General features: G+C 65.9%; 107 protein-coding genes and 4 tRNA genes (2 of these 111 only partly in view). 41 read left to right on the plus strand and 70 right to left on the minus strand.

The features are described 5' to 3' along the window. The 6 genes in view from rpsS to rpsJ are tightly spaced (at most 29 nt apart) and all read right to left on the minus strand, a layout consistent with a single transcriptional unit that may run on beyond the window. Nucleotides 1-3, minus strand: the 5' portion of a protein-coding gene (rpsS, locus tag ACTHQX_RS07140; protein WP_003803803.1) for a 30S ribosomal protein S19. It extends 279 nt beyond the left edge of the window; only the first 3 of its 282 coding nucleotides appear in the window; it begins with the start codon at nt 1-3; the stop codon falls past the left edge of the window. Nucleotides 4-15: 12 nt separating this feature from the next. Further along, a complete protein-coding gene (gene rplB, locus ACTHQX_RS07145; protein WP_003803804.1) occupies nt 16-855 on the minus strand; it encodes a 50S ribosomal protein L2 in 840 nt (279 codons plus the stop codon). Between the two features lie 29 nt (nt 856-884). Next, nucleotides 885-1,190, minus strand: a complete 306-nt coding sequence (rplW, locus tag ACTHQX_RS07150; RefSeq protein ID WP_011692807.1) for a 50S ribosomal protein L23 — start codon at nt 1,188-1,190, stop codon at nt 885-887. Further along, entirely contained in the window at nt 1,187-1,807 is a 621-nt protein-coding gene (gene rplD, locus ACTHQX_RS07155) for a 50S ribosomal protein L4 (RefSeq protein WP_236804510.1), read from the minus strand. The genes rplW and rplD overlap by 4 nt, the downstream gene beginning before the upstream one ends. Nucleotides 1,808-1,811: 4 nt before the next feature. Continuing rightward, nucleotides 1,812-2,462 (minus strand): 50S ribosomal protein L3, encoded by a 651-nt coding sequence (gene rplC, locus ACTHQX_RS07160; RefSeq protein ID WP_102973689.1) that lies wholly within the window; start codon nt 2,460-2,462, stop codon nt 1,812-1,814. A gap of 17 nt (nt 2,463-2,479) precedes the next feature. Continuing rightward, on the minus strand, nt 2,480-2,788 hold the full coding sequence (rpsJ, locus tag ACTHQX_RS07165) for a 30S ribosomal protein S10 (RefSeq protein WP_003803825.1): 309 nt from the start codon (nt 2,786-2,788) through the stop codon (nt 2,480-2,482). Between the two features lie 406 nt (nt 2,789-3,194). Between rpsJ and ACTHQX_RS07170 the strand changes: the two genes are divergently transcribed. Continuing rightward, nucleotides 3,195-4,655 (plus strand): GH1 family beta-glucosidase, encoded by a 1,461-nt coding sequence (locus ACTHQX_RS07170; RefSeq protein ID WP_440156568.1) that lies wholly within the window; start codon nt 3,195-3,197, stop codon nt 4,653-4,655. A 29-nt stretch (nt 4,656-4,684) separates the two neighbouring features. Here ACTHQX_RS07170 and ACTHQX_RS07175 read toward each other — a convergent pair whose 3' ends face one another. The 7 genes from ACTHQX_RS07175 to rpoB form a co-directional block, all read right to left on the minus strand. Next, nucleotides 4,685-4,810: a hypothetical protein gene (locus ACTHQX_RS07175; RefSeq protein ID WP_262982871.1), complete on the minus strand. Its 126-nt coding sequence runs from the start codon at nt 4,808-4,810 to the stop codon at nt 4,685-4,687. Between the two features lie 162 nt (nt 4,811-4,972). Continuing rightward, nucleotides 4,973-6,163 (minus strand): elongation factor Tu, encoded by a 1,191-nt coding sequence (gene tuf, locus ACTHQX_RS07180; RefSeq protein ID WP_102973690.1) that lies wholly within the window; start codon nt 6,161-6,163, stop codon nt 4,973-4,975. A 255-nt stretch (nt 6,164-6,418) separates the two neighbouring features. Next, on the minus strand, nt 6,419-8,533 hold the full coding sequence (gene fusA, locus ACTHQX_RS07185; RefSeq protein WP_236804514.1) for an elongation factor G: 2,115 nt from the start codon (nt 8,531-8,533) through the stop codon (nt 6,419-6,421). A gap of 69 nt (nt 8,534-8,602) precedes the next feature. Further along, nucleotides 8,603-9,073 (minus strand): 30S ribosomal protein S7, encoded by a 471-nt coding sequence (rpsG, locus tag ACTHQX_RS07190; RefSeq protein WP_003803829.1) that lies wholly within the window; start codon nt 9,071-9,073, stop codon nt 8,603-8,605. A 1-nt stretch (nt 9,074) separates the two neighbouring features. Further along, nucleotides 9,075-9,449 (minus strand): 30S ribosomal protein S12, encoded by a 375-nt coding sequence (gene rpsL, locus ACTHQX_RS07195; protein WP_003803830.1) that lies wholly within the window; start codon nt 9,447-9,449, stop codon nt 9,075-9,077. Between the two features lie 378 nt (nt 9,450-9,827). Next, nucleotides 9,828-13,727, minus strand: a complete 3,900-nt coding sequence (locus ACTHQX_RS07200) for a DNA-directed RNA polymerase subunit beta' (RefSeq protein ID WP_236804516.1) — start codon at nt 13,725-13,727, stop codon at nt 9,828-9,830. Nucleotides 13,728-13,865: 138 nt separating this feature from the next. Continuing rightward, nucleotides 13,866-17,372, minus strand: coding sequence for a DNA-directed RNA polymerase subunit beta (gene rpoB / locus ACTHQX_RS07205; RefSeq protein ID WP_102973693.1), 3,507 nt, complete (start codon nt 17,370-17,372; stop codon nt 13,866-13,868). Nucleotides 17,373-17,764: 392 nt separating this feature from the next. Here rpoB and ACTHQX_RS07210 point away from each other — a divergent pair, with 392 nt between their 5' ends. Both ACTHQX_RS07210 and ACTHQX_RS07215 read left to right on the plus strand, forming a co-directional pair. Then, entirely contained in the window at nt 17,765-18,964 is a 1,200-nt protein-coding gene (locus ACTHQX_RS07210) for an acetyl-CoA C-acetyltransferase (RefSeq protein ID WP_440156563.1), read from the plus strand. Continuing rightward, a complete protein-coding gene (locus ACTHQX_RS07215; RefSeq protein ID WP_440156561.1) occupies nt 18,964-19,446 on the plus strand; it encodes an aminoacyl-tRNA deacylase in 483 nt (160 codons plus the stop codon). Before ACTHQX_RS07210 ends, ACTHQX_RS07215 begins: the two co-directional genes overlap by 1 nt. Before the next feature lie 142 nt (nt 19,447-19,588). Here ACTHQX_RS07215 and rplL read toward each other — a convergent pair whose 3' ends face one another. The 9 genes from rplL to ACTHQX_RS07260 all read right to left on the minus strand — a co-directional run bounded on the left by rplL (nt 19,589) and on the right by ACTHQX_RS07260 (nt 26,269). Next, nucleotides 19,589-19,966 (minus strand): 50S ribosomal protein L7/L12, encoded by a 378-nt coding sequence (gene rplL / locus ACTHQX_RS07220; protein WP_102973696.1) that lies wholly within the window; start codon nt 19,964-19,966, stop codon nt 19,589-19,591. A gap of 77 nt (nt 19,967-20,043) precedes the next feature. Further along, entirely contained in the window at nt 20,044-20,640 is a 597-nt protein-coding gene (rplJ, locus tag ACTHQX_RS07225) for a 50S ribosomal protein L10 (RefSeq protein ID WP_111905186.1), read from the minus strand. Nucleotides 20,641-20,983: 343 nt separating this feature from the next. Then, entirely contained in the window at nt 20,984-22,093 is a 1,110-nt protein-coding gene (locus ACTHQX_RS07230) for a GNAT family N-acetyltransferase (RefSeq protein WP_440156681.1), read from the minus strand. A gap of 80 nt (nt 22,094-22,173) precedes the next feature. Further along, nucleotides 22,174-23,265, minus strand: a complete 1,092-nt coding sequence (locus ACTHQX_RS07235; protein WP_236804524.1) for a GNAT family N-acetyltransferase — start codon at nt 23,263-23,265, stop codon at nt 22,174-22,176. A 186-nt stretch (nt 23,266-23,451) separates the two neighbouring features. Further along, a complete protein-coding gene (gene rplA, locus ACTHQX_RS07240; protein WP_111905184.1) occupies nt 23,452-24,159 on the minus strand; it encodes a 50S ribosomal protein L1 in 708 nt (235 codons plus the stop codon). 127 nt (nt 24,160-24,286) lie between these two features. Further along, complete coding sequence (gene rplK / locus ACTHQX_RS07245) at nt 24,287-24,718, minus strand: 50S ribosomal protein L11 (protein ID WP_018773647.1); 432 nt, start codon at nt 24,716-24,718, stop codon at nt 24,287-24,289. Nucleotides 24,719-24,850: 132 nt separating this feature from the next. After that, nucleotides 24,851-25,717 (minus strand): transcription termination/antitermination protein NusG, encoded by an 867-nt coding sequence (nusG, locus tag ACTHQX_RS07250; RefSeq protein WP_236804526.1) that lies wholly within the window; start codon nt 25,715-25,717, stop codon nt 24,851-24,853. A 113-nt stretch (nt 25,718-25,830) separates the two neighbouring features. Beyond that, nucleotides 25,831-26,115 carry a preprotein translocase subunit SecE gene (gene secE / locus ACTHQX_RS07255; RefSeq protein ID WP_236804528.1) on the minus strand — a complete coding sequence of 95 codons (285 nt, stop codon included), beginning with the start codon at nt 26,113-26,115 and terminating at the stop codon, nt 25,831-25,833. Between the two features lie 81 nt (nt 26,116-26,196). Continuing rightward, nucleotides 26,197-26,269, minus strand: a tRNA-Trp gene (locus ACTHQX_RS07260). A gap of 273 nt (nt 26,270-26,542) precedes the next feature. Between ACTHQX_RS07260 and ACTHQX_RS07265 the strand changes: the two genes are divergently transcribed. Continuing rightward, nucleotides 26,543-27,760: a pyridoxal phosphate-dependent aminotransferase gene (locus ACTHQX_RS07265; RefSeq protein ID WP_440156555.1), complete on the plus strand. Its 1,218-nt coding sequence runs from the start codon at nt 26,543-26,545 to the stop codon at nt 27,758-27,760. Nucleotides 27,761-27,967: 207 nt separating this feature from the next. Here ACTHQX_RS07265 and ACTHQX_RS07270 read toward each other — a convergent pair whose 3' ends face one another. Continuing rightward, nucleotides 27,968-28,645 (minus strand): LuxR C-terminal-related transcriptional regulator, encoded by a 678-nt coding sequence (locus tag ACTHQX_RS07270; protein WP_440156552.1) that lies wholly within the window; start codon nt 28,643-28,645, stop codon nt 27,968-27,970. Next, entirely contained in the window at nt 28,642-30,042 is a 1,401-nt protein-coding gene (locus ACTHQX_RS07275) for an ATP-binding protein (protein ID WP_440156550.1), read from the minus strand. Before ACTHQX_RS07275 ends, ACTHQX_RS07270 begins: the two co-directional genes overlap by 4 nt. A gap of 125 nt (nt 30,043-30,167) precedes the next feature. Here ACTHQX_RS07275 and ACTHQX_RS07280 point away from each other — a divergent pair, with 125 nt between their 5' ends. From ACTHQX_RS07280 to ACTHQX_RS07300, 5 genes are all read left to right on the plus strand, one after another. Further along, on the plus strand, nt 30,168-31,841 hold the full coding sequence (locus tag ACTHQX_RS07280) for a PspC domain-containing protein (protein WP_236804539.1): 1,674 nt from the start codon (nt 30,168-30,170) through the stop codon (nt 31,839-31,841). 1 nt (nt 31,842) lies between these two features. Continuing rightward, nucleotides 31,843-32,127 carry a hypothetical protein gene (locus ACTHQX_RS07285; RefSeq protein WP_236804541.1) on the plus strand — a complete coding sequence of 95 codons (285 nt, stop codon included), beginning with the start codon at nt 31,843-31,845 and terminating at the stop codon, nt 32,125-32,127. 3 nt (nt 32,128-32,130) lie between these two features. Then, complete coding sequence (locus ACTHQX_RS07290) at nt 32,131-32,385, plus strand: PspC domain-containing protein (protein WP_236804543.1); 255 nt, start codon at nt 32,131-32,133, stop codon at nt 32,383-32,385. 315 nt (nt 32,386-32,700) lie between these two features. Beyond that, the gene (locus tag ACTHQX_RS07295) at nt 32,701-33,726 is read left to right on the plus strand and encodes a 6-phosphofructokinase (RefSeq protein ID WP_236804544.1); all 1,026 of its coding nucleotides are present in this window, start codon (nt 32,701-32,703) and stop codon (nt 33,724-33,726) included. Nucleotides 33,727-33,840: 114 nt separating this feature from the next. Next, a complete protein-coding gene (locus ACTHQX_RS07300) occupies nt 33,841-34,557 on the plus strand; it encodes a GNAT family N-acetyltransferase (RefSeq protein WP_236804546.1) in 717 nt (238 codons plus the stop codon). 14 nt (nt 34,558-34,571) lie between these two features. On the opposite strand, the gene ACTHQX_RS07305 is transcribed toward ACTHQX_RS07300, so the two are convergent. The 6 genes from ACTHQX_RS07305 to ACTHQX_RS07330 all read right to left on the minus strand — a co-directional run bounded on the left by ACTHQX_RS07305 (nt 34,572) and on the right by ACTHQX_RS07330 (nt 40,078). Next, nucleotides 34,572-36,089 carry a DHA2 family efflux MFS transporter permease subunit gene (locus ACTHQX_RS07305; RefSeq protein WP_236804548.1) on the minus strand — a complete coding sequence of 506 codons (1,518 nt, stop codon included), beginning with the start codon at nt 36,087-36,089 and terminating at the stop codon, nt 34,572-34,574. Between the two features lie 4 nt (nt 36,090-36,093). After that, complete coding sequence (locus ACTHQX_RS07310) at nt 36,094-36,510, minus strand: ankyrin repeat domain-containing protein (RefSeq protein WP_236804550.1); 417 nt, start codon at nt 36,508-36,510, stop codon at nt 36,094-36,096. Beyond that, entirely contained in the window at nt 36,507-37,592 is a 1,086-nt protein-coding gene (gene ygfZ / locus ACTHQX_RS07315; RefSeq protein WP_236804552.1) for a CAF17-like 4Fe-4S cluster assembly/insertion protein YgfZ, read from the minus strand. The genes ACTHQX_RS07310 and ygfZ overlap by 4 nt, the downstream gene beginning before the upstream one ends. Before the next feature lie 41 nt (nt 37,593-37,633). Beyond that, complete coding sequence (locus ACTHQX_RS07320; RefSeq protein WP_236804554.1) at nt 37,634-38,356, minus strand: flavodoxin family protein; 723 nt, start codon at nt 38,354-38,356, stop codon at nt 37,634-37,636. A gap of 133 nt (nt 38,357-38,489) precedes the next feature. Next, nucleotides 38,490-39,122 carry an FABP family protein gene (locus tag ACTHQX_RS07325; RefSeq protein ID WP_236804556.1) on the minus strand — a complete coding sequence of 211 codons (633 nt, stop codon included), beginning with the start codon at nt 39,120-39,122 and terminating at the stop codon, nt 38,490-38,492. Between the two features lie 164 nt (nt 39,123-39,286). After that, nucleotides 39,287-40,078: a permease gene (locus ACTHQX_RS07330; RefSeq protein WP_236804557.1), complete on the minus strand. Its 792-nt coding sequence runs from the start codon at nt 40,076-40,078 to the stop codon at nt 39,287-39,289. Between the two features lie 222 nt (nt 40,079-40,300). Here ACTHQX_RS07330 and ACTHQX_RS07335 point away from each other — a divergent pair, with 222 nt between their 5' ends. The 13 genes from ACTHQX_RS07335 (at nt 40,301) to asd (ending at nt 52,882) form a co-directional block, all read left to right on the plus strand. Further along, nucleotides 40,301-40,999, plus strand: coding sequence for a winged helix-turn-helix transcriptional regulator (locus ACTHQX_RS07335; protein WP_236804559.1), 699 nt, complete (start codon nt 40,301-40,303; stop codon nt 40,997-40,999). A gap of 263 nt (nt 41,000-41,262) precedes the next feature. After that, the gene (gene mshD, locus ACTHQX_RS07340) at nt 41,263-42,234 is read left to right on the plus strand and encodes a mycothiol synthase (RefSeq protein ID WP_236804560.1); all 972 of its coding nucleotides are present in this window, start codon (nt 41,263-41,265) and stop codon (nt 42,232-42,234) included. A 104-nt stretch (nt 42,235-42,338) separates the two neighbouring features. Then, a complete protein-coding gene (locus tag ACTHQX_RS07345; RefSeq protein WP_236804562.1) occupies nt 42,339-44,588 on the plus strand; it encodes an RNA degradosome polyphosphate kinase in 2,250 nt (749 codons plus the stop codon). Nucleotides 44,589-44,599: 11 nt separating this feature from the next. Then, nucleotides 44,600-45,571 carry an NUDIX hydrolase gene (locus ACTHQX_RS07350; RefSeq protein ID WP_236804564.1) on the plus strand — a complete coding sequence of 324 codons (972 nt, stop codon included), beginning with the start codon at nt 44,600-44,602 and terminating at the stop codon, nt 45,569-45,571. A gap of 96 nt (nt 45,572-45,667) precedes the next feature. Continuing rightward, on the plus strand, nt 45,668-47,341 hold the full coding sequence (locus tag ACTHQX_RS07355) for a hypothetical protein (protein WP_236804566.1): 1,674 nt from the start codon (nt 45,668-45,670) through the stop codon (nt 47,339-47,341). After that, on the plus strand, nt 47,338-47,790 hold the full coding sequence (locus tag ACTHQX_RS07360; protein ID WP_236804568.1) for a GntR family transcriptional regulator: 453 nt from the start codon (nt 47,338-47,340) through the stop codon (nt 47,788-47,790). Before ACTHQX_RS07355 ends, ACTHQX_RS07360 begins: the two co-directional genes overlap by 4 nt. A gap of 9 nt (nt 47,791-47,799) precedes the next feature. Further along, a complete protein-coding gene (locus ACTHQX_RS07365; RefSeq protein WP_236804570.1) occupies nt 47,800-48,603 on the plus strand; it encodes a thymidylate synthase in 804 nt (267 codons plus the stop codon). Continuing rightward, on the plus strand, nt 48,600-49,184 hold the full coding sequence (locus ACTHQX_RS07370) for a dihydrofolate reductase (protein ID WP_236804572.1): 585 nt from the start codon (nt 48,600-48,602) through the stop codon (nt 49,182-49,184). Before ACTHQX_RS07365 ends, ACTHQX_RS07370 begins: the two co-directional genes overlap by 4 nt. Before the next feature lie 3 nt (nt 49,185-49,187). After that, on the plus strand, nt 49,188-49,406 hold the full coding sequence (locus tag ACTHQX_RS07375) for an NF038396 family protein (RefSeq protein ID WP_236804574.1): 219 nt from the start codon (nt 49,188-49,190) through the stop codon (nt 49,404-49,406). A gap of 76 nt (nt 49,407-49,482) precedes the next feature. After that, nucleotides 49,483-50,571 carry a WXG100 family type VII secretion target gene (locus ACTHQX_RS07380; protein WP_236804576.1) on the plus strand — a complete coding sequence of 363 codons (1,089 nt, stop codon included), beginning with the start codon at nt 49,483-49,485 and terminating at the stop codon, nt 50,569-50,571. A gap of 14 nt (nt 50,572-50,585) precedes the next feature. Next, entirely contained in the window at nt 50,586-51,248 is a 663-nt protein-coding gene (locus tag ACTHQX_RS07385) for a hypothetical protein (RefSeq protein ID WP_236804577.1), read from the plus strand. Continuing rightward, entirely contained in the window at nt 51,248-51,658 is a 411-nt protein-coding gene (locus tag ACTHQX_RS07390; protein ID WP_236804579.1) for a hypothetical protein, read from the plus strand. Before ACTHQX_RS07385 ends, ACTHQX_RS07390 begins: the two co-directional genes overlap by 1 nt. A 93-nt stretch (nt 51,659-51,751) precedes the next feature. Further along, nucleotides 51,752-52,882 (plus strand): aspartate-semialdehyde dehydrogenase, encoded by a 1,131-nt coding sequence (asd, locus tag ACTHQX_RS07395; RefSeq protein WP_236804581.1) that lies wholly within the window; start codon nt 51,752-51,754, stop codon nt 52,880-52,882. Nucleotides 52,883-53,012: 130 nt separating this feature from the next. On the opposite strand, the gene ACTHQX_RS07400 is transcribed toward asd, so the two are convergent. The 7 genes from ACTHQX_RS07400 to ACTHQX_RS07430 form a co-directional block, all read right to left on the minus strand. Continuing rightward, nucleotides 53,013-54,119: a winged helix DNA-binding domain-containing protein gene (locus tag ACTHQX_RS07400; RefSeq protein ID WP_440156537.1), complete on the minus strand. Its 1,107-nt coding sequence runs from the start codon at nt 54,117-54,119 to the stop codon at nt 53,013-53,015. Nucleotides 54,120-54,181: 62 nt separating this feature from the next. Then, nucleotides 54,182-55,237: a UDP-N-acetylmuramate dehydrogenase gene (locus ACTHQX_RS07405; RefSeq protein ID WP_440156535.1), complete on the minus strand. Its 1,056-nt coding sequence runs from the start codon at nt 55,235-55,237 to the stop codon at nt 54,182-54,184. Nucleotides 55,238-55,256: 19 nt separating this feature from the next. Continuing rightward, a complete protein-coding gene (locus ACTHQX_RS07410; RefSeq protein WP_440156533.1) occupies nt 55,257-55,694 on the minus strand; it encodes a MaoC family dehydratase in 438 nt (145 codons plus the stop codon). 2 nt (nt 55,695-55,696) lie between these two features. Beyond that, nucleotides 55,697-56,158, minus strand: a complete 462-nt coding sequence (locus ACTHQX_RS07415; protein ID WP_440156530.1) for an FAS1-like dehydratase domain-containing protein — start codon at nt 56,156-56,158, stop codon at nt 55,697-55,699. Between the two features lie 45 nt (nt 56,159-56,203). After that, the gene (locus ACTHQX_RS07420; protein ID WP_236804589.1) at nt 56,204-56,428 is read right to left on the minus strand and encodes a DUF3188 domain-containing protein; all 225 of its coding nucleotides are present in this window, start codon (nt 56,426-56,428) and stop codon (nt 56,204-56,206) included. Nucleotides 56,429-56,474: 46 nt separating this feature from the next. Beyond that, on the minus strand, nt 56,475-57,434 hold the full coding sequence (locus ACTHQX_RS07425) for a DUF2797 domain-containing protein (RefSeq protein ID WP_440156528.1): 960 nt from the start codon (nt 57,432-57,434) through the stop codon (nt 56,475-56,477). A gap of 27 nt (nt 57,435-57,461) precedes the next feature. After that, the gene (locus ACTHQX_RS07430; protein WP_440156526.1) at nt 57,462-58,325 is read right to left on the minus strand and encodes an HpcH/HpaI aldolase/citrate lyase family protein; all 864 of its coding nucleotides are present in this window, start codon (nt 58,323-58,325) and stop codon (nt 57,462-57,464) included. 342 nt (nt 58,326-58,667) lie between these two features. On the opposite strand from ACTHQX_RS07430, the gene ACTHQX_RS07435 reads away from it, so the two are divergent. Together ACTHQX_RS07435 and ACTHQX_RS07440 are read left to right on the plus strand one after the other, a co-directional pair. Then, nucleotides 58,668-59,699, plus strand: a complete 1,032-nt coding sequence (locus ACTHQX_RS07435) for an ABC transporter substrate-binding protein (protein ID WP_440156524.1) — start codon at nt 58,668-58,670, stop codon at nt 59,697-59,699. A 34-nt stretch (nt 59,700-59,733) separates the two neighbouring features. Beyond that, nucleotides 59,734-60,654: a TauD/TfdA dioxygenase family protein gene (locus tag ACTHQX_RS07440; RefSeq protein WP_440156522.1), complete on the plus strand. Its 921-nt coding sequence runs from the start codon at nt 59,734-59,736 to the stop codon at nt 60,652-60,654. Between the two features lie 94 nt (nt 60,655-60,748). On the opposite strand, the gene ACTHQX_RS07445 is transcribed toward ACTHQX_RS07440, so the two are convergent. The 5 genes from ACTHQX_RS07445 to ACTHQX_RS07465 all read right to left on the minus strand — a co-directional run bounded on the left by ACTHQX_RS07445 (nt 60,749) and on the right by ACTHQX_RS07465 (nt 66,818). Beyond that, nucleotides 60,749-61,714 (minus strand): aldo/keto reductase, encoded by a 966-nt coding sequence (locus tag ACTHQX_RS07445; RefSeq protein WP_440156520.1) that lies wholly within the window; start codon nt 61,712-61,714, stop codon nt 60,749-60,751. A 138-nt stretch (nt 61,715-61,852) separates the two neighbouring features. Next, the gene (locus ACTHQX_RS07450) at nt 61,853-63,562 is read right to left on the minus strand and encodes a glycoside hydrolase family 13 protein (protein ID WP_440156519.1); all 1,710 of its coding nucleotides are present in this window, start codon (nt 63,560-63,562) and stop codon (nt 61,853-61,855) included. Nucleotides 63,563-63,613: 51 nt separating this feature from the next. Further along, nucleotides 63,614-64,525: a carbohydrate ABC transporter permease gene (locus ACTHQX_RS07455; RefSeq protein WP_440156518.1), complete on the minus strand. Its 912-nt coding sequence runs from the start codon at nt 64,523-64,525 to the stop codon at nt 63,614-63,616. Next, a complete protein-coding gene (locus ACTHQX_RS07460; protein ID WP_440156517.1) occupies nt 64,525-65,472 on the minus strand; it encodes a carbohydrate ABC transporter permease in 948 nt (315 codons plus the stop codon). Before ACTHQX_RS07460 ends, ACTHQX_RS07455 begins: the two co-directional genes overlap by 1 nt. 23 nt (nt 65,473-65,495) lie before the next feature. Continuing rightward, nucleotides 65,496-66,818, minus strand: a complete 1,323-nt coding sequence (locus ACTHQX_RS07465) for an ABC transporter substrate-binding protein (RefSeq protein ID WP_440156516.1) — start codon at nt 66,816-66,818, stop codon at nt 65,496-65,498. 227 nt (nt 66,819-67,045) lie between these two features. Here ACTHQX_RS07465 and ACTHQX_RS07470 point away from each other — a divergent pair, with 227 nt between their 5' ends. After that, entirely contained in the window at nt 67,046-68,248 is a 1,203-nt protein-coding gene (locus ACTHQX_RS07470) for an ROK family protein (protein WP_440174562.1), read from the plus strand. Nucleotides 68,249-68,338: 90 nt separating this feature from the next. On the opposite strand, the gene ACTHQX_RS07475 is transcribed toward ACTHQX_RS07470, so the two are convergent. The 3 genes from ACTHQX_RS07475 to ACTHQX_RS07485 form a co-directional block, all read right to left on the minus strand. Continuing rightward, a complete protein-coding gene (locus ACTHQX_RS07475) occupies nt 68,339-69,910 on the minus strand; it encodes a Na+/H+ antiporter (protein WP_440156515.1) in 1,572 nt (523 codons plus the stop codon). Nucleotides 69,911-70,046: 136 nt separating this feature from the next. Continuing rightward, nucleotides 70,047-70,706, minus strand: coding sequence for an NAD(P)H-binding protein (locus ACTHQX_RS07480; protein WP_440156514.1), 660 nt, complete (start codon nt 70,704-70,706; stop codon nt 70,047-70,049). Between the two features lie 36 nt (nt 70,707-70,742). Further along, a complete protein-coding gene (locus ACTHQX_RS07485; RefSeq protein WP_440156513.1) occupies nt 70,743-71,315 on the minus strand; it encodes a dihydrofolate reductase family protein in 573 nt (190 codons plus the stop codon). Nucleotides 71,316-71,545: 230 nt separating this feature from the next. Here ACTHQX_RS07485 and ACTHQX_RS07490 point away from each other — a divergent pair, with 230 nt between their 5' ends. Further along, entirely contained in the window at nt 71,546-72,307 is a 762-nt protein-coding gene (locus ACTHQX_RS07490) for an HNH endonuclease family protein (protein ID WP_440156511.1), read from the plus strand. Nucleotides 72,308-72,475: 168 nt separating this feature from the next. On the opposite strand, the gene ACTHQX_RS07495 is transcribed toward ACTHQX_RS07490, so the two are convergent. The 4 genes from ACTHQX_RS07495 to ACTHQX_RS07510 all read right to left on the minus strand — a co-directional run bounded on the left by ACTHQX_RS07495 (nt 72,476) and on the right by ACTHQX_RS07510 (nt 76,230). Beyond that, a tRNA-Met gene (locus ACTHQX_RS07495) sits at nt 72,476-72,549 on the minus strand. A gap of 61 nt (nt 72,550-72,610) precedes the next feature. Then, nucleotides 72,611-72,682 (minus strand) — tRNA-Thr (locus tag ACTHQX_RS07500). A 282-nt stretch (nt 72,683-72,964) separates the two neighbouring features. Continuing rightward, nucleotides 72,965-75,073, minus strand: a complete 2,109-nt coding sequence (locus ACTHQX_RS07505; protein ID WP_236804611.1) for a DEAD/DEAH box helicase — start codon at nt 75,071-75,073, stop codon at nt 72,965-72,967. 503 nt (nt 75,074-75,576) lie between these two features. Next, the gene (locus tag ACTHQX_RS07510) at nt 75,577-76,230 is read right to left on the minus strand and encodes an MOSC domain-containing protein (protein WP_236804612.1); all 654 of its coding nucleotides are present in this window, start codon (nt 76,228-76,230) and stop codon (nt 75,577-75,579) included. Between the two features lie 242 nt (nt 76,231-76,472). On the opposite strand from ACTHQX_RS07510, the gene ACTHQX_RS07515 reads away from it, so the two are divergent. From ACTHQX_RS07515 to ACTHQX_RS07535, 5 genes are all read left to right on the plus strand, one after another. Continuing rightward, entirely contained in the window at nt 76,473-77,165 is a 693-nt protein-coding gene (locus tag ACTHQX_RS07515) for a Tat pathway signal protein (protein ID WP_236804613.1), read from the plus strand. 2 nt (nt 77,166-77,167) lie between these two features. Next, a complete protein-coding gene (locus tag ACTHQX_RS07520) occupies nt 77,168-78,388 on the plus strand; it encodes a glutathionylspermidine synthase family protein (protein WP_236804614.1) in 1,221 nt (406 codons plus the stop codon). Beyond that, on the plus strand, nt 78,385-79,908 hold the full coding sequence (locus tag ACTHQX_RS07525) for an APC family permease (RefSeq protein WP_236804615.1): 1,524 nt from the start codon (nt 78,385-78,387) through the stop codon (nt 79,906-79,908). The genes ACTHQX_RS07520 and ACTHQX_RS07525 overlap by 4 nt, the downstream gene beginning before the upstream one ends. Before the next feature lie 22 nt (nt 79,909-79,930). Next, nucleotides 79,931-81,169: an acyl-CoA dehydrogenase family protein gene (locus ACTHQX_RS07530; RefSeq protein ID WP_236804616.1), complete on the plus strand. Its 1,239-nt coding sequence runs from the start codon at nt 79,931-79,933 to the stop codon at nt 81,167-81,169. A gap of 75 nt (nt 81,170-81,244) precedes the next feature. Continuing rightward, on the plus strand, nt 81,245-81,727 hold the full coding sequence (locus tag ACTHQX_RS07535) for a methyltransferase family protein (RefSeq protein ID WP_236804617.1): 483 nt from the start codon (nt 81,245-81,247) through the stop codon (nt 81,725-81,727). 19 nt (nt 81,728-81,746) lie between these two features. Here the strand turns inward: ACTHQX_RS07535 and ACTHQX_RS07540 are convergent, their stop codons facing one another. The 11 genes from ACTHQX_RS07540 to ACTHQX_RS07590 form a co-directional block, all read right to left on the minus strand. Further along, a complete protein-coding gene (locus ACTHQX_RS07540; protein WP_440156508.1) occupies nt 81,747-82,388 on the minus strand; it encodes a hypothetical protein in 642 nt (213 codons plus the stop codon). Nucleotides 82,389-82,457: 69 nt separating this feature from the next. After that, nucleotides 82,458-83,210, minus strand: coding sequence for a DUF4386 domain-containing protein (locus tag ACTHQX_RS07545; protein ID WP_236804619.1), 753 nt, complete (start codon nt 83,208-83,210; stop codon nt 82,458-82,460). A gap of 35 nt (nt 83,211-83,245) precedes the next feature. Further along, the gene (locus ACTHQX_RS07550) at nt 83,246-83,515 is read right to left on the minus strand and encodes a hypothetical protein (protein WP_440156507.1); all 270 of its coding nucleotides are present in this window, start codon (nt 83,513-83,515) and stop codon (nt 83,246-83,248) included. 182 nt (nt 83,516-83,697) lie between these two features. Continuing rightward, nucleotides 83,698-86,436, minus strand: a complete 2,739-nt coding sequence (locus ACTHQX_RS07555) for a LuxR C-terminal-related transcriptional regulator (RefSeq protein WP_236804620.1) — start codon at nt 86,434-86,436, stop codon at nt 83,698-83,700. A gap of 58 nt (nt 86,437-86,494) precedes the next feature. Beyond that, the gene (locus tag ACTHQX_RS07560) at nt 86,495-87,238 is read right to left on the minus strand and encodes an SDR family oxidoreductase (protein WP_236804621.1); all 744 of its coding nucleotides are present in this window, start codon (nt 87,236-87,238) and stop codon (nt 86,495-86,497) included. After that, nucleotides 87,235-88,614 carry a glycosyltransferase 87 family protein gene (locus tag ACTHQX_RS07565; RefSeq protein ID WP_236804622.1) on the minus strand — a complete coding sequence of 460 codons (1,380 nt, stop codon included), beginning with the start codon at nt 88,612-88,614 and terminating at the stop codon, nt 87,235-87,237. The genes ACTHQX_RS07560 and ACTHQX_RS07565 overlap by 4 nt, the downstream gene beginning before the upstream one ends. Nucleotides 88,615-88,706: 92 nt before the next feature. Beyond that, nucleotides 88,707-90,188 (minus strand): MFS transporter, encoded by a 1,482-nt coding sequence (locus ACTHQX_RS07570; RefSeq protein WP_440156506.1) that lies wholly within the window; start codon nt 90,186-90,188, stop codon nt 88,707-88,709. Continuing rightward, nucleotides 90,175-90,744 carry a winged helix-turn-helix transcriptional regulator gene (locus ACTHQX_RS07575; RefSeq protein WP_236804624.1) on the minus strand — a complete coding sequence of 190 codons (570 nt, stop codon included), beginning with the start codon at nt 90,742-90,744 and terminating at the stop codon, nt 90,175-90,177. Before ACTHQX_RS07575 ends, ACTHQX_RS07570 begins: the two co-directional genes overlap by 14 nt. Nucleotides 90,745-90,776: 32 nt before the next feature. Continuing rightward, nucleotides 90,777-92,105 (minus strand): glycosyltransferase 87 family protein, encoded by a 1,329-nt coding sequence (locus ACTHQX_RS07580; RefSeq protein ID WP_236804625.1) that lies wholly within the window; start codon nt 92,103-92,105, stop codon nt 90,777-90,779. Next, the gene (locus ACTHQX_RS07585) at nt 92,102-93,262 is read right to left on the minus strand and encodes a cystathionine gamma-synthase (protein WP_236804626.1); all 1,161 of its coding nucleotides are present in this window, start codon (nt 93,260-93,262) and stop codon (nt 92,102-92,104) included. The genes ACTHQX_RS07580 and ACTHQX_RS07585 overlap by 4 nt, the downstream gene beginning before the upstream one ends. 13 nt (nt 93,263-93,275) lie before the next feature. After that, on the minus strand, nt 93,276-94,661 hold the full coding sequence (locus ACTHQX_RS07590) for a cystathionine beta-synthase (protein ID WP_236804627.1): 1,386 nt from the start codon (nt 94,659-94,661) through the stop codon (nt 93,276-93,278). 119 nt (nt 94,662-94,780) lie between these two features. Between ACTHQX_RS07590 and ACTHQX_RS07595 the strand changes: the two genes are divergently transcribed. Together ACTHQX_RS07595 and ACTHQX_RS07600 are read left to right on the plus strand one after the other, a co-directional pair. Continuing rightward, the gene (locus ACTHQX_RS07595) at nt 94,781-95,914 is read left to right on the plus strand and encodes an SLC13 family permease (RefSeq protein WP_236809389.1); all 1,134 of its coding nucleotides are present in this window, start codon (nt 94,781-94,783) and stop codon (nt 95,912-95,914) included. Nucleotides 95,915-96,051: 137 nt separating this feature from the next. Then, a complete protein-coding gene (locus ACTHQX_RS07600) occupies nt 96,052-96,483 on the plus strand; it encodes a VOC family protein (protein ID WP_236804628.1) in 432 nt (143 codons plus the stop codon). A gap of 19 nt (nt 96,484-96,502) precedes the next feature. On the opposite strand, the gene ACTHQX_RS07605 is transcribed toward ACTHQX_RS07600, so the two are convergent. Further along, nucleotides 96,503-96,907 carry a VOC family protein gene (locus ACTHQX_RS07605; protein WP_236804629.1) on the minus strand — a complete coding sequence of 135 codons (405 nt, stop codon included), beginning with the start codon at nt 96,905-96,907 and terminating at the stop codon, nt 96,503-96,505. 152 nt (nt 96,908-97,059) lie between these two features. Here ACTHQX_RS07605 and ACTHQX_RS07610 point away from each other — a divergent pair, with 152 nt between their 5' ends. Then, a complete protein-coding gene (locus ACTHQX_RS07610) occupies nt 97,060-98,040 on the plus strand; it encodes a DNA-3-methyladenine glycosylase family protein (RefSeq protein WP_236804630.1) in 981 nt (326 codons plus the stop codon). 82 nt (nt 98,041-98,122) lie between these two features. Here ACTHQX_RS07610 and ACTHQX_RS07615 read toward each other — a convergent pair whose 3' ends face one another. After that, nucleotides 98,123-99,040 (minus strand): hypothetical protein, encoded by a 918-nt coding sequence (locus ACTHQX_RS07615; protein WP_236804631.1) that lies wholly within the window; start codon nt 99,038-99,040, stop codon nt 98,123-98,125. Between the two features lie 138 nt (nt 99,041-99,178). Beyond that, nucleotides 99,179-100,852 carry an AMP-binding protein gene (locus tag ACTHQX_RS07620; RefSeq protein WP_440156504.1) on the minus strand — a complete coding sequence of 558 codons (1,674 nt, stop codon included), beginning with the start codon at nt 100,850-100,852 and terminating at the stop codon, nt 99,179-99,181. A gap of 34 nt (nt 100,853-100,886) precedes the next feature. Here ACTHQX_RS07620 and ACTHQX_RS07625 point away from each other — a divergent pair, with 34 nt between their 5' ends. Then, on the plus strand, nt 100,887-101,165 hold the full coding sequence (locus ACTHQX_RS07625; protein WP_111905119.1) for a putative quinol monooxygenase: 279 nt from the start codon (nt 100,887-100,889) through the stop codon (nt 101,163-101,165). A gap of 119 nt (nt 101,166-101,284) precedes the next feature. Here the strand turns inward: ACTHQX_RS07625 and ACTHQX_RS07630 are convergent, their stop codons facing one another. Further along, a complete protein-coding gene (locus ACTHQX_RS07630; RefSeq protein ID WP_102973877.1) occupies nt 101,285-101,722 on the minus strand; it encodes a thioredoxin family protein in 438 nt (145 codons plus the stop codon). A 430-nt stretch (nt 101,723-102,152) separates the two neighbouring features. On the opposite strand from ACTHQX_RS07630, the gene ACTHQX_RS07635 reads away from it, so the two are divergent. Further along, nucleotides 102,153-103,235, plus strand: coding sequence for a LysM peptidoglycan-binding domain-containing protein (locus ACTHQX_RS07635; RefSeq protein WP_440156502.1), 1,083 nt, complete (start codon nt 102,153-102,155; stop codon nt 103,233-103,235). A 126-nt stretch (nt 103,236-103,361) separates the two neighbouring features. Here ACTHQX_RS07635 and ACTHQX_RS07640 read toward each other — a convergent pair. After that, nucleotides 103,362-103,443: transfer RNA gene (locus ACTHQX_RS07640), tRNA-Tyr, on the minus strand. Nucleotides 103,444-103,558: 115 nt separating this feature from the next. Further along, nucleotides 103,559-103,813: a hypothetical protein gene (locus tag ACTHQX_RS07645; RefSeq protein ID WP_102973875.1), complete on the minus strand. Its 255-nt coding sequence runs from the start codon at nt 103,811-103,813 to the stop codon at nt 103,559-103,561. 199 nt (nt 103,814-104,012) lie between these two features. Here ACTHQX_RS07645 and ACTHQX_RS07650 point away from each other — a divergent pair, with 199 nt between their 5' ends. Together ACTHQX_RS07650 and ACTHQX_RS07655 are read left to right on the plus strand one after the other, a co-directional pair. Next, nucleotides 104,013-104,504 (plus strand): YajQ family cyclic di-GMP-binding protein, encoded by a 492-nt coding sequence (locus ACTHQX_RS07650; protein WP_102973874.1) that lies wholly within the window; start codon nt 104,013-104,015, stop codon nt 104,502-104,504. A gap of 98 nt (nt 104,505-104,602) precedes the next feature. Continuing rightward, the gene (locus ACTHQX_RS07655) at nt 104,603-105,061 is read left to right on the plus strand and encodes a GNAT family N-acetyltransferase (protein ID WP_440156500.1); all 459 of its coding nucleotides are present in this window, start codon (nt 104,603-104,605) and stop codon (nt 105,059-105,061) included. A 150-nt stretch (nt 105,062-105,211) separates the two neighbouring features. Here the strand turns inward: ACTHQX_RS07655 and htpX are convergent, their stop codons facing one another. Both htpX and ACTHQX_RS07665 read right to left on the minus strand, forming a co-directional pair. Next, a complete protein-coding gene (gene htpX / locus ACTHQX_RS07660; protein ID WP_440156499.1) occupies nt 105,212-106,081 on the minus strand; it encodes a zinc metalloprotease HtpX in 870 nt (289 codons plus the stop codon). A 39-nt stretch (nt 106,082-106,120) separates the two neighbouring features. After that, nucleotides 106,121-107,392, minus strand: coding sequence for an MFS transporter (locus ACTHQX_RS07665; RefSeq protein ID WP_440156498.1), 1,272 nt, complete (start codon nt 107,390-107,392; stop codon nt 106,121-106,123). Between the two features lie 76 nt (nt 107,393-107,468). Here ACTHQX_RS07665 and ACTHQX_RS07670 point away from each other — a divergent pair, with 76 nt between their 5' ends. The 3 genes from ACTHQX_RS07670 to ACTHQX_RS07680 all read left to right on the plus strand — a co-directional run bounded on the left by ACTHQX_RS07670 (nt 107,469) and on the right by ACTHQX_RS07680 (nt 110,355). After that, nucleotides 107,469-107,963, plus strand: a complete 495-nt coding sequence (locus ACTHQX_RS07670) for a Fur family transcriptional regulator (protein ID WP_236804639.1) — start codon at nt 107,469-107,471, stop codon at nt 107,961-107,963. A 30-nt stretch (nt 107,964-107,993) separates the two neighbouring features. Beyond that, a complete protein-coding gene (locus ACTHQX_RS07675) occupies nt 107,994-109,493 on the plus strand; it encodes a catalase (protein WP_440156496.1) in 1,500 nt (499 codons plus the stop codon). A 226-nt stretch (nt 109,494-109,719) separates the two neighbouring features. After that, entirely contained in the window at nt 109,720-110,355 is a 636-nt protein-coding gene (locus ACTHQX_RS07680; protein WP_440156494.1) for a DUF2461 domain-containing protein, read from the plus strand. Between the two features lie 55 nt (nt 110,356-110,410). On the opposite strand, the gene ACTHQX_RS07685 is transcribed toward ACTHQX_RS07680, so the two are convergent. Both ACTHQX_RS07685 and ACTHQX_RS07690 read right to left on the minus strand, forming a co-directional pair. After that, on the minus strand, nt 110,411-111,958 hold the full coding sequence (locus tag ACTHQX_RS07685; RefSeq protein WP_236804642.1) for an amino acid permease: 1,548 nt from the start codon (nt 111,956-111,958) through the stop codon (nt 110,411-110,413). A gap of 248 nt (nt 111,959-112,206) precedes the next feature. Further along, nucleotides 112,207-113,241, minus strand: partial view of a peroxidase family protein gene (locus tag ACTHQX_RS07690; RefSeq protein ID WP_440156493.1) — the 3' end only. Its footprint extends 4,566 nt past the window's final position; only the last 1,035 of its 5,601 coding nucleotides appear in the window; its start codon lies off the right edge, out of view — the gene reads right to left on this strand; its stop codon occupies nt 112,207-112,209.

The following is a 113,241-nucleotide window of genomic DNA, read 5'->3' on the forward strand; positions in this document are numbered from 1 at the left end:
CATGTGTCCAGGCTCCTATCGCTTGTTCTTGCCAGTACGACGGCGACGAACAATAAGCTTGTCGCTCTCTTTGTTGGGGCGGCGGGTACGGCCTTCAGGCTTACCGTTCGGGTTGACCGGGTGACGACCACCGGAGGTCTTACCTTCACCACCACCGTGCGGGTGGTCAACCGGGTTCATGGCGACACCACGGACGGTCGGGCGAACGCCCTTCCACCGCATACGGCCGGCCTTGCCCCAGTTGATGTTCGACTGCTCGGCGTTGCCGACCTCGCCGATCGTGGCGCGGCAGCGCACGTCAACGTTGCGGATTTCGCCGGAGGGCAGACGCAGCTGGGCGAAACGGCCTTCCTTGGCGACGAGCTGAACAGAAGCACCGGCGGAACGGGCCATCTTGGCACCGCCGCCCGGGCGCAGCTCCACCGCGTGGATAACCGTACCCACGGGGATGTTGCGCAGGGGCAGGTTGTTGCCAGGCTTGATGTCAGCGTTGGCGCCGGCTTCCACGAAGTCGCCCTGGGAGAGCTTGTTCGGGGCGATGATGTAACGCTTGGTGCCATCAACGTAGTGCAGGAGGGCGATGCGAGCCGTGCGGTTCGGATCGTACTCGATTTCGGCAACGCGGGCGTTGACGCCGTCCTTGTCGTGGCGACGGAAGTCGATCAGACGGTACTGGCGCTTGTGGCCACCACCCTTGTGACGGGTCGTGATCTTACCGGTGTTGTTACGGCCGCCCTTTTTGGGCAGCGGACGTACCAACGACTTTTCCGGCGTCGACCGCGTGATTTCGGTGAAGTCCGCTACGCTCGAGCCGCGACGGCCCGGGGTAGTCGGCTTATATTTACGGATTCCCATAATTCATTTCCTCGTTAAAGTGGTCTCCGCTACGCGAGCGGACCGCCGAAGATGTCGATCGTGCCTTCTTTGAGGGTCACAATGGCACGCTTGGTGTTCTTGCGGGTTCCCCAGCCGAATTTGGTGCGCTTGCGCTTACCGGCACGGTTGATGGTGTTGATCGATTCGACTTTGACGGAGAAAATCTTCTCCACGGCCAGCTTGATCTCGGTCTTGTTCGAGCGGGGGTCCACCAGGAAGGTGTACTTGCCCTCATCGATCAGGCCGTAGCTCTTTTCCGAGACGACGGGTGCAAGCACGACGTCGCGCGGGTCTTTGATGGTGGCTGCGCTCACTTGGCATCCTCCTCGTTCTTTGCAGCCTTGTCAGCAACGAATGCTTCGTAGGCAGCCTTGGTGAAGACTACGTCGTCGGAAACGAGCACGTCGTAGGTGTTCAGCTGGTCCACGTACAGGACGTGAACTTCGGCGAGGTTGCGCACGGAGAGTGCAGCAACGTCGTTCGCGCGCTCGATGACGACCAGCAGGTTCTTGCGCTCGGAAACTCCGCGCAGGGCTGCCAGTGCTGCCTTGGAGGACGGCTTGTCGCCGGCAACCAGTTCAGAAACGACGTGGACGCGGCCGTTGCGGGCGCGGTCAGAGAGAGCGCCGCGCAGTGCAGCAGCAATCATCTTCTTGGGGGTGCGCTGGCTGTAGTCACGCGGGGTGGGACCGTGGACAACGCCACCGCCGGTCATGTGCGGAGCACGGATCGAGCCCTGACGGGCGCGGCCGGTACCCTTCTGCTTGAACGGCTTGCGGCCTGCACCGGAAACTTCGGCGCGGGTCTTGGTCTTGTGGGTACCCTGGCGAGCAGCAGCGAGCTGGGCAACGACGACCTGGTGCAGCAGCGGCACGTTGGTCTGAACGTCGAAGATCTCTGCAGGCAGGTCAACCTTGACAGTGTTAGCCATTGAACTAGGCTCCCTTCACGGCGGTGCGTACGAGTACGACCTGGCCGCGGGCACCGGGAACGGCGCCCTTGATCAGGAGCAGCGACTTCTCGACGTCAACCGCGTGGACCGTGAGGTTCAGCGTGGTGTGACGAACGGCGCCCATGCGGCCGGCCATTTTCATGCCCTTGAAGACGCGGCTCGGGGTGGATGCTCCACCGATAGAACCGGGCTTACGGTGGTTCTTGTGGGCACCGTGGGAAGCTCCAACGCCGTGGAAGCCGTGACGCTTCATAACACCGGCGAAGCCCTTACCCTTGGTGGTGCCTACGACGTCGATCTTCTGGCCGGCTTCGAAGACCTCTACGGAGAGCTCCTGGCCCAGCTCGTACTCAGCAGCATCTGCGGTACGGAGTTCGACGACGTGACGGCGAGGCGTGACGCCTGCCTTTTCAAAGTGACCAGCCAGCGGCTTGGTGACCTTGCGGGGATCGATCTGGCCGTAGCCGATCTGAACGGCGACGTAGCCATCAACTTCTGCGTTACGCAGCTGGGTGATGACGTTCGAGTCAGCCTGGACAACAGTGACGGGGATGAGCTTGTTGTTCTCGTCCCAGACCTGGGTCATGCCGAGCTTCGTGCCCAGCAGGCCCTTTACGTTACGGGTTGCGGTCATAGTCTCTCAGCACCTCCCTACAGCTTGATTTCGATGTTCACGTCGGCCGGCAGGTCGAGACGCATGAGCGAGTCAACAGCCTTGGGCGTGGGGTCGATAATGTCGATCAGACGCTTGTGCGTGCGCATTTCAAAGTGCTCGCGGCTGTCCTTGTACTTGTGGGGAGAGCGGATAACGCAGTACACGTTCTTCTCCGTGGGCAGCGGCACGGGGCCGACTACCGTTGCGCCTGCGCGCGTGACCGTCTCAACGATCTTCCGTGCTGAAACGTCAATGACCTCGTGGTCGTATGACTTCAGCCGGATGCGGATTTTTTGTCCCGCCATGTCGCCTGACTCTCTTTCAGTAAGTGCTGCTCTGTTTACTTGCGTGTTGCATGTGGCTGCCGAAGCATTTGAAGTCGTAACTACCACCCGCCGCACAAGCTGAATCCGGATGAATCCGGGTTCCTCAACCTGCCGACGTAACCGACCCCCGCGGTCGGGCGTGTCGCGCCGTGCAAAACGCACGAGCCCGCATTTCCTTGGGGGGTGGGTTATGTTTGGGCTCCAACCTGGACCCTGGCACCCGGCATTATCCGGATCGGGACGCGAAGAAGCGCTTGAACAACTCATCTAGTATGCCGGAATTTGTCCGAGGAAGCGAATCGGGCCCCGGAGGGCATCACCTGCTGCCTCAATCCCCGCCTGCCCGGTCGTTGCCGACGGCCACCTCCGGTTGGATGATGGGTTGATGGCCGCGCAGAACGCCGACGCTGGCAGCGACGTAGTGAACGCAGATGCAGTGCAGGACCTCGCCCGGCGCCTGCGCCCGGATTTCACGCTGGGCGTTGCTGCCGCCGCCTTCCAGATCGAAGGTTCCCTTGCAGCGGACGGGCGCGGGCCGGCAGGCTGGGATGCCTTTGCGGCCACACCGGGCAACATCCTCAACGGGCATTCGCCGGCGGTGGCCTGTGACCACTATAACCGCGTGCCGGAGGACGTTGCCCTCATGCGCGAACTCGGCATCGACTCGTACCGCTTCTCGATATCGTGGCCCAGGATCCATCCGGAGGGCCGCGGCTCAGCCAACCCGCGGGGCCTGGACTTCTACGACCGGCTGGTGGACCTGCTGCTGGCGGCCGGAATAGCCCCCATGGCCACGCTCTACCACTGGGACACTCCCCTCCCCCTTGAGCGCAGCGGCGGCTGGATGAACCGCGCTACGGCTGAGCACTTCGCGGAGTATGCGGCAGCCGCCGGAAAGCGGCTCGGCGACCGCGTGGCGCAGTGGGTCACGCTCAACGAACCCGTCTCGGTCACACTGAACGGCTACGCACTCGGCGTCCATGCGCCCGGCCGCGACCTGCTGTTCAACGCGCTGCCCTCGGTCCACCACCAGCTGCTCGGCCACGGACTCGCGGTCCAGGCGCTGCGCTCCGCCGGCGTGGCCGGGACCGTCGGCGTGACCAACCTGCACTCCCCCGTTCGCCCTGCCACACGTCGGCTGGCGGACAGGCTGCTGGCCAAGGTCTGCGACCTTGTCCTCAATCGTGTGTACGCCGATCCCATCCTCCTGGGACGCTACCCCGCCCCGCCGCTTGCCGCCCGCCCCTGGTTCAGATTCTTGTCCCGGACGTCCGACGACGACCTCCGCCTGATCAGCCAGCCGCTCGACTTCTACGGGGTGAACTACTACTACCCTGTGCGCGTTGCAGCAGGCCAAGGACCACCTGACACCCCGGCAGGCAACGCCCGGGCCATGGCACGCCTGCCGTTCCACTTTGCAGCTTTCCCTGAATACCCCACCACAGGCTTCGGGTGGCCTGTGGCGCCGGGCCATCTGGGCATCCTGCTGCGGGAGCTTAAGGACAGGTACGGGGCAGCCTTGCCGCCCGTGTACATCACCGAGAGCGGCGCAAGCTTTCCGGAGCCCGAGCATGTCACCGGTCCCATAGCGGACTCGAAGCGCATCGAATACCTGGCCCGCCACTTGGACCAGGCAGTGAACTCGACTGCGCCCGGCGGCATCGCGCACGATGTGCGGCTGCTCGGCTACTTCGTCTGGACGTTGATGGACAACTTCGAGTGGGCCGCCGGGTATTCACAGCGCTTCGGTCTGGTGCACGTGGACTTCGACACCCTGAAAAGGACGCCCAAGAAGTCCTTCTACTGGCTGCAGGCGGTCAGCCAGGCGCGGGCCCGGCCTGCCTGACGCCGCCTGATGCCGTGCGCGCGGCGGACCTACTGGTTCTTGTTCGCCCGGTTGATCCGCTTGGCGCGTTCAATCTCGTGGCGGAAGTGCTTCTTCGCCCAAACAACGCCTACCACCACGGCGGCAACCACCAGCAGGAAAATAAGCCAACCCATGATGTTCCTCTCTTTCGCGAGCACTAACCCTATCAGGCCGGCTGGCGGCCCACTATTGGGAACCGCGGATACAAAAACAGCCCCGCTGCGAGTAGCAGCGGGGCTGTTTTCGAACATCACGTCAGGCCGTTAGCCGGCCCTTCGATCCGCAATCAGCAAGAGTTACTTGTTGATCTTGGTGACACGTCCCGAACCAACGGTGCGGCCGCCTTCACGGATAGCGAAGCCGAGGCCCTCTTCCATAGCGATCGGCTGGATGAGCGCAACGGTCATCTCAGTGTTGTCGCCGGGCATAACCATTTCCGTGCCTTCCGGCAGGGTGATAACGCCGGTTACGTCCGTGGTACGGAAGTAGAACTGCGGGCGGTAGTTCGAGTAGAACGGGTTGTGACGTCCGCCTTCGTCCTTGGAGAGGATGTAGACGTTGGCCTCGAAGTCGGTGTGCGGGGTGATGGAACCTGGCTTGACGACAACCTGGCCACGCTCTACGTCGTCGCGCTTCAGACCGCGGAGCAGCAGGCCACAGTTCTCGCCGGCCCATGCCTCGTCGAGCTGCTTGTGGAACATCTCGATACCGGTAACCGTGGTCTTCTGGACCGGGCGGATACCGACGATCTCGACCTCAGAGTTGATGGCGAGGGTACCGCGCTCGGCGCGGCCCGTCACAACGGTGCCACGACCGGTGATGGTGAAGACATCTTCGATCGGCATCAGGAACGGCTTGTCACGGTCACGTACGGGGTCCGGAACGGACTCGTCGACAGCAGCCATCAGGTCCTCAACGGACTTGACCCACTCCGGGTCGCCTTCCAGAGCCTTCAGGCCGGAAACGCGGACAACCGGTGCTTCGTCGCCATCGAAGCCCTGCGAGCTCAGGAGCTCACGAACTTCCATTTCAACGAGGTCGAGGAGTTCCTCGTCGTCAACCATGTCTGCCTTGTTCAGCGCGACCAGCAGGTAGGGAACACCAACCTGGCGGGCGAGCAGAACGTGCTCGCGGGTCTGGGCCATCGGACCGTCAGTAGCGGCAACCACGAGGATTGCGCCGTCCATCTGAGCAGCACCGGTGATCATGTTCTTGATGTAGTCAGCGTGACCCGGAGCGTCTACGTGTGCGTAGTGGCGCTTCTCGGTCTGGTACTCAACGTGGGAGATGTTGATGGTAATGCCGCGCTGACGCTCTTCGGGAGCAGAGTCGATCGACGCGAAGTCACGCTTCTCGTTGAGAGTCGGGTACTTGTCGTACAGCACCTTGGAAATGGCGGCCGTCAACGTCGTCTTACCGTGGTCAACGTGACCGATGGTACCGATGTTAACGTGCGGCTTAGTCCGCTCGAACTTTGCCTTTGCCACAGGTTCCTCCTAGAACGTTTTTCAAATGGCTTACCTTCGACCGCGCTTATCGCGGCAGAAACTCCAGTAAGTCTACTTGGGGGCTTTGGATTGGTGAAATTTCAGATTCAGGAACTAATACTAGTGCCTAGAGCCTGTTCGTGCTGATGGCCGGAACCAGGACGGAACCAGTGTTCCGGCCATCCGCACTAGGTGTGTTCCGCAGGGGGAACCCACCCGGTTTTTCGCAGCTTGTCGCGTGGACAGTCCTAAGGACTACTCGCCGCGGGACTTCTGGATGATCTCGTCGGCAACTGCCTTCGGGACCTCGGCGTAGCTGTTGAACGTCATGGAGTACACAGCGCGGCCCTGGGTCTTTGAACGCAGGTCACCGATGTAGCCGAACATGCCGGACAGCGGTACGTGTGCGCGGACAACCTTGACGCCCTGGGCATCCTCCATGGACTGCATCTGGCCACGGCGGGAGTTGAGGTCACCGATAACTTCACCCATGTATTCCTCAGGGGTGCGGACCTCGACATCCATCAGCGGTTCGAGCAGAACAGGGTTCGCCTTGCGTGCAGCTTCCTTGAAAGCCATACGGCCGGCGATCTTGAACGCCATTTCCGAGGAGTCAACATCGTGGTACGCGCCGTCAACCAGCGTCGCCTTGATGCCAACAACCGGGTAGCCAGCCAGGACACCGTCGTTCAGTGCGTCCTGGATACCGGCGTCCACCGACGGGATGTACTCGCGCGGAACGCGGCCACCGGTGACCTTGTTCTCGAACTCGTACAGCTCGCCTTCGGCAGTGTCCAGAGGCTCGATCGCGATCTGGATCTTTGCGAACTGGCCGGAACCACCGGTCTGCTTCTTGTGCGTGTAGTCGTGACGCTCAACAGCACGCTTGATGGTTTCGCGGTAAGCAACCTGCGGCTTGCCAACGTTGGCCTCGACCTTGAACTCGCGGCGCATGCGGTCCACCAGGATGTCCAGGTGGAGCTCGCCCATGCCGGCGATGATGGTCTGGCCGGTGTCTTCGTTGAGGGAGACCTGGAAGGTCGGGTCCTCAGCGGAGAGCTTCTGGATGGCCGTGGAGAGCTTCTCCTGGTCACCCTTGGTGTTCGGCTCGATGGCAACCGAGATCACGGGCTCCGGGAAGCTCATGGACTCGAGGACGATCTGGTTGCTGGAGTCGCACAGGGTGTCGCCCGTGGTGGTGTCCTTCAGACCGATCGCTGCGTAGATGTGGCCAGCGGTAGCGCCCTCAACAGGCATTTCCTTGTTGGCGTGCATCTGGAACAGCTTGCCGATGCGCTCCTTTTTGCCCTTGGTGGAGTTGACCACCTGTGCGCCTGCTTCCACGTGACCGGAGTACACGCGGACGAAGGTGAGCTGGCCGAAGAACGGGTGCGCAGCAATCTTGAACGCCAGAGCGGAGAACGGCTCTTCGGCAGACGGCTTGCGGGTCAGTTCCTTCTCTTCGTCGCGGGGATCGTGACCGATCATCGGCGGGACGTCGAGCGGGTTCGGCAGGTAGTCGACGACTGCATCGAGCATCGGCTGAACGCCACGGTTCTTGAACGCGGAACCACAGAACACCGGGTAGATCTCGGAGTTGATCGTCATCTTGCGGATGCCGGCCTTGAGTTCGTCGATGGTGATTTCTTCACCTTCGAGGTACTTCTCCATGAGTTCTTCGGAGGACTCTGCGACGGCTTCCACGAGGTTTGCGCGGTATTCCTCGGCCTTGGCCTTGAGGTCTTCCGGGATCTCGCGGATTTCGTACTTGGCGCCCATGGTGACGTCACCCTTGGCATCGCCAGGCCATACGAGCGAACGCATGTACAGCAGGTCGACGACGCCGATGAAGTCGTTCTCGGCACCGATCGGCAGCTGCATGACCAGCGGCTTGGCGCCGAGGCGGCTGATGATGGTGTCCACGGTGAAGTAGAAGTCAGCGCCGAGCTTGTCCATCTTGTTGACGAAGCAGATACGCGGAACGTTGTACTTGTCAGCCTGGCGCCAAACGGTCTCAGACTGCGGCTCAACGCCTTCCTTGCCATCGAAGACGGCAACTGCACCGTCGAGGACGCGCAGGGAGCGCTCAACCTCAACCGTGAAGTCCACGTGGCCGGGGGTGTCGATGATGTTGATCTGGTTGTTTTCCCAGAAGCAGGTCACGGCGGCAGACGTGATGGTGATGCCGCGTTCCTTCTCCTGTTCCATCCAGTCAGTGGTCGAAGCGCCGTCGTGCGTTTCGCCAATCTTGTGGTTCACACCTGTGTAGAACAGGATGCGCTCGGTGGTGGTGGTCTTGCCGGCATCGATGTGGGCCATGATGCCGATGTTGCGGACCTTACTAAGGTCTGTAAGCACGTCCTGTGCCACGGTGTCTCCCTTTCGGATGGACTACGCGTTCGCCGCCGGCTCGTGTGAGCCGGCGGCGTACGGGAAGTTTTACCAGCGGTAGTGGGCGAAGGCCTTGTTGGACTCGGCCATCTTGTGGGTGTCTTCGCGACGCTTCACAGCGGCACCGAGACCGTTCGAGGCATCCAGGATTTCGTTCTGGAGACGCTCGGTCATCGTCTTTTCGCGGCGGGCCTTGGAGTAGCCAACCAGCCAACGCAGGGCGAGTGCGGTGGAGCGGCCCGGCTTGACCTCAACCGGAACCTGGTAGGTGGCGCCACCGACACGGCGGGAGCGGACCTCGAGGGAAGGCTTGACGTTGTCCATGGCCTTCTTGAGGGCTGCAACGGGGTCGCCGCCGGACTTCGCGCGGGCACCTTCAAGGGCACCGTAAACGATGCGCTCGGCGGTGGACTTCTTGCCGTCAACCAGCACCTTGTTGATCAGCTGGGTAACCAGCGGGGAGCCGTAGACGGGATCTGATACGAGCGGCCGCTTCGGGGCCGGACCCTTGCGAGGCATATTACTTCTTCTCCATCTTTGCGCCGTAGCGGCTGCGCGCCTGCTTACGGTTCTTCACACCCTGGGTATCGAGGGCACCACGGACGATCTTGTAGCGGACACCGGGGAGGTCCTTCACACGACCACCACGAACGAGCACAATGGAGTGCTCCTGGAGGTTGTGGCCAACACCGGGGATGTAGGCGGTAACTTCGATACCACCGTTGAGGCGCACACGTGCAACCTTACGCAGAGCCGAGTTCGGCTTCTTCGGGGTGGTGGTGTAAACGCGGGTGCAAACACCGCGGCGCATCGGGCTGCCCTTAAGCGCGGGAGCCTTGGTCTTGGAGACCTTCGGCGTGCGGCCCTTGCGGACCAGCTGGTTAATCGTAGGCACTTTCGTGTTCTCCGTTGGTTGATCTCTGCCCCGCGCCAGGCGACAGCCTGTGTTGCGTGAGAGCTTTGGCGTTGTCCCTGCGGCTTCGGATCCGAAAGGGTCCGTGGGCGTGCAAAAGTGCGGCATTCGTTGCGCACGTAGCCCGCAACCCGGAAACAGGCTCCACCCAACATCATGAGAACAAAACCGAAATGATGCTGCGGCGGCCTTCATCCACTGCCACACAGAACAATTACACAAAGTCTAGCATGGCTTGATCTGGAGCCTTAATCGGGTGTAGGGAGGACGACGGCGGAAGCCGGCTGCCGCCGTCGGCCAAACGGGGAAGGACCCCGCACTCAGTGAGTGCGGGGTCCTTCCTTCGCCTAGCGACTACTTTCAGCGGAAGTCGTTTCCGAGGTCGTAGTCATCCAGCGGGATGGCGTGGAACTCAGGAGCTCCGTCACCGCCCAGCGTGTCGTAGGAGAAATCGCTGAACGCGCTCGGGCCGGTGAACAGGTTGGCCTTTGCTTCTTCAGTCGGTTCCACCGAGATCTCGGTGTAGCGCGGGAGGCCCGTGCCGGCCGGGATCAGCTTACCGATGATGACGTTCTCCTTGAGGCCGAGCAGCGGATCGCTCTTGCCTTCCATGGCCGCCTGCGTCAGGACGCGGGTGGTCTCCTGGAAGGAAGCTGCGGACAGCCAGGACTCGGTGGCCAGCGACGCCTTGGTGATACCCATGAGCTCGGGACGTCCGGAAGCCGGAGTCTTGCCCTCGGATACAACGCGGCGGTTGGCGTCCTCGAACCGGCTGCGCTCGGCCAGCTCACCGGGGAGCAGGTCGGAGTCGCCGGATTCGATGACCGTGACGCGGCGCAGCATCTGGCGGACGATGACTTCCACGTGCTTGTCGTGGATGCCAATGCCCTGGCTGCGGTACACGCCCTGCACTTCGTCCACGAGGAACTTCTGTGCGGCACGCGGGCCCATGATGCGCAGGACCTGCTTCGGGTCGACCGGACCGTTGATGAGCTTCTGGCCCACCGTGACGTGCTGGCCGTCTTCGATCAGGAGGCGCGACCGGCGCAGGACCGGGTAGGCGATCTCTTCAGAACCGTCGTCCGGAGTGATCACCAGACGCATCTGGCGCTCGGATTCCTCGATGGTGATGCGGCCGGCTGCTTCCGCAATCGGCGCCACACCCTTCGGGGTACGGGCTTCGAAGAGCTCCTGGATACGGGGCAGACCCTGGGTGATGTCGTCGCCACCGCTGGCGGAGACAGCACCACCGGTGTGGAACGTACGCATGGTCAGCTGGGTACCGGGCTCACCGATCGACTGGGCGGCGATGATGCCGACAGCCTCTCCGATGTCCACGGTCTTGCCGGTGGCCAGCGAACGGCCGTAGCACAGGGCACAGGTGCCGACGCTGGACTCACAGGTGAGCACAGAGCGGACCTTGACCTCGGTGATGCCGGCTGCGAACAGCTCAGCGATCACGACGTCGCCGCAGTCGGTACCGCCGGCAGCCAGGACGTTGCCCTTGGAGTCGACGACGTCCACGGCGAGCGTACGGGCGTAGGCGCTGTTCTCGACGTTCTCGTCCAGTGCCAGCTCACCGTTGGCGTCGGCCACGGCGATCGGGGTGACGAGGCCGCGCTCGGTGCCGCAGTCCTCTTCACGGACAATGACGTCCTGCGAGACGTCCACCAGACGACGGGTCAGGTAACCCGAGTTGGCGGTACGCAGCGCGGTGTCGGCAAGACCCTTACGTGCACCGTGCGTCGCGATGAAGTACTCCAGCACCGACAGGCCCTCACGGTAGGAGGACTTGATCGGACGCGGGATGATTTCACCCTTCGGGTTGGCCACCAGGCCACGGATACCCGCGATCTGGCGGACCTGCATCCAGTTACCACGTGCACCGGAGGACACCATGCGGTTGATGGTGTTCATGGGCGACAGGCTGTCACGCATGACCTGGGCGATCTCGTTGGTCGCCTTGTTCCAGATCTCGATCAGTTCCTGGCGACGCTCGTCGTCGTCGATCAGGCCTTTGTCGTACTGGCCCTGGATCTTGGCGGCGCGCTCCTCGTAACCGGCAAGGATGGCCGGCTTCTCTTCCGGAACCTCGATGTCGGAGATGGCGACGGTGACGCCCGAGCGGGTGGCCCAGTAGAAACCGGCGTCCTTCAGGTTGTCCAGCGTTGCGGCCGTGACAACCTTCGGGTAGCGCTCCGCGAGGTCGTTGACGATGCGGGAGAGCTCGCCCTTGTCCGCGACAGCCTCAACCCACGGGTAGTCCTCAGGCAGGGTCTCGTTGAAGAGAACCTGGCCCAGGGAGGTGTCCACCAGTGCGGGCTGACCCTGCTCCCAGCCTTCCGGAGCTTCCCAGCCGGCGTAAGGAACAAAGCCCTCGAGACGGATCTTGACCTGGGAGTTCAGGTGCAGCTCGTGTGCGTCGAACGCCATGATGGCCTCGGACACCGAGCCGAACACACGGCCTTCACCAGCTGAGCCCACACGCTTGGTGGTCAGGTGGTAGAGGCCGATGATCATATCCTGCGAAGGCAGGGTCACCGGACGGCCGTCGGACGGCTTCAGGATGTTGTTGGACGACAGCATCAGGATGCGTGCCTCAGCCTGGGCTTCGGGGCTCAGCGGCAGGTGGACTGCCATCTGGTCGCCGTCGAAGTCAGCGTTGAACGCGCCACAAACCAGCGGGTGGAGCTGGATGGCCTTGCCTTCAACAAGCTGCGGCTCGAATGCCTGGATGCCGAGGCGGTGCAGGGTAGGTGCACGGTTGAGCAGCACCGGGTGTTCGGTGATGATCTCTTCCAGCACGTCCCAGACCTGCGGACGGTAACGCTCGACCATGCGCTTTGCCGACTTGATGTTCTGCGCATGGTTGAGGTCAACCAGGCGCTTCATCACGAACGGCTTGAAGAGCTCCAGTGCCATCTGCTTGGGCAGGCCACACTGGTGCAGCTTCAGCTGCGGGCCGACGACGATGACCGAACGGCCGGAGTAGTCGACGCGCTTGCCGAGGAGGTTCTGGCGGAAACGGCCCTGCTTGCCCTTGAGCATGTCGCTCAGGGACTTCAGCGGACGGTTGCCCGGTCCGGTGACCGGACGGCCGCGGCGGCCGTTGTCGAAGAGGCTGTCAACAGCTTCCTGAAGCATGCGCTTCTCGTTGTTGACGATGATCTCCGGAGCACCCAGGTCAAGCAGGCGCTTGAGTCGGTTGTTGCGGTTGATCACGCGGCGGTAGAGGTCGTTGAGGTCGGAGGTCGCGAAGCGGCCACCGTCCAGCTGGACCATCGGGCGCAGTTCCGGCGGGATCACCGGGACGGCGTCCAGCACCATGCCGAGCGGGCTGTTGTTGGTGGTCAGGAACGCGTTGACCACCTTCAGGCGCTTCAGGGCGCGGGTCTTGCGCTGGCCCTTGCCGTTGGCGATGATGTCGCGCAGGTTGTCGGACTCGGCCTGCATGTCGAAGTTCTCAAGACGCTTCTTGATGGCCTCGGCACCCATGGAGCCTTCGAAGTACATGCCGTAGCGGTCACGCAGCTCGCGGTACAGGCCCTCGTCACCTTCGAGGTCAGCGACCTTCAGGTTCTTGAAGCGGTCCCAGACCTGCTCGAGGCGCTCGATCTCGGCGTCGGCGCGCTTGCGGACGTTCGCCATCTGGCGGTCGGCGGAGTCGCGTGCCTTCTTCTTGTCGGCAGCCTTCGCTCCCTCACCCTCGAGACGGGCAAGCTCGTTCTCAAGGTCGCGGGCGATCGCGGCGATGTCGGAGTCGCGGTTGTCGATCAGCTGCTTCTTCTCGACGTCATGCTCGACCTGCAGGTTGGGCAGTTCCGCGTGGCGGTTTTCTTCGTCGACGCTGGTGATCATGTAGGCAGCGAAGTAGATGACCTTTTCGAGGTCCTTCGGAGCCAGGTCAAGGAGGTAGCCCAGGCGGGACGGAACACCCTTGAAGTACCAGATGTGGGTGACGGGAGCAGCCAGCTCGATGTGGCCCATGCGCTCACGACGCACCTTGGCGCGGGTGACCTCAACGCCACACCGCTCACAGATGATGCCCTTGAAGCGCACGCGCTTGTACTTGCCGCAGTAGCATTCCCAGTCACGGGACGGGCCGAAGATCTTCTCGCAGAAGAGGCCGTCCTTCTCGGGCTTGAGCGTGCGGTAGTTGATGGTTTCCGGCTTCTTAACCTCGCCGTACGACCAGCCGCGGATGTCTTCCGCGGTGGCGAGGCCGATCTGCATGAGGCCGAAGGAGGATTCGCTGGACATATGGTCCCTGTTCTCTCTTGTTCTCTAAATTCTGAAGTCTTGTTTCCGGGGTTTCGACACGCTCAACCACCGGTCCCTTGGTTGCGGGATGAGGGAGGAGGACGACGGCGGACGGCCCGCCCGCCGTCGTCGGACTCCTTAGACCTCTTCTACGGAGCTGGGCTCTGCACGAGACAGATCGATGCCCAGTTCTTCCGCAGCCGTGAAGACTGCGTCATCAGAGTCACGCATTTCAATTGTGGTTCCGTCAGTGGAAAGAACTTCCACGTTCAGGCACAGCGACTGCATTTCCTTGATCAACACCTTGAAGGATTCGGGAACACCCGGCTCAGGGATGTTCTCGCCCTTGACGATCGCCTCGTAGACCTTCACGCGGCCGTGAATGTCATCGGACTTGATCGTGAGCAGTTCCTGGAGCGTGTAGGCGGCGCCATAAGCTTCGAGCGCCCACACTTCCATTTCACCGAAGCGCTGGCCACCGAACTGTGCCTTACCACCCAGCGGCTGCTGCGTGATCATGGAGTACGGGCCGGTGGAGCGGGCGTGGATCTTGTCGTCCACCAGGTGGTGGAGCTTCAGGATGTACATGTAGCCGACCGAGATCGGGTCCGGGAACGGCTCGCCGGAGCGGCCGTCGAACAGGCGCGTCTTGCCCGAGGAGTCGATCAGGCGGTCACCGTCGCGGGTCACGTTGGTGGAGTCGAGCAGGCCCGTGATTTCCTCTTCGCGGGCGCCGTCGAAGACCGGCGTTGCAACGGTGGTCTGGCCACTCTCGCGCGGCAGGTTCGGCAGCTGCTTGACCCACTCGGGCTCGCCTTCGATCTTCCAGCCGGTCTTGGCGACCCAGCCGAGGTGCGTTTCGAGCACCTGGCCGACGTTCATACGGCCCGGAACACCCAGCGGGTTCAAGACGATATCAACGGGGGTACCGTCGGCAAGGAAGGGCATGTCCTCGATCGGCAGGATCTTGGAGATAACACCCTTGTTGCCGTGACGGCCGGCGAGCTTGTCGCCGTCGGTGATCTTGCGCTTGGCAGCCACGTAGACGCGGACCAGCTGGTTGACGCCCGGGGGCAGTTCGTCGTCGTTGTCGCGGTCGAAGACGCGGACGCCGATGACGGTGCCGGACTCGCCGTGCGGAACCTTCAGTGACGTGTCGCGCACTTCGCGGGACTTCTCACCGAAGATGGCGCGGAGCAGGCGCTCTTCCGGGGTCAGCTCGGTTTCACCCTTCGGGGTGACCTTTCCGACCAGGATGTCGCCGGCTTCAACCTCGGCACCGATGTGGATGATGCCGCGCTCGTCCAGGCCTGCCAGGACTTCCTCGGACACGTTGGGGATGTCACGGGTGATTTCCTCGGCACCAAGCTTGGTGTCGCGGGCATCGATCTCGTGCTCCTCGATGTGGATGGAGGAAAGGACGTCCTCGGCAACGATGCGCTGCGAGAGGATGATGGCGTCCTCGAAGTTGTGGCCTTCCCATGACATGAATGCCACGAGCAGGTTCTTACCGAGGGCAAGCTCGCCCTGATCCGTTGCCGGGCCGTCGGCGATGATGCCGCCAACTTCCAGGCGCTGGCCTTCGTTCACCAGGACACGGTTGTTGTAGCAGTTGCCCTGGTTGGAGCGGGCGAACTTGTTGATGCGGTAGTTGGTTTCCGTGCCGTCGTCGTTGAGCATGATGACGAGCTCGGCGGAGACCTCGGTAACCACACCGGCCTTCTTGGCGATGGTGACGTCACCGGCGTCGACAGCTGCTGCACGCTCCATGCCGGTACCCACGAACGGGGCCTCGGAACGGACCAGCGGCACAGCCTGGCGCTGCATGTTGGCACCCATGAGTGCGCGGTTGGCGTCGTCGTGCTCGAGGAACGGGATCAGGGCGGTTGCCACGGACACCATCTGGCGCGGGGAGACGTCCATGAACTGCACATCAGCGGCGGGAACGAGCACGGGCTCGCCTCCACCACCGCGGGCACGGACCAGGACGGTCTCTTCAGCGAAGCTCTTGTTCTCGTCGAGCGGAGCGTTGGCCTGTGCGATCAGGACCTCTGCCTCGTCGTCGGCCGTCAGGTACTGGACGTCGTCGGAAACGACGCCGTCCTTAACCAGGCGGTACGGAGTCTCGATGAAACCGAACGGGTTGATGCGGCCGTAAGACGCCAGCGAACCGATCAGACCAATGTTCGGGCCTTCAGGGGTTTCAATGGGGCACATACGTCCGTAGTGGGACGGGTGGACATCTCGGACTTCCATGCCTGCACGGTCACGGGACAGACCGCCCGGGCCCAGCGCCGAAAGGCGGCGCTTGTGGGTGAGGCCCGAGAGCGGGTTGTTCTGGTCCATGAACTGGGACAGCTGGGAGGTTCCGAAGAACTCCTTGATGGCTGCCACCACGGGACGGATGTTGATCAGGGTCTGCGGCGTGATGGCCTCGACGTCCTGCGTGGTCATGCGTTCGCGGACGACGCGCTCCATGCGGGACAGGCCGGTGCGGACCTGGTTCTCGATGAGCTCGCCGACGGCGCGGATGCGGCGGTTGCCGAAGTGGTCGATGTCATCGATCTCGACGCGCAGCTCGTGGTCTTCGCCATCGCGCTTGCCCATGAGGGTCTTCTCGCCGGCGTGCAGCGCGACGAGGAACTTGATCATGGCGACGATGTCTTCAACGTGCAGGACCGAAGCTTCCTTGTCACCAAGGGAGCGGTCGATGCCAAGCTTGCGGTTGATCTTGTAGCGGCCAACCTTGGCCAGATCGTAGCGCTTGGAGTTGAAGTACAGGTTGTCCAGCAGGGACTGGGCAGCCTCGACTGTGGGCGGCTCGCCCGGACGCAGCTTGCGGTAGATGTCCAGCAGGGCGTCTTCGCGGGTTTCGGTGGCGTCCTTCTCCAGCGTGGCACGCATGGAGTCGTACTGGCCGAACTCCTCGAGGATCTGGCCTTCGGTCCAGCCGAGGGCCTTCAGCAGCACCGTGACCGACTGCTTGCGCTTGCGGTCGAGGCGCACGCCGACCTGGTCGCGCTTGTCGATCTCGAGCTCGAACCAGGCGCCGCGGGACGGGATGATCTTTGCGGTAAAGATGTCCTTGTCGCTGGTCTTGTCAGCGGCGCGCTCGAAGTAGGCGCCCGGGGAACGGACCAGCTGGGAAACGACGACACGCTCGGTGCCGTTGACGACGAAGGTGCCCTTCTCGGTCATCAGCGGGAAGTCACCCATGAACACGGTCTGCTGCTTGATTTCGCCCGTGTTGTTGTTCATGAATTCGGCCTTGACGTACAGCGGTGCCGAGTACGTAGCGTCCCGGTCCTTGCATTCAGCCATGGTGTACTTCGGATCAGCGAACTCCGGATCGGAGAAGCTCAGGGACATGGTGCCCTGGAAGTCCTCAATCGGGGAGATCTCTTCGAAGATGTCGGAAAGACCGGAGGTGGTGGCGACGCTCAGGTCGCCTTCTTCGACGGCCTTCGCAACGCGGGCCTGCCAGCGTTCATTTCCGACCAGCCAGTCGAAGCTGTCCGTCTGCAGGGCAAGCAGATTCGGAACGTCAAGAGGTTCGTGAATCTTTGCGAATGAGAGCCGGCGAGTCGCACCATCGGTGCTTGCCGTGTTAGCGGTTTCGTTATTAGAGGTGCTCGAGGCGACCAAGAGGGATCCTTCCACAGACCTTCAGGCGTTTTCAGATCTCCCCCGCTTTTCACCCTGCGAAGTGACTTCGCAGTGCTACCATCCGGTTCCGCTATATGACCCGGGACCTGGTCCTGCCCATGCTGGTGACGTTGTTCACGGCACATTGATGGAGCAGCTAACAGGCTAAGCCCACCGCTATATGAAGGCTGAAGGTAAACAGGGAAGACGCAAATATCTACGATACGGCAAAACCCCACGCGTGTCTACCCCACTTACCAGCAGAATGCAAGCACCGTTGCTGCGGGCACCTAACCGGAACGGACCCCGCCTCCCCAGCGTTTGAATGGATAGGTGACCGGGCTCACGATACCCTTAGGCCAACCAACGACCAAGATCGGAAGAGAACAACCATGAGCAATTCCGTGGACAACAGCGATGTTGTCATCCTGTCCGGCGCGCGCACCCCGCAGGGCCGGCTGAACGGGCAACTGGCGAGCTTCACCGCCGTCGAGCTCGGGGCGCACGCCATCAAGGCGGCCATCGCGGCCAGCGGGCTGGAAGCAGATCGGGTGGACGCCGTCATCATGGGCCAGGTCCTGCAGGCCGGGGCCGGCCAGAACCCGGCACGCCAGAGCGCCATCGGCGCAGGCATCGGCTGGAACGTCCCCACGGTGACCATCAACAAGGTCTGCCTCTCCGGGCTTACGGCCGTGATCGACGCCGCGCGGCTGATCCGTGCCGGCGACGCCACCGTGGTCGTCGCCGGCGGCCAGGAATCAATGACGCGCGCTCCGCACGTCCTTCCGGGTTCCCGCCAGGGCTGGAATTACGGCGCCGTCCAGGCGCTGGACGTTGCGGCTCACGACGGCCTGACCGATGCCTTCGACGGCCACTCGATGGGCCTTTCCACCGAATCCAAGAACCTCACCTTGGGCATTGACCGGACCGCCCAGGACAACGTGGCTGCCAATTCACACCAGCGCGCAGCGATCGCCTCGAAGAACGGCGTGTTCGACGACGAGATCTCGCCGATCAGCGTCAAGCAGCGCAAGGGTGATCCCGTGGTGGCCTCCACCGATGAGGGCGTCCGGCCGGACACCACCGTTGAGTCCCTGGCCGGGCTGCGGGCCGCCTTCGTCACCGACGGCACCATCACGGCCGGCAACTCCTCTCCCCTGTCCGACGGCGCCTCCGCCCTGGTCCTGACCTCGCGCAAGTTCGCGGAGGAGAACGGCCTGGAGTACCTGGCCGTGGTGGGCAAGCCCGGGCAGGTGGCCGGGCCGGACAACTCCCTGCACTCACAGCCCTCCAACGCGATCGCGCAAGCTCTGGAGCGTGCCGGCTGGAGCACTTCCGACCTCGACTTCATCGAAATCAATGAAGCATTCGGTTCGGTGGCCGTGCAGTCCCTCAAGGACCTGGACTACCCGCTGGAGCAGTGCAACATCCATGGCGGCGCCATCGCGCTGGGACACCCGATCGGTGCCTCCGGTGCGCGGCTGGCACTCCACGCGGCGCATGAGCTGAAGCGGCGCGGCCAGGGCAAGGCGGCAGTCTCGCTCTGCGGAGGCGGCGGCCAGGGCGAGGCCCTCCTGCTGTACCGCGACTGATGAACGCCGTTCCGGCGTCGGGCAGGGAGCGCTTCCTGTCCGACGCCGCGGCGCGCGGCCTGGACGTCCAGCTCGTCGAACGGCTGGCCGCCCGCAGCCTCGAGGAGGCGGCCGCGATCCTTGGCATCAGCCCGGCGGACATTGTGAAGTCCCTCGTGGTGAAGCACAAGGACGGCAGCTTCCTCTTCGCCCTTATCCCGGGCGACCGCCAGATCTCCTGGCCCAAGCTGCGCAGCCTGGTGGGCGTCAACAAGCTCTCGCTGCCGGCGGCGGACGTGGCCCTGGAGGTGACCGGCTATGAGCGCGGCACCATCACGCCCCTGGGCAGCACCACGGCCTGGCCCGTCTATGCGGACCGGTCCATCGCCGGCAGGCGGATTTCCATGGGTGCCGGGCAGCACGGCTACAGCGCCTTCGTCGACGCCGACGCCCTGGTCTCCGCCCTCGGCGCCGTCCTCGCCGACATCAGCGAACCCAACTGACGCGCTAAAGCAACGCGGGGTCACTTAGCGCCCAATTCGACGTCCCGACTGGGCGCTAAGTGACCCCGCGTCGCTGCTACTTGCCGTTAAACGCAGGAATCCCCGCCCACCGGAGTGGACGGGGATTCCTGAACAAGCAGTGTTACTTGAGGGTAACGGTGGCGCCAGCTTCTTCGAGCTGAGCCTTTGCCTTCTCGGCAGCTTCCTTGGTGGCGCCTTCGAGAACAGCCTTGGGAGCGCTGTCAACCAGGTCCTTGGCTTCCTTGAGGCCCAGGGAGGTGATGGCGCGAACTTCCTTGATCACTGCGATCTTCTTGTCGCCAGCAGCTTCGAGGATGACGTCGAAGTCGGTCTTCTCTTCGGCTTCCTCAGCGGCGCCGCCACCGGCGGGGCCGGCAACAGCTACAGCAGCAGCGGTAACTTCGAAGGTCTCTTCGAAGAGCTTGACGAACTCGGAGAGCTCGATGATGGTCAGTTCCTTGAAAGCTTCAATGAGCTCTTCGTTGCTGAGCTTCGCCATGGTGTGGCGTCCTTCCTATAAAGGTGGCCGGGGCTTGATGCCGTTCCGATCCACCGGAGTCTTTTTGGGAGAGAGAACTAGTTCTCTTCGGCAGCGGCTTCGGCCGGAGCCTCAGCTGCGGCTTCTGCGTCAGCCTCTGCGGCAGGAGCTTCTTCAGCGGCGGGAGCTTCGGCTTCAGCCGGAGCACCGTTCTCTTCTTCAAGCTTGAGGCGCAGTGCGTCGATGATGCGTGCAGCAGCGGCAGCAGGGGCCTTGAGGATGCCTGCAACCTTTGCGAGCTGCAGCTCGCGGGACTCGAGTGCTGCCAGGGCAGCAACTTCGCTGGCGTTCAGTGCCTTGCCTTCGAAGTAACCGGTCTTGATGACCAGCTGCTTGTTAGCCTTGGCAAAATCCGTCAGGCTCTTGGCAGCTGCAACTGCGTCACCCTTGATGAACGCGATTGCAGTGGGGCCGGCGAGCTGGCCGTCGAATGCTTCGACACCAGCTTCCTTGGCTGCAATGGCGGTCAGGGTGTTCTTGACGACCGCGAACTTGGTGTCCTGGCCGAGAGAAACACGCAGCTGCTTGAGCTGTGCAACGGTGAGCCCACGGTATTCGGTCAGGACAGCGGCGTTCGATTCCTTGAAATCGTTAGTGATCTCAGCTACTGCTGAAACCTTGGTAGGCGTTGCCATAACCCTCCTTCCGGGGATAGTGCCGGTATTCCGGGTCCCCGCTCAGGTGAGCTAAAACTAAAAACGCCCCGCGCAGATGCACGGGGCTTGGCTCAACGCTGTTCAAACAGCGGAACTTTGCTTCGTTCACCTGCGCCGGCCGCCCTATGTTCAGGGTCCTTCGTCCGGAAACCCACTGGCTCTTTCGCACACAACTGCAGAGTTGAGCTGAGCTCGAAAGAGTGGGAATCCAACAACCGACGGTCTTTGGTAGTTCAAGCTTAGGGGACGGCCCTGTGCATTACCAAATCGGGCATTACCAAATCGGGCATTACCAAATCGGCCGCTCCTCCGCCGCCAGGACCTAACTCCTCCTCGGCCCAAGATCCGGCAGTTCCTTTTGCCAGATTCCGGTGACCCCCGCCGTCGTGAACCCAAGCTGGTGGTTGACCGTGAGGAGGTACCGGTTCTCCGGCGCGTTCCACGTGTAGATCACCCGCGCAGCGGGGAACTGCTCGGTGAGGCGCTCCATATTGGCCACCTTGATGAGCAGGCCGAGCTTGTTGCCGCGGTGCGCCTGCAGCACCACCGTGTCGTCCTGGAAGACTACGTCCTGCCGCTGCGCCAGGACGCTGATGGTCGTCAGCCCCACGAGCGTCCCGGTGGCAATGTGTTCGACGGCGGTCACCACCGTGCGCCGACCCTGGGAGATCATGACTTCCTCAGCTTCCCGCAGGATCCGGGCATCGAAGACGATGTCGTCGGTCCCCTCCACTGGTCCGGCGTCGCCGCCCGCCTGGTTTTCGAGGGCCGCCACCGATTCCAGCCAGCGCTCCGGGCAGCGGTCGGTCCAGTGATGCAGGCGGTAGCGGCCGTTGTTGGCCTCCTCCGCCTCCGCCTCGAGCTCGGCCACAAGCTTGCTGTCCAGCGGCAGCACGCACGAGCTGAACTGTTCGATGTGCTGCAGCGTGTAACCGGTGCGCTGGGCGAATTCCACCTCACGGCTCCCCAAGGGCACATAGCCTTGGCCCGATCCGGGCACCAGCTGCTCGGGCTCGAATTCGTGCAGGGACGCACCGGGGTGGTTGGTGTCCACCAGGATCATGGTGCGGCCCTCGTTGCGGGCGAACTGCTCGGCAGCTTCCAGCAACTGCCTGCCCACGCCCTGGCGCTGGTACTCGGGGAGGATGTCCAGGGTAAATTCGGCGAGGTCCAGGTTGTCGGCGAGGGGCAGGGCGATGTCCACGGTGCCCACGATGTCGTCACCGACCTTTGCGACGAGGATGACCTGGCGTTCGTACGGGTCTTCCAGTTCGAGGAGCTTTTCCAGCGGCGTATAGGCGAGGTCGTCACTCCCCCAGGTATCCATCCTGACCTTGCGCCCCACCTCCACCGCGGCAAGGAAATCCGCTGCATCGGCAGCATCCACTGAGTCAGGAATCCACAGCCGCTCGATCCGCACCTCTATTGCCATCATCCCCAGCCGTTCCGCCGCTTGCCATGAAGGCTGCGGGCTTGAGTCCACGCGGTGTATCCGTCGCCAGCATATGCCGGTTAGCGCCGGCGCTGCCACTCACCGTCGTACCCTGCCGGACGGAAGCCCAACGCCACATTGATGGCCAGCATGTGGTCATTCTCTGCAGCGTTGAACGTCAGGACCCGTTCCACTTCGGGGTGGTCCTGCTGCAGGCGCCGCAGGTTGCGCACCTTGACCAGCATCCCCAGCCGGTGTCCGCGGTGCGCCTTGGCCACCAGCGTGTCGTCCTGCTCCGCCAGCCACGGCTTTTCGTCCGAGTGCTGCAGCACGGAGTAGGCCGCCAGCTCGCCGCTCCCCTTATGCCGGGCCACCGCCACCAGCGACTCCAGGCCCGCCCGCTTCCACTCGTCCTCGACGTGCCGGACGCGCGGGGCGTCCCACACCTCGGCGTCGTAATGCAGCGCACCTGCCGGGGAGTCCGTGCTCATCCTGGACATGAGCGCGGCCATCTGTTCCACGTACTCATCCGGGCACCGGTCCGTCCAGCCGAGGATTTCATACTGGTCCCCGGCGATGCCGGCGGCCTCGCCTTCCAGTGCGTCCAGGGCACCGTCCGACGGCGGCATGTCCAGTGCGCTGAAACGCGTCACCTGCTCGAGGGTGTACCCGGCCGCCACGGCGAAACGGACGCCACGCGCCGCGGCCGGGACCCCGCCCGTCCCGGTTCCGGGCCTTAGGATCCCCGGGCCGTCCAGGTCGAACCCGGGGGCGTGTTCAGTGAAACTCTGCAGGGTGCTGCGTCCGTCCTCCGTTGCCAGTGCCTCTGCGTGCCCGAGGAGGGCCAGTCCGATGCCGCGGCCGCTGAACCCGTTGAGGACGTCCACCCTGAGGAACGCATCCTGGAGGTTTTCCTTTTGCGTGAGCCTGACCCAGGACCTTGCCACCATGCGGCCGTCCAGCCGTACGAAGAAGAGCCGCAGCTTCACGTAGTCGTCGTCACGCCACGATTCCAGCCTGGCCTTCGGCGGCGCTGCCCGGTCCAAATTGCCCCATAGTTCCAGCGCCACCGCATCACTGAGGTCGCTGAACTCCAGGAAGTCCGTGGCGTCTGGCGCGTCAAGTGACGCAGGCAGGAAAAGCGGCTCGATCCGGTAGGAGGGCGTCGTCACCGGATCAGCCTAGCCGCAACGCCCGGGGTCCGACAGAGCCCCTGCAAGAGCGAGCCGGCGCACTTACCGGAGTCCCGTCGTCGTACTTCAGAAAAGGAAAACGCCACCGGAATACAAAAGGACCGCCCGGCAAACGCCGGACGGTCCTTCTGTTTTGGCCGGATATCCGGCCGAGGTTCGCGAGACTTATGCCTCGATGAGAACCTTGGTGACGTTGGGGTCGACGGAGATGCCGGGACCGAACGTGGTGGCAACCGTTGCCTTCTGGATGTAGCGGCCCTTGGAAGCGGACGGCTTCAGGCGGAGCACCTCTTCGAGGGCAGCGGCGTAGTTCTCGGCCAGCTTGACGGAGTCGAACGAAACCTTGCCGATGATGAAGTGCAGGTTGGAGTGCTTGTCGACGCGGAAGTCGATCTTGCCGCCCTTGATGTCGTTGACAGCCTTGGTGACATCGGGGGTGACGGTGCCGGTCTTCGGGTTCGGCATCAGGTTACGCGGACCCAGGACCTTACCGAGGCGGCCAACCTTGCCCATGAGGTCAGGGGTGGCAACGGCTGCGTCGAAGTCGGTCCAGCCGCCGGCGATCTTTTCGATCAGGTCGTCGGAACCAACGAAGTCGGCGCCGGCAGCGATTGCTGCTTCAGCCTTCTCGCCGGTGGCGAACACGAGGACGCGGGCGGTCTTACCGGTGCCGTGAGGCAGGTTGACGGTGCCGCGGACCATCTGGTCAGCCTTACGAGGGTCAACACCCAAGCGGAAGGCAACCTCAACGGTGGCGTCGAACTTGGACGGGTTGGTGTCCTTGGCGAGCGTCACTGCCTCGAACGGCGCGTAGAACTTCTCCGCGTCGATCTTGGCTGCGGCTGCCTCGTATGCTTTGCTGCGCTTTGCCATGCTGCTTATTTCTCCTTGTGCAGTTGTGGTCTGCGGACCGCGCTGGGCCCTGCCACAGTCAGCTGCCCGGGATGGACTGCTGACATTTCAATGTTCAATGGTGCCGGTTTCCCGGCGGGTAAGGGAATTAACCCTCGACGGTGATACCCATGGAGCGGGCGGTGCCGGCGATGATCTTCGCTGCGCCTTCGAGGCTGGTGGCGTTGAGGTCTTCCATCTTGGTGGTGGCGATCTCGTTGACCTGTGCCTGGGTCAGCTTGGCAACCTTGACGGTGTGCGGGGTAGCCGAACCCTTGGCGACGCCTGCAGCCTTCTTGATGAGCTCTGCAGCCGGCGGGGTCTTGGTGATGAACGTGAACGAACGGTCTTCGTAAACGGTGATTTCAACAGGAATAACGTTGCCGCGCTGGGCTTCCGTCGCAGCGTTGTACGCCTTGCAGAATTCCATGATGTTGACACCGTGCTGGCCAAGCGCAGGACCGATCGGCGGGGCCGGGTTAGCGGCACCTGCCTGGATCTGCAGCTTGATGAGGCCGGTGACCTTCTTCTTGGGAGCCAATGTAGGGTCCTTCTCTCAAATGCGTCCTGGGACACAGGAGCGTGCCTCAGGTGGTTGACCGCCATGGCGAGGCGGCCGGCCGTTCCGGAACTGCTAAGCGGGCCGTTCCGGAGCGAAATCTGTGGTGATCAGCTAGATCTTGGTGACCTGGTTGAAGGCCAGCGTGACCGGGGTCTCGCGTTCGAAGATGGACACCAGGACCACGAGAGTCTGGGAATCGATCTTGATCTCGGAGATCGTGGCGGGAAGGGTCTCGAACGGACCTTCCTTGACGATGACCGACTCGCCGACCTCGAAGTCGACGTCGACCTGCGCGGCAGCCTGCTTGGCGGGCTTGCCCTTCTCTGCCTGCTCCTCTTCGAAGACAGGAGCCAGCATGGAGAAGACCTCATCGAGGCGCAGCGGAACGGGGTTGTGGGCGTTGCCCACGAAGCCGGTGACACCCGGGGTGTGGCGGACGGCGCCCCAGGAGGCGTCGGTCAGGTCCATGCGGACCAGCACGTAGCCGGGGATGCGGACGCGGTTGATGACCTTGCGCTGAGCGTTCTTGATCTCAACGACTTCTTCCATCGGAACCTGGATCTCGAAGATGTAATCTTCCATGTCCAGGGTCTGGATGCGGGTCTCAAGGTTGGCCTTGACGCGGTTTTCGTAGCCGGCGTAGGAGTGGATGACGTACCAGTCACCCTCCTGGCGGCGCAGCTTGGACTTGAACTCTGCGGCAGGATCAGAGGCCTGGGCGGCAGCGGCGGCCAGGACATCGGTCCCTTCGGCGCCTTCCTCGGCGTCCTCTCCGGTCACGGCGTCAGCGTCAGCGGCGTCGGTCTCGGCCTCATCAGCGTCGGTCTCGTCGTCGGCGTCAGCGTCGCCGTCGTACTCGGCATCACCTTCGGATTCGGGCGCAGCAGACTCAACCTCGGAGCCCTCGGCGGACTCAGCCGCGGGGTTCTGGGTTTCATCCAGCTCAGTCTCAGTTACCTCGAGCTCCTGCTCAGACACTTGGTCTCCTGCTTCCTCATTGCTAATTGCCTATTTAAATGGCTCAATTCCGCACACCCCGCAGCTCCTGCCAATTCCGGCCGGGAGTCCACGCAGTCTGCGGACCGATCGCCTTAGCGGTCCAGGGCGCCTGTGCCGCCGAAGACCCAGCTCACCGCGGTGCCGAACCCCAGGTCCAGCAGCGTGACGATCACCATCATGATGACCACAAATACGAGCACCACGAGCGTGTAATTAATCAGTTCCTTGCGGGTGGGAGCGACGACCTTCTTCAGTTCGCCAATGACCTGGCGGACGAAGAGTGCGATGCGAGCGAAGAAGCCGGCCTTGGCGGCCTTCTTTGCGGGGCGGCCCTTGGAGCTGCTTGCAGCTGTTTCGGTCACCTGTTCCTCACTCATCCTCGCAAGTCGGATTACCCGGCTCTGAACTGAACCTTTGGTTGCTGCGCTTGCTCCGGCATTTCGCCGGAACAGCCTGCGCAGGGCAGACAGGACTCGAACCTGCAACCTGCGGTTTTGGAGACCGCTGCGCTACCAATTGCGCCACTACCCTATGGATCAAAAACCGATGAAGGCCGCACTTTCCCAAGGACATCTGGGGCGCACGTCATCATCTGTGTTTTCAACACCGGAGAACCAGTCTACGCAACAACTGCGCTTACGTCGAACCAGCCTCATTCCGGACCGTTTTTCAGCTTCAGAATCCGCGCCGCACCGCAGTCACAAATCCGCGTTCCACCTCGAACGATCCGGTGAACAGCATAGAGTAGATTCCGTCGAATTCCACCATTCAGCTTTCCAGCTGCAAGCGAAGAACGGACCCGCCATGTCTGCCGCCCGCGTTTCCCAACGCATTTCCGCTATTGCCGAATCCGCCACCCTGGCTGTCGACGCCAAGGCCAAGGCGCTGAAGGCCGCGGGCCGGCCGGTGATTGGTTTCGGTGCGGGCGAGCCCGACTTCCCCACTCCGGACTACATCGTCCAGGCAGCCATCGAAGCCGCCAGCCAGCCGAAGTATCACCGCTACTCCCCCGCCGGCGGCCTGCCCGAGCTGAAGAAGGCAATCGCCGAGAAGACGTTCCGGGACTCCGGCTACAAGGCGGACCCGTCCCAGGTGCTGGTCACCAACGGCGGCAAGCAGGCCGTCTACAACACGTTCGCCACCCTCGTGGATCCGGGCGACGAAGTGATCGTGCCCACGCCGTTCTGGACCACCTACCCCGAGGCCATCCGCCTCGCCGGCGGCGTCCCGGTGGAGGTCTTTGCCGGCCCGGAGCAGGACTACCTGGTGACCGTGGAACAGCTCGAAGCGGCTATCACGGACCGCACCAAGATCCTGCTGTTCGTGTCGCCGTCGAACCCCACCGGCTCCGTCTACTCGCCCGAGCAGGTCGCCGAAATCGGAAAGTGGGCCGCCGCCAAGGGCCTGTGGGTGGTCACCGACGAGATTTACGAGCACCTGACGTACGACGGCGTCCCCTTCACCTCCATCGCCACCGCCGCCCCCGAACTGGGCGACAAGGTTGTGATCCTCAACGGAGTGGCCAAGACCTATGCGATGACCGGCTGGCGCGTGGGCTGGATGATCGGACCGGCGGACGTCATCAAGGCAGCCACCAACCTGCAGTCGCACGCCACTTCCAACGTGTCCAACATCCCGCAGATCGCCGCCCTGGCAGCCGTCTCCGGCCCGCTCACCGCGGTGGACGAGATGAAGGTCGCCTTTGACCGCCGCCGGAAGGCCATCGTGGACGGGCTTAACGCGATCGAGGGCGTTGAATGCCCGACGCCGAAGGGCGCCTTTTACGTGTACGCGGACGTCCGCGCGCTGCTGGGCAAGGAATTCCCGACGGCGAACGGCACCGTCCGCCCGGAGACTTCGGCCGCGCTGGCCGCGCTGATCCTGGACGAGGTGGAGGTGGCCGTGGTTCCCGGCGAGGCCTTCGGCCCGTCCGGCTTCCTGCGCCTCTCTTACGCCCTGGGCGACGAGGACCTTGCCACGGGCGTAGGCCGCCTGCAGGACTTCCTCGGCAAGGCGCAGTAACCCCAAACCCTCCATCACATCCTGCAGCCTTACCGCGGACCCTCCCTCAGATCCTGCAGGAAACGCTCAACGCTCCCGCACCAATTGATTTTTGGTGCGGGAGCGTTTGCGTTTCGGCAGCAGGAGGTGAGGACGCGTTAGGAAGAAGGCGGCAGGAGGTGAGGACGCGTTGGGGCAAAAGCGGCAGGAGGTGGGGACGCGTCTGGGCTAGAGGAGGCGGCGCTCGGCGGCCCACTTGGTCAGTTCGTGGCGGCTGGACAGCTGCAGCTTCCGCAGCACGGCCGAGACGTGGGTTTCCACGGTTTTAATCGAAATGAAGAGCTCCTTGGCCACTTCCTTGTAGCTGTAGCCGCGGGCGATCAGGCGCATCACCTCGAGTTCCCGGGCGGAGAGCTTGTCCAGTTCGTCGTCGGCAATGTCCGCCGGGGCGGTGCCGAACGCGTCCAGGACAAAGCCTGCCAGCCGCGGCGAGAACACGGCGTCGCCGCCGGCAACCCGGAACACGGCGTCGGTGATCTCCGCACCGGAAATGGTCTTCGTAACATAGCCGCGGGCTCCGGCGCGGATGACGGCCACCACGTCCTCGGCGGCGTCGGAGACGCTCAGGGCAAGAAAACGCGTGGTGGCCAGGAGTGCGGCGGAACCGGTGATGACTTCCCGCCCTCCCCCGCCGCGGCCGCCGGGCAGGTGCACATCCAGCAGCACGACGTCGGGCCGTGCTGCGGCAATAACTTCGACGGCCTGTTCCACGGTGCCGGCCTCGCCGACCACCACCACGCTCGGGTCCAGGTCAGCTTTGAGACCTGACCTGAAAATCGCGTGGTCATCCACGATCACCACCCGCACGGTTCGTCCCGCCGAGCCAACCCCTGCTGGTGTACTCATGACTTCCCTTCCCCGTTGTCCGCGACGTCCGCAGGCAGCCTGAGGCGCACCTCCGTGCCGTCCGGACCGCTGTTGATCGTGGCGTTGCCGCCGTGCCGTTTCATCCGGCCAATGATCGATTCGCGCACGCCCAGCCTGTCGTGCGGGACGTTGTGCAGTTCAAAGCCCGGGCCACGGTCCTTGACGAAGACTTCCGCGCCGCCGTCGGACACCTCCAGGTAGACAGAGACGGGACCGCCGCCGTGGCGGGCGGCGTTCAGCATGGCTTCGCGGCTGGCCTGGACCAGCGCTTCGTGGCGCTCGGTCATCTCCGTGTCGCCCACGGTCACGACGTCGACGGCGTTTCCGAGGCCGTCCTCAACCTCCGCGGCGGCCGCTTTGATCCGGTCCGAGAGCTGGCCGGCGTCGCGGGCCGGATCCTTGAAAAGCCAGCCGCGGAGCTCGCGCTCCTGCGCCCTGGCCAGGCGGACGACGTCGTGCTCGTTGCCGGCTCGGCGCTGAATGAGGGCAAGGGTCTGCAGCACGGAGTCGTGCAGGTGGGCGGCGATCTCGGCCCGCTCGGTCTCCCGCACGCGGCCGGCCCGTTCGGTCTCCAGGTCGCGCCAGAACTTCAGGCCCCAGGGCAGCAGCACCAGAGCCACGCCGCCCAGCACGGCCACGGACGCAAGCAGCGCGAGCCAGGTCTGCTGCCATGAGCCGGACCCGGAGACCATGACCAGGACCCCCGCCACCACGAGCGCCAGGCCCGCCGCCAGCCGCGCCCAGCCGCCGGCCTGGTCCGCCTTGGTCTTATCCACCAGTCCGGCGCGGCGGGTTTCATCCAGCTGCATCCACGCGATTGCGGCGCCGCCGAGTATCGCAGCCGCGGGGATCAGCGTCCCGAGGGGCACTTCCACGCCCAGCAGCCTGGCGATCAGGATCGCGGCGACGAGCAGGAGCCCGGCGCCGAGCAGGATCTCCTTGCCGTAGCGCATGCTCCGGATCCGGAACCATGTGCCGGTCCCGGGAGCTGCGGCAGGCGCCCGGAGCTGGAAGGCGGTGCCGGCGTCGTACTCCCCTGCGGGCGGAGGGACAGACGGAGGAAAAGGAACTGTGCCGAATGAAGGGGTGGGGGCCTGGCCGGGCTGCAAACCCGCGGGCGGCAGGCTCACGGCGGGGGCAATGGGCGACACCGGGCGGCGGGCATTACGCTTGGCGTTCTCGTCCGCGGTGGGAACCATGATCCACAGCCATCCATAGAAGGCGAGCCCCGCACCCCCGGCGAAAGCGGCCACCACCATGCCGATCCGGACCATGCGCACCGGCCAGCCAAGATGGACCGCCAGGCCGGAGCAGACGCCGGCGATCACGCGGTCGCTGCTGCGGACCAGAGGTGGGCGGACAGGGGCTGTGGTCATGCATCAATCCAAACACGGATCAGGGTTCCGGAGTCCCGTTGTGAGGGTGAACCCGGGGTAAGTCAGGGACGGCTCAGGGTGTTCCCCAATAGAGGACTGACCAGCCCAAACGGCACTATCGAAGTATGAACTCGCAGAACCCCAACCCCAATGAAGGCCAGCAGCCGGGCACCCCGTCCGAGGGCAACACCGGCCAGGAACCGGAACAGCCGGCAGCGGCAGAAATTACCGGGCCGGACAACGCGGAAGCGCAAAACACCGCGCCGGAAAATCCTGCGCCGGAAAATCCCACGGAGCCGCTGTTCCCGTCTCCCGCCGCCGACGAACCTCCGCACACTTCCGCTGGAGCCACCCCTCCCTCCGGAACCCACGCCGGGTCCGCGTACGGTGCTCCCGGTTATAGCGCTCCCGCCTATGGCTCTCCCGGCTACGGCCGTGCCGCACAGCCGGTGAACTTCTTCGACTGGATCCGAAGCCACGGAGTACACCGGGGACGCGACCGGTGGATCGGCGGCGTCTCGAGCGGCATCGCTGAGAGGATGGGCATCGATCCCCTGATCGTGCGCGGCATCTTCATCGTGCTGACGCTGTTCGCAGGCATCGGCGTCCTGCTGTATGGCCTCGGCTGGGCACTGCTGCCGGAGCCGGATGGCCGGATCCACACCCAGGAGGCAGGCGCCGGCCGCTGGAGCACGGGCATGACGGGGGCGCTCATCACCTCAATCATCGGGCTCACCGGCATGGGCGGCGGCTTCTGGGGATGGGGCCACGACGGCTTCGGCTTCTTCTGGGCGCTGTTCTGGATCGGCGGTGTCATCTACCTCATCTACTTCCTGACCCAGCGCAACAAGAACCGAAGCGGAGCGCCAATGGACGCCACCACCGTCGGCCGGGCGGCCTACGGCTACACCGGCAACACACCCGCGGCTGCCGCAGCCGGATCTTCCGCGTCTCCGTCCGCTACGTCACAGTTCCAGGCGTCCGCCTTCGCTGCCGGAAGCCATACGCCCACCCAGCCGTACACGGTGCCGCCGACTCCGGACGCCATCCCGTCGTACGGCTCCGCCACCTCGTACGGCCCCACCGCCCCGTACAGCTCCACAGCCCGTTACGGGGGCGGCACTCCGCCCCGCCGGCCCGCTCCGGTCCCGACGCCGGCACCCAAGCCGCGGCCGAGCGGCCCGGGCGCTCCCGCCGTAGCCATCACCGCCGGACTGGCGCTGCTGGCGGGCGGCACGCTCAAGGCGCTCGACGCCGGCAACCTGATTGATCTCGGCGACTCGGCAAACGCCGTGGTCTGGGCAGCCGGCGCAGCGGTCCTTGGCCTAGGCATCCTACTGGCCGGGATGCGCGGCAGGACCTCGGGTGTGCTCGGGTTCTTCGCCGTGGTGGCGCTCATCGTCGGCGGCGTCTTCAGCGCAGTGCCCAACGGTGACCGGTTCCGCTTCCAGAACGCGGACTGGAACCCGGTCAGCATCGAACAGGCCCGCCAAGGCTTCCAGATCACCGGAGGCCACGGAACTGTGGACCTGACCGGCCTGAACCTGAACCCGCCCCTGGGCACCGACGTCGTAATTCCCCTCGACGCCACAGCAAGCAACCTGACGGTGGTCATTCCGAGCACAGTGCCGGTGGATGTCCGGGCCGACATGACCCTGGGCAACCTGAACGAGGGCGCGGGTAACCGAAGCGGCATCACCTCCCGGCAAAGCAGCTACAACTCGGACAAGCCGGGCGCCCGGCTGATCCTCCAGATCGACGGCACCGTGAGTAACGTAACCATCCAGGAAGGAAACTGACATGAGCAGTTTTGATCCGTCACCGGAAACAAACCCTGCGCCCAAACCGCCCACCGTGGGCAACAACGAACCCGCCGAAGCGCCCGCACGGGTGGGCACCATCGTCTGGGGACTCGTGGTCCTCGCCCTGGCCGTCCTGATCACCGTCTCCCAGCTGGGGATCGTGGTCCTGAACGGGACCTATGTGCTGATCGGCCTGATGATCGGAGCCGGGGCCGCGCTGGTGATCGGCGGGCTGCTCTCAGCTCGCAAACGTGACAACAGCACAACAAACGGGAAGTCTTAAACCATGGAAAAGTTCTACAGCATTGTCAGGGGCATTGGCCTGAAGCGCGGACCCCAGCGCTGGCTGGGCGGCGTGTGCGGCGGAATCGCCGAGAAGCTGAACGTGGACGTGGCATTCGTCCGGATCGCCTTTCTCCTCTTTTGCCTGCTGCCGGGCCCGGCCGTCGTGTTCTACCTCGCGGCATGGCTGATCCTGCCGGACCAGAACGACTCGATCGCGCTTGAGTCCTTCCTCGCAAAGCGCGGCACAGGCCGGTAGTACCCCGCTCCGGCCGGCCGGAACCGCCCAGCGGAAACCCGCCGTCATCCGTTTTATCCGCGTACACCGTTTTACGCAGCGCCCCTGTTCCCGCCGGAACGGGGGCGCTCTGCCGTCCCGGCCGTTACCGGTCCCGTATTCGGGTCCCGGTCTCCGGGCCCCGGCGTCCTGACCGCCGCGTCCAGACCCCTGCGTCCGGACCACCGGGGCTGTAACCGTTTGTGTCCTACCCCACACTCCGCACTAGAATCTCTAATTGAGCTCAGCGTGGCGCTCTGCCCGTAAAACCTTCGAACCAGGATTTGAGCCAAGAAAATGAAAATCGGAATCCTCACCAGCGGCGGCGACTGCCCCGGACTTAACGCGGTTATCCGCGGCGCTGTCCTCAAGGGCATTGCCATCCACGGCCACGAATTCGTGGGGTTCCTCGACGGTTGGCGCGGAGTGGTTGAGGGTGACATCATCCCTATTCCCCGTACTCTTGTCCGCGGTATTGCCAAGCAGGGCGGCACCATTCTGGGCACCTCCCGCACCAACCCGTTCGAGAACGGCGGCGGACCGGACGTCATCAAGGCCCACATGGACCGGCTGGGAATCGACGCCATCATCGCCATCGGCGGCGAGGGAACCCTTGCGGCCGCAAAACGCCTCACCGACGCCGGCCTGAAGATCGTCGGCGTTCCCAAGACCGTTGACAACGACCTCGACGCCACGGACTACACCTTCGGTTTCGACACCGCCGTCCAGATTGCCACCGAGGCCATCGACCGGCTGCGGACCACCGGCGAATCCCACCACCGCTGCATGATCGCCGAGGTCATGGGCCGCCACGTCGGCTGGATCGCCCTGCACGCAGGCATGGCCTCGGGCGCCCACGCCATCCTGATTCCGGAGCAGAAGACCAGCATCGAGCAGATCACCAAATGGGTGACCGAGGCCCATGACCGTGGTCGTGCGCCGCTGGTGGTGGTGGCCGAGGGATTCGTGCCGGAGCACATGGAATCGCCGCACTCCGAACGCGGGCTGGACACTTTCGGCCGGCCGCGGCTGGGCGGGATCGCCGACCAGCTGGCCCCGGAAATCGAAGCCAGGACCGGCATCGAGACCCGCGCCACTATCCTGGGCCACATCCAGCGCGGCGGCGTCCCGTCCGCTTTCGACCGCGTCCTGGCCACCCGGCTGGGCATGGCCGCCGTCGACTCCGTGGTCGAAGGGCGCTGGGGCACCATGGTGTCGCTGAGCGGCACCGACATTGACCATGTGGGCTTCGAAGCCGCGCTGGGCAAGCTCAAGACCGTCCCGCAGCACCGCTACGACGAGGCCGCGGTCCTGTTCGGCTAAGCCCCGCTCCCACTCCCGTCCGGCTTCCAGCGGCGCGAACTGGCAGTTAATGCCCTGTTTTTTGGTTTTTGAGGGCATTATCTGCCAGTTCGCGCTTCTCGGTAGGCTGGGATCATGAGTCTTGACCCCGGATCCGCCGCCATCATCCAGCTTGCCTGGGCGCGCCGCCTGGGGCTCGACGACGGCGCGTTCGCCCGTGCGCTGGAAACCGGCGAGCGGATCACCAGGGTGGACGACTCCGCGCACTCGGTCGAATTCGTGCGGCTGTTCGGCAGCTCGGCCCTGGTGGGTCCGCAGTGGGCGCTGGACGCCGCGGCCGGAATCTCGGACGAGGAGATGGCCCAGCACGTTACCCTGCTGACCATCACCCGCCGGCACGGCGGACATGGCCAGGGCTCCGCCGCGCTCTTCTTTGCCGACGACCTGCCGCTGCTGCAGCCGGCGGAGGACCTGACGGTATCGCACGGCAACCCCGAGGCCATTGAGCTTGAAGGCCTGTGCCCGCCCGATGACGTGAACGAGGTGGGCCTGTCTGACCTCGAGAACCGGTACACCATCATGCACGACGACGAGGGGCAGCGCGCGCCGGTGGCCTGCGGCGCCTACTCGGAATGGGAAGGCATCCTGGCGAACATGGGGGTTCTCGTGGCCCCCGGGTGGCGCCGCCGCGGACTGGGATCGCTCGCGGCCTCCGTGGCTGCCCACGAAGCGCTGGCCTCCGGGCTGACGCTGCAGTGGCGCACCGACGTGAGCAACAAGGGCTCGCTGGCCACGGCACGCAGCCTGGGCTTTTCCACCGGCGGCATCCAAACCAGCGCGCTGCTCGGCTAGCCGCCGCCAGGCTGCTAGCGCGTTGTCGCCTCCGCGTCCTGGTCGGCGGCCGGCTGCTGTCCGCCCCAGCCCTGTACTGCCTTGGGCCGGGCGAAGAACAGTGCCACCGCTGCGCCGAGCACGATCACAGCTGCAGGCAACATGATCGACTGGCCCATCGCCGTCGCGAAGCCCTCATGGAGGGCCGGAGGCAGCTGGCCGCCGAAGCCGCCGGCTTCACCCCCGGCTCCGTCGGATGCGCCCGGTGCCGCCGGGAGTTCCGCCGCGAGCCGGGCCTGCATGAGGACGGCGATGGCGGCACTGCCGAGGACAGCGCCGATCTGCCGGGTGGTGTTGTAGACGCCCGCCCCGGCCCCCGCCTGCCGCACGGGCAGGTTGCGGGTGGCGGTGGAACTTAGGGGCGCCCAGATGCCTGCGTTCGCGAAGCCAAGCACCGCGCTGGGGAGCAGGAACAGCCACACCGGGGTGTCCGGGTGCATGAGGGCTGAATTCCAGAACAGCGCCGCGGCCATGAGCAGCAGCCCGGTGGATGTGATGTATTTGGGGTTGACCCTGTCGATAATCCGCCCCACAACGGGCGCCAGTCCGCCGGAAATCAGCGCCATCGGCACCATCATCAGGGCCGACTGCGTCGGGGTCATGTCCCGCACCATCTGGTAATAGAAAATTAGCGGCAGCCCAAAAGCTGTGACGGTGAACCCCACCGTGGTGATCCCGATGTTGGCAAGCGAGAAATTTCGGTCCTTGAAGAGACCCAGCGGAAGCAGCGGCTCACCCTTGTTGACCGCCTGCCACACGACAAAAAGCACCAGCACAACGAGGCCGCTGATGATCAGCCCCCACACCGTGACCGGACCGGTGATGGTGCCCCAGTTGTAGGTCTCGCCCTCCTGGATGCCAAAGACAAGCAGGAAAAGCCCGACGGCGCTGAGCACCACGCCGGGGATGTCGAACTTATGCGGGTGGGTGGTCAGGGACGGCACCAGCCGCCAGGCGAGGATGAAGCCGACGATCCCGATGGGTACGTTGATGAAGAAGATCCACTCCCAGCCAAGCCCGTCCACCAGCACGCCGCCGAGAATCGGGCCCACCAGCGTGGCCACGCCGGCAGTGGCACCCCACAGACCCATGGCGGCGCCGCGCCGGTCCGGCGGGAAGATGCGCGTGATCACGGCCATGGTCTGCGGCGTCATCAGCGCTGCACCCAGCCCCTGGAGAACGCGCGCCGCGATCAGCATCTGCACATTGCCGGAGAGTCCGCACCACAGCGAGGCGAGGGTGAAGACCACCAGGCCGGACAGGTACAGCCGCTTGGGCCCGAACCTGTCACCGAGCCTGCCGGTGATCAGCAACGGCACCGCATAGGCCAACAGATAGGCGCTGGTGACCCAGATGACGGCGTTGATGTCCGTGTCCAGCCCCTCCATGATGCGCGGGTTGGCCACCGAAACGATCGTGGTGTCGATCAGGATCATGAAGAATCCGATGACGAGGGACCAGAGTGCAGGCCACGGCCTGCTGACGTTCTCCAAGTGCTCAGCCCAGCAATTCCAGGATGTCGGTCCGGGCGAACATCTGGGCGGCGGCACGCGCGGAGGGGGTGCCGGCGTCGGGATCTGCTCCGGCGTCAAGCAGCACCCGGGCGACGTCCGAGTAGCCCTTGAAGACGGCGCCGGCCAGCGGTGTCTGTCCGCGGTCGTTGGCTCCGTTGGCGTCACCGCCGTGGTGGAGGATCAGCTGCACGGTCTCGGCAAAGCCGTGGTAGGCGGCGAGCATGAGCAGCGAGTCGCCCGCGGAGTTGGTCAGCGTGGCCGGGGCGCCGGCGTTGAGGTAGCTGCGCAGCAGCTCCGTCTCGCCGTTGCGGGCGGCGTCGAAGAGGGTGTGCGCCAGGGCGAGGGTTTCCTCATCCGGCTGCTGCTGAGCCTGGTCTCCGGGCGCGGTGGAGTCTGTCATCTGTGGGTCCCCCTCAGGAATCCTGTCTGCCTTCCGACCACCTGGCCGGCGTCGGGCGCCACGATTACTTCCTGCGCGGCTGTGTACGGTTCATCCCCGTCCATTACCGTCAGTATTTCATCCGGCGCGACAGAACGCTTGATGACGGCCAGCGCGATGGGGCCCATCTCATAGTGCTGCGCCACGGACGTCACGGCGCCCACCTTGCGCTCCCCCACCAGGACCTCGCTGCCGGCGGCCGGCAAGGTGTGCTGGGACCCGTCGAGCTGCAGGAACACCAGGCGCCGCGGCGGGTGGCCAAGGTTGTGGACGCGGGCGATGGTCTCCTGGCCTTTGTAGCAGCCCTTGGCCAGGTGCACGGCGGTGCGCAGCAGGTCCAGTTCGTGCGGGATGGTCTTGTCGTCCGTTTCGGCACCGAGCCGCGGACGCCAGGCAGCCACGCGCAGGGCTTCGGCGGAGAGGACGCCGGCGAGCTTGCGGTCCCCCACCGTCTGCTCAAGCTCCGCCGCGGGCACGAGATATTCAAACCACGGGCGTTCGGCCCCCGGGTGGGTGTCCTCCGGAACCACGGAGTAGGCGTACCCGCCCGCACCGACGTGCGGCCAGGGGTCCTGCCACACTTGCAGGCCGGACCATTCGGGCACGGCCTTGGTGGACCCAACAACTGCCCAGTCGGCCGACACGTCCGCCACCTCGACGCGGAGCATGAACTTCATCCTGGTCAGCCACTCGGCCAGGGGACCCGCTTCGGCCGCCTCGACAATCAGCCAGGTGGTCCCGCCGTCGTCCACCACGCGCGCATCGAATTCGATGCGGCCCTGCACACTCAGGAGCAGCAGTTCGCTGGACTCGCCGGGCTTGAGATTGGTGACCTGCTGGGACGACAGGGTGTTCAGCCAGCTCAGGCGGTCCGGTCCGGTGACCGTCACCACGCCGCGGTGGGAAAGATCAACGACGGCGGTCCCTGCCGCGAGGGCGCGCTGCTCCCGCAGCGGTTCGCCGTAATGGGACGCGACGCCGGCGTCGGCGCCGCCCGCTTCAACGGCGCCAGGGCGCGACAACAGAGGGCTCTTGGTAGTCATATGAAGGGGAACGTCCTTGGCTGGGAGGGTATTCCGGCCACCTAGCGGTATTCCGGGTTTTCGAAACCGAACTTGGTTCCGGCCTTCCATTCTTCCGGAAGGTTGCCATAGGCGGGAATTCCGCCGGCGTCCTTGAGCGTCCGGGCCAGGTGCAGGAGGTTCCACGTCATGAACGTGGTGTTCCGGTTCGTGAAGTCGCTCTCCGGACCGCCCGAACCCTCGTCCAGGTAGCTGGGTCCCGGCCCGACGGGGCCGATCCAGCCCGCGTCGGCCTGCGGCGGGATGGAGAAGCCGATGTGCTGCAGGCTGTAGAGGACGTTCATGGAACAGTGCTTGATGCCGTCCTCGTTGCCGGTGATCAGGCAACCGCCCACCTTCGGATAAAAGGCCCACTGGCCCTTCTCGTTGAGCTGGCCCGAATGGGCGTAGAGCCGCTCGATGAGCTTCTTGGTCTGTGAGGAGTTGTCCCCCAGCCAGATGGGTCCGGCCACCACCACGATGTCCGCGTCCTTGACGGCCGGGTACAGCTCCGGCCATTCATCGGTCGCCCAGCCATGCTCGCGCATGTCCGGGTAAACGCCGCTGGCGATGTCGTGGTCGACAGTCCGGATGACCCGGGTGGTCACGCCCTGCTTCTCCATGATCAGCCGGCTCACCGTGATCAGGCCCTCGGTGTTGCTCTTCTCCGGCGAACGCTTGAGGGTGCCGTTGAAGTACACGGCCTTGAGGTCGCTGTAGTCAGCCGGCGGCTGGGACTCATCCATCGGACACTCCATCGGGTTACTTTGGACTCAGGCGTGGAGACCTGAGGCCAAAGTAACCGAAAGGAGCGCGGCGGAACAGGGTTTCGGAGCAGCCGGGTGCAGCAGCGGTGTGCGCAGCAGCGGGTGGCTGAGTTCAGGAGACCTTGTTAAGGAACGCCGAGGCGTGGGCCTCCAGGCCATTGCCCGGTTCAGCAGCCGCGGTGCCTGCGGACGGGCTGCCGGTGGCCACATCCCACCGCCAGAGGAGGTTGCCCTCGACCAGCCCGAAGATCCGGGTGGCCGCGCTGTAGTCCTTGGAGTGGCTGCCGCGCATCACCATGTCGGTGCTGAGCTGGATCTGCGGGCCCTTGATCTGCCCGTAGTACAGCTCCGAGATGCCGCCCGGGTGGCTGATGGACACCGAGATGTCGAAGCCACCGTCCTTGTTGCGGAGCGCCTCAACCTCGTCAGCGCTTTTCAGCACGGGCACGATGTCCCCGGGAACAAGGCCGGGGCCGCTGTCGGCCTCCAGCTGTTTGCGCTCCAGGGCCCAAAAACCGGTCTCAACTGTGAGGGGCCGGAGCTTGGTGCCGTCCTCGTCGGTCAGCCAGCTTTCCGCACGGTACTGCAGGTACGGCAGACCATTGTGGGTGAAGGAAACATGCTGCAGGAAGTGCTCTGAGCTTTCATCACCGGCCCCGAGCCGGCCACGGCCCTCCCACTCACCGATGAGCCAGGAGAGGGGAACCAGTTCGGGGGTCAGGTCTGTAGGAATTTCAATAGGCACAGCCGCTACCTCTCGAAACCGCTAAGCAGGGGTTTACCGCTGTCCCTTGAACAGGCGGTAGACAACAAAACCGGCAAACCAGGCCATGGAAAGGCTGGCAACGCCGAGCAGGACAAGGAAGAAGATTTCAAATGCAAGTACGGACATGATGCCATCCTAACCCGTCAGGAGATGAGTAGTTTGTCTATGAAGTAGGCGAGCGAACCGACCGCCGAAATGGGCGCCAGGCCCATGCCCAGGGCAGCCGGAAAGTTCAGCGGAGCGCCCCGGAGAGTCACGAGCCGGCGGAAACTGACTAGGACCGCCCCGACCACCACACCGAACACTGCCGCGGGCAAAACGGCGATGTCGGAGAACACCAGCCCGGCGAGCGGCCCGGCCAGTCCGGCCAGGGTGATGCCCAGTGGCGCAATGATCCGGTCCGGCCAGCGGATGAGGCCGGCGAGCAGTGCGACGGCGGCGCTGATGCCGGCCACCAGCACCATCTCCTTGACACCGTTGAACCTGGTGCCGGCGATCCATCCGGACCCCAGGCAGGAGAGGAGGACGCCCACGCTGCAGCCGAGTGTCGACTCGAGGCGCTGCGCCTGGCCAGTGCCTCGCATCAGCTGGACGATGAAGACAGCCGTGACACCGAGGGCAATGAAGCCGGGCGTCCAGTTGAGGTAGCCGGGGGCGGCCGCGAAAGTGGCCGCAACGGCCGAGCCGGCCCCGGACAGTCCGATCACGGCAGCGAGGGTTTTCTTGGCAGGGATTCCCAGGTAGTGGGGCCAGCCGACGCCGATCCCCAGGGCAAAAAGCACGGCAACCGCGAGGAGGACGTCCGGAGTCCGGAAGACGCTGGCCACCAGCGTTGCCAGGCCCGCCAGGCCAACGACTCCAATGCTCCATGACCGGAGCGTCCGGCCGCCAGTGGCAGGAGCGCTCACCTCGGGGGCAGGCCCTGGCGTACTCATCTCGGACTCTGCACTCAAATCTGCTGCGACCTCATCCTGGCTGTGCCGTTGACGGGCAGGGGCTCGGCCCCCTGACGGTTTCAATCCTGCCCTATGTGACCGCCATATGTCGTAAACAAGGCGCGCGGGCCTGGCCCACCCATGTCCGTCAGGGAGCCGTTGGGTATACTCAGACATCAGCTCAGTCGCCCGACGATGCGCGGACAGCCCCTTGGAGGAATAATGTCGCACATCCTGTTACTGACCAACAGCACCGGGTCATCGGTGGACATTCTGCCTGCCCTGGAGCTCCTAAACCACCGGGTGCATATCCTTCCCGCCGAGCCCACCGCCCTGCTCGAGACAGATCCTTGCGACGTCGTCCTCCTGGACGCGCGCAAGGACCTAGTGGGCGCCCGCTCCCTGACCCAGCTCCTGAAGGCGACCGGCCTCAGCGCACCTCTGGTGCTGATCCTCACCGAGGGCGGCATGGCGGCCGTATCCTCAGCCTGGGCCGTCGACGACATCGTGCTCGACTCGGCCGGCCCCGCCGAGGTGGAGGCACGGATCCGCCTCTCTGTCGCCCGGGCTGTACCGGAGCAGGAGGAGGCTCCCTCCGAGATCCGGGCCGCCGGCGTCGTTATTGACGAGGCGAGCTACACGGCGCGCGTCAACGGCGCGGCACTGAACCTGACCTTCAAGGAGTTCGAACTCCTGAAGTACCTGGCGCAGCACCCCGGCCGGGTATTTACCCGGCAGCAGCTCCTCACCGAGGTCTGGGGCTACGACTACTACGGCGGCACCCGGACCGTGGACGTCCACGTCCGGCGGCTGCGCGCCAAGCTGGGCGCCGACCACGAGAACCTGATCAGCACGGTGCGCAACGTCGGCTACCGGCTCACCCTGATCCGCCAGCAGGAGGACGAACTCACCGAGGCGTAGGCCCCGGGCCGGACCCCCAGGGGCCGGCGGAGAGTGCCTGGACCTGCAGTAGAAATACAGAACGGCCCGGCTCACCAGAGCCGGGCCGTTCTGTATTTCTACTTATCAGTGGAGGACATACGGGTCGAACGTATCGAGGCCACCCCAGTGGTGGATCCCCCTCACAACCTGCCATGAATGGCGGCTGAGGTAACGACTATACGGGGCGCCACGGCATGTTCCAAATCGGGCGCGCGTGGGTGGCGTCCGTATAGCCTTACAGCATGAGTCCTGCGCACCCGGAGAAATGGCCCGTCCTAGTCATCAGGGGCGGCGTGGATGAAGAGCTGCTGCGGGACGTCCGCGCCCTGCTGGCCGCCGCCGAGGAATCGGACGGCAATCCGCCCATTTCCGAACAGACCCTCGTGACCATGCGCGCGGCGGACACGGGCCCGCACATGCTGCTGACCCTTGCCCTCTACGCCCCGGACGAGCAGTCGGACCCCGCCACGGCACAGGACCTGGCCGGATTCGCCGTGGTCGTCGAGGAGCCGGACGGGACAGGCGTGGCGGAAATCGCAGTGCACCCCAGCTACCGGAACCAGGGCGTGGCAGACCGGCTCGTCAGCACGCTCAAGTCATCGCGCGGCCTGGACGGGCTCAAGGCATGGTCGCACGGCAACCATGAGGCCGCCGCGGACCTGGCGGCCCGGTACGGCTATGGCCCGGTGCGGGAACTGTGGAAGATGCGGCTCACCACCGCCGCCGCTGACCTGCCCGACGTCGGCCTTCCGGACGGCGTCTCGATCCGCGCCTTCGCGCCGGGGAAAGACGAAGAAGCCTGGCTCGTGGCCAACCGGGAAGCGTTCGCGCACCACCCGGAGCAAGGATCCCTGACCAGGGCCGACCTGCAGGCCCGGATGGACGAACCCTGGTTCGACCCCGCCGGTTTCCTGCTGGCGGAGGGCCGGGACGGGCGGCTCCTGGGCTACCACTGGACCAAAGTGCATCCGCAGCACGGGTCACACCCTGCCATCGGTGAGGTTTACGTGGTGGGCGTCACGCCCGCAGCCCAGGGCATGGGCCTCGGCAAGGCGCTGACCATCGCGGGGATCCGGCATCTCCAGCAGCAGGGCCTGCACGCCGTGATGCTGTACACGGATGCGGACAACACTCCGGCTGTCTCGCTGTACCGGCGGCTGGGCTTCACCCGCTGGGATATGGACGTGATGTACGGGCCGGTTGACGGGCGTTAATCGGCTCTTTAACGCTTGGTCCGGCCGCCCCGAAATCTTCGGGTCCCGGACCCCTGAATGCTTGTAAGGTTGAAACTAAACCCGCCAGTACTCAAGGAGAGCGCATGCAACCGGAATCCGCCGGAACAGCCACCACCGAAATCAAGGCTGCGCCTGTGCGCGCCCGGTTCGGCTCCTCCGAAGTGCCGGCCTCCCGCGCCACACAGGACCGGATCGACATTCCTGAGTTCGCCGCCATCCTGGAGCCGGATGGAGAGATCAGCCCGGACCGGTTCCTGGACCGCGAGCTGAGCTGGCTTGCGTTCAACGCCCGGGTCCTCGAACTGGCAGAAGACCCCACCCTGTACCTGCTGGAGCGCGTCAACTTCCTCTCGATCTTCGCGTCCAACCTCGATGAATTCTTCATGGTCCGCGTGGCCGGCCTGAAGCGCCGCATCGCCACCGGACTCGCCGTCCCGTCCCCGGCGGGCCTGAGCCCCGTCCAGGTCCTGGAGCAAATCGGCGAGGCGGCCCACCGCCTGCAGCAGCGGCACGCCCAGGTCTACGCGGAGCAGATCCGGCCGGCCCTGGCCTATGAGCACATCCACCTCATGCACTGGGATGAACTCGACGACGAGGCCCGGCACCGGCTCAGCGCCATGTTCGCGGAGAAGGTCTTCCCCATCCTCACCCCGCTGGCCGTGGACCCCGCCCACCCCTTCCCCTACATCTCGGGCCTTTCCCTGAACCTGGCCGTGGTGGTCCGGAACCCGGTCAGTGACAAGGAGCTGTTCGCCCGCGTCAAGGTGCCGGACCAGCTGCCCCGCCTGATTTCCATCGACGGTCCCCGGGCCGGCTCGGTGCCCGGCCGCGTGGCACGGTTCATCGCCCTCGAGGAAGTCATCGCCGTCCACCTGGACCAGCTCTTCGCCGGCATGGAGGTCCTGGAGCACCACACCTTCCGTGTGACCCGCAACGAGGACGTCGAGGTGGAAGAGGACGACGCCGAGAACCTCCTGCAGGCGCTTGAGAAGGAACTGCTGCGCCGCCGGTTCGGCCCGCCCGTCCGGCTCGAGGTCACCAACGACATCAACCCGAACATCCGCGCCCTGCTCATCCGCGAGCTCGGTGTGGACGAGTCCGAGGTCTACTCAGTTCCGGCACCACTGGACCTGCGCGGCTTGTCCGTGATCGGCAACATCGACCGCGCGGACCTGCACTACCCCAAGCACGTGCCCCACACCTCGCGGTACCTGAACGAGTCCGAGACATCCAAGGCCGCGAACGTCTTCGCCGCGATGCGCCGCCGCGACATCCTGCTGCACCACCCCTACGATTCGTTCTCCACGTCGGTTCAGGCATTCCTGGAACAGGCGGCGGCGGACCCCAAGGTGCAGGCCATCAAGCAGACCCTGTACCGCACGTCCGGCGACTCCCCCATCGTCGACGCCCTGATCGACGCTGCCGAGGCGGGCAAGCAGGTGCTGGCCCTCGTGGAGATCAAGGCCCGCTTCGACGAGCAGGCGAACATCTCCTGGGCGCGCAAGCTGGAGCAGGCCGGCGTCCATGTGGTCTACGGCATCGTGGGCCTGAAGACCCACTGCAAGCTGTCCCTCGTGGTCCGCCAGGAAGTGGACGGGCTGCGCCGCTACTGCCACATCGGAACCGGCAACTACCACCCGCGCACCGCGCGCTACTACGAGGACCTCGGGCTCCTGACGGCCAACGAGCAGGTGGGCGAGGACCTGTCCAAGCTGTTCAACCAGCTCTCCGGGTACGCCCCCAAGTCGACCTTCAAGCGGCTCCTGGTGGCCCCCCGGTCCGTGCGTTCGGGACTGATCGAAAGGATCGAGGCCGAAATCCGCAATGCCCGCGCAGGCATCCCCGCGCGCGTGCAGATCAAGGTCAACTCCATGGTGGACGAGTCCATCATCGATTCCCTGTACCGCGCTTCCCAGGCCGGCGTGAAGGTGGACGTCATTGTCCGCGGCATCTGCTCCCTGCGCCCCGGCATCCCCGGGCTGAGCGAGAACATCACGGTCCGCTCCATCCTTGGCCGCTTCCTTGAACACTCCCGCGTGTTCGCCTTCAGCAACGGAGGCGACCCCGTGGTGTACATCGGCTCCGCGGACATGATGCACCGCAACCTGGACCGCCGGGTGGAGGCGCTGGTGCAGCTGTCCGGCGGCGAGGACACCGCCTACGTCCTTGACCTGATGCGCCGGTACATGGACCCGGAGACGTCCAGCTGGCACCTGGACAGCGACGGCGAGTGGACCCGCCACCACATCGGCGATGACGGCAGCAAGCTGGACGATGTCCAGTCCTGGCTGCTGGCATCACGATCCCGGCAGCGCGCCGTCGTCCGGCGGTAGGAACCCGGCCTTTGAAGAGCAGCGACTCACCCATAGCGGATCAGACCGATCACCCGGGCGAGCCGGTCGCCGTCACGGCCGCCGGCGCCCTGCCTTGGCGCGTCAAGAAGGACCAGCTGGAGGTCCTCCTGATCCACCGGCCGCGGTACGACGACTGGTCCTGGCCCAAGGGCAAGCTCGACCCGGGCGAGACTGTGCCCGAGTGCGCAGTCCGCGAGGTGGAGGAGGAGATCGGGCTCGTTGCGCCGCTGGGCATCCCGCTCCCGCCCATCCATTACCATGTCGCCGCCGGGCTGAAGGTTGTGCACTACTGGGCCGTTGAGGTCACCGGCAATTCCCTGCGGCCCGACGGCAAGGAAGTGGACAGCGTCATGTGGTGCGTACCGGAGCGTGCCGCCGAGCTGCTGTCCAACCCCTCGGACCGGGCCCCGCTGGAATACCTGGCCGCGGCGCACGCCCGCAAGGAACTGCAGACCTGGCCGCTGGTCATCGTGCGCCATGCCAAGGCCAAACCGCGGTCGTCATGGACCAAAGCGGAAGGCGAACGGCCCCTGGCAGCCACCGGCATCCGCCAGGCCCAGGCCGTGCACCGGCTGCTGAAGGCGTGGAAGCCGCTGCGCGTGGTCAGCAGCCCGTGGCTTCGCTGCGTGGCGACCATCGCCCCCTACGTCAAGTCAGCGGACGCCAAGGTGAAGCTCGTGGATGCGCTCACGGAGCACCGGCATGCCCGCAATCCCAAGAAGACCGCTGCCGTGGTGGACGCGTTATTCGACAAGCAGCGCGCCGTGGTGCTGTGCACGCACCGTCCGGCCCTCCCCACCGTGCTGGGCCAGCTCGCCGGCTACATGCCCCCGCGGCTCAGGGGCCTGCTGCCGGTAGCAGACCCCTATCTCGCCCCCGGGGAAATGATCATCTGCCACGTGGCGCACGGCAGCAAGAGCAGGATCGTCTCGGTGGAGCAGTTCAAGCCCTTCGACGACTGAGCCTCCACCGCCGTCCAGGCCTTCACCTTGACCCCGCCATCTTTGTATCAAATACTTGATACAAAGATGGCGCTTCGGGATCATTTGGGGGGTCTGATGCCACTACAGTTTGAGTTGCCGCCCATGGCGCTGCTGGGACCGCTGCTGGCCGCAGTGGGCATTTACGGGCTGTTGCGCTGGGTTGTCTGGGCGCCGGGCGGCGGCACCTCGCCCAGGTCCATTTCGGACCATGCGCTCTGGGTCGGCGTGATCGGCTGGCTGGCGAGCACCCTGCAAGGGGCAGCAAACGCCGGCATCATTCTCCTCAACCCCCAGACGCCGTCGCTGGCGCAACCTGCGGACATCCTGGAGGCGCTCGCCTGGCCGGTCGTCGGCTGTCTTGGGGTCCATGCGCTGGGCCAGCTCAGCTATCCCGGTCCCCGGGGTTCGCGCCGGCTGGCAACCCTGTCCGTCCGGCGCGTCAGGGACTTTCTTCCGCGGAAACTGGCGTGGACCACGCTCGGCATTTTCGCTGCCTCCGCCGCAACCATCGCGTGGGCAGCCACGCTACCGGCGTACCGTCCCTTGCCCTACACTTCCCCGCCCCGCGGGGAAGCTGGCCCCACGGTGGGCGGCGACGGACGGATTCCCGGCACAGAACTGGCGGCCTGCCTGGCTACCGCGCTGCTGCTGCTCGCGGCCGGCACGGTTCTGGTGCTGTGGCTGATTTCCCGACGCCGGCAGCTGGAAGCCCTTGATGCCGACGACAACGTCCTCCTCCGCACCATCGCGATGAACCGGCTGCTGCGGACGGTCTCGACTGTCGCCGCAGGACTGGCAGCCATCGCCGGCAACTTTGCTTCCCGGCCGGATCCCACAGTTACCACTGATTGGACCAACCCGGCCGCACTGGTCGCCATGATGGTGCTGTTCGTGATGTGGCTGTGGCAGCCGCCGCAGCTGGCGAGCCTCCGGCCCCGGAAAGCCCAAATCCGCCGGGCTTCGTCTTCCGCCCGGAAAATCGTCCGGAATCTGCCCGGCGAGAAGCATCCCGCCGCGGTGCTCACCGTGTCCCTCGGCGCCCTCCTCGGGCTGGCCGCGGTGGCGCCGGGCATGGGAGTTTTGTTCTTGCTGGGCTCCACCAATCCGGTCCGTGCCACCATCATCTCGGCTGTGATGGCCGGGTGCGTCCTGCTGGCCATCCTGGCCGGCGAGCTGCTACTGGAACGGAATTACGGCGCCGCCTCAGCAGTCCGCGGCTGGCCCGTCCAGCCGGTGGCGCCCGCCCTCCTCACCGCTGCGATCATTGGCCTGCTGCTGCTGGCAGTCCTGGTTGTTCTGACCGCCGTCGGAGAAGCGGCCGTTCCGTCCGGAACACCTGGAGCCCCGAGCTGGATTCCGACGGCGGTGGCCACTGCGGCCGTCGCCGCCACGGCTGTGCCCGCCGCCCAAGCCGTTCGCCGGCGCCGCGGCATCGTCACCGTGGGCAGCGTCACCGTGGATGACGGACTGGACGCGGCGCTCCGCGCCGTCACGCTCAACAGGATCGTTCGGATTCTGGCCGCCTTCCTGCTGGCACAAGCAGGTGGCCTGCTGATTTCGGCAGGCCCGGCATGGAGTGCGCTGCTGGGAATGCAGACGGCTCCGGCGGGACTGTGGGAAGGGACGGCAGCCGCCTGCGGGTACGTGCTGGTAGTAGCCGCCGTGGTGCTTTCCCTGGTTCCCGTGACCGCTTTCGGCCCCAGGAGCACGCCGGCCACCCGGCGTACACCGGTGGAACCTGCCCGATGACCGCGGGCATCTCGGTGGACCTCGGTTCCCCCACTCCCCCTTATGAGCAAATCCGGCTGCAGGTCAGCGCGCTGATCGCCGCAGGCGGGCTCACTGCCGGCACTCGCTTGCCGGCAGTCCGCAGCCTCGCGGCAGATCTGGGTCTTGCTGCCGGGACCGTCGCCCGGGCGTACAAGGAACTGGAACAGTCGGGGCTGATCGAGACCCGGCGCAGGAACGGAACCGTCGTCGTCGGGCTACCGGCGTACAGTGCGTCGGACGCCGAGGCGCCCGGGTCCGATGCATCCGGCTCCGGTGCCTCCGCAGCGGAAGTGGCTGCCGCCGTCGAACATCTCATCAAAGCGGGGGCCAAGGCGGGTCTGCCCGACGAGGAGCTTCTTGCGCTGGTCCGTGTTGGTCTGCAGCGGCGCCGCGGCCTGCCTTCGGGCCCGCCCTCGAGCTCCGACTAGACTGGACGGGTGAGCACCCCAACGCCCTATGAAGACCTTCTGCGCGACGTCATGGCAAACGGCACGCACAAATCAGACCGCACCGGCACCGGAACCAGCAGCGTTTTCGGCCGGCAAATCCGCTTTGATCTGAGCGAAAGCTTCCCGCTGATCACCACCAAGCGGGTGCACTTCAAGTCCGTAGCCGCCGAGCTGCTGTGGTTCCTCCGCGGCGACTCCAACGTGAAGTGGATGCAGGACCAGGGCGTGACCATCTGGAACGAATGGGCCGACGCCGACGGCGAACTCGGGCCGGTCTACGGCGTCCAGTGGCGCAGCTGGCCCACGCCCGACGGCGGCCACATTGACCAGATCGCCGAGCTCTTGGAGAGCCTGAAGTCGAACCCGGACTCGCGCCGGCACATCGTCTCAGCCTGGAACGTGAGCGAGCTCAAGGACATGGCACTGCCGCCCTGCCACGCTTTCTTCCAGTTCTACGTCGCGGACGGCAAGCTCTCCTGCCAGCTGTACCAGCGGTCCGCGGACATGTTCCTTGGCGTGCCGTTCAACATCGCCTCCTACGCGCTGCTGACCTGCATGCTGGCCCAGCAGACCGGCCTCGAGCCCGGCGAATTCGTCTGGACCGGCGGCGACGTGCACATCTACGACAACCACATGGACCAGGTCCTGAAGCAGCTGGATCGGGAACCGTACGCGTACCCGCAGCTGAAGATCACCCGCAAGCCGGAATCGATCTTCGACTACACCCTGGACGACTTCGAAGTGGTGGGCTACCGGCACCACCCCACCATCAAGGCGCCGATCGCCGTATGAGCACGGAGGGCACTATGGATGCGCAGGCTTTCAGCGAGGACATCGCCGCGGGGATGTCCGGGATCGGACTCGTGTGGGCCCAGACGCCGGCCGGCGTCATCGGCAAAGACGGCGACATGCCGTGGAACTTGCCCGAGGACCTGAAGCACTTCACCAAAGTCACCACCGGCCATCCCGTTATCATGGGCCGGAAAACCTGGCTGTCCTTCCCGGCGAAGTACCGTCCCCTGCCCAACCGGACGAACATCGTCATTACCCGGCAGGAGAACTGGGGCAGCTCGCCTGAGGCGGAGGGCGCCGTCGTCGTCAAATCCCTCGATGATGCCCTGCTGGAATCACAGTTCGCCCCAGGCTGCGAAGCAGTCTGGATCCTCGGCGGCGGCGAAATCTTCAAGGAGTCCACGGGCCTGGCCAACGTTGCCGTGGTCACCACCATCGACGTGGACGCCGACGGCGACACGTACGCCCCGGAGCTCGGCGACGGCTGGGTGGCCGGCGCCTCTGTGCCGGCCGACGGCTGGTTCACGGGAGCCAACGGCACCCGCTACCGGTTCACCAAATGGAACCGCCCGGAAGGTTAGAACATGCTGCGTAAACCCGAAACCCTCTTCGTGCTCGGCTACATGCTGCTGCCGCTGTTTGCCCTGCTGTCCGCGATTGTCGGGCTCACAATGATCCTCGGCGGCAACAAAATTGCCGGCATCATCGTCCTGGTGGTGGTGACGCAGGCGTTCGCCTTCGGCGCCTTCTTCGCCCTGCGCGCCCGCAAGACCGCCCTGATGGAGGAGCCCGACCGCCAGTAGCGCCCGGATGGGGAGTGCTGCCCATCGCGGCGGCCCGGGGCGCGAATTAGAGTGATGGCTGGACTTAGCAGCAACCGTGCCCGTTTGGAACGGTCAAATTTTGGGGGACGATGTGACAGGTAATTTGTGGGGCGCCGACGTTGCGCAACTTCGCACACTCGCGCAGCAGTTTGGAAGCGTCTCCGACCACCTGATGCAGACATCGTTGCAGCTGACCAACCAGATCAACAGCAACCCTTCCTGGAAGGGCAACGACGCCACCCAGTTCCGTTCGGACTGGAACGGCAACCACAGGGCTCTTATCCAGCGGACGGTGCGCGCCCTCAAGGACGAATCCCGCAAGCTGCTGGACAACGCCAACGAGCAGGAGAAGGCCAGCGACGCCGCCCCGGGGTCCGGCGGCGGGCCGATCGGCGTGTTCGCCGGTGATCCGGGGTGGACAGGGGACTCCGCCGGCGACGGCAAACCCTTTCAGTTGGGTCCGGACTGGCTTGCCGACGGCGAGAACTCTCCCTTCCGCAAAGGCTGGGAAACTTACAACCTGATCAAGGCCTTCCCGAACCTTCGTGCGGGCATCTACGACATGGCCTCGATGCTGGACAAGTCCCATGTGAACCAGTTCCTGTCAAAGGCCGCCTGGGAAACTTTTAAAGAGTCGAACGCAATCAGCAGATACTTCAATATGTCGTCCGATCTGTTCGATGGGAAGCTCCATACGGCGCTGAATCTGGCGCCGGACACTACTGCGTTTAAAGCTCTCGGTGCTTTCGGTCACGCCCTCGGCGGGGTAGGCGTCGGCCTCGACGCCCTAGACGCAGTGAACAAGTTTCAGACCGGGGACACAGGCGGCGCCTACTATTCCAGCGCGAAGGTGATTCTCGGCGTCGGATCCTTCTTTCCTCCACCTGCCGGAACAGTGTGCATGGTAGCCAGTGGAGCACTTGCTATCTACGACAACGTCCCCGCCGTGAAGAACTTCGTGAATGGGGTGGGCGGCAAGATCGCTGAAGGCTGGAACGCGGCCGGCGGCGCCGTCGAACAAGGCGCGGAAGCGGCTGGAGAAGCGGTTCTCGATGTCGGAGAAGCGGTGGGCGATGCCGGAGAAGCGGTGGGCCATGCCGTTAGCGACGGAGCGAAGGCCGTGTCGAAATTCTTTGGATTCTAGAAAAGGGAAGCTAAGTGACTGAGACCATCACTGAACCAGCAGACTCAAGGGACAACCAGTACCCCGATTCAATCGGTTTCGGTTTCGCCGAGATCATAACCCTCCTGAACCTTCACCGAGGGGAGGCAGCCACCGCTACCGCCCACGCCCTCCGCGTTGGAGACGAACTGGATGACATTAGAATCATTTCCGCGGGCGCTTCATCCTTGGTTGCCAGGGGATTGGCCACCGTTGAGCCTGACGGAGAACTGTCCGTAGCAGGCCCCGTGGCCGCGGTCACGTCGGCGCTTACTTCGGCTATCAGACGCATGGAAATATCCCTCCTGGTTCCCGGATCAGGAGACAGCGTCTTGTCCGTCGAATCCGAGGACTACCAGATCATCCTGCAGCCACGTGCGTACTTCACTTGGTTCGCAATGGCACAAAACCCGGATATCTCCGCCGCTGAAGCGAACTTTTTCGTTATGCGGAAACATCTCTCGGACAACCCTGCGGGAGGAGCAACCATTTTACGGCGCGAAGATCCCGCCAAGCGCCGGCTCCTCCTCAAACATGGAATCGGTGGCTGGAGCGTCGGCTTTATCAACCAAGGCGACGACGAGGTCGTGGGGGAACTTTCCGGGCTCTCGGACTCCGAGGTCCTCGAACAAATACGCAAGATTAGGAACGAGACATAATGCACAGCAACCCGGAACGCTCGGCCCGCGACGAAGAAGTGTGGGAGTGGCACAAGCAAGCCTTGGCTGCGGGGCAGCATCGGGTTATTTCCCGGACCATGAGCGGTGAACTCTACAGCTACGCGAAAGACGAAATCGGTTTCCGGCGCAATGGCCCGGGATATGGGGTTTCTACGCTCTGGGGTCTCAGCGTCGTAACTATTGTGATGGCTGTGGTTGGCGTCTTCATGATCGTGGTGGCAACCGGCGCACTGTCGCCAGACGGTAAGCCAGCCTGGGGGTTTCTCGTACTCAGCGTTTTTGCAGCAGGGATGGTCTGGTGGGGCGTTCACTGTGCCATGTCCGAATTCAAGGCCAGGAAGATCCGGGAACAACGCGGGGTACCCACGCCCAGCAGCGCGCCGCTCTGAGCGAAGCGGCTCGTCGATCTCGTCGTCGTGTCTATCTGCCCGGCAGTGACGTAACCGACTGCGGCCCGCCAAATCCAAAGATAAACTGTCCCAATGACTACAGCAGCTACTCCGTCCGTTGGACTGGTCGGTTGGCGTGGCATGGTCGGCTCCGTCCTGATGCAGCGCATGCAGGAAGAGGGCGACTTCGCCAACATCAACCCCGTATTTTTCTCCACCTCAAACGCAGGAGGTGCCGCGCCTTCGTTTGCTGAAGGCGCAGGCAAGCTCGAGGACGCGTTCGACGTTGACACGCTGGCGAAGCTGCCCATTATTGTCACCGCCCAGGGCGGTGATTACACCAAGCAGGTCCACGGCGAGCTGCGCAGCCGCGGCTGGGACGGCCTCTGGATCGACGCCGCCTCCACCCTGCGCATGAATGACGACTCCATCATCGTCCTGGACCCGATCAACCGCGATGTCATCGACAAGGGGCTCGCCAACGGCACCAAGGACTTCGTCGGCGGCAACTGCACCGTGTCCTGCATGCTGATGGGCCTCGGCGGCCTCTTCAAGAACGGCCTCGTCGAGTGGGGCACGTCCATGACCTACCAGGCAGCTTCCGGCGGCGGCGCGCGGCACATGCGCGAGCTGCTGAGCCAGTTCGGCACCCTCAACGCCGAGGTCAGCACGGAACTGGACGACCCGGCGTCGGCCATCCTGGACATCGACCGCAAGGTATTGGCCCACCAGCGGAGCGACATCGACGCCACCCAGTTCGGTGTGCCGCTGGCCGGCTCGCTGATCCCCTGGATCGACGCGGACCTCGGCAACGGACAGTCCAAGGAGGAGTGGAAGGCCGGCGTCGAGACGAACAAGATCCTCGGCACCTCGGATGACAACCACGTGATCATGGACGGCCTCTGCGTGCGGATCGGGGCCATGCGCTCGCACTCGCAGGCTCTCACCCTGAAGCTCCGCGAGGACCTCTCCGTTGCCGAAATCGAGACGCTGCTCGCCGAGGACAACGAGTGGGCCAAGGTGGTGCCCAACTCCAAGGAAGCCTCCATGGCCGACCTGACCCCCGTGGCTGCCTCGGGCACGCTGACCATCCCCGTGGGACGCATCCGCAAGCTCGAGATGGGCCCGCAGTACATCAGCGCCTTCACCGTCGGCGACCAGCTCCTCTGGGGTGCCGCCGAACCGCTGCGCCGCATGCTCAACATCGCCACCGGCACGCTGTAACCAGCTTCGCGCCGCTCAACCGGCCCTGCCCCGCACGACCGGCCTGCCCTTGCTGTATCAGGGCCGGCCGTTCATGCGGAGCGGGGCCGGTTTTGCGTCTGCGCCCGGACGGTCGCGGGGCCGAGGCCGGTCAGGAAACGAGGAAGCCCTCGTACCGTTCGGCGGCCCGGCGGAAGCCCGCCAGCGCCGCCGGCCCCAGGGGCTTGGTCTCATCGAACGGAAAGGGTACGACGGCGGCTGTCCGCCCGCTCCCCTGCCTCGCCCAGGTGCCGGTCACCTCGCCGCCGGCCACGACGGCCTTCTTGAACACGCCGTTGCCGCCAGGAACGATCTTCTGCGCATGCTCGGGCGGCAGCACGATGCTCCGGTCCGTGTAGCCGAGGACAAACTCATCGAACCCCGGAAGGGCTAGAACCGAGCGTTGGCCCGGCACGCCCTCGTCCAGCAGTGCTGCGGCCTCAGGGGACGTCCAGTACTGCATCCCGTCGTACTCAAGCTCCGCCAACTCGCTCTTCACCGCTGGCAGGGCCCGCCGCACCTCGGTCAGGGGAATGCTGGACCACCACGCGAAGTCGCGCAGCGTGGCGGGTCCGTGGCCGCGCAGGTACCTCAGCAGCAGCTCGGCGATCCCCTCCTCACGGCCCAGGTCGCGGGACGTTGTGATCCAATGGTCGAACGCAACGAACTTCTGCTGGTTGCCGTCCAGCGGCCCGGGCACCAGCGTGGCGCTCTGGCACAGCATCCACAGCAGGTGGATGCCGCGCTGCGCCCTGGTTGGCTGCCCGGCCGTCTCGAAGGCTGCGAACAACTCCTCCCGGCTGGCGGCCCGTCCGCCGTCAACCAAGCCGACTGCTGCCTCCCGGCTCGCTTCGATGTCGCTGCCCGTGATTTCCAGTTGCCGGTGCCGGCCGGCCGTGCCCTGGACCATCCGGGCCGTGGTGATGTTCAGGATCCAGCGCAGATCCTCCGGCGCCAGCAGGTGCAGAGTCCCCCTCATGGGCCAGGAGCGGACCAAGGACCCGTCGTCCAGGGCGCGGCGGACGTCACTCAAGCCTGCGCCGGGAACCCGGATACCCACCGCCCACAGCGCCGCTTGGAGATCCTGGGCCTGCATCGCGGCCATCGAGCGGACTGCCTCCAGCACCCCGGTGAATCCGGCCCCCAGCAGGCCCTGCGACGCCAGCCTCAGCCGGCCCATCACCTTGGGCGTAACCCGGATCCTCACTGTTGCAGCCATGGCCCCATCCTAGGGCTCCCCGTATCCGAGCAACCCGGTTACCGGAGCAGGCGCGGCCAGACCTAGAGCGAGAGGCCGATCAGGAGCGGTTCGGGGTGCAGTTCGATGCCAAAACGCCCGACGACGCCGGCACGCACCTCGCGTGCGATCGCCACCATGTCGGTGGCGCTGGCAGAGCCGCGGTTGGTGATGGCCAGGGTGTGCTTCGTGGACAGCGAGGCCCTGCCGCCGGAGACGCTCCCGTCCTCCAGCCCGAAGCCCTTGGCGAATCCGGCGTTGTCGATCAGCCACGCCGCGGACAGTTTGACCGCGCCGTCGGAGCCGCCCGGGTAGCGTGGGGCGTTTTCGGGCAGTCCGTCCGCCACCGATGACGGCACGATCGGGTTGGTGAAGAAGGAGCCCGTGGAGTAGGTGTCGCGGTCCGCCGGGTCCAGCACCATGCCCTTGGAGGCGCGCAGCCGCAGGACCTCGCGGCGCACGTCGTTCGAGTAGGCACGCTTGCCCTGCTCCACGCCCAGGACCCTGGCCAGCTCGGCATAGCGGATGGGTGCGCTCATGCGGCCCAGCGGCAGCTGGAACTCGACGGTCAGCACGACGTAGCGCGGAGAGCCGTTGACAGTGGTCTGCTTGAGGATCGAATCCCGGTACCCGAACTTCAGGTCCGAGCTGGTGAAGGTTTTCACGGCGTTGCGCTCCCGGTCCCAGGTGCGGACCGCGGCGATGGTCTGCGAGACGTCCGCGCCGTAAGCGCCGACGTTCTGCACGGGCGTGGCTCCAGTGGCACCGGGGATCCCGGACAGCGCTTCAATGCCGGACCAGGCGTGGAGCACGGCGTGCTGTACCAGCGCGTCCCAGTTGTGCCCGGCCTGGACCACCACGGATACGCCGCCGCAGGAGTCCTCGGCGTTGACGGTGAACCCCTCCGAGGCGATCTTCAGGACGGTTCCGGGGAATCCGTCGTCGGAGATCAGGAGGTTGGATCCGCCGCCGATGATCAGCAGCTGCTCACCGGCGGCGTCCGCGGCACGCACGGCCTCGATGATCTCGGCCTCGGTGCGGGCCTCGACGTATTTGCCGGCGGGACCGCCGACGGCGGCCGTAGTCAGATCGGAAAGCATTGGAGGGTTCACCATCACGTCACGCCAACCGGACGAGGGCCTGGGCTTTCATGAGGACCTTCTGACCTTCGAACACCACAGTGAGGTCCACGCGTGCGGTGCGCGCATCGGCATCCAGCGCGCCGACCGCGCCGCTGACGTCGATGACGGCACCGGCGTCGCCGGTTCCCGTGGTGTCGGAGACCAGCACCGGCTTGGTAAACCTGGTCTGGTAGTCGACGACGGCGGCCGGGTCACCGGCCCAGTCGGTGACCAGCTGCACGGCGGCGCCCATGGTGAACATGCCGTGGGCGATGACGCCGGGAAGCTCGACGCCCGTGGCGAAGGCCTCGTTCCAGTGGATGGGGTTGAAGTCGCCCGACGCGCCGGCGTACTTGACCAGGTCCTGCCGGGTCACCTCGATGCTGCGGCCGCCGACGTCCTGGCCGACGCTGAGTTCTTCGAATGTGAGGCTCATGGCTACTGTCCCTCTCCGCGGACCAGGATGGATGACTTGGTGGTGGCTACCGGCTCGCGCCCGTCCCCGTCCGTCAGTGCAAAAATCTCGCTGCGGGTGGTGATCATGGCACCTCCGCCCATGGCGCGCACGCCGTCGACGTGCAGTTCCGCCACGAGCCGGTCGCCGGCGAAGATGGGGCGGTGGTGGGTGAAGCGCTGGTCCGCGTGGACGACGCGGGAAAAGTCGATGCCGGCCTCCGGATCCTCGATCAGCTGGGCGTCGGCACGCTGCGCGATGATGATCGCAAACGTGGGCGGTGCCACGAGGTCGGGGTGGCCCAGGCTCTGCGCGGCGTCAACATCGAAGTGGGCGGGGTGGGTGGCCTTGACGGCGCGGGCGAACTCGCGGATTTTCTCTCGGCCAACGTCATACACCTCAGCGGCAGGGTAGCTTCGTCCCTGCAGGTCCGGATTGATAGTCATGTGTTCAACCCTATCGGGGCGGGCGTGCAGGTCGGATACGTGTCGTTATTTCCTGATGTTCTTCCGGATCCTCTGGCCGCGGACCACCATGCCGACCATGTGCAGCACGAGGCCCAGGCCGATCACAGGCAGGGACGCGATCATGAGCACCTGGTTGGCGGTGACGTTGCCCACGATGTTGAGGATCAGGCCGACGGCGATGAGGCCCATTGCGATGAAGACCAGGATTTTGTAGGACTTGGGTGCGGTGACCCAGAATTCGTGCAGCACCGTGCCAGTTTACCCAGTCAGGCCTGCGTGTTCGGAACGGTGCGCCTCAGAAAAGGGCTTCCTGCACGGCGCGCACCTCCGAGCTGTACTCCCCCGGTTCCACCAGGCGCCCCTTCAGCAGCCCGAGGTTCACCACGAAATCCAGCTCCGACCCGTCCAGGCCGGCCAGGCCGTGGCTGCCGCACAGGGCCCTGAGGGTGAAGCCGTGGCTTCCGCCGTGCATCCCGTGCGGGTAGGCGTGCCGGGAAGCAGCCGCGCACAACGCCCCTGCCTGCGCCGGGCGGACCCACTGCTCATCCACAACGGCGAAACCCCCGACGGCGGTGCCCGCCAACAGGGTCCGCACCTCCTCCGCCCGGCGCCGGTTGAGGAGGTCAAGCTCACCGGCGGGGAGCGGGTCCGTCAGGGCAGCAGCCTTCGCCGCGCCGCGAACCTGCTGGGCAAGTCCCACTTCGCTCGTGGCCAGGTCCTCCAGGACGCGCACCAGCCGCCCGTCCTCGGCCAGGGCAACGTAACGGGCAACCACCGCCCCCTGCTCGGCCAGCCGGTTCCATTTGCGCGGCTGCGAGGCCGTGCCGATCTTGCTGGCACCGTTGGCGAACGTGGCAACGTAGAGCCAGTGCGGCTGCATGAGATAGTCCCGGAGGCCCGCCGGAACCCGTCCGCCACGGTGAAAGTCGTGGATCAGCCGGGTGTCGTCTGCCAGCTGGCAGGGCTCACACTGGCTGCCCCGTACCGCGTGGGCACTGTCCGGGCAGGTGACGTGCCGGCGCTCGGCGGCGGAGAAAACCTTGGTGTGGCCCAGGCAGTGTTTGACGCCGTCCGCCACCCGGAACCCGAGGCGGGTGCCGGCGTCGAGCGCCATCTCACTGAACCCGCCGGAACGGTGCTGGAGGCGCAAAACGGGCCTGCCGCCGTCGCACGCTGCGGAAACAGCTGGCGGCCCATCCCAAAAGACCCCGTGCACCAAAAAGACCCCGTGCACCAGATAACGGGTATCGGTCACGGGGTCTCCTGGTAATGCTGATGGCGCTTACAGCGCGGGCTGCACGCCGAACGCTACCGCGAGCTTCATGATCTTCTCTGCGCGGCCGAGGCGGGGCAGGTCGGAACCGTCGCGGATGACGCGGCCGTTGGCCTCGAAGTCGGACATGAAGTCGGTGGCCCAGGCGACGTCCGACGGGGTGGGGCTGATGACCTCGTTGATGACGCTGGTCTGGTCGATGGCCAGGCACAGCTTTCCGGTCATGCCCATCATCACCGTGACGCCGGTCTGCTCGCGCAGGATCGGGTGGTTGGTTCCCACGGTGGGTCCGTCGATGGGACCCGGCAGGTTGCCCACCCGGCTGGCAACGACGAGCTTGGCGCGCGGGTAGGCCATGGCCTCCTGGGTGTTCGCCATGCCGGTGTCACGGCGGAAGTCGCCCGAGCCGAACGCCAGGCGGAACGCACCCTGGGCCTTGGCGATGTGGTTGGCTTCTTCGATGCCGAGCGCGGATTCCACGAGCGGGATGACCGGCGTCTTGCCGTCCATGCGGTGGAAGGACTCGGTGACCTGGTCAGCAGACTCGGTCTTGGCCAACATGACGCCGAGAAGCCCCGGCGTGCCGCGCAGGCCCGCGAGGTCGTCGGCCCAGAACTTGCTGGTGGCGTCGTTGATCCGCACCCAGGCCTGGCCGCCGGCGGAGAGCCAGTTCACGACGTTCTCGCGGGCGGCATCCTTCTGCGAGGGGTCCACGGCGTCTTCGATGTCCAGGATGATCGAGTCCGCGCGGGACACGGCGGACTGGTCGAAAAGCTCGGTTTTCATTGCGTTGACAAGCAGCCACGAGCGGGCGATCTCGGCGGGGATGTTGCGTTCTTGCCGGGTGATCTCGGCTGTGGAGGAAGACGTCATGGTTCTACCGTATCGGGCGGGCGCCCGTCTGCGCGACGCAGATCGGCCCCGCAGGGCAGACCAATACGAACAAAAGCCGTTTCGCGGAGGGCCCAGATCCCACAGTGTACAGCCCAGCGCAGGGATCTTTGCTGCCGTCTGTCACGGGGCAACACCTGCCGCAACGGGGCGCCTCATGTCCCGCTGTTGCGCCGTGTTTCCGCGGATTTCCAACGGTTTCCCGCCGTGACCGCCGCACTTTTCTGCTTCGTCAGAGTGCGCTTACATCGATCCATCGGCCGTTGCAGCGGCCGGAGCGAACGAGGCGAACCAGCCAAACCAAACCCCCTGAAGGAACCCCCAATGAAACGACACCTGACCATCCTGAGTGCTGCGGCCGCCGTCGTCATCGCGCTGACGGTGTCCGGCTGCGGTGGGAGCGCCGCCGGTGATGTCACAGGCGGCACCGGCGCTCCCGGCGCCAACGAAGTCAAGGAGCTCCGCTACCAGGGATGGGCCAACAACGTGACCCTTCCCGAGTTGGCGGAGGACCTCGGCTACCTGGGCGACGTCAAGCTGAACTGGGTGGGCAACACCATCAGCGGCCCCCAGGACATCCAGTCCGCAGCGACGGGCCAGACCGACTTCGGCGGCGCGTTCGCCGGCGCCGTAGTGAAGCTCGTGGAGGCCGGCGCCCCGGTGAAGGCCGTCATCAACTACTACGGCGAGGACAGCAAGACCTTCAACGGCTTCTATGTAAAAGAAGACAGCCCGATCAAGACCGCCCGGGACTTCATCGGCAAGAAAATCGCCGTGAACACTTTGGGCGCGCACTCCGAGGCGGTCATCAACACCTACCTTCGCAAGAACGGCCTGAGCGCAGACGAGATCAAGCAGGTCCAGCTGGTGGTGGTTCCACCGAACGACACGGAGGAAGCCATCCGCCGCGGCCAGGTGGACGCTGGCTCCCTCGGCAGCATCCTGCAGGACCGGGCCGTCGCCAACGGCGGGCTGCGGTCCGTCTTCAGCGACTTCGACCTGTTCGGAACGTTTGCCGGCGGGCCCTACGTCTTCCGGGAAGACTTCCTCGCCCAGAACCCCAACACGGTCCGGACCTTCACCACGGGTGTGGCGAAGGCCATCGAGTGGGAACGGGCCACGCCCCGCAAGGAAGTGATTGCCCGGCTCACCAAGATCCTGAAGGAACGCGGCCGCAACGAGAACCCGGCCGCACTGCAGTACTGGAAGAGCGTCGGTGTCCCCGCCAAGGGCGAAATCAAGGACGAGGATTTCACCCGCTGGGAGGAATACCTGAAGTCCGTGGGCATCATCACGTCCGACCTGGACACCAAGAAGCTTTACACCAACGAGTTCAACGGCCTCCTGACGAAGTAATCCATCGCAGCGACACAACAGTAAGGAAGAAGACATGACTGTCATTACCGAAACAAAGCTCGAATTCTCCAAGCTGGGCTCCCGCATCGGCGCCGAGATCCGCGGCCTGGACCTCAGCGGCGACCTGCCGGCAGAGACCGTCGCACAGATCCGTGCGGCCCTCAACGAGCACAAGGCCCTCGTGTTCCGTGAAGCCAACATCCTTACCGACGAGGCGCAGGTGAAGTTCGCCAGCCGCTTCGGCCCGCTCACGAAGGCGCACCCCACCGTTGCGTCGGTTGAGGGTGTGGAGAACGTACTGCCGGTGGACAGCGAGAACGGTTCGGCCAACAACTGGCACACGGATGTCACGTTTGTGGTCAACCCGCCGCAGGCGTCCACGCTGCGCAGCATCGACCTGCCGGCTTTCGGCGGCGAGACGCTGATCGCCTCCTCCGCCGGCGCCTACGCCGATCTTCCGGACGAGCTGCGGAACTTTGCCGACACACTCTGGGCCATCCACACCAACGACTACGACTACTCGGTGCCCAAGAACCTGGAGCACGCCAACGCCGAGGACCGACGCAAGGAGTTCACGCGGCTCAAGTTCGAGACGGCCCACCCCGTGGTCCGCGTCCACCCGCTGACCGGCGAGCGCGGATTGTTCATAGGGGGCTTCGCGCAGCGCCTGCGGATCGTGGGTCTGTCCAACACCGAATCCAAGGACATCATCCGGCTGCTCCAGGCCTACGTGACCCGTCCGGAAAACGTGGTCCGCGTGAACTGGGAGCCGAACCAGCTGGTGCTCTTCGACAACCGGATCACGCAGCACTACGCCCCGGACAACTACGACGGCCAGCCGCGCAAGCTCAACCGCGTCACCATCGCCGGGGACATCCCGGTAGGCGTGGACGGCAAGCAGAGCCAGGCCCTGAAGGGTGATGCCTCCACATACTCGGAGATCGCCCCGCTCTAGGGTCGCTTCCCGCCGGGAGTACGCCGGCCCAACTAGCTCGCATTAGTTGTCGTTTTGAGCCCTCAAAACGACAACAACTGCGAGCTAGTTGGGTTTAGGGGATGTTGCTGCCCCGGGCCGTGACCCACAGCCGGTACCACTCGGCCCGGGTCATGGTCCCGGCCACGCGAGCGGCGCCGGCGCAGGCACGGATCCGGTCCGGGTTGGCGCTGCCGATGACCGGCGCGATCCCGGCCGGATGCTTCATCAGCCATCCCAGCAGCACAGCCTCCACCGTGGTGTCCTTCGCCCGGGCCATCTCCGCCAGCAGCGAGGCGGTGGCGCTCTCGGCCGGGGTGGGCCGTTCGGGCGGGTTGCCGGTGTAGTGGCCGCGGGCCAGTGCACCGTAGGCCTGCAGGGTGATCCCCTGCCGCGCGCAATACTCCAGCGTCCCGTGCGGAAAGCTGTAGCTGTGGGCATCCGGATGGTTCACCAGCACGGTGCTCTCCAGCCAGTCCCGCTTGAGCAGGCTGAGCTCCAGCTGGTTGGCCACCACCGGGGTTTCCAGGCTGTCCTGCAGGAACTCGATCTGCGCGGCGGACATGTTGGACACGCCCAGTGCCCGTACCTTCCCGTCGGCCATCAGTTTTCCGACGGCGGCCGCCACTTCCGCGGGGTCCATCAGGGGATCCGGGCGGTGCAGCAGGAGGATGTCCACGTAATCGGTACGCAGGCGCTCGAGGCTGCCGTTCACACGCTCGACGATGGCGTCGGCGCTCAGGTCGTAGTGGGTCTCCAGCCCCCGCTCGTTCAGCCGGATCCCGCACTTGGTCTGCAGCTGGATGCGCTCCCGCAGGCCGCTGGTCCCGGCCAGGACCTCGCCGAAGACGGCCTCGGCCTTTCCGTGCCGGTAGATGTCGGCGTGGTCGAACAGCGTGACGCCGATGTCCAGGGCCGCCTCGATGGCCTCAGCCGCGGCTTCGACGTCGGTGATTTCGTGGGGGTCAGTCGACCAGTCCCCGCCCAGGCCCATGCAGCCGTAAAGCAGCCGGCCGTTCGGGACTGCAGTCTGTTCAGTCATGGCATCACTCTTTCACTTGTTGCCGGCCCCGGCCAGAGCTGGCCTGCAGCGGGGTGTTAACGAACCGCTGGCGGCCCCAATGTGGGACCGCCAGCAGCGTGTCATTCAGTCACCGGCTGCCAGCGCAGCCAGTCAGGTTCAGCGCAGCCAGGCCGTGGTGTTGGCCGGCAGCTTGCCGCCTTCCAGCGGTGCGCTGCTCACCAGCACCGTGCCGGCGGGGAGGTCGACGGCGGTGGCCCCAAAGTTGGTGACCGCCTGCCAGCCGCCGGGGCGGCTGAAGTGCAGGACCTCCGGGTTGCCGGTTTCGAGCCATTCCAGCTCTTCGTCCGCCTGCAGCTCGCGGCGGAGCCTCAGTGCGGTCCGGTAGAGCTCGAGCGTGGAGCCCTGGGTGCCGTCCTGCGCCTCGACGGCGTAGCTGCTGAACCAGTCCGGCTGCGGCAGGTGCGCGCCGCCGTCGCCGAACCCGAAGGAGGTGCCCTCCACGGCCCACGGCAGGGGCACGCGGCAGCCGTCGCGGCCCACTTCCACTCCCCTGTTGCGGAAGAAGGACGGGTCCTGGCGTTCGGCCTCCGGAATGTCCGCCACCTCCTGCAGGCCCAGCTCCTCGCCCTGGTACAGGTAGGCGGAGCCGGGCAGCGCGAGCATGAGGAGCGTGGCGGCACGGGCGCGGCGCTGGCCGAGTTCGGCGTCGAGTTCCTCCTCCGGTCCGCCGGCCAGCAGCCAGGCCTTGCCGTCCTGGCCCTTGGCATGCTTGCCCTTGGAGCCCTTGGGCAGGCCGTAGCGGGTGGCGTGCCGGACGACGTCGTGGTTGGAGAACACCCAGGTGGAGGAGGCGCCGGTGGCGGCCGCCTCGGCCAGGTTGCGGGTGATGATCTCGTGGAACTCCTCGGCGTCGAAGTCCGCCTGCAGGAGGTCGAAGTTGAACGCCTGGCCGAGGCCCTCGGGGCTGGCATAGCGGGCGCGCCGGGTGGCGTGCACCCAGGCTTCGGCGACGGCGGTGCGCGGCGGGTTGTATTCGTTGAAGACCTCGCGCCATTCGGCGTAGACCTCGTGCACTTCGTCGCGGTCCCAGAACGGGTGGGACCCGTCGTCGAACCCGTCCGTGCCGGTGTTTGCGGCGCTCAGCTCCAGCTTGGAGAGCAGAGGCTCGGTGAGGTCCTTGGTGAGTGCGTGCGCCACGTCAACGCGGAAACCGTCCACGCCGCGGTCGGACCAGAAGCGCAGGGTCTTGAGGAAGTCGTCGCGGATTTCCCGGTTGGCCCAGTTCAGGTCCGGCTGCTCCTTGGCGAAGATGTGCATGTACCACTGGCCGGGGGTGCCATCCGGTTCGGTGATGCGCTCCCAGGCGGGGCCACCGAAGACGGAGTCCCAGTCGGACGGCGGGAACTCGCCGTTGGGGCCCTTGCCGTCCCGGAAGATGTAGCGGTCCCGCGCGGCGGAGCCCTTCGGGGAGGCCAGGGCTTCCCTGAACCATTCGTGCCGGTCGGAGGAGTGGTTCGGGACGATGTCCGCGATCAGTTTGATGCCGGCGGCGTGGAGCGCGTTGGCCATCTCGTCGAAGTCGTCCAGTGTGCCGAGCTTTGGGTCCACGTTGCGGTAGTCGTCCACGTCGTAGCCGCCATCGGCGAGCGCCGAGGGGTAGAACGGGCTGAGCCAGACGGCGTCGATCCCGAGGGACTTCAGGTAGGGGACCTTGGCCGTGATGCCCTTGATGTCGCCCAGGCCGTCGCCGTTCGAATCGGAAAAGCTGCGGGGGTAGATCTGGTAGACGGACGCCTGGCGCCACCAGTTCGGATCGGCCAGACGGTCGGAGTCGGACAGGGTTGCCAGCGTGGCGGTGGTGGACAAGGGATGATCCTTTTCTTGTGGTTGGGGTTGTTGCTGGACTGGATTATTGGGTTACTTGACGGCCCCGCGCATGACTCCGGACAGTACCCAACGCTGGGCCAGGATGTAAACCACCAAAGTGGGGGCCATGGCCATCAGGTAGGACGCGAATGCGAGGCTGTAGTTGGTGTTGAACTCTCCTTGGAAGAGCATCTGCACCACCGGAAGGGTCTGCAGGGCGGGATCGGCGATCATCATCTGCGGCAGCAGGAAGTCGTTCCAGGAGCCGAGGAAGGCGAAGATTCCCACGGTGGCGTTCATGGGGGCCAGCAACGGGAAGATGATCTTGCGGAACACCTGCCAGGTGGTGGCGCCGTCGAGCCGGGCTGATTCCTCCAGCTCCACCGGAATGGAGCGGACGAAGGCGATGTACAGCAGCGTATTGAACGAGATGCCGCCCAGCACGTGCAGGAACACCACGCCGCCCGGGTTGTCCAGGCCGAGGAGCGCTGTCTGCTTGATCAGGGGCAGGATGATCACCGGGAACGGGATGAACATGGCCGAGAGCAGGTAGACGAAGGAGCCCCGGAAGAACCTCCGGTTCCAGTTCCTGGCGATGGCGTAGGCCACCAGCGAGCTGCAGGCCAGCGAACCGAGGACGCTGAACACGGTGACGAACGCCGTCGACATGAAGGCAGCCGGGAAGTTGGTGGCCACGTACGCGGCGGCGAAGTTCTCCCAGTTCATCGGGTTCGGCCAGGCCAGGCCTGTGCCCGTTCCAATCTGGTCCGGGGACCTCAGAGCCATGGCCACGGTGAAGTACAGCGGCAGCAGGACGGTCAGGGACGCCACCAGCATCAGCGCGGTGAGCCACCAGTTGACCTTGTAGCCCTCCCGGCCGGACTTGCGGGTCCTGCCGGACCGGCCGTTCCGGCGGAGCGGGGCCATGCTGTTCACGGGCTTGGCAAATGTGGATGCGGTCATTAGAGAGAAACCCCCCGGCGCTGGATGAGGCGCAGCTGGATGACGGAGATGAGCAGGGTGATCAGGAAGTAGATGACCGCGTTCGCCATCTGATAGGAGTAGTCCCCTCCCGTGAAGCCGGAGAAGATCCGCATGGCCACGGACTGGGTAGCCATGCCGGGCCCTCCGCCGGTGAGGCCCACGATGATTTCGTAGGTCCCCAGGAAGCCCTTGAAGCCGAGGATCACGTTGATGACGAGGTATCCGAGGATCAGCGGCAGGGTCAGGCTCAGGAGCTGACGGAAGCTGCCGGCGCCGTCGAGGTCGGCGGCTTCATACACCTCGGCCGGGACGCTCTGCAGCCCGGCCAGGTAGATGATGGTGGCCCCGGGAGCCGCCTGCCAGACCGTGACCAGCACGATAGCCAGCCAGGCGAGGTTTTCGTTGGCCAGGATGCTCGTGGCCAGCGGCGTCACGCCGAAGCGCTCCGCCAGCACGGGCAGGGTGTTGGAGAACAGGTAGTTGAACACGAAGGACACCACCAGGGCCGAGAGCACCATGGGGATGAAGAACACGGTGCGGACGCCGGTGCGCCACTTGATTTTGGCGTTCAGGCCGAGGGCGATCGCGAGTGCCACGATGTTGACCACCACGGTGGTGGTCAGGGCGAAAACGAACGTGAAAATGTAGGACTGCAGGACGGCCGGGTCCCGGAAGATGTTGACGTAGTTGGACAGGCCGATGAACTTCCAGTCACCGTAGCCGGCATAGTTCGTCAGGCTGAAGAACACGCCCACGAGTGCCGGCAGGGTGATGAAGAAGGCGAACAGCGCCAGGACCGGCACCACCATCCAGTAGTAGGCGGGGTCGATCCTGTTCTTGGACCTGACAGCCCGGGACGTGGCTTTCGGGGGGACGGTCGAAGCGGCGGGCGGTGCTGCCTGCGCCGTCTCTGAGGTTGTAGTCATGGGGGCTCCTGGATTCGGGCGGGTCAGACCGCGGTGCGCTCGGCGACCCGGCGCCATTCGTCGTCGAGGGCGGAAAGGAACTGTTCGCCGTTCTTGCCGTACACAAAGGACTGGACGTAGTTGTACAGCGGGACCGACGGCGGGAAGTAGGTGGTGGCCCCCTGGTAGTACCGGCCCTCCCGCACAGAGGCGGCGAGGCCGGTGATCTGGGGATTCCCGACGGCGGGAGCTTCCCTGAGCGGTGAGAACGCCGCGTTCTTCTCGTTGTAGGCGTTCACCACCGAGGGGTCCAGCAGGTAGCTGACGAACCGCCGTGCCGCCGCCATGTTCGGGGTGTTGCGTGTGATGGACAGGGCCATGTCCACGTTCACCCGGACCTTGGTGTCCGCGGGGTTGTTGGTGACGGGCAGCGGGAAGCTGCCGAGCCTGACGTTCTTGTTGGCGGCCACAAGCTGGGAGAGCGCCCACGGGCCCTGCAGGTACATGGCCGTCTGGCCCTTGGCGAACGCGGCATTTCCGTCCGCGTAGTTCTTGCTGGCGGCGCCCTTCTGCGAGAACGAAGCCAGCTCGAGCATCTTGGGCAGCACCGGGCCGAAGTTGCTGGTGAACGACTCCGCGGCGTCCGCGCTGATGGCGGCGCCCTTGGCCGTGAGCCTGGCGAAGAAGTCCGCGATATCCAAGGCGCCGCCGGCCACGTAGTCGAACATGCCCTGCCCGAGGGTCCAGTTGTCCTTGAAGGTGCCGTAGATGGGGGTGATGCCGGCGGCCTTGAACTTCTCGCAGGCAGCGATGAACTCGTCCCACGCCGTGGGGACGGACACGCCCTGGGCCTCGAAAATGTCCCGGCGGTAGATAACCCCGGCAGCGGCCAGGGAGAACGGGAGGGCGCTGGTTTCATGCCCGTTGTACTGTCCCCATGAGCTGACCAGGTCCTGGATCTTGGGGTCGATCGTGGCCGCGGCCGGCAGGTCGGAGAGGTCCGCAAACACGCCCTTCCGGACGAAGTCGGCTGTGGCCTGGGCGAAGCCGCGGGTCACGACGTCGGGCGGGTCGTTGCGGACCAGGCCCGGAACGAAGTTGCCCTCGTTGAAGTCTTGGATGACGCGGATGTCCGGGTTGAGGGCCTCGAAGTCCTTGATGACCTGGTTGAAGTACGCCACCACCTCGGGCTTGTTCTGCATGAAGCGCAGCATGGTGACGCCGTTCTGGCTGCTGGGCCCAGAAGCGCTGGGCACGGAGCCACAGCCCGCCAGCGGAAGGACAGCTGCCGCGCCGGCGAGCCCGGCCGCCTTGAAGAGCGCGCGGCGGCTGAGGTGAGTGCCGCGGGTAAGAGAAGTTGCGTTCACAGTGCGAAGGCCGGGGCGGAGTGCTGGCAGGTAGCGCGCCGTTGCGGGTTGCGGAATGGGGAGTACTTCAAAGGGCTGATCACAGTTGCTCCTTTGCAAAAGGCGGAGGAAAAGCTGGAAGGAAATTCCGTGGCCGGTGGCCGTCCGGCCTACGTAGTCAATTTATATGGAATCTAAATTTAGTTCCTCAAGTATTATGTGTGGCAGAGCACAAGGAGGTCAACACCATGTCCGAAATGACGGCGGCCACGCCCCAGCTGCTGCGGCGCGTGAGCGCCGGGGCGGTCCTGGACTTCATGCGCGCCTCGGGTGCGGTGACGGTTACTGAGGTCATCCAGGCAACCGGACTCACCCGGGCCACCGCCATCGCCGTGTGCGAGGACCTCATGCAGCGCGGGTGGATCACCGAACTGGAGAACCAGCGCGCCTTCGGCGGCTACCAGAAGGGGCGGCCTGCCCGGCGGTTCGAACTCAACGAGCGGGCCGGGTACGTCCTCGGAATGGACGTGGGTTTCTCGAAGGCAACGGTGGTGGTATCCGATCTTCGCGGCAAGGCGCTGGGACGGGCCAGCCAGCCGTTTGACATTGAGGTCATTTCCGCCGAGGAACGGGTGGCGGTCATTGACCGGGCCGCCATGATGGCGCTGGACGGGGTGGGGGCCTCCCCCGACGCCGTGCTGGCCGTGAGCGCCGGCATCGCCGCCCCGGTGGACCGGAAAGGCAACGTCCTCGCGTCCCAGCACTTCTGGGGGCTGTTCGACGTCGGCCTTGGGTCCGCGCTGCACAAACTCCGGGGATGGACGGTACTGCTGGAGAACGACGCCAACCTGGCCGCCCTGGGCGACCGGTGGCGGGGTGCGGCGGCGGGTGTGGACGACGTCGTCGTAATCCTGGCGAGTGAGCGCTTCGGTTCCGGCGTCATCGAAGGCGGCCGCCTGCTCCACGGCAGCGGCGGCGGCGCGGGTGAACTCGCGTACCTGGACCTGCTGGAGGGTGTGGGCGACACGTTCGGCATCGCGACGCTGGCGCGGACCTGGGCCGCGGAGGCACTGAAGGGCACCGCAGAGACGTCCCTTCGCGACCATGCGGCCACGGGCGCGGAAGCGGAGCACGTCTTTGCCGCGGCGGCCGCCGGCGACTCGGAGGCCCTGAAAATCCTGGACCGGCTGGCCGACAGGATGGCCCGCGTCATTGGCTCGGTGGCCACCATGATCAACCCCGAACTCGTGGTGATCGGCGGGGCCGTGGCCAACTCTGCCGGGGTCCTGCTCCAGCCCATCGCCGCCCGGCTGCCGGAGTTCACCGCAACCCCGCCGCGGGTGGCGGTCTCGCCGCTGGGCGATTCAATCGTGACAGTGGGCGCGGTCCGGCGTGCCCTGGACTATGTGGAGACGAACACGCTGGACCTGGAGCTCAACCTCCCGGCGTGACCTGTGCCGCCCGGCCACCGTTCCAAGACGAGCGCGAACGAACACTTAAGCCCCGCATGCACCGGGGCTTAAGTGTTCGTTCGCGCTGTTCTACTCCGGCATGATCATGGTCCGCAGGTCGAGCTGGCGCAGCACCCTGTCCGCCACCTCGGGGTCCATGTCCGGTTCACTGCGGGCCGCGACGACTTCCTGCCGAGCAGCATCCAGCGCGATGGTCTGGACAGTGATGGCCAGCTCCCTGCCCCGCTCACGCTTCTCGGCCAGGCTCTCGTTGCGGAGGCTGCCGTCCAGCAGTTCGGCATGGAGCCGGGTCATCTTCTCCTTCACCAGCGCCACCTTCTCCGGCGGCAGCTCCTTCATGAGCTCGTTGTCCTTCAGCGCAGCGACGGCGGCTGCCTGCGCACGGCGGGCCAGGAGTCGGGCGGCGTCGCGCTCCTCGGTGCCGTCCTGGGACGCGTTCAGGACCTTCATCAGCCAGGGCAGGGTCAGCCCCGGCAGCACCAGGGTGGCCAGCAGCACAGCGCAGGCGATGACCAGCAGTTCATCCCGGGCCGGGAACGGCGTGCCGTCCGCGAGCGTCAGCGGCAGTGCCAGCGCAAGGGCCAGGGTGGCGAGGCCGCGCATGCCGCACCAGGTCAGGATCAGAACCTCCTTTGCGGAGGTCGGCTGCAGCAGGTTCTTCCGTTTGCGGGCGGAGACGGCCAGCAGTCCCAGCCAACCGAACCGTACAGCGAACACCAGGACACAGACCACGACGGCAGTTCCCACCATGCCGAAGATTGCCGCACCCTCCGTATGGACCACGTCCTGGATCTCGAGCCCGACGAGCCCGAAGGCAAGCCCCGTCACCAGGAGCTCCACCACGTCCCAGAAGGCCGTCCGGGTCACCCGCTCCGCGGCGTCCTGTGGGCGGGTGTGCCGCTGCATCTCAAGGGCGGTGACCACAACGGCGATGACGCCGGAGGCATGGAATTCCTCCGCCAGGATGTAGGCGGCAAAGGGCACCACCAGGGTCACGGCGCTTCGGGCCACCATGGAGGCCACGAGCCGGGTGATCAGCGCCGTCAGCCAGCCCATGGCGATGCCGACCACGACGGCAAGTGCAGCGCCCACGACGAACTTGAGGACGACGTCGGGCCCTATCCGTGTACCGCCGACGGCGGCGGCAACAGCTGCCTGGAAAATGACGATGGCGGCGGCGTCGTTGAAAAGCCCTTCGCTCTGCAGCACCGTGATCAGCCGCCGGGGCATGTGCACGCGGCCGGCAACGGACTCCACCGCGACCGGGTCAGGCGGGGCCACCATGGCTCCGAGCGCGATGGCGGCGGGGATCCCGATGCCCGGGATCATCAGCCAGGCGGCGCCGGCGACCACCGCGGTGGAGATAACCACCAGGGCCACGGCGAGCATGATGAGCGTGCGCCACCGGACCCGGAAGACGGCCCAGGAGCTCCGCTGCGCCGTGGCGAACAGCAGCGGCGGGAGGAAGATCGGCAGGATCAGCTCCGGCGGAATCTCGATGTCCGGGAATCCCGGGATGAAGGTCAGCGCCACGGCCAGCAGCAGCATCAGGACCGGATAAGGCAGCCGCAGCCGGTCCCCGAGGCCCACTGCCACGACGGTGGCGAGCAGGAGCCCGATGATGAGTGCCAGCTGGTCCATGTGCCCATTTTCCCCGGAGTGCGCCGCACCTCTGGACGGAGGGCGGCCGTGCCTTTCAACCCTACCGGGAACACTCGCTCGGCCTGCGTACGGGGCCCGCGTCAGCGTCGCTGCTTGCTGCCGGGCTACTCCTGGGCTACTGCAGGGCGTCCAGCGCGGCCGCGACCGGCTCGGTGCCGTCGCGGAATTCGATGGTCTTACCGGCGCTTCCGGGCCGGTCCAGCACCGCGGCGGCAACGATGGCCACGTTGGCGCGCGAGGTGTGCGTGCCAGCGCCGGCATCCTCGGGGTTCACATCGATCAGCCCGTTCCCCGGCCCCTCGGTCAGGGAACCCGGCCCCAGGATGGTCCATGCGAGGTTGGTGCCGCGGAGGTACTCGTCGGCGGCGGCCTTGGCCTCGGCGTACGCGTGGAAGCTGTGGCCCTCAGGAACCCCGTGGTCCGGGCCGGCGCCAAAGTAGGACACCATCACGTAGCGCCCGACGCCGGCCTCCGCGGCCGCGTCCATGGACCGGATGGCGGCGTCCCGGTCCACCGCGTACGTGCGGGCCGGGTTCCCTCCCCCGGCTCCGGCTGACCAGACCACGGCGTCGTGGTTCCGGAGCGCGGCGGCGATGTCCGCCGTCGTCGATTTTTCAACGTCAAGGACCGACGGCGATGCACCGGAGGCGGCGACGTCGGCCGCATGGTCCGGGTTGCGGATGAAGGACGTGACGCTGTGCCCCTGTTCCGTGAGGAGGGCGGACAGTTGGAGGGCCACCTTGCCGTGGCCGCCGATGATTGCGATACGGGTCATGTCCCCATTGTGTCCCAACCCTGCGTCCCAGGCCGTTTATCCGGTCCGGTTGGCGTAGCGGAGGAACACCGTGCCGTTGCCGAACCGCCGCTCCTCGAGCAGCTCAAGCCGGAGGCGGACGTCCTCCGGGAGGAAACGCTTGCCGCCGCCCACTGCCACGGGCGAGAGGCACATCTGGAACTCGTCCACCAGACCGGCGCGGATGGCCGCCGCGGCGAGCTCCGCGCCGCCCACCGCCAGGTCCCGGCTGGCGTCTGCCTTGAGCCGTCCGACGGCGTCGGCGCTGAACTCCCGCTCGATCCTGGTCCGTGCGGTGGTCACGTCCTGCAGGGTGCGGGAGAAGACCACCTTGTCCGCTGCCTTCCAGAGGTCGGCGAAGTCGCGGATGTGGGCAGGCAGGCCGGCAATCTCGCCGAAGTCCTCCGGATGCTCCCAGGCGGCCATCACCTCATACATCCGGCGGCCGAGCAGGTGGGTTCCCGCCGGCCGCATCAGGTCATTGACGAAGGAATGCACCTCAGCGTCCGGCTCAGCCCAGTCGAAGTTGCCGTCCCGGTCCGCAATGTACCCGTCGACGGATAGAAGTCCGGAGTAGATCAGTTTGGCCATGCCGGTTCCTGTCGTCCGCCTGCCTGTTTTGTGAGCCTCCTGCAGCAGTCCGACCTTAGGTTCATGCCGCCCGAAAGACAACGGTTGCGCTGATTTTGGCCGCAGCCGCAGCGTTCCCACAGGATTGCGTCAAGACCTGATCAAGGATCCGATTCTCCCGTGATCCAGCTGACATGCTGGTTGATGCGTCAAGCAATTTGTACAGTTCCAGGAATCATCATGGGGGAATCATGCCGCTAGGCACGTTCAATCACACTGTCCCGCCTAAACCCGCAAACCCGTTCAAACGGGCCCGACGCCGGGCGGTTGCCGTCACGGCGTCCATCACGTCCGCCCTTTGGGTCCGGTCGCTCTCCGCTACCGCCGTGGCCGCCGGCCTGCTGCTCACCGGACTGGCCGTCCCCGCCGAGGCTGCCACCTACTATTCCGCGCCGCTGCGCACCGCAGCCCGCGCCCTCGCGGTGGCCGCGGAGAACAACACAGGCTACGACCGGACCCGCTACTTCGGCACCTGGCTGGACACCAACCGCGACTGCCAGAACACCCGGGCGGAGGTCCTGCTGCAGGAGGCAAAAGTCGCCGCAACGTACACCACCACGCGCCGCTGCACGGTGCGCATGGCCCGCTGGGTCACCAGGTGGGACAACCGCACGCACACCCTGGCGTCGGCCGTAGAGATCGACCACGCCGTTCCCGTCCACGAGGCGTGGGGCTCAGGTGCCCGCTACTGGTCACAGGCGCGCCGGGTGGCGTTCTACAACGACCTCGGCGACGGACGGTCACTGAACGCCCAGACCGCGGCGTTGAACTCCTCGAAGCAGGCGAAGGGCCCTGAGGCCTGGATGCCGCCAGCCAACCGCTGCGAGTACGTCGGCAACTGGATCGCGGTGAAGATCCGCTGGGGCCTGCGGGTGGACAGCGCCGAGAAGGCAGCGCTGATCCGCTACGCCGACTCCTGCCCAAACATGCGCATCAGCGTCACCAAGGTTTAGCCCTGCGCGGAGCCCCGCAGCCGAATAGCCCCGCACCGCCGAACTGAGCAGTTCAGAACGGCGGTGCGGGGCTTTTTCGTGCTCTGGGCCTAGGGCCGGTTCAAGACCAGAACATGCCCAAAGACAAAAGCAGGCCAGGGGCTGAATGCCTCTGACCTGCAGTCTCTGTAGCGGTGGGGAGGCTCGATCTCCCGACCTCACGATTATGAGTCGTGCGCTCTAACCAACTGAGCTACACCGCCATGAATGAGAAAAACCTGTGCCAAGCCGGTCAAGACCGCCTTGACACAGGCCCTCATTCAGAGCCCCCCACCGGAATCGATCCGGTGACCTCGTTCTTACCAAGAACGCGCTCTACCACTGAGCTAGGGGGGCAACGAGTAAATACTCTACCGGAAGATTTCGCACTCAACAAATCGGCGGCTGAATGGGGTCCGTAGGGCCGAAAAAGCCCGGAAATACGGGCTCGGAGCTGGCTGCAGGGCACCTCCGGATGCTTCTTCAGGACCTTTTCGGACGTGGATGTGACCAAGGAAACACGCCGCCAGGCAGAACAGCCTTAAATAAAAACAGGCCGGCTGATCAGCCGGCCTGTTTCTATTCGGATGCGGAATTCACCGCAGCGTCATCATCGCGGAAATTATCGCGATGAGGTGACTACCACTTGCCCTTGCGGTTGAAGTCGCGGTGGCCGCCCTCGTTGCCGTGGCGCGGCTTGCGCGAGCCGTCGCCGTGGCCGCCGAAGCGGGAGTCGCTCGACTGCCCGCGCTCACCGAAGGAACGTTCGGAACGCTCGCTGTACGAACGGCCGCCGCGGTCCGCGGAGGAACGCTCGCCGTCGTTCTTGCGGAACTCCTTCTTGAAGCCCCCGCCGCCCTTGAAGTTGCCGCCGCGGCCGCCGCCCTGGTAGCCGCCGCGGTCACCGCGGTCGCCCCGGTCGCCGGAGGGCTTCCGGCCGGAGTCCAGCTCGAGGTGGATCAGCTCGCCGCCGATCCGCGTGCGGGACAGGGCCTTCAGCTGATCGGGGCTCAGGTCGGCCGGGAGCTCCACGAGGGAGTGGTCCGAGCGGATGTCGATGCCGCCGATCTGCGACGAGGAGATGCCGCCTTCGTTGGCGATGGCGCCCACGATGGAACCCGGCATGACGCGCTGGCGGCGTCCGACGGCGATCCGGTAGGTGGCATTGCCCTCAGTGAGCGCACGGGTCGGGCCGCGCGAGCCGAAACCGTCCTTGGACCGTTCGCGCTTCTGGTACTCCGGAGCAGCAGGCAGTTCCTTGACCAGCAGCGGCTGGCCGCCTTGGGCCATCACGGCCAGTGCCGCAGCGATTTCTGCTGCCGGCACGTTGTGCTCTTCTTCGTAGGATGCGATGAGGTCACGGAATGCCGCCACGTCTTCGGACTCGAGCGTCTCGGTGATGCGCTCGGCGAACTTGCCCAGACGCAGGGTGTTGACGGTCTCAGCGGTGGGCAGGTGCATCTGCTCCACCGGCTGGCGCGTGGCCTTCTCAATGGAACGCAGCAGGTACTTCTCGCGCGGAGTCATGAACAGGATTGCGTCGCCGGAGCGGCCGGCGCGGCCGGTCCGGCCGATGCGGTGTACATAGGACTCGGTGTCGTGCGGGATGTCGTAGTTGACCACGTGGCTGATGCGCTCGACGTCCAGGCCGCGGGCGGCGACGTCGGTGGCAACCAGGATGTCGATGCGGCCTTCCTTGAGCGCGTCAACGGTGCGTTCGCGCTGCTGCTGTGGGATGTCGCCGTTGATGGCGGCAGCCTGGAAGCCGCGGGCGCGCAGCTTGTCGGCGAGGTCCTCGGTGGCCATCTTGGTGCGGACGAACGCGATGACGCCGTCGAACTCTTCGACCTCGAGGATACGGGTCATGGCGTCGAGCTTGTGCGGGCCCATGACCTGCAGGTAGCGCTGGCGGGTGTTGGCGCCGGTGGTGGTCTTGGACTTCACCGAGATCTCGGCCGGGTTGTTCAGGTACTGCTTGGACATCCGGCGGATCTGGCTCGGCATGGTGGCGGAGAACAGTGCCACCTGGCGGTCCGACGGGGTCTGCTGGAAGATCTGCTCGACGTCTTCGGCGAAGCCCATGCGGAGCATTTCGTCGGCCTCGTCCAGAACCAGGTACTGGAGCTCGGACAGGTCCAGGGAGCCCTTGGCAATGTGGTCGATCACTCGGCCGGGAGTACCGACGACAACCTGTGCACCGCGGCGCAGGCCGGCGAGCTGGGGGCCGTAGGCGGAGCCGCCGTAGACGGGGAGGACAGTGAAGTCATCGATGTGCTTGGCGTACGAAGTGAAGGCCTCGGCAACCTGAAGCGCGAGTTCGCGGGTCGGGGCGAGAACCAGGGCCTGCGTCTTGCGGGACGGGCCGTTGAGGTCGTGGAGCTCGGCCAGGCGGGACAGAGCCGGTACTGCGAATGCTGCAGTCTTACCGGTGCCGGTCTGGGCGAGGCCCACGACGTCGCGGCCTTCGAGCAGCAGCGGAATGGTTGCTGCCTGGATCGGGGAAGGCTTTTCGTAGCCGACGTCCTGCAGGGCGGCCAGCACGCGGCCGTCGATGCCGAGATCGGCGAACTTCACGCCTTCTTCATCGTTTTCATCGGCCTTGGCAGCAGGGGCCTCAGCGGGAGGGGCGGCGGCTTCGGCGGGCTCGGCTGCGGGGACAGCAGCCTCGGTGAATTCGACGTTTGCGGTTTCGGCGGTTGCCGTCTCGGTGGCGTCGGTGTTCTGGGCGTCGTCGTGATTTTCGGGCATAGGGAAATGTTCCTCATCCATAGGGGGCCAGGCGGCACAACCCGAGGTGAGCGGAGCCGCAGTACATGTGCCGTGGGCGCCGGGCATACATTGACCGGCCGGTCACGTAGAAGTCCGGCGCTTTCGCAATCCCGTGGCAGGACTTCACACTGCATCTCTTGGCTGCTATCCCAGCAGTCTGTACAGCGTTTTCTTCAGCCGGCTCTCCCTATGAAACTGCCCGCATCACATTTGCGGGCCCCAACACTTGCCAGTCCTGCCTCAAAAATTGGGCAGGAATAAGGGATTTCCGGAGTGGGGGATGTTTCAAGTGTAGGGCATGACCCCGCATGCGGGCGAACCGAGGGGCCGGCAGGGGCGGTGAGCTTGCGCACACGCGGCACTTCTGCACCTGTTTACGCAGCAACCGCAGCCCGCGTCCGCGCCGGTTCAGGGGCACCTCCGGCGGAACCCCGCCAAAGCGGTGCAGAAATGCGGCAGGTCCAGCGGCCAGGTTCTGCGTACTAGCGGCCCTCGCGGCGCAGCATCTTCTCGAACCGGTCGTGGTATTCGGGCTGCAGCCGGATTTCGCCGTCGGCCTCGGCGTCGCGCAGGGCCTCCATGGCGTCGACGTCGGGCTCGCTGAACCAGCGGCCGACGGTCACTCCGTGCTTCGGAACGAAGAGGCGGTGGATGTGGTCGCCGGCCTGCACGGAGCCGGTCTTAGTGACGCGCAGGTAGGCGCCCACCCGGCCTGCCTGCGTGAAGCGCTTGACCCACTGGGCCTCGTCCATGCGCCGCTGGAAGGCCGCGCACGGAACTCGCGGCGAGGTCACCTCAACTTCGACATCCAGCCCGATCCGCCAACGTTCACCGATGACGGCACCCGTGGTTTCGATCCCTGCCACGCGCAGGTTCTCCCCGAAGATCCCCGGTGGCAGTTCACGCTGCAGCTCACCGGTCCAGTAGTCGGCGTCGGCCTGGGAGTAAGCGTAGAGTGCCTGGTCCTCTCCCCCGTGGTGGATGCGGCTGGCCTGGACATCGGCGTGCAAGCCGAGCTTGTGCACCTTCACCGGACCGTCCACCGGCCGTTTGTCGATGGCCGTGACGCCCACGCTTCCCTCGTCCGGAAGGAGCTGGTGGACCCGGCAAACGGCAAGAAGAGTGGCTGTGTGCATGGCCTTAGTCTAGGTTCTCGTCCTGACCAGCGCTTTTGGTGGTACCAACGGATAGTTGAGCAGGGAAATTTATTCACCGCAGCACCTTCCAGCCACTAGGCTTGCTGCAGTGTTCACCGGCTGGACGGACAGCCGGTTCCGCCGGGCGCAGCCAAGCGTTCCGGCCGCCAACAGCACCGCGTTCAGCAGCACGCGTATTCAACAGCACCCGTATTCAACAGCATGGAGCAGCAGGGGGAACCATGGACCCGGAGAAGGACCCGAGCAAGGACGCTCACGGGGGCCGCAGCGACGACGTGTCCGGCGGGGACGGCACCTCCGGCAACCAGGCGGGCGGCCCGTCCGGCGGCCAGGCCAAGCCGCCGCCGTGGCAGGTGCCAAAGCCTGAGCTCCACCCCGAACTGCTGACCCCCGGCACGCCGGAACAGGAAAGCCCACGGCAGGAAAGCTCCCGACCGGAAGGCCCCGGAAACCAGAACCAAACAGGCTTCCCCCAGCCCAGCCCCATCTTCGACCCGTTCGCCCGTGACCGCGAGCGCGACGCCGCAGCACGGAAGAAGCGGTCGCAGCGCCGCACGGTGGTGGTGGGCCTCGGCGTCACGGCGCTCCTGGCCGGCACCATCACGGCCATCGTGGCCAGCAACGAGCAGGATCCCGACTATGCCCAAGTCTGCTTCAACGAGGAAACGGGTGAGCGGGTCGAGGATACCCAGTGCAACAGCTCGGCCGGGCGCGGCGGGGCCCTCTATGCCTGGTACTTCTACGCGCGCGGGGCCAGTGTCCCGGGCATCGGCCAGAACCGGACGGCCTACCCGAACTTCACCAGGACCGTGCCGCAGGGAGCCAAAACGTCCACGGGCTACAGCAGCAAGGGCGGCACAGTCAGCAGGGGCGGCTTCGGCAGCAGCTCCAAGGGCGGAAGCACGGGAGGCTAGTCGTGAAGCGGTTACTTTCGGAGCCCCGGCCGGACTGGAAGCACAAGATTGAAGAGCAGGGCCTGGTGTTCTCCACCACCACCCTGCCCGGCGGCAAGAAGATCGAGTACTGGAACGAGGCCGCCTACTACGAATTCACCATGGACGAGGTGGAGGCGCTCGAGGTCACCGCCGAGGACATGCACAGGATGTGCTTGGAGGCCGCGAAGTTCCTGGCCACGGGTGCCATGGGCCCGATCGGCATCGGTCCGCAGGCGCTGGAACTGGCCGCAGAGTCGCTGCAGGCCGGGGACGTGGACATCTACGGCCGCTTCGACTTCATCTATGACGGCCAGGGCGGCGCCGCCAAGATGCTCGAGTACAACGCGGACACCCCCACCGGTCTCATTGAGGCGGCCGTGGCCCAGTGGTTCTGGCTGCAGGACGTCTTCCCGGAGAAGGACCAGTGGAACGGGATCCACGAGGCACTGATCCGGCAGTGGAAGAAGCTGCAGTACCGCACGGGAATGAGCACGCTGCACGTGGCCCACTCCGAGGCCGAGGAATCCGGTGAGGACTGGATGACGGCCGCCTACATGCGGGACGTCGCCGGCCAGGCCGGGTGGACCACCATCGGGATCAACATGTCGGACATCGGCTGGGACCCGAACCTGAACCGGTTCGTGGACATGGACAACTTCATGATCAGCACCATCTTCAAGCTCTACCCCTGGGAGCTGATGATGAAGGAGCCGTTCGGCCACCGCCTGCTGCAGCGCTCCCACAATCCCCGCTGGGTGGAGCCGGCCTGGAAAATGCTGCTCTCCAACAAGGCGCTCCTGGCCGCCCTTTGGCACCTCTACCCGGACCACCCGAACCTGCTGCCCGCCTACCTCAACGACCCCGGACCTTTAAAGGAGTGGGTGGCCAAGCCGCTGCACGGCCGCGAAGGCGACAACATCCGGATCCATGCTGAGGGCATCAGCCTGGAGAAACCGGGCGGATACGGCCGCGAAGGGTGGTGCTACCAGCAGTACCACTCCCTCCCCGACTTCGACGGCAACCACCCGGTCCTGGGCCTGTGGGTGGTGGACGGCGAATCGGTGGGTTGCGGCATCCGCGAGTCGGACGGGCCGGTCACCGATTATTTCTGCCGCTTTGTCCCGAACACCATTGACGCGCCGGCGCCGCTGAGCGTCCAGGCGGCACAGGCCAACGCGAACAAGGCAGGTATAGCTTTATGAGAACCCGAACGACAGCTGCGGCCGGCGGCGCCGGGGCCCAGCCCGGCGGTGCCGTCCCCGGCAAGGGGCTGCGCGCCGGGATCCTGGATCTTGGGGATTCGGTGATGCTCGGGCTCGCCTCCACCGCGCCGGTGTACTCGCTGGCCGCGACCCTGGGCCTGATCGTGGCCGTCAACGGGAACTACACCCCGCTGATCCTGGTTTTGGGCTTCATTCCCGTGCTGTTCATCGCCTACGCATTCCGCGAGCTCAACAGCGCCATGCCGGACTGCGGCACCACCTTCATCTGGGCCCGCCGCGCCTTCGGCCCGTGGGCGGGATGGCTGGGCGGCTGGGGCGTGGCCCTGGCCGGCGTCGTGGTCCTGGCCAACCTGGCGCAGGTGGCGGGCCAGTACCTTTGGCTCCTCATCGGTGACGGGTCGCTGGCGGAGAACAAGGCGGTGGTGACGGCCACCGGCGTCGTTTTCATCGTCTTCATGACCATGGTCAACTACCGCGGGATCCGGCTGGGTGAGCACGTCCAGCGCACCCTGACGTACGTGCAGTACATCTCGCTGGGCATCTTTGCCGTGGCGATCATCCTGCGGATCACCGGCCTGACGGGCGGCACTCCGGCGGGCCAGCCGTTCGATATCGAGTGGTTCAACCCGGCCGGGGCGTTCGCCGATCCCGGCGCGGTGGTGCACGGCATCCTCCTGGCCCTGTTCATCTACTGGGGCTGGGACACGTGCCTGGCGGTGAACGAGGAGACCGAAAATCCCGCCACCACCCCGGGCCGCGGGGCAGTGATCTCGGCATTCGTGCTGGTGGCCATCTACGTCTCCGTGGCCTTGCTGGTAATGATGTACGCGTCCGTGGGAACAGAGGGAATCGGGCTTGCCAACGCCGAAAACCAGGACGACGTGTTCCTTGCGATGAAGGACGTAGTGCTGGGTCCGTGGGGCTGGCTGATTGTGGTGGCAGTGCTGGCATCCGTGCTGTCCTCCACCCAGACCACCATCCTGCCCACCGCCCGCGGCACCCTGTCCATGGGCGTGCACCGGGCCCTGCCGCCGAAGTTTGGGGCGGTCCACGAGCGCAACCAGACCCCCGGCTTCTCCACCCAGGTGATGGGCGCCGCCGCGGTGGTCTACTACGTGGCCATGAGCTTCCTCAGCGAGAACCTGCTGTCCGATTCCATCAGCTCCATCAGCCTGTTTATCGCGTTCTACTACGCCCTGACCGGCTTTGCCTGCACCTGGTACTTCCGGAACACCCTGCGTGAATCCACCCGCAACCTGTGGTTCCGCGGCATCCTTCCGCTGTTCGGGGCCCTGCTGCTGACCGCGGCATTCTTTGTCTCTGCCGCGCAGATGTGGGATCCGGCCTACGGGAACACGCAGATCTTCGGCGTGGGCGGCGCCTTCGTCAGCGGCGTGGTGCTGCTGGCCCTGGGCGTCGTGCTTGCCGCGGTCTGCCGGTTCCTGCCGTCAACCCGCGAGTACTTTGTGGGCCGGAAGCAGGATCCCGCAGGAAGATAGGGCCGGCACGTAGGATGCTGCAATGAGCAACGACGCCCTTGATCCTGTGGAAGCCACGGCTGAGTACGGGCTCCCGGACCCCTCGGATGTCCTGGCGCTGGATTCCCTGCTGTCCCCTAATGAACTGGCCCTCCGGCAGCGCATCCGGGACTTCACCGACCAGCAGATCCGCCCCGACATCGCCGACTGGTACGAGCAGGGTGTCTTCCCGCTGCACCTGCCCGCCCAGCTGGGCGAGCTGGGCGTGCTGGGCATGCATCTGGAGGGCTACGGCTGCCCCGGCCGGTCCGCCGTCGAGTACGGCCTGGCCGCGATGGAGCTGGAGGCCGGCGACTCCGGAATCCGCACGTTCGTCTCGGTCCAGGGTTCACTGGCGATGAGTGCCATCCACAAATGGGGCTCCGAGGACCAGAAACAGGAGTGGCTCCCCCGGATGGCCGCCGGCGAGGTGATCGGCTGTTTCGCGTTGACGGAGCCGACGGCGGGCTCGGACCCGTCGTCGATGACCACCACAGCGCGCCGGGACACCGCCGCGCGGCGGGACGGAACCGGCGAGGACGCCGGCTGGATCCTGGACGGCGCCAAGCGCTGGATCGGGCTCGCTTCCGTGGCCGACGTCCTGGTGGTCTGGGCGAGGACCGACGACGGCGTCCGCGGCTTCCTCGTTCCCGCCGCCACGGCGGGCGTCACCGCCACCCCGATCGGCCGGAAACTGTCCATGCGCGCATCGATCCAGTGCGATGTGACGTTCGACGGCGTCCGGCTGGGTCCGGAGGCAATGCTGCCGGGTGCGCGGGGACTCAGCGGCCCGTTCAGCTGCCTCAACGAGGCAAGGTACGGCATCGCCTGGGGTGCCATGGGCGCGGCCCGCGATTCCTACGAGGCGGCACTGCGGTATTCGATGGAGCGCCAGCAGTTCGGCAAGCCACTGGCCGGGTACCAGCTGACGCAGGAGAAGCTCGTCAACATGCTGCTCGAGGTCCAGAAGGGCACCATGCTTGCGCTGCACCTGGGCCGGCTCAAGGACGCCGGGCGTCTCCGTCCCGAGCAGATTTCGCTGGCCAAGCTGAACAACGTCCGCGAGGCCATCAAGGTGGCGCGGGAAGCCCGGACCATTTTGGGCGGCAACGGCATCACGCTTGACTATTCGCCTCTGCGGCACGCCGCCAACCTCGAGTCTGTGCGCACCTACGAAGGGACGGACGAGGTGCACACCCTCATCTTGGGCCAGCACATCACGGGGCTCCCGGCCTTCCGCTGATGACAGTGACCGCTGGTTGAGCTGGGCCCACGCCGGCAGGGTGCCCTGGCCGAGCTTTGCGAGGTTAGGGTGCCGGTGGGGACGGCGCTGTTCGCTTTGGCTCCGGCGACGGCGGCCGGCCTCGTCCCGTGGCTGCTGACGCGTTGGGAGGTGCAGGGTCCGGTGCCCGGAGGCGCCGTGGCCCAGGCGGCCGGCGCGCTCCTCGTGGGGGCGGGCGCTTCCGTCGTCGCAAACTCCTTTGTGCGGTTTGCCATCGAAGGCGTGGGAACGCCGGCACCCTTCGCGCCACCGAAGCATCTTGTAGTCAGCGGGCTGTACCGCCACGTCCGGAATCCCATGTACGTGCCCATCGCCGCCGCCGTGGTTGGCCAGGGCCTGCTGCTGGGCCAGCCGAAACTCTTCGGCTACGCCGCGCTGGCGGCGGTCCCGGTTGCGGCCTTCGTCAGGTTCTACGAGGAGCCCGCGCTCGCGCGCAAGTTCGGGGCTGAGTATGGGGAGTACCGAAAGAACGTTCCGCGCTGGCTGCCGCGGCTGACGCCGTGGCGGCCGGACAACTGACGAAATGGGGGTCCGGCGCCTAAAACGCGTTCGGCAAGCTCCGGGAAGATGCCTCTGCTGGGCGGCTTGTGAGCATCCAGAGGGCCAGCCAGATAACTGAGGCGCCAAGCAGCGCCAGGGCTGCATCGAGGGCGAGCTCCGGGACGAGGTTGCGCAGCGCGATGGGAATGGCGGCCATGGCGTAGGCGATTGTCGGGGTCCGGGGTGCCCTGCCGTCCCGCAGCAGCGCCAGGCAGTACAGGATTGATCCGACTAGGAAGATCATCGAGGCTGCCACCAATGCTGTTCCGAGCGGCCCGCCCCGCAACGCAGCGATTTGGGAGGGATCGAGCCGGACGAACACCAGGTTGATCACCCACTCCGCGCCGGTCGCGGCGCTGAGCCCCACGACGTTCACCGCGAGGGCGACCGAGGAAAACTTTGATGATCGGCGCAGGGCGACCCGGGCGAGGCCGACAACCAGGATGATAGCGAATGCCTGTGCCAGGGGCGCGGCAAGCTGCGTCGCGGAGCTGACCGGTATCAGTTCGGCGCGCTTGGCCGCATTGACGAACAAGACGGCGGCTGCGGCCAGGCCCGTAACTGCTGCGAGGCGGGCCGGAAGCAAGGTAGTGGACTGTTTTTCCAGGGATGGGCTGGCGAGCGTGAGCATGGCGTTCATCTTTCGCAAGAGTGCAATGGGGGGGGTCTTGATGGCCCGGCGGTGTTCGGGACGCCGGTCCTTCGGTAATCAAGCGGGGACGTCTCTGGGGGTGGGAGCTGCGACGGCGGGCGTCGTGCCATTAGTGATGGGACTGGGGCTAAAGCCTTTGACGATCAGCCAAACGCCCAGCGAAAACTCCCAAAGCGCGATCGGGGCCGTCGCGATCAACGACCACACGGAGAGGGTGTTATTGATGCCGAAATAAGTTGCGGCGGTGGAAGCGAGGAGCAACGGGGCGCCCACCAGTCCCAGCAACGGAAGAACCCGGGGCACCAGGCGGGACCGGTACAGGAGGGAGCCCAGGAGAAGGGCGTTCATGGCCGGCATGAGGGTTTGTCCGAGGAGGAACGTCCAGCCATACATCGCAGCCAGCGCCTGGCCCGTGGGCAAAGCGCTTGCTCCGGCTCCGGCCTGCCGCAGGGTCACGACCGAGAGAAGGCAAACAACGCCGGTGACAATGACAGCAGCTTCGAGGACGCGTGCGCCGACGAAGCCAAGCGCGACCGCTTCGTTTTGCTTTTTAACCACCGGGTACAGTGCGACCGCGGTCCCGATGCAGGCAAGGGCTACGATCATTTCAAGGGCACCGCCCCAGAGTGTGGCGGTGTCCGGGCCGGGGCCGGTGATGTAGTTGGAGTCTGTTCGCACCGCCCTGTAGAGGGTGAGTGTCGGGATTGAGACGAAGGTGATCAGGTAGAGCACGCCCGCGGCCAGCGCGGTCTTCCGTAGCGGGTCCATCGGCACTCGTTTCGTTGCGGCTTCTGGCCGGATGCTGGTCATGATGTCGTTCTCCTTCGTGGGATGCGGGTGGAAGATTAGCTTCGGGGCTTTGCGGTGGATCCTGGCTTGTCGGCTTCAACCTGGGCTACAGAGAGCAGGGGCAGGCCGATATCGCGCACTTTCTGGAGCAGGCCATACAGGGCGGCCTGGTCTGCCACCTGACTCCGGAAGACTGTGGTGCCGTCGCTCTCATTCGTCAGGCTCAGTGCGTCGAACCAGGCAGCCCACCGGGAATCCAGGTGGCCCTCGATCCGGACCTCGTACCATCCGGAGTCGTGGTGATGTCCGATCGGCATGTCATGCACGGGCCCTCCTTTCGCTTTATCCGGCCGATGGACCTCGGCCGGCGTTGCTTCTGTTCGTTGTCCTGATCGAACAGTAGAAGGAGATCTAAGGACCGCGCCTCACCACATGTGGTGATTGGCGTGGTGATTTAGTTACGGGCGTTGGCAGCGTTCCCCGGCCGTCGGCGTCGTCGCGGCTTGGGCTACCGGTCGCTGGCTCGGGAGAACAGACCGAGTTCCTGGCCCTGACGGACCGCGGCCCGGCGGTTGTTCACGCCGAGCTTGGCGTAGATGTGTCTGGTGTGAGTGCGCACCGTGTTCAGGGACACCACGAGCACGCGGGCAATGTCCGGACCGTCGAGGTCCGTTCCGAGCAGCTGGAGAACGTCCAGCTCACGTTCACTCAGCGGCTCGATCAGGCCCCCACTGACACGCGTGGGCACCTCGGCAATGTTCATGAACGTCATGAGCCGGCGCAGGTAACCCGGGGCTATCCGTTGGTTCGCAGCCGCTCTCAGCAGTGAACCCATCGGGGCGCCCTCATCAGCGAAAACGCGAACGTAGCCCTCCGGCTCCGCCAACGCTACTGCTCGACGCAGTGATGCAAGCGCCGCAGGGATGTCGCCCCGTGCCTGGTCGGCCAGGGCCTGCAGCACGAGAATCTCGATGACGCTTCCCGTTCGGCCGCCGTCGTCTGCCGCCCGCAGCAGGCGCCCCAGCAGGCGGATGGCCTCCTGGAGCGAGGACGCCGCGCCCTCTTCCGCATGCCGGGCCAGGAGCACCCTGGCAAGGGTGATGTGCTCGAACTCCCGAAGGTAACTGAGGTCATCGTCCACCGACAAGTCTCGCTCCCGCACCCAGCCGAGGGCTTCACCCAACCGCCCTTGCGCGAGCTGGATCCGGGCCCTCAAAGCCGGCACCGGACGTACATTGGGAAAGTAATCGCCCACGTAGAGTCGCTCCGCCTCAGCCAGGAGGTCGAGCACACCGGCCAAGTCACCTTCCCCCTCGAGGATCCGCGCCATGGCGACCCGCCCGCGATACAGGTTCTGAGGCAGCTCGCCAAGGGGCCCCAACTCCTGGCTGCGCTCTAGGAGTCGGATGGCTTCCTGCTGGTCGCCGCGCTCCCGGCAGACCCCGCTCATCCCCACATACATGTCAGCTTCCCCGCGCAGAACCGATCCGCGCCGTCCAGAAGCAGCCTCCAAAGCTTGCTCGTAGGTGCACATGGCATCGGTGAGACGCCCTTGCGCCAGGCGTATGTCCGCCAAGGCAATCGCGCATCCCAAGGTGTCCGCGAGGTGCCCTGCACGGCGCAGGCCAGCCATGCATTCGTCATACCCCCGATGGGCTGCCTCGAGCTCCCCACGCCCCCAGTAGGCGAGTCCCAGCAATCCGGAGGCTGCGGCGCGGCCGACATTGTCGTCCTCAGGTGCAAGATCAAGCGCACGCTGGGCGTGGCTTACCGTCCCGGGTCCATCGCCCCGGCCCAGCGCCAGCGCGGCCCGGTACACTTCAATCGTCTCGGGAAGGCGGCGAAATTCCTCGTCGTCGGCTACGACCATCTCCGTTGCTCGGCCTTGAATTTCTTTGCCCACACCTGGGGGTGGATCCAGCCACCGTTCGACGTCCCGCAGCCGGTCTTCGACTCCCCCGACATCGCCGCACACCACCAGCGCGCCCACCAGTCCCACGCCCAGCACCGGCCTGACACGGACCACATCGTACGGGAGCACCATCAGCCAGCCGCGCAGCAGGGCCTCCTGCCTGTTCCGCCGGATGTCCGGCACCGCCAGCTCGATAAGGTCCGCCGCCCGTTCGAAATCCTCCGCAGCCAAGGCATGGCGGATGGCATCGAACGCCTCGCCGTTCTGTTCGTACCAAATGCTCGCCCGCCGATGGAGACCCGGGAGCTCGTCGCCGCGCTCCTCCACGAGGCGCGCCTGCAGAACATCCGCAAAAAGCTGGTGATAGCGGTACCACTGACGGCGGTCATCCAAGGGAACCAGAAACAGGTTCGCCCGCTCCAGTGCCGCCAGCCTGAGCTTGCCATTGTCCTGTCCTGTGACGGCATCGCACAGAGGGCCGCTGAGCCGATCCAGGATGGACGTCTGGAACAGGAAGTGTTGAACATCCTCTGGCTGGCGCTGCAGGACCTCCTCAGCCAGGTAGTCGACGATATATCGGTCGTCCCCGGCGAAGCCTGCGATGAATGCGGCGACGTCCTCGCGGCCCTGCATCGAAAGCGCAGCGAGCTGGAGTGCCACGATCCACCCTTCGGTGCGGTCTTCCAGCGCCGCTACGTCCCGGCCCGTCAGCTCCAAGCCCATGGAGCCGTTAAGGTAGGCCTCCGCCTCATTTACGGTAAATCGCAGATCGGCGGCGCGGAGCTCGACGAGCTCGCCCCGGGCCCGTAACCGCGCCAGCGGCAGCACCGGGTCGGCTCGGCTGGCGATGACCAGGTGCACCTGCGGGGGCAGGTGCTCCACCAGGAATGCGATCCCGTCCTGCACCTCGTGCGCGTCGATCACATGATAGTCATCGAGAACCAGGACGACATCGTTCGAGACAGCGTGGAGGTCATTGAGAAGAGTGGCAAGGAGCACTTCGATGGGGGGCTGCGCCGACTGCAGGAGCGAGAGCGCAGGGGCGCCAACCCCGATGGACGCCCTCCTCAGCGCCGTGACGAAGTAAGTCCAAAACAGCGCGGAATCGTTGTCACGCTTCTCGAGCGAGAGCCACGCTGCCGACCACCCATTAGCGGAAACGGTTGCCAGCCACTCAGTCAGCAGCGTCGTCTTACCGAACCCGGCCGGAGCCGACACGAGCGTTAGCGTGGCATCAGCTCCACGGTTCAGGCGCTCGATCAACCTCGGGCGCGTCGCCAGGCCGGGTCGCTGTCTGGGAACGTGGAACTTGGTCTCGAGAAGTAGTCCCGTCATGACCGCCTCCCCTCACGGACAGTGTACGGCTGCCGCGGTCCCTCGGCACCCGAGAGCGTTAGGCCGAGAACCCGCCGTCGGCCTTAATGAGCTGACCGGACACCCAGCGGCCCGCCGGGGACAGCAGGAAAGCCACCGTTCCCGCCACCTCGGCGGGGGTGCCCAGGCGGCCGCCGGGCTGGCGCCGGGCGAGCTCGGCGCGGGTCTGGCCGTCCATCCAGCCGGTGTCCACCGGCCCGGGGTTGAGGACATTGGCGCTGATGCCGAGCGGTCCAAGTTCACGCGCCGCGGCGATCACGATCCGGTCCAGGGCCCCCTTGGACGCACCGTACGGCAGGTTGAACGCTGTGTGGTCACTGGTCAGCGCGACGATCGCGCCGCCGTCGTCCGCCGCCTGCTGCGCGAAGGCGCGGACTAGCTGCCAGCTGGCCCGCGTATTCACGGCGAAATGCCGCTCAAAGCTTTCGAGGGTGGTGTCCAGGATGCCGGAATCGACGGATTCGGCGTGGCTGAGGACCATTCCGTGCAGGGTCCCCGCCTGCGCGGCCACGTCTGCCATCATCCGGTCGACGGCGCCCGGGTCCTGGAAGTTGGCGGGCAGGGCCACCACCCTGGAGCCGATGGCCTCCAGTTCGGCGGTGAGCCGGCCGACGTCGTCCGGCTGGATTCCCCAAGGCATGCGGGCGTCGTAGTCCTGCCAGTAGGTCAGCACCAGGTCCCAGCCGTCGGCGGCCAGTAGGCGGGCGATCCCCGCACCGATTCCGGCGAGCCGCCCGGCGCCGGTGACCAGCGCCGTGCTCATTCCGCCAGCTCCGCCACCGCATCGCGCCGCAGGGCCACGAGCCAGCACACCATGATGGCCAGCGCGCAGAAGACTCCGGCACTGGAGGCCATGATCCACAGCACCGGCGTCTGGAGGTTGAGGTTTTCGGCGCCGAGGGCCGTGCCGATGGTCTTCGGCGAAAACAGGAACACCACGGTGGACATGCCCAGGACGGCGCCCATCACCGCGCGCTGCAGCCGGTACCGCTGGGGCGTTTCGCGCAGCGTCCAGGCGAACGCCGGAAGCACCGCGGCCATCCACACCCAGTGGTGCGACCAGGAGACGGGGCTGATCAGGAGCATGGTGAGGGCCGTGGCGGATATAGCCACCACCCTGGCACCCTGGCTGCTGGCCACCTTGATGAGGGCGGCGCCCAGACCCACAGCGAGCAGGCTCAGGACCAGCCAGGGCACGTTCACTGCGTCCGCCGGAACTCCGAAGTGGAGCAGCGCACCCTTGATGGAAAGGTTGTCCACGTAACCGGCGCCGCCGATCCGGGACGTGTCGGGAAGAATCTCCAGCCAGAAGGTGAGGGATTCGGCCGGGCGGAGCAGCCAGCCGAGCAGCACGGTGAACGCGAACCCGGCGCACATGTTCAGCAGGCCGCGCCAGTCCTTGCGCACCAGGAAATACAGGCCGAAGACCAGCGGTGTCAGCTTGATCCCGGCGGCAACGCCCACCAGGAAGCCGCCGCCGGGCAGGCCATGCCGCCAACGGGGACTGCGGGCCAGCAGGTCCGCCGTCATCAGCCCCAGCAGGAGGATGTTGATCTGGCCGAAGGCCAACGTTTCGCGCCACGGCCCAAGATTCAGGACGGCCAGGAACAGCACGACGGCGGCGAGCCGGTTGAGCGCGGACCGGAAGGTCAGCGAAGCGAAGGTGCTGCGCCAGGTGGGCTTGCTGTTCCAGTAGCGGACGCCGAGCGCCGCCACCCAAGCGGCGACAGCGACGCCGGCGGCGTTGAACAGCAGCAGCGCCGTGGCCTGCGGCACTTTCGCGAGCAGGCTGAAGAGGAGGGCCGCGAATGGCGGGTAGGTGAAGGGCAGTTCGGGGCCGCCCGCCCAGTTCACCGTCGGCTGGTAGAGGCCCGACGGTGCCAGGCCGGCGTCGTTGAGGATCTTGCCGCCGAACCAGTAGACGCTGAAGTCCAGGCCCTTCTCGCCCCAGGCGTTCAGCCGGGACGCGACGAAGACGGCGGTGGCCGCCACCGTCAAAAGGACACCAAGTTCGACGGCGGCCAGTACGGGCCCGCGCCGGCGCGGCTGCAGTTCAGTGGTCTGATCCAGCCCCTGGCCGGGCCCTCCTGCGGCGCTGTCTGGCCTGTCGTTCCTTGTTCGGGCAGTAAGCAGTGCCATTCAGTGTCCCCCAGCTGTAGTCCGGCAGTGTGCGCCTCCGGGACGCGTAGCGCGTTCTGCCGCAAGAGCCGGCGCCGCAGAGGGCGCCCCGCTTAGTCTACTGAAGCCACGGCCACCGCTGCGGGCTTCCGTCGCCCGGCGTCTTTGCGGATGGTGGCGCTGATCACCGCGGCGATGGTGCACATCGCGGCGGCACCGAACCACGCGTAGGTGTAGTGGCCGGTGGCGTCCCGGATGGCTCCGGCGGCCAGGGCTGCCGCGGCGGCACCGAGCTGGTGCGCGGCGAACACCCACCCGAACACCACGCTGCCGTCGGCTCCGAACACCTGGCGGCAGATCGCGGCGGTCGGCGGAACCGTGGCCACCCAGTCCAGGCCATAGATCACGACGAACACGATCATGCTGGGCTGGACCGAGGAGCCCAGCAGCAGCGGGAGCACCAGGAGCCCGATCCCGCGGAACTGGTAGTACACGGCGAGCAGGACCCGGGGGTTGAACCGGTCGGTCAGCCAGCCGGAGGCGATGGTGCCCAGGATGTCGAAGATCCCGACGACGGCGAGCAGCCCGGCCGCGGTGGTCTCCGGCATGCCGTGGTCATGCGCGGACGGGATGAAGTGCGTCCCGATCAGCCCGTTCGTCGTGGCGCCGCAGATGGCGAACCCGGCGGCCAAGGCCCAGAAGGTGCGGTTCCTGCTGGCGCTCCGCAGCACCTGCAGTGCCCGGACGGCCGCGTTGCGGCGGGGCTCCGCAGCCTCCGGGGCAGCGGCTGCTTCCGGCTCTCCGGTGGGGGCGCCGGACGGTTCCTCTGCCCCGTAAGGCAACGCCCCGACGTCGGCCGGTGAATTTTTCAGGAACTTCAGCACCAGAGGAACCACGGCCAGGGCACCGGCGGCGATGAGCAGCGAGGCCTGGCGCCAGCCCGGGTCCTGGGCGAGCATCGCGATGAACGGCAGGAAGACCAACTGCCCGGCGGCGCTGCCGGCGGTCAGGATGCCGATCACCAGCCCCCGGCTCTTGCTGAACCAGGTGTTGGCGATGGTCGCCGCGAACACCAGCGCCATGGAGCCGGTACCCAGGCCGATGAGCAGGCCCCAGGTGAGAAGGATCTGCCAGGACTGGTTGACCAGCACAGTCAGGGCGCTGCCGGCCCCGATCATCCCCAGCGCGACGGCGGTGACGGTCCGGACGCCGAACCGTTCCATGAGCGCAGCGGCGAAGGGGGCCGTCAGCCCGAACAGCACCAGGTTGATGCTGACCGCGGCGGACAGCACGGTGGTGGACCAGCCGAACTCCTGCTGCAGCGGCACCATGAGCACGCCGGGCGCGGCACGGAAGCCGGCGGCTCCGACGAGCGCCAGGAACGCCACCGCGGCAACGGCCCACGCAGGGTGCAGCCGGCCCCGCTTCTTCGGCCGCCCCTCCCCTGGAGTCCCCGGCCCCGCCCCTGGAGTCCTCGCCCCCTCCTCAGGACTTTTGCCCGCCTCCTCAGGACTTTTTGTCCAGATATCGTCCTCTAATGCCCCCTCAGGGCGCGCTATCTGGACAAAAACTCCCGGGTCCTCAGAGGTGCTCATGCGGCTGTTCCTTTTTCTCCGCCGCCTTGTACGCGGTTGGTGGGTGTGTTGGACGGTGTCGAGGTTGCCGGGGCGCCGTCGCCAGCGGGAGCGGATCGTCGCTTCGGGTGAGGCTGTGCCAGCTGGTGTTGTCCGCGGTGAGGCGCTCCCCGCATTCGGTGCAGGTGTCGGCCGAGCCCGTGCTCTGCCCGCACGTTGCGTGGATGACGTACATGTGGGCCTGCTCGGACGGCGCCTGCAGGTGCTTTTCTGACCAGATCACGACGGCGTTGAGCACCGGCAGGGCGTCCTCACCCTTGGCGGTGAGGACGTACTCCTGGCGGGTCCGTCCGCCGTCGTCGTAGGGCTGTTTTGCCAGCAGGCCGGACTCCACGAGGGAGGCGAGCCGCCGGGTGAGGACTGAGTCCGCCACCTGGAGGCGCGTCTTCATCGCGTCGAAGCGGCCGTTGCCGAAGAAGACCTCGCGGAGGACCAGCATGCCCCAGGGGTCGCCGAAAATGTCCAGGCCGCGGGCCATGCTGCAGTTGCGCGTCGACCAGTCGGAGCGGAGAGCCATGCTGCGACACTAGCTGACTTTCTTGAAGAAAGCTACCCTTCGCCGTGTGGGCGGATCCCCGACCGCGAGGGCCGGTACGCAGCGGCCCAGTACACCAGAAGCGCCACGCCGCAGAGCACGCCCAGGCTGGAGACCATGAGCGGCCATTGCGTCTGCGGGTTCACGCCCCACACCTCGGCCCCGGCGGCCATCGCGAGGTCCTTGGGCGCAAGGTAGAAGGCCACGGCCGACGCCGCCACCACCAGCCAGCCGGCCAGCCGCATCAGGCCGGTCCTGGAGGGCACGCGGTGCATCGCGAAGGCCATGGACGGCAGTGCCACGGCGATCCATACCCAGTGGTGGGACCACGAGACGGGGCTGACCAGGAGCATGAGCACGGCGGTCGCGGACACCGCCACGAAGTTTTCCTCCACGGCCACCGCCCACCTGATCACCAGGGCCGTGAGTCCGGCCAGGGCCAGGGCCAGCACCAACCAAAGCAGGCTGGTGAACCCCGAGTCCGGCAGCCCGGCGTGGAGCAGCAACCCCTTCAGCGACAGGTTGTCCACGTACCCCGGATCACCGATGCGCCCCGTGTTGGGCAGGATCTCGGTCCAGAACGTCACCGAGGCGTGGGGCAGTGCGGCCCAGGCCACGGCGATGGAGCCGAGGAAGCCGGCCGCCATCCAGCCCAGTGCCTTGAAATCGCGGCGCACCAGGAAATACAGGCCAAACGCCAGCGGTGTCAGCTTGATGCCGGCAGCGACGCCGACCAGCAGGCCGGCAGGCCACCGGATCCCACCCGCCCGCGTTTTCCCGTGCAGCGCGAAGTCGGTCAGGATCAGGCCCATCAGGATGATGTTGATCTGCCCGAATACGAAGGTGTCACGCCACGGCCCCAGCAGCACGATGGCCCCGGTTCCGGCCAGGGCCACAGTCCGGAACCGCCAGTCCGCAAAGGCCTCCTGCCAGCGGGTCAGGCCGAAGTAGTGCCGGGCGAGCCAGGCGGATACCACCGCGGCCCCGCCCAGCGCGGCCCAGATGAAGAGCTGCCCGCTTTGGCCCAGACCCATGGTGGCCAGACCAGCGAACAGCAGCGCGGCGAACGGCGGATAGGTGAACGGCAGGCCGTCCCGGGGCGCGTACAGCTCGCTGATGCCGGTCTCGCCGGTTTGCAGCACCTTGGTGCCGCCGTAGTAGTAGACCTCGAAGTCGTTCATGGCCGGGGCATACCCGGCGTACAGCCACAGCAAAGCGAGGACGACGGCGGCGGCACCGCCCGCCGTCGCCAGCCAGCCGAGGACAACCCGGCGCGCATTACCCTGGCTGCCGGCCCCCTCTCGGGTCCCGGCACCCTCCTGCGTCCGCGGCGAGGCCGTCACTGGATGTGCGTGAAGGCTTGCTCAAGGTCGGCGATGAGATCCTCGACGTCCTCGATGCCGCAGGAGAGCCTGATGAGGTTCACGGGGACGGCCAGCTCGGTGCCCTTGACCGAGGCATGGGTCATCTCCGACGGGTAGTTCATCAGCGACTCGATGCCGCCCAGCGATTCCGCCAGGGTGAAGACCGACGTCGATTCGGCCACCTTCCGGGCAGCGGCCTCGCCGCCCTTGAACTGCACGGAGATCATGCCGCCGAACTTCTTCATCTGCTTCTTGGCCAGCTCGTGCCCGGGGTGCGAGGGCAGGCCCGGGTACAGGACCGCTTCCACCTCGGGGCGTTCGAGGAGCCATTCGGCCACGGCCTGGGCGTTGTCGCTGTGCCGGTCCATGCGCACGCCCAGGGTCTTGAGCCCGCGCGTGGTGAGGAACGCGTCCATCGGGCCGGACACGGCACCCACGGCGAACTGCACGAAGCCAATCTTCTCGGCCAGCTCGGCGTCCTTGACCACGATCGCGCCGCCCACCACGTCGGAGTGGCCGCCGATGTACTTGGTGGTGGAGTGCACCACGACGTCGGCACCCAGGTCCAGCGGGGTCTGCAGGTAGGGCGACGCGAAGGTGTTGTCGACGATCAGGAGGGCCCCGGCGTCGTGCGCCACCTTGGCGAGCGCCTCAATATCGGTGATTTTCATCATCGGGTTGGACGGGGTCTCCACCCAGACGAACCGGGTCTTGTTGGCGGCAACCGCGGCCTGCACGGCATCGAGGTCGGCCATGTCCACCGGGGTGTTGCCGATCCCCCAGTCCCCCAGCACGCGGCTGATCAGCCGGTAAGTGCCGCCGTAGGCGTCGTTGCCGAGCACGATGTGGTCGCCGGGCCGCATCAGGGCGCGGATGAGGGAATCCTCGGCGGCGAGTCCTGAGCTGAAGGAGTAGGCGTGCGTACCCCGCTCCAGCGCCGCGAGCTGCTGCTGCAGGGCGTCGCGGGTGGGGTTGCCGCCGCGGCCGTATTCGTAGCCGTCCCGCAGATTGCCGATGCCGTCCTGGGCATAGGTCGAGCTGAAGTGCAGGGGCGGAACGACGGCGCCGGTGCGCGGCTCGAATGCCTGGCCGGCGTGCACGGCGCGGGTGTTGAATCCGTGGTTCTCTTCAGACATGGGGCTCCTTCGATCAGTTGCTGAGGTAGGCGAGGAGGTCGTGGCGGGTCAGGATGCCGATGGGCGCGCCAACGAATGTCACCATCACGGTGTCGACGTCGGAGAGCAGCTCGCGGGCGGCGGAAATGGTTTCGAGCGAGCCGATCACCGGCAGCTTCTCCCCCATGTGCTCGGCGATCTTGTCCGTCAGCTTGGCCTCGCCGCGGAACAGCTTAGCGGTCAGGGTCCGTTCATCCACGGCCCCGAGGACTTCGCCCATCACCACGGGCGGCTCCGCGGAGAGGACCGGGATGTGGCTGACGCCGAACTCGTTCATGATGTTGATGACGTCGCGGACAGTTTCGTTGGGGTGGATGTGCACCAGGTCCGGCAGTTCGCCCGTCTTGGACTTGATGACCTCGCCGACGGAGGCCTCCTCGCCGCCGGAGAGGAAGCCGTAGGAGCGCATCCACTGGTCGTTGAAGATCTTGGCAAGGTAGCCGCGGCCGGAGTCGGGCAGGATCACCACCACCACAGCGTCCTCGGGGAGGTCCCGGGCCGTGCGCAGGGCGGCCACCACGGCCATGCCGGAGGACCCGCCCACCAGCAGGCCCTCTTCGCGCGCCAGCCGCCGGGTCATCTCGAAGGAGTCGGCGTCGCTGACCGCCAGGACCTCGTCCGGGACCGACTTGTCGTAGTTGCCGGGCCACATGTCCTCGCCCACGCCCTCGACGAAGTAGGGGCGACCGGAGCCGCCCGAGTAGACAGAGCCTTCGGGATCGGCCCCGATGATCCTGACCCGGCCGCCGTCTGACTCCGGTCGGTCCGCCGACACTTCCTTGAGGTAGCGGCCGGTGCCGGTGATGGTGCCGCCGGTGCCGGCGCCGATGACGCAGTGGGTCACCTTGCCGTCGGTGTCCCGCCAGATCTCGGGGCCAGTGGTCTCGTAGTGGCTCAGCGGCGCTGCGGGGTTGGAGAACTGGTCCGGCTTGTACGCGCCGGGGATCTCCGTGACCAGGCGGTCGGACACGCCGTAGTAACTTTGCGGGCTGTCAGGCTCGACGGCGGTGGGCGTCACCACCACTTCGGCGCCGTAGGCCGCCAGGACAGCACGTTTGTCCTCACCCACCTTGTCCGGGACCACGAAGATGCACTTGTAGCCCTTTTGCTGCGCCACCAGAGCCAGGCCGACGCCGGTGTTCCCGGAGGTGGGCTCGATGATGGTGCCGCCTGGCTTGAGCTTGCCGTCACGCTCGGCTTCCTCGACCATCTTCGCCGCGATGCGGTCCTTTATGGAGCCGCCGGGGTTCACGTATTCCAGCTTCACGAGGACGGTGGCCTTGACGCCCTCGGTGACGTGGTTGAGCTTGATGAGCGGGGTGTTGCCGATGAGGTCCAGGACAGACTGGGCGTACTTCATGGGTACCAACTTACCGTCTTGGGCTGGCTGGTTGTCCCAGCGGCTTTCGGTGCGAAGATTGGGCCGTGGCGCGCCTGCAAATACCGAAGAATGTGCGGAGCTATCTTCTGCCAGGCTTTATGCTGCTTGCCGGGACCGGCTGCCTGGCTGGCGGCCTCCTGCCCTGGCCCGCGTTCGGGCAGCTGGCCGGACGCACGGCCCCCATCCTGGCCTTCGTCGTGGCGATGACCGTCGTCACGGAGCTGGTTGATGCTGCGGGCCTGTTCCGCGTGGTGACGGACCGCATTGCGGCACTCGGCCGGGGCAGGGTCTTCCTGCTGTGGCTCTTGGTGCTGGCCTTGTCCTCCGTCGCCACGGCTTTTCTGTCGCTCGATACCACCGCGGTGCTGGTGACTCCCGTGGTGGTGCTGCTCGCCGTCCACGCGAAGATCCCGCCCCTGCCCTTCGCCCTGACCACGGTGTGGCTGGCCAACACCGCGTCGCTGTTCCTGCCGGTCTCCAACCTCACGAACCTGTTGGCGCAGTCAAACATGTCACTGAGCCCGCTGGGATTCGCCAAACTGATGTGGGCGCCTGCCGTCGTCGGCCTCCTGGTGCCTGCGCTGCTGCTCTGGCTGGCCTTCCACCGGGAACTGAGTGGCCGTTACGGGCCGCAGCCGGCCCACGCGCCCGGCGACCGGACACTGCTCCGGGCATCGGGCGGAATGCTGCTCGTGCTGCTGCCGGCACTGGTTTCGGGGATTCCCGTGGCGGTGCCTGCGGCGCTCGCGGCCGGGTTCCTGGTGGCTCTGTTCCTGTGGCGGCGGCCGGCGGCCCTACGCTGGTCGATGCTGCCATGGCGCCCGCTGATACTGACCGCCGGGCTGTTCATGGTGGTTGAAACTTTCCACGCGCACGGCCTCACCGAGGCACTGGCACCGGCCGCCGGGGCCGGCGAGACCTTCCTGGACCTGCTGCGCCTCGCAGCGCTGGGCGCCGCCTCCGCGAACATCGCCAACAACCTTCCCGCCTACCTGGCCCTGGAGCCCGTGGCCGGATCGCCGCTGCGGCTGGGCGCACTCCTGATCGGGGTGAACCTGGGCCCGCTCATTTCGCCCTGGGCGTCCCTCGCCACACTCCTGTGGCACGAGCGGCTGCAGAGCCTCAACCTGCGCGTGCGCTGGGGCGGCTTCGCTGTTGCCGGCCTGGCCGCCGTTGTCCTCGCCCTTCCGTTGGCCGTCCTGGCACTGTGGCTGGGGAACGGGATGCCATAGTCGCTTCCCTGCGCCGTGCCGTTGCCGTTCCCGCGCTCTGGCTAAGGTACTAGCCACGGCCTGCCTGGGCAGGGCAAGCTGGCATCGGCACCCGTGGCCGGGCGCCGCTCCTCAGCGTCGTTGAAAGGAACTGTGCCTTGGACTGGACCCTCGAAGTTGTTGTGCTGCCCGTGAGTGACATCAGCCGTGCCGTGGAGTTCTACCGGGACAAAGTCGGCTTCAACCTTGACCACGACACGCAGAACGAGCACATGCACGTGGTGCAGCTGACGCCTCCGGGTTCGGGGTGTTCGATCGTGATCGGCGACCTGCCCTCGCAGAACGAGATGGCCCCCGGCTCCATGCGGGGCCTGCAGCTCGTGGTGGCGGATGCCCGGGCGGCGCGCGACGAGCTGCTCAGCCGCGGCGTGGAGGCGAGCGAGATCACCGTTTTCGACGAGCGCGACGGCGGCACCTTCTTCGGGTTCAGCGACCCGGACGGGAACACCTGGGCGGTGCAGGAGCTCAGGATCCGTGCCCAGAAGCCGCTGATCCCGGTGGAGGCCCGCAGCCGCTTCGGCGAGGAGTAGCGGCAGCCGGGCCCCTGGCTCAGCCGGTGGCACCGCCGGCGTCTGCGGGCAGGTTCTCCCAGAGCCCCAGGATGTTCCCCTCGGTGTCCTTGAAGTAGGCGTAGTGGCCCATTCCCGGGATGGTGTCCTTGGGCTTCACCACGGAACCGCCCAGCTGCTCGACAGTCCGCAGGGTCGCATCAATGTCCTCGACGTCCACGGTGATGACGGGCGTGGTTAGCTCCCCCTCCCGGGCCATCATGCCGCCGTTGATGGCCCCCGGCTCCGTGGGCCTGCCCGTCTTTTCGTCCATCGGGGTGGTGATCACCACGTTGTAGTCCATCTCCGGCATGGGGTCGATCCGCCAGCCGAGCGCCTGATTGTAGAAGTTCCTCGCCCGGTCCTGGTCGTCCGCGGGAATTTCAAAATGCACCACTCCACCCATTGCGATCACCTACAACTCGAAGGAAGGGACACGGCCGACCCGCGCCACACTGGGGATTGTAGTCCTGGCACCGTCCCCGGTTAAGGGCCTGGTGAAACCCTCCCCGCGGGCCCGGCGGCAGCTTTGTCGGTCCGGCGTGGGACGATGAATGCATGACCATTGCTGACGCCCCCGCCCGGCTGGCAGCCGCGGCGGACGCGTCCCTGAGGTGGCATCCGGGCGGCCCATATGACCTTCGCCGCACCCTGGGGATCCTGCTGCGCGGCAACGGCGACCCCTCCTTCTCCTCGCGGCCGAACGGGCTGTGGATGACCTTCACGACGCCGGATGGCCCGGTGACGCTGCGTCTCACCGCTGCCGGAGAGGGCCTGGAATGCTGTGTCGATGCCCAGGCCTGGGGTCCCGGTTCGGGAGCTGCCCTCGCAGGACTTCCCCGGCTGCTCGGCGCCGGTGATGACTGGTCGGAGTTCGATGAGCCGTCCTTCGCCGCGACGCTCCCCCGCATGGTCCGTGAGGCGCGACGCCGGAACTCCGACGTGCGCCTGCCGTCCACCGGGCGGATGGTTGATTCCCTCGTGCCCACCATTCTGGAGCAAAAGGTCACCGTCATTGAGGCGCGGCGGGGTTTCCGTTACCTCATGTACCGCCACGGAACGCCCGCCCCCGGCGCCGGTACCATCGCACCTCCCGGGCTGCTGGTCCGGCCCACCGCAGAGGCCTGGCTCCGCATACCTTCGTGGGAATGGCACAAGGCAGGTGTCGGGCCGCAGCGCTCGGCGACCGTCATGCGCGCCTTGCGCTCCGCCGTCGCACTTGAACGTCTGGCTGCCCTGCCGGCGGCAGAGGCCGCCGCCAAGATGCAGACCATCCCGGGAATCGGGGTGTGGACGGCGGCCGAGGTGGTGCAGCGGACGCACGGCTGCCCCGACTCAATCGCGGTGGGCGACTACCATCTGGCCGCCTATGTGGGCGCGGCGCTGACCGGGCGGCGCACTGACGACGCCGGCATGCTGGCCCTGCTGGCACCGTGGACGGGGCACCGGCAGCGGGTGGTCCGGATGCTCGGCCTGAGCGGCTTCCGGAAGCCCACGTTCGGCCCGCGGATGACCATCCAGGACCACCGCGCCCACTGATGCTCCCCCGCTAACTGCAACGCGGGGTCACTTAGCGCCCAATAAACCACCTCCACCGGGCGATACCTGACCCCGCGTTGCTTCAGGCGGCGCGGCGCTTTGCCCTTTTGATCCGGCCGATGACGCCTTGGAACCCCTCCTCCAGGTCGTCGGCGTTCACCTTGAAAGAGGACCAGCCGGCGCGAATGAATGCTTCGTCCCGCCGGTTGTCGCGTGACTGCTGTTCACGCGACAGGTGATGGGCACCGTCGTACTGGAGGGCGATGCGAAAACGCCTGTACCCGATGTCAGCTGTGGGCGACCAGGGGTCGTGCGGGTCGAGGCGCAGTTGCAGTTCCGGCTCCGGCAGGTGGGCATCCAGCATCGCGATCCGGAGGAAAGTCTCCGGATAGGAGTCGGCGCCCACCCGCATTTCATCCAGGGCTAGCCGTGCCTTCTCAACACCCTTCATGTTGGGGTGCTGCCTTATGAGCAGGCGCAGTCCCTCCTTGTAGGCATAAGGCGTGGTGCGGCCCTCGAACTCAGGCCTGGGAATCCTGATGAGCTGGTCGCCCATCGCGACGACGTAGCGGAGCGGCAACACGGCTGCCAGGTCCAGCCAGGTCCGGGGCGGCAGCGAGATGGGGATGCCGCCGCATTCCCCGATCTCCCCGGGAATGACACGGACGCGGTGGCCAATGGCTCCGCCGCGGCGGACCCTCGGCAGCTCATGGGGTTTGCTGAGGTGGATGGCGTCCTCATCCATCCACGGCGGGTGGCCCAAATGCGTGAGCTCGGCCGCGGTCTGGTGGGATACCCACGCTCCCGGCGTTGCCGCCGCCATGACCCTGGCACATTCCCGCAGGTCGGGGGCGCGTCCCTGCGGCAGATAGATCAGGCGGCCGCCGTCGGCCAAGTCTTTGGCACGGAGCCGCTTCGCAGGGACGCCCAGCGCCCTCGACGCGTACACCGTAAACGGCGAACAGTGCAGGATATCGGGGAGCGGCGTTGTCCGGGCCATGGAAATATTCTGGCTGCCCGCCGGAGGCCTTACGGAGTTATCCACAGCCCAAAGCCTTAACGGGCAACGCGGGGTCACTTAGCGCCCAATAGACACCCTCTATTGGGCGCTAAGTGACCCCGCGTTGGTTGAGTTGGCTCAGAGGCCCAGCCGGGCGACGGCTTCCTCGCGCATCTCCACCTTGCGGACCTTCCCGGACACCGTCATGGGGAAGCTCTCGCGCACATCGACGTAGCGGGGCACCTTGTAGTGGGCCAGCTTGCCGCGGCAGAACTCCGCCACCGCGGCCGCATCCAGCGGTTCGGCGCCGGGTTTGAGGATGATGCAGGCCATGAGCTCCTCGCCGTACTTGGAGTCGGGCACCCCAATCACCTGCACGTCCTGGATGGACGGATGCGTATAGAGGTACTCCTCGATCTCCCTGGGGTAGATGTTTTCACCGCCGCGGATCACCATGTCCTTCATCCGGCCTTCGATCACCACGTACCCGCCGTCGTCCATGCGGGCCAGGTCGCCGGTGTGCATCCAGCCGTCGGCGTCGATGGCCTCCGCCGTCTTGTCGGGTTGGTTCCAGTACCCCTGCATGACGGCGTAGCCCCGGGTGCACAGTTCACCGATTTCGCCGCGCTCCAGAACCTCCCCAGCCGGGTCAACAATCTTGCTTTCCAGCCGCGGCATGGTGCGCCCTACAGTTTCCGTCCGCTGCTGCAGTGTGTCGCCGTCGCGGGTCATGGTGGACACCGGCGACGTCTCGGTCATGCCGTAGCAGATGGCCACGTCCAACATGTTCATCTCGGAAATCACGCGGTTCATCACCTCGATGGGGCACAGCGAACCGGCCATCACCCCGGTGCGGAGGGTGGAGAGGTCGTACGAGGCGAAGTCGGGCAGCGCGAGTTCGGCGATGAACATGGTGGGAACCCCGTACAAGGAAGTACCGCCGAAATCCTGCACGGCCTCCAGCGCGGCGGCCGGGGTGAACCCGCGTCCCGGGATGATGGTGGCGGCGCCGTGGCTCAGCGCGTTCAGGTTGCCGATCACCATCCCGAAGCAGTGGTAGAACGGCACCGGAATCACCACGCGGTCGTGCTCTGTGTACTTGAGCAGCTCGCCGATGGAATAGCCGTTGTTGAGGATGTTGTGGTGGGTCAGAGTGGCACCCTTCGGGAAGCCCGTGGTTCCGGAGGTGTACTGCAGGTTGATCGGATCGTGCGGGTCCAGGTCCGCCATGCGGGTTCTCAGCTCTGAATGCCCGACGGCGTCCGCCCGCTTGAGCAGCTCGGCGTACGTGAGCTCCTGCTCACCCAGGGGGACGCCGGCGTCGAGCCCTTCCAATTCAAAGTCCGGCAGGAACACGAGCTCTTGGAGGTCCGGGCATCCGGCGAGCGCCTGGCGCGCCATCCCCACGTAGTCGCTGTTCCGGTCCGACGGCGCCGTGACCAGCATCCGCATGCCGTTCTGCTTTACCACGAACTCCAGTTCGTGGCTGCGGTAGGAAGGATTCACGTTGACCAGGACCGCCCCGATCTTCGCGGTCGCGTACTGCAGGATGGTCCATTCCGCGCAGTTCGGGCTCCAGATGCCGATTCGCTCCCCCTTCGCGACGCCAAGGGCGAGGAGCGCGCGGGCCAGCCGGTCGACGTCGTCATTCAGTTTGGTGTAGCTCCAGCGGCGGGCGTCCGCGCCCGGCACTGCGGCAGCCTCGATCAGCGCGTCGCGCAGGGGGAACTGCGCCACCACGCGCTCAAAGTTCTCGCCGATGGTTTCCTCGAGCAGGGGGACGTCCGCGTCCCCGGCGGTGTAAGCGCGCATGATGGCACGCTATCAAGCCGGTATTGTGAAATCCATGAGTGCACCCATCGACCTGCAGGCCACGTTTATCCCCAACGACGGCGAGTTCTTCCGCGTGAAGCTCGCCCTGGAAATCGCCATTGACGAGGTAGTCAACGAACCTGGCTGCATCCGCTACGAGCTCACCGAGGCGACGGAGGAGAAGCTGGTCCTGACCGAGCGGTGGGAATCGGAAGAGGCCCTCGACGCGCACTCCAAGGGCATTGCCCTGCAGGACCTGAACGAATCCCTCAGCGCCCTCCTGGCCGAACCTGCCCAGGTGGAACGACTCTAGTCCTTCTTTAGAACAGCAGCCCTCCGCAACATAGCGACGCGGGGTCACTCTGCGCCCAATGAACCGAGTCTATTGGGCGCAGAGTGACCCCGCGTTGCTGTTGCTTTTTAAGCGAGGGTTTAGAAGTCGGGGATCTGCGAGCCGTCCTGAGGCCCGGCGCTCTTGCCGGCGCTGTTGCCCGCGGCCGCAGCTGCCTCGGCCTGGGAGCGGGCCACATGGGCGTGGACTTCCTCCATGTCGAGCGCCTTGACCGCGTCAATGACCTGCTCGAGCTGCGGGGCACCCAGCGCACCCGGCTGTGAGAAGACCAGCACCTTCTCGCGGAATGCCATCAGCGTGGGGATCGAGGAAATGCCCGCCTCCGCTGCCAGCTGCTGCTCGGCCTCAGTGTCCACTTTCGCGAAAACGACGTCCGGGTGCTTTTCCGAAACCGCGGAGTACGTGGGGGCGAACTGGCGGCACGGGCCACACCATTCAGCCCAGAAGTCCACCAGGACAATGTCGTTGCCCTCGATGGTCGATGCGAACTGTTCACCTGTGATGTCAACGGTAGCCATGGTTCAACCGTACGCGAGCCGTGTCCGTAAGTCCCGCGGCCCGGCAGCTTGTTCGCTCCCCGCGTCACCGGGAATATTCTGCGCCCGCTGTTTGCCGTCCATCCCCCGGGCAGGCGTGGGCGGCCGGGCAGGCGTGGGCGGCCGGGCGCACAGGTAACGGCGGATACTGCGGAAAAACCTGCGGGAAACAAGTGCCCGCTCCCGGAAAAACAGGTATTCCCTACTCGTGCAGTGCCTGTGCGGTGGTTCCATACTCGAATCAGGCTGGGGCCGGCACGTTAGCGAGCAGCGTGCACCACTCATGAATAGCGGTCATGCGCCCCATATGCCGTGCTGCCGCCCCCGTGGGCCCCAGCGCCTCCTGTGTCTGCGCGTCACCGTCCGCCGCGCACCCGGACACCCGCCTGCGCACGAAGCAAAAAGGTCCGCCATGAACCAGCAGGAGACGCCAGATCCGCAGAGCACCCCTGGCCACGAGAACGATCCGCAGCGCCTGGGACCCCCGAGCTTCGTCAGGCCCGCCCCGGGGCGGCATGGACCGCTGGCCGGCAGGCCCGGCGCGCGGGTGCTGCTCATCTCGGCAGCGGTGGCCGCTGCCCTGCTGGCGGCGTCGGCGGGCGTCAACGCGCTGGTGGCGTCCGACGCCGGGAGCCCGGCTGCCGCCGTCGGCCAACCGGCCGCCGTCGAACAGTCGCCCGCTTCCGCTCAGTCGGCAGCAGAAGCCGCGGCACCTGCCGCTAACTCCCCGGCCGCCGCTGCGCCTGCTGTGGCGCCAGCCGTCAAGGCGCCCGCCGTGGCACCGGTTGCCAAGGCACCGGCGAAAGTACCCGTCAAGGCGGCGGTCAAGGCACCAGTGGCGGCCAAGGCGCCGGCACCGAAACCGGCAACGGCACCAAGAACGGCAACGGTCCGCAAGGTCGCGCCGGCCCCTGCGCCCAAGCCCACCACCTACCGGGTGGTTGCCGGTGACACAGTCGGTTCCATCGCGGCACGCTTCAATGTCAGCACCGGGGGTGTGCTGGCAGCCAACGGCCTCGCACCCAGCTCCGTGATTTTTCCTGGCCAGACGCTCAAGCTCACCGGACCCGCGGTGGCCGTACCGGCGCCGGTCCCGGCACCTGCCCCGGCGGCACCTGCGCCCGCACCTGCCCCAGCGCCCGCACCTGCCCCGGCACCGGCTCCGGCGGTGCGGACCATCTATGTGGCTGGGGCCGGCGGCCAGGCGATGGTGGATAGCTGCATCGGTCCCATCCATTTCACGCCCACTGACGGATACTCGCTCTTCATCACCGAGCACGACTTCTGCGGCGGCTGGGCGCGGTTCTCCGGAATCAGCGTCGGTGAACGCGTCGACATCCCGGGCTACGGCTCCTACACGGTCTCGGCCCGGAGCCAGGTACCCAACCCCGGCACCACCAACGACGTCGCTGCGGTGTTCGGCGGGTTCCCACGGGCAGTCCTCCAGACGTGCATTCCGGGCACCACCCAGATGCTCGTCATCGCGCTGAACTGATTGGTGACCGAGACGGGCCCTAGTTATCCGTGGCGCCCAGTACCCGGGCACTCGTCACCCCCGATCCCAGAACCGGAAAAGCAAAAGACCTCCGGAACCAGTAGGTTCCGGAGGTCTTTTCCAAGGTGGCAGATGAGGGATTCGAACCCCCGTAGGCGTTGCCAGCTGATTTACAGTCAGCCCCCTTTGGCCGCTCGGGTAATCTGCCGAACTTCAAAAGAAGATCACCACGGTTTTGTTTCCATCACCGCGGCAAGACAACCTTACAGAACTTCTGCCGAAGAATAAAATCGGGGACCTACAGGCCAAAAAGCCGGAGAAAATCAGGCTTCGCCGAGAATCCGGCCGGCGAGCTTTGCCTCGAACCGCAGCGCCTGCTCCTCGGTGATCTGATTGAGCTGCACCGCCCGCTGAAGATCCGCCTGCACTCCCTCCAGCCGGGTTGAGGCGTCGGCGACGGGGCTGAGGATAATGGATGCGGCCACGGCAGCGGCGGCCACGGACGAGGCCGCGGTGGCGATGGTTCCGGCGGCTGCGGCCGTGGACCGGGTGACGTAGCGGACGGCCTTATGGGACATTGCTTTCCTTCCGAGCGGCTTCCAACTGCTACAACTCTGGGCACCGAAACTTCGTTCCCGCCATGACTTGGCTATGAGTGAACTGTGAATGCCGCCCATCTTCACTTCCCCGCCATCCGTACTACGCTGGAAGCCAGCTATCAGCACCCTGCCCGGAGCCTCACAGCCCGGGCGACGCAGGCACCAGCAAAGGAGAGTCATGGCAGGCGAGTCCACATTCGACGTCGTAAGCAAGGTAGACAAGCAGGAGGTGGCCAACGCGCTGAACCAGGCGCAGAAGGAACTCGCCCAGCGGTACGACTTCAAGGGCGTCGGCGCCGAGGTCGATTTCAGCGGCGAGAAGATCCTGATGAAGGCGAACTCCGAGGAGCGCGTCCTGGCCGTGCTGGACGTGCTGCAGTCCAAGCTCATCCGCCGCGGCATCTCGCTCAAGTCGCTGGACACGGGCGAACCGTACGCGTCCGGCAAGGAATACCGGCTGGAATCCTCCATCAAGGAAGGCATCGCGCAGGACCTCGCCAAGAAGATCAACAAGCTCATCCGCGACGAGGCCCCGAAGTCCGTCAAGTCCCAGATCCAGGGCGACGAGCTCCGCGTCACCTCCAAGTCCCGCGACGACCTCCAGGCCACCATGGCCCTCCTGAAGGACTTCGATGAGGCCGACCTTCAGTTCGTGAACTTCCGCAGCTAGACCCCCAGCGGTTTTACGACACGCAAATGGACTGGCGACACGGGAATGCAGGTGTCGCCAGTCCATTTGCGCATCCCGAGCCGAAAGACAGTAAAGCCGTGAATTACTCCGTGACGCCCGAGCCGTGGGACGCCGAGGACGGGGTCAGGCTCCGCAGCATGCAGCGGGCCGAACTCGATGCCCGCTACGGCAGCGACGACCACGAGCCGGGATCCGCGCCCAGTGCCGAGGACATCACCGTGTTCCTGGTGGCCCGGAACCGCGAAGGAACGGCCGTTGCCTGTGGCGCCCTGCGCCGGCTGGACGCCCGGTCCGCGGAAATCAAGAGGATGTTCGTGCTGCCCGGCCACCGCGGAAGCGGCGCAGCCACGGCGGTCCTGCGAAGCCTGGAGGCCGAGGCCGCCCGCCTGGGCCTCACCGAGCTCAAGCTGGAGACCGGCACAGCCCAGCCCGATGCCATCCGTTTCTATGAGCGTGAGGGCTACCGGCTGATCGACAACTTCGGGCCGTACGCGGGCGAACCGCTGTCCGTCTGCTACGCCCGCCCGCTGGTCTGACGACGTGCACCGCATCGGGCGACGCGCAAATTTCCGCTCGCTACGGGTATTCCCGCCGCGCAAGGCATTGTGCGCGTCGCGGGATGCGGTGTGCGTCGGCAGGTGAGGTGCGCGTCGCGGGATGCGGTGCGGGGCGTACGACGGCGGCGCTCAGCTGAGCGGCTGGCCCGCCATCCGCTCCAGGCGGCTGATGCGGTCCTGCATCGGTGGGTGCGTCGCGAAGAGCTTGCTGAGCCCGCCGCCGCGGAACGGGTTGGCGATCATCAGGTGCGAGGCGTTGACCAGCCTCTGGTCCTGCGGCAGCGGCGCGGCCTGGACGCCGTGGTGGATCTTGCGCAGGGCGGAGGCGAGCGCCAGCGGGTCGCCGGTGAGCTGCGAACCGTCCTCGTCGGCGTCGTACTCCCTGGTCCGGGAGATGGCCACCTGGATCAGGGAGGCTGCCAGCGGTGCCAACAGGGCCATGGCGATGAGGGCCAGCGGGTTCGAATTGCGCCGGTCCCCGCCGCCAAAGAACAGCAGCATCTGCCCCACCGAGGTGATGACGCCGGCCACCGCCGCCGCCACGGACGACGTCAGGATGTCGCGGTTGTAGACGTGCATGAGCTCGTGCCCGAGGACGCCGCGCAGTTCCCGCGGGGTGAGGAGCTGCAGGATCCCCTCCGTGCAGCAGACCGCGGCGTTTTGCGGGTTGCGCCCGGTGGCGAAGGCGTTGGGCGCCATGGTGGGCGAGACGTAAATCCGCGGCATCGGCTGGCTGGCGCGGGCGGAGAGCTCACGGACCATCTGGTACAGCTGCGGCGCCTGGGCTTCGGAGACGGGGTACGCCTGCATGGAGCGGAGCGCGATCTTGTCGCTGTTCCAGTAGCCGTAGGCCGTGGTCCCCAGGCCGATCAGCGCCATGATCAGGATCGGGGCCGAGCTGCGGGTATTGGCGGCAATCAGGGCACCCAAGCCCAGCAGGATCGCCCACAGCACGCCGAACAGCGCCGCCGTTTTCAGTCCGTTGTGGTGATTGTGCACATTTGCCTCCACAGCTCAGAAGTCGAACAGGCACCGCCGCTACGGAACGGGATTCCGCGCGTCGTACTCCAAAAAGCCGGATTGCCACCGCGCCACCATCCAGGCCACCACGATGCACAGGATGCCGCCGAGTAGCAGAACCCAGCCCTCAGTAAGAATTTTAGTGCCGCCGCCTGCCAGCATGTCGCCCAGCCGCGGCCCGCCGGCGACCACCACAATGAAGACCCCCTGCAGCCGGCCGCGCAGGTGGTCCGGGGTGGCAGCCTGCAGGATGGTGGTGCGGAACACGGCGCTCACCGAGTCGGCGATTCCCGCCAGGGCGCAGCAGATCGCCGCCGGAACCAGCCAGAAGGTCACGCCGCCGGAACCGGACCTCCCGGCCAGCACCACCACGAGGCCGAACGCCGCAAACGAGGCGCCCCAGCCCATGACCGACCACACCACAGCACTCCCCTGCCGCCGGACTGCGCCGAGCGGGCCGGAAAAGAGGCCGGCGAGGAAGGCGCCCACCGCCACGGACGCCAGCAGGATGCCTACCGTCGTTTCCCCGCCGCCGATCATGAGCGCACCGATGGCCGGCAGCAGGGCGCGGGGCTGGGCCAGGATCATGGCGATGAGGTCGAGGATGAACGTCATCCGCAGGTTGGGCCGCGTGCCCAGGAACCGGAAGCCCTCCACCACGGACCGCATCCCGGCACGCCCTGCCTCTTTGCCAGGCGGCATGGGCGGAAGTTTCAGCAGGGCCCAGAAGGCGAAGACAAAGCTGACCACGTCCAGCGTGTAGGTCCACCCGAAGCCGACGCTGGCCACCAGGACCCCGGCGAGGAGTGGCCCAGCGGTCATGGACAGTCCGAATGTCACCATGTTCAGCGCGTTGGCTGCCGGCAGGAGGTCTTTCCGCAGCAGTGCGGGAATGATGGCACTGCGGGCAGGCTGGTTGATCGCCTGGGCGCCGCTTTGCACGGCCACGAGGGCGTAGAGGAGCCACACGTTGCCCACCTGCAGCCAGGCCTGGAGGGCGAGTCCGCCGGTGGTTAGCCACAGCACCGCGGACGACAGAAGCGCCACCGTCCGGCGGTCGTGGGAGTCGGCGATGGACCCGCCCAGCAGCCCGCCTACCACCAGCGGCACCAGGGCAAAGATGCTGAGCAGTCCCACATACAGACTGTCCTGGGTCAGCCGGTACACTTCGAGGCCGACCGCCACGAGGGTGAGCTGGCTGCCAACGTTCGATACCGCCGACCCAAGCCAAAGCCGCCGGAAATCGGGGCTCTCGCGCAGCGGCGTGATGTCAGCCAGAAGTTTTCCCACCCGGTAACTCTAGTCCCAGCAGAAACTTAGTCTCGCCTTATTGTGATCTAGTCAAAATAAGTGTTTCAATGGAGTCATGACCGATCACCCGGAAAGCCACGAAGCATGGGCCGCGGCCCTGCGCGCCCACGGCCGCCGGGTGACCAAGCAGCGGCTGGCGGTGCTGGCCGCCGTCGAACATCACCCGCACTCCCCGGCGGAAAATATCTTGGCGGCTGCCCGCGAGGAACTGCCGGAACTGACGGCGCAGTCCGTGTACGTGGTGCTGGGTGACCTGACGGATCTGCACATGCTGCGCCGGTTCGAACCTCCGCATTCCCCGGCGCTGTATGAGACGCGGGTGGGCGACAACCACCACCACGCGATCTGCATCAGCTGCGGCCGGGTGGAGGACGTCGACTGCGCTGTCGGCCATGCCCCGTGCCTGACCCCGCACTGGAACGAGGATTCCCACCCCATGACCATCCAGATTGCGGATGTCATGTACCAGGGGATCTGCGGAGAGTGCCAGCGGGCCCAAAAACTTCCTGCAAACGTAACTGACAAATCCTCGACAGCCGTCGAAAACTGACACTGTCGAAAACCAACTAATAGGAGAAAGATGACCTCGAACATCTCTGCGCCTGCCGTGTCCACCACGCAGTCGGGTGCCCCGGTGACGTCCGATGCACATTCCAAGGCTGTCGGCGCTGACGGCGCGATCATCCTCACGGACCACTACCTGGTGGAAAAGCTCGCCCAGTTTAACCGCGAGCGGGTTCCGGAGCGCGTAGTGCACGCCAAGGGCGGCGGCGCTTTCGGTACCTTCAAGGCCACCGAGGACATCTCCAAGTACACCAAGGCCGCGTTCCTGCAGCCGGGCGTCGAGACCGAGATGCTGATCCGTTTCTCCTCCGTCGCGGGCGAGAACGGCTCCCCCGACACCTGGCGTGACCCCCGCGGTTTCGCGGTGAAGTTCTACACGTCCGAGGGCAACTACGACCTGGTGGGCAACAACACCCCGGTGTTCTTCATCCGCGACGGCATCAAGTTCCCGGACTTCATCCACTCCCAGAAGCGCCTGCCCGGCTCGCACCTGCGCGACGCCGACATGCAGTGGGACTTCTGGACCCTCTCCCCCGAGTCCGCACACCAGGTTACCTGGCTGATGGGTGACCGCGGCCTGCCCGCGTCCTGGCGTGAAATGCAGGGCTACGGCTCGCACACCTACCAGTGGATCAACGCCGAGGGCGAGCGGTTCTGGGTCAAGTACCACTTCCACTCCAACCAGGGCGTGAAGAACATCACGGGCGAAGAAGCCGAGGCCCTCGCCGGCTCCGACGCAGACTTCTACATCCGCGACCTGCACGAGAACATCGAAGCCGGCAACCTCCCCTCCTGGGACCTGCACGTCCAGGTCATGCCGTACGAGGACGCCAAGACCTACCGCTTCAACCCGTTCGACCTGACCAAGGTCTGGCCGCACGCGGACTACCCGCTGATCAAGGTCGGCACCATGGAGCTGAACCGGAACCCGGAGAACTACTTCGCGCAGATCGAGCAGGCCACCTTCGCGCCGTCGAACTTCGTGCCCGGCATCGCCGCGTCCCCGGACAAGATGCTCCAGGCCCGGATCTTCTCCTACGCGGACGCACACCGCTACCGCGTGGGCACCAACCACGCCCAGATCCCGGTGAACCAGCCCAAGAGCCAGGTCAACAACTACAGCCAGGACGGCGCCGGACGCTTCCTGTTCAACGCTCCTTCGGTTCCGGTCTACGCACCGAACACGTTTGGCGGCCCCGCCGCCGTGGAGCCGCAGAGCCCGGCAGGCGGCTGGGAGAACGACGGCGAGCTGACGCACGCTGCGCACTCCCTGCACGCCGAGGACAGCGACTTCGTTCAGGCCGGCGCGCTGTACCGCGAGGTTTACAACGACGCCGAAAAGGCCCGCTTCCTGGACACCATCACCGGTGCCGTGGGCGGCGTGAAGAGCCCCGGTATCAAGGAACGCGCCATCCAGTACTGGACCAACGTTGACGCCGAGCTCGGCGCCAAGCTCCGCGCCAACCTCGGCGCAGCAGCCCTCTCCGATGCCGAAGCCGCCAACAAGATCGGCTAACAGCACCAGATAGCGACCGGAACCCCGCGGCGGCACAGTGACCCGTTCACAGCCGCGGCGGGGTTTCCTGCGTCCGGGGGTTCCCCGGGCAGGCCCTCCGTCACGCCGCGCCGCTGCCGCTGGACAGGTTGGCGAAGTGAGGCAGGTTAAGCCGGTCTCCGTGCATGTTTTCCACATGGGCAAGGTGCCCATAGCCCCGGCGGGTCAGCTTTCCTAGGCTTCATTCATGAGCACATTCGAGGGCATTCCCGCAGCAGCAGCGGAATTTTATGCTGAGCTGGAAGAGAACAACAGCCGGGAGTGGTGGCAGGCCCACTCGGAGGTGTACCGCGAGTCCGTGAAAGAGCCCCTTGCCGCACTGCTGGCCGCGCTCGAGCCCCGCTTCGGACCGTGGAAAATGTTCCGGCCCAACCGGGACGTCCGCTTCTCGCAGGATAAATCTCCGTACAAGACGGCCCAGGGCGCTTTCGCGTCGTACCAGGAAGGCGTGGGTTTCTACCTTCAGATCAGCGCGGACGGCCTGCTGCTCGGCGGCGGCTACCACTCACATTCTCCCGCGCAGCTGGTCCGATACCGGAACTCGGTGGACGCAGCAGGCAGCGGCGGCCAGCTGCAGCACATCGTGGACGCCGTCGCAGCAGCCGGCTTCGCAATTGAAGGCGAAAAGCTAAAGACGGTGCCACGGGGCTTCCCGAAAGACCACCCGCGCGCCGAGTTGCTCAAGCACAAGTCGCTGTCCGCGGGTGTTGCGCTGGGCGAGCCGAACTGGCTCAGGTCATCGGAAGCGGAACGGGAGATCGCCGCCCGGTGGGAACAGCTCCGTCCGCTGGTGGACTGGGTGGGACGGCACGCCGCCCCCTGACGGAATCAGGGGGCGGCGGACCCGAGGAACAGGGACGGCTCGGGCCGTGGTTGCGCTAAACCTTGCTCAGCTCGTCGTCATCCCGGTCGCCGAGGTCGCTTGTAGGGCCGTCCACAGCTGCCTTGGCGCCGGCGAACTTCTCGTTGAGGCGGGAGTGGCGCTGCCCGTACGCGAAGTAGATGGCAATGCCCAGCAGCAGCCAGATGCCGAAGAAGATCCAGGTTTCCACTGCGAGGTTGGTCATCAGGTACAGGCACAGCACCGCGGATACGACGGGAAGCACCTTGCCGAACGGGACCCGGAAGGCCGGCTTCAGGTCGGGGCGCTTCTTGCGCAGCACAAGGATGCCCAGGCTGACCATCACGAACGCGGACAGGGTGCCAATGTTGATCATTTCCTCGAGCAGGTCCACGTTGGTGAGTCCGGCAACCAGTGCAACGGCGGCGCCGCAGATGATCTGCAGGCGGACCGGCGTCGAGCGCTTTTCGCTGGTCTTGGATAGGGAGCGCGGCAGCAGGCCGTCGCGGCTCATGGCCAGCACCACGCGGGACAGGCCCATGAGCAGCACCATGATCACAGTGGTCAGGCCCACGAGCGAGCCGAAGGCGATCACCTTCGCGGCGTCGGTGTTGCCAACGGCCTCGAAGGCCGTGGTGAGTGTGGGGCTTTCCGCCTCGGCAAGCTGCGTGTAGGAGACCATGCCGGTCAGGGCGAGGGACACGAGGATGTACAGCAGCGTCACCAGGGCCAGCCCGCCGAAGATGCCGCGGGGCAGCGTCTTCTGAGGGTTCTTGACCTCTTCTGCGGAGGTGGCCACCACGTCGAAGCCAATGAAGGCGAAGAACACCAGCGCGGCGCCGGCGAAGATGCCCATGGTGCCGTACTGCGCGGGGGCAGCACCCGTGAGGAAGCCGAAGAACGACTGCTTCAGAACGTCGGCCGCACCAGCGTTGGCCGTAGGCTCAGAGGCCGGGACAAAGGGGGTGTAGTTGGAGAACTTCACGTAGCTGAACCCCACGATGATCACGAACACCACCACGGCGATCTTGATCAGCGTGAAGATGTTGCCCACGCGGGCGGACAGCTTGGTTCCGAGCACCAGCAGCACGGTGAAAACGGCAACGATGAGGAAGGCGCCCCAGTACAGGTCAACGCCGCCGATCGAGATGGCAGGCGGCATTTCGACTCCCATGAGGGCGAAAACCTTGCTGAGGTAGATGCCCCAGTACTTGGCGATCACCGCAGCCGCCGTAAAGAGCTCGAGGATCAGGTTCCAGCCGATGATCCAGGCCAAAATCTCGCCCATGGTGGCGTAGGTGAAAACGTAGGCCGAGCCGGCCACCGGGATGGCGGTGGCAAATTCGGCGTAGCACATGATGGCCAGGGCACACGTGACGGCGGCGACCAGGAAGGAGATGGTGACGGCGGGGCCTGCGAAGTTCGCGGCGGCCTTGGCGCCCACGGAGAAGATGCCGGCGCCCACAGCAACAGCGACGCCCATGATCATGAGGTCCCACGTGCTCAGGGAGCGCTTCAGCTTGCGTCCGGGCTCATCGGCGTCGGCAATTGACTGCTCGATGGATTTGGTCCGGAAAAGGTTCATTGGAAGTCCACAGTCCTGATAGGGGATGGAAACAGACCTATCAAGGATAGTGTCCATCCAGTGGACGGCCACATTTGTCCCGAATACTGAGACGATCGGCACGCAAAACCACGCCCGACCTTCCTCCGCGCTGCGGCTGCGCGGTGTGGTGGAGGGCCGGGCGTGGGTCCTTGGAGCGCAACAGCCAAGTGGCTGCTGCTGTCGCAACCGCCGCCCGGTCCGGGGGACACGGGCGGCGGTTGACCGTTCTAGCTGATGCGGCTCATGAGGTTCCAGCCGCCGCCGGCCGAGACCCGCGTCGGGAAGACGCCGCTGCCGTTGCCGAAGTAGGACCAAAGCGTCCCGTTCGACTGTCGGGCCACCAGGTCGGACCTGCCGTCACCGTTGACATCGCCGGCGCCGGTGATGACGTTCATGCCGTTCCAGCCGGTGCCGACCCGAATGCGGTTCGGGAATGTTCCGGAGCCGTTGCCCAGGTAGGACCACAAGACACCGTTCGATTCCCTGGCCAGCAGGTCAGCCCTGCCGTCACCGTTCACGTCGCTGGTGGAGGTGATGGCGTTCATGATGTTCCAGCCGCCGCCGACCCGGATGCGGGTCGGGAAGGTCCCGGCGCCGCTGCCCCGGTAGGACCACAGCACGCCCGCGTTGTCACGGGCAACGAGGTCAGCACGGCCATCCCCGTTCAAGTCAGCGGAGGCGCTGATGGTGTTCATGCCGTTCCAGCCGCTGCCGACCCGAATGCGGGTTGGGAACGTTCCGGAGCCGTTGCCCAGGTAGGACCACAGCACGCCGTTCGACTCCCGCGCCAGCAGGTCGGACCTGCCGTCACCGTTCACGTCGCCGGAGGCGCTGATGATGTTCATGCCGTTCCAGCCGCCGCCGGCCCGGACGCGGGTCGGGAAGGTCCCGGACCCGTTGCCCAGGTAGGTCCACAGCACACCCGCGTTGTCCCGGGCGACGATGTCGGCGTTACCGTCACCGTTGAAGTCCCGGAGAGCGCTGGGGGAAGTGACCGGAAGAGCCGCTACCTGTACGGCCGCCGAGGTGGTCGATACCGACTCGTACCCGTCCTTGGCTCCGGTAACCGTGACGGTTACCGGCTGACCGGCATCTGCAGGCCTGACAGTGTAGGTGGACAGGGTAGCGCCGACTACGGCAACGCCGTTGCTGAACCACTGGAAGGACATTGTCACCGGCGCCGGCCCCCAGACTCCTGTAGCTGCCGTCAGGGTGCTGCCGGCTGCCGCGGTTCCCGTGATGGACGGAACAGCGGTGACGAG

It is taken from the genome of Arthrobacter sp. SAFR-023, assembly GCF_051965295.1.
In the GTDB taxonomy this organism is placed as follows: domain Bacteria; phylum Actinomycetota; class Actinomycetes; order Actinomycetales; family Micrococcaceae; genus Arthrobacter.

Bases quoted from the DNA above. Each gene is read 5' to 3' on its own strand.
- rplB (WP_003803804.1), bottom strand. From the start codon at position 855: ATGGGAATCCGTAAATATAAGCCGACTACCCCGGGCCGTCGCGGCTCG.
- rplD (WP_236804510.1), bottom strand. From the start codon at position 1,807: ATGGCTAACACTGTCAAGGTTGACCTGCCTGCAGAGATCTTCGACGTT.
- rplC (WP_102973689.1), bottom strand. From the start codon at position 2,462: ATGACCGCAACCCGTAACGTAAAGGGCCTGCTGGGCACGAAGCTCGGC.
- rpsJ (WP_003803825.1), bottom strand. From the start codon at position 2,788: ATGGCGGGACAAAAAATCCGCATCCGGCTGAAGTCATACGACCACGAG.
- ACTHQX_RS07170 (WP_440156568.1), top strand. From the start codon at position 3,195: ATGGCCGCGCAGAACGCCGACGCTGGCAGCGACGTAGTGAACGCAGAT.
- ACTHQX_RS07175 (WP_262982871.1), bottom strand. From the start codon at position 4,810: ATGGGTTGGCTTATTTTCCTGCTGGTGGTTGCCGCCGTGGTGGTAGGC.
- rpsG (WP_003803829.1), bottom strand. From the start codon at position 9,073: ATGCCTCGCAAGGGTCCGGCCCCGAAGCGGCCGCTCGTATCAGATCCC.
- ACTHQX_RS07200 (WP_236804516.1), bottom strand. From the start codon at position 13,727: ATGTCCAGCGAATCCTCCTTCGGCCTCATGCAGATCGGCCTCGCCACC.
- ACTHQX_RS07210 (WP_440156563.1), top strand. From the start codon at position 17,765: ATGAGCAATTCCGTGGACAACAGCGATGTTGTCATCCTGTCCGGCGCG.
- ACTHQX_RS07215 (WP_440156561.1), top strand. From the start codon at position 18,964: ATGAACGCCGTTCCGGCGTCGGGCAGGGAGCGCTTCCTGTCCGACGCC.
- rplL (WP_102973696.1), bottom strand. From the start codon at position 19,966: ATGGCGAAGCTCAGCAACGAAGAGCTCATTGAAGCTTTCAAGGAACTG.
- rplJ (WP_111905186.1), bottom strand. From the start codon at position 20,640: ATGGCAACGCCTACCAAGGTTTCAGCAGTAGCTGAGATCACTAACGAT.
- ACTHQX_RS07230 (WP_440156681.1), bottom strand. From the start codon at position 22,093: ATGGCAATAGAGGTGCGGATCGAGCGGCTGTGGATTCCTGACTCAGTG.
- rplA (WP_111905184.1), bottom strand. From the start codon at position 24,159: ATGGCAAAGCGCAGCAAAGCATACGAGGCAGCCGCAGCCAAGATCGAC.
- secE (WP_236804528.1), bottom strand. From the start codon at position 26,115: ATGAGTGAGGAACAGGTGACCGAAACAGCTGCAAGCAGCTCCAAGGGC.
- ACTHQX_RS07265 (WP_440156555.1), top strand. From the start codon at position 26,543: ATGTCTGCCGCCCGCGTTTCCCAACGCATTTCCGCTATTGCCGAATCC.
- ACTHQX_RS07270 (WP_440156552.1), bottom strand. From the start codon at position 28,645: ATGAGTACACCAGCAGGGGTTGGCTCGGCGGGACGAACCGTGCGGGTG.
- ACTHQX_RS07275 (WP_440156550.1), bottom strand. From the start codon at position 30,042: ATGACCACAGCCCCTGTCCGCCCACCTCTGGTCCGCAGCAGCGACCGC.
- ACTHQX_RS07280 (WP_236804539.1), top strand. From the start codon at position 30,168: ATGAACTCGCAGAACCCCAACCCCAATGAAGGCCAGCAGCCGGGCACC.
- ACTHQX_RS07285 (WP_236804541.1), top strand. From the start codon at position 31,843: ATGAGCAGTTTTGATCCGTCACCGGAAACAAACCCTGCGCCCAAACCG.
- ACTHQX_RS07290 (WP_236804543.1), top strand. From the start codon at position 32,131: ATGGAAAAGTTCTACAGCATTGTCAGGGGCATTGGCCTGAAGCGCGGA.
- ACTHQX_RS07295 (WP_236804544.1), top strand. From the start codon at position 32,701: ATGAAAATCGGAATCCTCACCAGCGGCGGCGACTGCCCCGGACTTAAC.
- ACTHQX_RS07300 (WP_236804546.1), top strand. From the start codon at position 33,841: ATGAGTCTTGACCCCGGATCCGCCGCCATCATCCAGCTTGCCTGGGCG.
- ACTHQX_RS07310 (WP_236804550.1), bottom strand. From the start codon at position 36,510: ATGACAGACTCCACCGCGCCCGGAGACCAGGCTCAGCAGCAGCCGGAT.
- ygfZ (WP_236804552.1), bottom strand. From the start codon at position 37,592: ATGACTACCAAGAGCCCTCTGTTGTCGCGCCCTGGCGCCGTTGAAGCG.
- ACTHQX_RS07320 (WP_236804554.1), bottom strand. From the start codon at position 38,356: ATGGATGAGTCCCAGCCGCCGGCTGACTACAGCGACCTCAAGGCCGTG.
- ACTHQX_RS07330 (WP_236804557.1), bottom strand. From the start codon at position 40,078: ATGAGTACGCCAGGGCCTGCCCCCGAGGTGAGCGCTCCTGCCACTGGC.
- ACTHQX_RS07335 (WP_236804559.1), top strand. From the start codon at position 40,301: ATGTCGCACATCCTGTTACTGACCAACAGCACCGGGTCATCGGTGGAC.
- mshD (WP_236804560.1), top strand. From the start codon at position 41,263: ATGAGTCCTGCGCACCCGGAGAAATGGCCCGTCCTAGTCATCAGGGGC.
- ACTHQX_RS07345 (WP_236804562.1), top strand. From the start codon at position 42,339: ATGCAACCGGAATCCGCCGGAACAGCCACCACCGAAATCAAGGCTGCG.
- ACTHQX_RS07355 (WP_236804566.1), top strand. From the start codon at position 45,668: ATGCCACTACAGTTTGAGTTGCCGCCCATGGCGCTGCTGGGACCGCTG.
- ACTHQX_RS07360 (WP_236804568.1), top strand. From the start codon at position 47,338: ATGACCGCGGGCATCTCGGTGGACCTCGGTTCCCCCACTCCCCCTTAT.
- ACTHQX_RS07370 (WP_236804572.1), top strand. From the start codon at position 48,600: ATGAGCACGGAGGGCACTATGGATGCGCAGGCTTTCAGCGAGGACATC.
- ACTHQX_RS07375 (WP_236804574.1), top strand. From the start codon at position 49,188: ATGCTGCGTAAACCCGAAACCCTCTTCGTGCTCGGCTACATGCTGCTG.
- ACTHQX_RS07390 (WP_236804579.1), top strand. From the start codon at position 51,248: ATGCACAGCAACCCGGAACGCTCGGCCCGCGACGAAGAAGTGTGGGAG.
- asd (WP_236804581.1), top strand. From the start codon at position 51,752: ATGACTACAGCAGCTACTCCGTCCGTTGGACTGGTCGGTTGGCGTGGC.
- ACTHQX_RS07400 (WP_440156537.1), bottom strand. From the start codon at position 54,119: ATGGCTGCAACAGTGAGGATCCGGGTTACGCCCAAGGTGATGGGCCGG.
- ACTHQX_RS07405 (WP_440156535.1), bottom strand. From the start codon at position 55,237: ATGCTTTCCGATCTGACTACGGCCGCCGTCGGCGGTCCCGCCGGCAAA.
- ACTHQX_RS07410 (WP_440156533.1), bottom strand. From the start codon at position 55,694: ATGAGCCTCACATTCGAAGAACTCAGCGTCGGCCAGGACGTCGGCGGC.
- ACTHQX_RS07415 (WP_440156530.1), bottom strand. From the start codon at position 56,158: ATGACTATCAATCCGGACCTGCAGGGACGAAGCTACCCTGCCGCTGAG.
- ACTHQX_RS07430 (WP_440156526.1), bottom strand. From the start codon at position 58,325: ATGACGTCTTCCTCCACAGCCGAGATCACCCGGCAAGAACGCAACATC.
- ACTHQX_RS07435 (WP_440156524.1), top strand. From the start codon at position 58,668: ATGAAACGACACCTGACCATCCTGAGTGCTGCGGCCGCCGTCGTCATC.
- ACTHQX_RS07440 (WP_440156522.1), top strand. From the start codon at position 59,734: ATGACTGTCATTACCGAAACAAAGCTCGAATTCTCCAAGCTGGGCTCC.
- ACTHQX_RS07445 (WP_440156520.1), bottom strand. From the start codon at position 61,714: ATGACTGAACAGACTGCAGTCCCGAACGGCCGGCTGCTTTACGGCTGC.
- ACTHQX_RS07455 (WP_440156518.1), bottom strand. From the start codon at position 64,525: ATGACCGCATCCACATTTGCCAAGCCCGTGAACAGCATGGCCCCGCTC.
- ACTHQX_RS07460 (WP_440156517.1), bottom strand. From the start codon at position 65,472: ATGACTACAACCTCAGAGACGGCGCAGGCAGCACCGCCCGCCGCTTCG.
- ACTHQX_RS07470 (WP_440174562.1), top strand. From the start codon at position 67,046: ATGTCCGAAATGACGGCGGCCACGCCCCAGCTGCTGCGGCGCGTGAGC.
- ACTHQX_RS07475 (WP_440156515.1), bottom strand. From the start codon at position 69,910: ATGGACCAGCTGGCACTCATCATCGGGCTCCTGCTCGCCACCGTCGTG.
- ACTHQX_RS07480 (WP_440156514.1), bottom strand. From the start codon at position 70,706: ATGACCCGTATCGCAATCATCGGCGGCCACGGCAAGGTGGCCCTCCAA.
- ACTHQX_RS07485 (WP_440156513.1), bottom strand. From the start codon at position 71,315: ATGGCCAAACTGATCTACTCCGGACTTCTATCCGTCGACGGGTACATT.
- ACTHQX_RS07490 (WP_440156511.1), top strand. From the start codon at position 71,546: ATGCCGCTAGGCACGTTCAATCACACTGTCCCGCCTAAACCCGCAAAC.
- ACTHQX_RS07505 (WP_236804611.1), bottom strand. From the start codon at position 75,073: ATGCCCGAAAATCACGACGACGCCCAGAACACCGACGCCACCGAGACG.
- ACTHQX_RS07510 (WP_236804612.1), bottom strand. From the start codon at position 76,230: ATGCACACAGCCACTCTTCTTGCCGTTTGCCGGGTCCACCAGCTCCTT.
- ACTHQX_RS07515 (WP_236804613.1), top strand. From the start codon at position 76,473: ATGGACCCGGAGAAGGACCCGAGCAAGGACGCTCACGGGGGCCGCAGC.
- ACTHQX_RS07525 (WP_236804615.1), top strand. From the start codon at position 78,385: ATGAGAACCCGAACGACAGCTGCGGCCGGCGGCGCCGGGGCCCAGCCC.
- ACTHQX_RS07530 (WP_236804616.1), top strand. From the start codon at position 79,931: ATGAGCAACGACGCCCTTGATCCTGTGGAAGCCACGGCTGAGTACGGG.
- ACTHQX_RS07540 (WP_440156508.1), bottom strand. From the start codon at position 82,388: ATGAACGCCATGCTCACGCTCGCCAGCCCATCCCTGGAAAAACAGTCC.
- ACTHQX_RS07545 (WP_236804619.1), bottom strand. From the start codon at position 83,210: ATGACCAGCATCCGGCCAGAAGCCGCAACGAAACGAGTGCCGATGGAC.
- ACTHQX_RS07555 (WP_236804620.1), bottom strand. From the start codon at position 86,436: ATGACGGGACTACTTCTCGAGACCAAGTTCCACGTTCCCAGACAGCGA.
- ACTHQX_RS07560 (WP_236804621.1), bottom strand. From the start codon at position 87,238: ATGAGCACGGCGCTGGTCACCGGCGCCGGGCGGCTCGCCGGAATCGGT.
- ACTHQX_RS07565 (WP_236804622.1), bottom strand. From the start codon at position 88,614: ATGGCACTGCTTACTGCCCGAACAAGGAACGACAGGCCAGACAGCGCC.
- ACTHQX_RS07570 (WP_440156506.1), bottom strand. From the start codon at position 90,188: ATGAGCACCTCTGAGGACCCGGGAGTTTTTGTCCAGATAGCGCGCCCT.
- ACTHQX_RS07575 (WP_236804624.1), bottom strand. From the start codon at position 90,744: ATGGCTCTCCGCTCCGACTGGTCGACGCGCAACTGCAGCATGGCCCGC.
- ACTHQX_RS07585 (WP_236804626.1), bottom strand. From the start codon at position 93,262: ATGTCTGAAGAGAACCACGGATTCAACACCCGCGCCGTGCACGCCGGC.
- ACTHQX_RS07590 (WP_236804627.1), bottom strand. From the start codon at position 94,661: ATGAAGTACGCCCAGTCTGTCCTGGACCTCATCGGCAACACCCCGCTC.
- ACTHQX_RS07595 (WP_236809389.1), top strand. From the start codon at position 94,781: ATGCTGCTTGCCGGGACCGGCTGCCTGGCTGGCGGCCTCCTGCCCTGG.
- ACTHQX_RS07605 (WP_236804629.1), bottom strand. From the start codon at position 96,907: ATGGGTGGAGTGGTGCATTTTGAAATTCCCGCGGACGACCAGGACCGG.
- ACTHQX_RS07610 (WP_236804630.1), top strand. From the start codon at position 97,060: ATGACCATTGCTGACGCCCCCGCCCGGCTGGCAGCCGCGGCGGACGCG.
- ACTHQX_RS07615 (WP_236804631.1), bottom strand. From the start codon at position 99,040: ATGGCCCGGACAACGCCGCTCCCCGATATCCTGCACTGTTCGCCGTTT.
- ACTHQX_RS07620 (WP_440156504.1), bottom strand. From the start codon at position 100,852: ATGCGCGCTTACACCGCCGGGGACGCGGACGTCCCCCTGCTCGAGGAA.
- ACTHQX_RS07625 (WP_111905119.1), top strand. From the start codon at position 100,887: ATGAGTGCACCCATCGACCTGCAGGCCACGTTTATCCCCAACGACGGC.
- ACTHQX_RS07630 (WP_102973877.1), bottom strand. From the start codon at position 101,722: ATGGCTACCGTTGACATCACAGGTGAACAGTTCGCATCGACCATCGAG.
- ACTHQX_RS07635 (WP_440156502.1), top strand. From the start codon at position 102,153: ATGAACCAGCAGGAGACGCCAGATCCGCAGAGCACCCCTGGCCACGAG.
- ACTHQX_RS07645 (WP_102973875.1), bottom strand. From the start codon at position 103,813: ATGTCCCATAAGGCCGTCCGCTACGTCACCCGGTCCACGGCCGCAGCC.
- ACTHQX_RS07650 (WP_102973874.1), top strand. From the start codon at position 104,013: ATGGCAGGCGAGTCCACATTCGACGTCGTAAGCAAGGTAGACAAGCAG.
- ACTHQX_RS07670 (WP_236804639.1), top strand. From the start codon at position 107,469: ATGACCGATCACCCGGAAAGCCACGAAGCATGGGCCGCGGCCCTGCGC.
- ACTHQX_RS07675 (WP_440156496.1), top strand. From the start codon at position 107,994: ATGACCTCGAACATCTCTGCGCCTGCCGTGTCCACCACGCAGTCGGGT.
- ACTHQX_RS07680 (WP_440156494.1), top strand. From the start codon at position 109,720: ATGAGCACATTCGAGGGCATTCCCGCAGCAGCAGCGGAATTTTATGCT.
- ACTHQX_RS07685 (WP_236804642.1), bottom strand. From the start codon at position 111,958: ATGAACCTTTTCCGGACCAAATCCATCGAGCAGTCAATTGCCGACGCC.